We start from the raw sequence: 114093 nt of genomic DNA, 5'->3' as shown, positions 1-114093 counted from the left end.
TCCGCCAGCAGCCGTTGCGTGAAGCTTTCGTAAGCCCGGCTGCGCAGGTTGACCGTTTCCCGGTCACGTTTGGCCCCGTCGCTTTTGGCGGAGGTCGTCATCCGATTGCTGTCCCGTCAGGAGGCCACCATCAGGCGGCCCTATCCGCGAACACCCGGTCGAAGAGGTGGCCGAGCATCGCGGTGTCCGCCACCGACATAGGCAGCAAAGGCGCCCTCACCGTCAACCATGCGCTGTCGCCGGTAACGTGCGACACCAGCGCCTTCACCGCCGGGGTGACGGGATAGCGCAGCACGGCATCCACCAGCTCGACCAGAGCCGCATCGTCGCGGCCCTGATGGACCACCGTCCGCAGGCGGCCCGGTACCAGATTGGCCATGCCGGAAATGGCACCCTGGCCGCCGTCGCGCACCGCCTGGGCCAGCACCCGCTCGTCGCCGATCAACACGGCGAGGTCGTGGCGGTGGGCGGCGAGAAGCTGCTGGCTGTAGCCCCAGTCGCCGGCCGAATCCTTGACCCCGACGATCGCCTGCGGGAAGGCGGCCTTCAGCCGGCTGATCAGGTCGATCGACAGCGGAACCGCGGTGACGGACGGGATGTGGTACAGGATGATGTCACGCGCCCGGTCGCCGAGCTTGGTGATGAGGCTGGAGAACCAGGCGAACAGCCCGTCGTCCGACACCCCCTTGAAGTAGAAGGGCGGGGCGACCAGCAGCGCCCGCGCCCCGGCGTCGAGCAGCTGGTTGGCCTGATCGAGCGCGTCGTGCAGCGACGCGGCGATGACGCCGCCGACCACATGGCTGCGGAAATCGATGCCGGCACCCTTCAGCGCGCCGATCATCTGCTCGCGCGCCACTTGGCCGAGCAACGGACCCTCTCCCGTGGTGCCGAACAGGGTGACCGAGTCGCAGCCGTTGGCGAGGCACCAGGCGACATGCCGGGTCAGGCGGGCCAGATCCACGCTGCCGTCCTCATGGTACGGGGTGGTCAGCGCGCAGGACAGGCCGAAGCGGCCAGTGGATTGATTCACTTTGTATTTCTCCCAGGAACGGCTGAACGGACGGCCGAAAGGCTGCCGCGTTACCACTAACATGTTACTAGGATGTTTTTCGTTTGCAAGGGGGCTGCGCCGGATTTATACGTTGACCCAGCAATCAAATCGGTGGCGGTGCGGATCCGTGTCGCTCACAGTGTCCGCCGCAACAGGCAAATCCGGGCAAGTCTGGGCGCCCAAGGCCCAGGCGATAACGGGCCAGATGATAACGGGGAGGAGTGCATGTCGATGTCGAACGGAATGTCTTTGTCGCGCCGCCGACTTCTGGCGTCGGGCGCCGCAGCCGGCGCGCTGGGCCTGAGCGGTATCGGCTTGCCCGCCTTCGCCCAGAGCAGTGGGGTCGGTTCCAGCGGGATCAACTGGCGCAAATATGCCGGCACCAAGATCGAGGTGAACCTGATCAAGAGCCCCCGTGGCGAGACGCTGACCAAGTACCAGAAGGAATTCGAGGAGCTGACCGGCATCACCGTGGTGTCGGAACAGACACCGGAGCAGCAGCAGCGCCAGAAGGCGGTGATCGAGCTGACCTCCGGCCGGCCGAGCTTCGACGTGGTGCACATCAGCTACCATGTCCAGAAGCGCCAGTTCGAGAAGGGCAAGTGGCTGGCCGACCTGACGCCCTTCATCAAGGACCCGGCGCTGACCGACGCCGGCTTCCTCGACGATTTCTCCGAAGCCGGGGTGACCTTCGCCCGCAGCCCGGAGGGCGGGATCGGCGCCTTGCCCTTCTCGGTCGATTACTGGATCGTCTATTGGAACAAGGACCTGTTCGCGAAGAAGAACCTGTCCTTCCCCAAGACCTTCGACGAGATGGTGGCCGCCGCCGCCGCGCTGACCGATCCGTCGAGCCAGACCTACGGCTTCGTCGCCCGCGGCATGAAGAACGCCAACACCCCGGTGTGGACCAGCCTGCTGCTGGGCTATGACCAGTACAGCGTCGACGCCAACCGCAACCTGCTGACCGATACCCCCGAGGCCATCGAGGCGGCCAAGCTCTACCAGACGCTGATGACCAAATCGGCGCCGCCGGGCGTCACCGGCTTCAACTGGGCGGAATGCCAGTCGGCCTTCCTCCAGGGCCGTGTCGGCATGTGGTTCGACGGCGTCGGCTTCGCCCCGCCGCTGGAGGACCCGGAGAAGTCGCGCGTCGTCGGCAAGGTCGGCTACGGCCTGATGCCCAAGGGGCCGAAGGCGCACGCCGCCGCGACCACCGGCGACGGCATCGGCGTCACTGCCGCGTCGAAGAACAAGGAGGCCGCCTATCTCTATTGCCAGTGGGCGACCGGCAAGCTGATGGGCGCCCGCCTGTTGCAGGCCGGGGCCGGCGTGCCGTTCCGCAACTCCGTCCTGTCGGACGCGGAGGTGCGCAAGGGCGTGAAGATGCCGGCGGCCTGGGTCGATGCCGTGGTCGAATCGGCGAAGATCAGCCGTCTCGCCCTGCCGGTCATCATTCCGGTCACCGAGTTCCGCGACGTGCTGGGCGGGGCGCTGACCAACATGATCTCCGGCAGCGATCCGGCGGCCGAGCTGAAGCGGGCAACGGCGGACTTCAAGCCGATCCTCGAGCGCAGCGAGAAAACGTGATAGCGCAGCGAGAAGACGTGAGAACGCAGCGAGAAGACGTGAGCATCCTGACCTCTTCCGGCCGCGTGGCCGGCGCCGCTTCCGTCGGCAGGACGAAGCGGCTTCGGCCCTCCTACTGGCCTTTTGTGGTGCCGGCGCTGATCGTCGTCGTCGGGGTCATCGTCTTTCCCTGGGTCTTCACCCTGTGGATGAGCGCCATGGAATGGCGCATCGGCGAGGAGCAGCGCTTCGTCGGCTTGCAGAACTACGTCCGTCTGGCAACGGATGTGCGGTTCCTGGAGGCGATGGCGCATACGTTGGTCTATACCGCGCTGTCTGTCGTGGCCCCACTGGTGCTCGGCACCGCGGCGGCGCTGGCCTTCAACACCAAGCTGCCGGCCCGCGGCCTGCTGCGCGGCATCTTCGTCATGCCGATGATGGCGACTCCGGTGGCCATTGCGCTCGTGTGGACGATGATGTTCCATCCGCAGCTTGGCGTGCTGAACTACCTGCTGTCGCAGATCGGCATCGGGCCGCTGCAGTGGGTCTATCACCCCAGCACGGTGATCCTGTCGCTGGTGCTGGTGGAGACCTGGCAGTGGACGCCGCTGGTGATGCTGATCGTGCTGGGCGGGCTGGCGTCGCTGCCGACCGAGCCGTACGAGAGCGCGCAGATCGATGGCGCCACCGCCTGGCAGCGCTTCCGCTACCTGACCCTGCCGATGATCAAGCCGTTCCTGATGGTGGCGGTCATCATCCGCAGCATCGACGCGCTGAAGAGCTTCGACATCCTTTACACCATCACCCAGGGCGGGCCGGGCACGGCGTCGGAGACGATCAACCTGTATCTCTACAGCGTCGCCTTCACCTATTACGACGTCGGCTACGGCTCGGCCATCGCTGTGGTGTTCTTCGTGCTGATCATCCTGCTGTCGCTGGTTCTGCTGCACCTTCGCCAGCGCAGCGCCTGGAATTCGGGAGACGGGAAATGAGCCGGCCGTTGCGGAAATTGCTGGACAAGGCCGGCATGGCCGTCTGCGTCCTGCTGCTGGTGTCGCCGGCGCTGCTGTTCTTCCTGTGGATGCTGTCGCTGTCGCTGAAGTTCGAGATCGACAACGGCGCCTACCCGCCGATCCTGATTCCGGAACGCTTCGCCTGGAAGAACTACACGACGATCTTCGAGGGCAACAGCTTCCTGCTCTATTTCTGGAACAGCCTGATCGTCACCGGCGCCGCTACCCTGTTCGCGCTGCTGGTCGGCGTGCCGGCCGGCTACGGCATCGCCCGGATGCAAGCGCACAAGTCGGCGGTGGTCATCATGATCGCCCGCATGACGCCCGGCCTGTCCTTCCTGATCCCGCTGTTCCTGCTGTTCCAGTGGCTGGGGCTGCTCGGCACGCTGTGGCCGCAGATCATCATCCATCTGGTCGTCACCGTGCCCATCGTGATCTGGATCATGATCGGCTATTTCGAGACGACGCCGATGGAACTGGAGGAGGCGGCGATGGTCGACGGCGCCACGCGCTGGCAGATCTTCGCCAAGGTGGCACTGCCGATCGCCAAGCCCGGCATCGTCGTCGCGTTCATCCTGTCGGTGATCTTCTCCTGGAACAACTTCGTCTTCGGCATCGTGCTGGCCAGCCGCGAGACGCGGACCCTGCCGGTCGCCGTCTACAACATGCTGTCCTTCGAGCAGGTGAGCTGGGGGCCGCTGGCCGCCGCCGCCCTGGTGGTGACGCTGCCGGTGCTGATCCTGACCGTGGCCGCCCAGCGCCAGATCGTGGCCGGCCTGACCGCCGGCGCCGTCAAGGGCGGCTGATCCTTTTCAAGAAAGAGACGACCCCATGGCCTCCGTCAGCATTCGGAACGTCCGCAAATCCTACGGTCCGGTCGAGATCATCAAGGGCGTGTCGATCGACATCCGGGACGGCGAGTTCGTCATCCTGGTCGGCCCGTCCGGCTGCGGCAAATCCACCCTGCTGCGCATGATCGCCGGGCTGGAGGAGATCAGCGGCGGCACCATCGCCATCGACGACCGGGTCGTCAACGACATGCCGCCGAAGGACCGGGACATCGCGATGGTGTTCCAGAACTATGCGCTCTACCCGCACATGACCATCGCCGACAACATGAGCTTCGCGCTGCGGCTGAAGAACACTGCCAAGAGCGAGATCGCCGCCAAGGTGGAGCGGGCGGCCGGCATCCTCGGCCTCGGGCCGCTGCTCGACCGCTTCCCGCGCCAGCTCTCCGGCGGCCAGCGCCAGCGCGTCGCCATGGGCCGCGCCATCGTCCGCGACCCCAAGGTCTTCCTGTTCGACGAGCCGCTGTCCAACCTCGACGCCAAGCTGCGGGTGCAGATGCGCACCGAGATCAAGGAGATGCACCAGCGGCTGAAGACCACCACCGTCTACGTCACCCACGACCAGATCGAAGCCATGACCATGGCCGACAAGATCGTCGTGATGCATGACGGCATCATCGAGCAGGTCGGCGCGCCGCTCGACCTCTACGACAACCCGGCCAACATGTTCGTCGCCGGCTTCATCGGCTCGCCGGCGATGAACTTCATCCCCGGCAGCATCGGCGGCGACGGCTTCACCACCGAGGACGGATCCCGCCTGCCGCTGGGCGGGCGCGTGCCGGCGGCGTCCGATGGGCGCCCCGCCGTCTACGGCGTGCGGCCCGAGCATTTCCGCCTCGCCGACGAGGGGCTGGCCGCCGAGGTGGTGGTGGTGGAGCCGACCGGGTCGGAAACCCAGATGGTGCTGCGCCCGCTCGGCAGCAAAGCGGGCCAAGCGGGTGCAGGCCGCGAGGATCGCAAGCGCGAACTGACCTGGGTGCTGCGCGAGCGCACCGGCGCCCGGCCGGGCGAGGTGGTGCGGATCGCCCCCGATCCGGCGCGGGCCCATCTGTTCAACCCCGACACCGGGCTGCGCCTGTGACGACGTCGCCAACCAGATTGCCGACCAGAGCCTTGGGCCGCACCGGCATCGCCGTCTCGGAGATCGGCTTCGGTGCCGCGCCGCTGGGCGATCTGTACGGCCATCTTGACGAGGCCACCGCCGTCGGTGCAGCGGTCGCAGCACTATCGGCGGGCGTCACGCTGCTCGACACCTCGCCGCTCTACGGCCATGGGCTGGCGGAGGCGCGCTGCGGTGCCGCCCTCCGTCAGGTCGGGCGCGACGGCGTCGTGCTATGCACCAAGGTCGGGCGCTGGATGGACCCGACACAGGGGCGGGGCGACGGGTCGGGCTATGCCGGCGGCCTCCCGCACCGGGCGGTGATCGACTATTCCTATGACGGAACGATGCGGTCGGTGGAGCAGTCGCTGCTGCGGCTGGGCACCGACCGCATCGACGTGCTGCTGATCCATGACGTCGATGTCTGGACCCATGGCGCCGACCGCATCGAGGCCCGCTTCGCCGAGGCGATGGAAGGCGCCTACCGGGCGCTCGACCGGTTGCGCGCCGACGGCACGGTCAAGGCCATCGGCGTCGGCGTCAACGAGGCGGAGATGTGCGTCCGTTTTGCCCAGGCCGGCGATTTCGACGCGATGCTGCTGGCCGGGCGCTATTCCCTGCTGGAGCAGCCGGCGCTGGACGCGTTCCTGCCGCTGGCCCAGGCCAAGGGCATCGGCGTCATGCTGGGTGGCGTGTTCAATTCCGGCATTCTCGCCAGTGGTGCGGTGCCCGGCGCCAAGTACAATTACGGTCCGGCCCCGGTCCATATTCTGGAGCGGGTGGGGCGGATCGAGGCGGTCTGCCGCGCCCACGGCGTTCCGCTCGCCACCGCGGCCTTGCGGTTCGCGCTTGGCCATCCCGCTGTATCGTCGGTGGTACTGGGGGCTGTGACGGCCGACGAGGTGCGCCGCAACTTGGACGCCATGGCGGCGGCGGTGCCGGCCGCGCTGTGGTCCGACCTGAAGGGGGAGGGGTTGCTGGCGGCGGGCGTGCCGGTGCCGGGTTGAGCGAACCCGGCCAATAAATTCAGCCAACAAATAAGGATAAGCGCCATGCTGAAAGGACTCGACCCGCTTCTGTCTCCCGACCTGCTGTGGGTACTGGCCGCGATGGGCCATGGCGACGATCTGGCGCTGGTCGACGCCAACCACCCGGCGGAGGCCATCGCCCGCGCCACCATTTCCGGCCGGCTGATCGTGCTGCCGGGAGTGACGATGGCGCGGGCCGCCCGCGGTATCCTCAGCGTCTTTCCGCTCGACGGCTATGTGCCCGACCCGGTGCGCCGGATGGAGGTGGTGGGCGACCCCGCGGCACTGCCCACCGTCCAGGGCGAGGTGCAGGCCGAGATCGACCGTGCCGAGGGCAGACCGTTGCCGCTTCAGGGCATCGAGCGCTTCGCCTTCTACGATGCGGCCCGCCGCGCCTTTGCCGTGGTGCAGGTCGGCGATCCGCGGCCCTATGGCTGTTTCCTGTTGCGCAAGGGCGTTATTGCCGCCGAACTGTCGTAACCAGACCCGTTCTCAGACTCCGGAACCCGACATGATCCAGTTTCCCGTGGATGTGACCCGTACCCTCCCCAACGACGGCTATGCCGGCACCCTGGCCGGGCGCGTCTGGCGGCCCGGCATCGGTCCGTCGGTGGTGGCCGTGCGCGCCGACGGCGTGTACGACGTCACCGCGTCCTTCCCGACCATGAGCGAGCTGGCCGCCCGGCCGGATCCGGCGGCGGACCTCGCGGCGGCGGTGGGGGAGCGCATCGGCGCGCTGGCCGACGTCCTCGCCAACACGCCGCCGGACAGCCGCGACACCAACGCCCCCTGGCTGCTGGCGCCGATCGACCTTCAGGTGTTGAAGGCGGCCGGCGTCACCTTCGCCGTGTCGATGCTGGAGCGGGTGATCGAGGAACGCGCCCGCGGCAATCCCGATGCCGCCGAGGCGATCCGCGCCGAGGTTCAGCGGCTGGTCGGCGACGATCTGGCGGCGCTGAAGCCCGGTTCCGAGGCGGCGATGAGCCTGAAGGACGTGCTGATCGCCCAGGGCGCCTGGAGCCAGTATCTGGAGGTTGGCATCGGCCCGGATGCGGAGGTCTTCACCAAGGCCCCCGTCCTGTCGTCGGTCGGCACGCTGATGGATGCCGGGCTGCATCCGAAATCGACCTGGAACAACCCGGAGCCGGAGGTGGTCCTGATTGTCGCCCCTGACGGCCGCATCACCGGGGCGACGCTGGGCAACGACGTGAATCTGCGCGATTTCGAGGGTCGTTCGGCCCTGCTGCTGTCGAAGGCGAAGGATAACAACGCGTCCTGCGCCATCGGTCCCTTCATCCGCTTCTTCGACAAGACCTTCACGCTGGACGACGTGCGGACCACCGACGTCGCCTTGACGGTCGAGGGTCCGGAGGGCTTCCAGCTGGCGGGTCTGTCTTCCATCTCGCGGATCAGCCGCGATCCGGAGGACCTCGTCGCTCAGACCGTCGGCCCGGTCCATCAATATCCCGACGGCTTCGCCCTGTTCCTCGGCACCATGTTCGCGCCCACCCAGGACCGCGACAATCCCGGCGGCGGCTTCACCCACAAGGAGGGCGACATCGTCACCATCGCCGCACCCAAGCTCGGCGCGCTCGTCAACCGCATGCGGCCGAGTGACGCCTGCGAGCCCTGGACCACCGGCATCGTCGAGCTGATGCGGTCGCTGGTCCGGCGGGGGGCGTTGAAAGGCTGAGCAGCGCCCCCCAGTCGTGCGCCGTCACATGACGGCGCCGATCTGCCAGGGCACGAACTCGTTGTCGCCGATGCCGTTCTCCTCGCTGCGGCTGCGGTGGCCCGACGCGGTGTCCAGCATCAGGCGGAACAGGGCGGCGCCGGCCTCCGCCACGCTGGTGCCGCCGTCCAGCACCGCGCCGCCGTTGAAGTCCATGTCGTCGCCCATGCGGGCGTAGAGCGCGCTGTTGGTGGCGATCTTCAGCGACGGCGTCGGCTTGCAGCCATAGGTTGAGCCGCGGCCGGTGGTGAAGGCGATCAGGTTGGCGCCGCCGGCCACCTGTCCGGTGGCCGACACCGGGTCGTAGCCGGGCGTGTCCATGAAGACGAGGCCGTGGTCGGTCACCGGTTCCGCGTAATCGACCACGGCGTTCAGGCGGGTGCCGCCGCCCTTGGCGACCGCGCCCAGCGATTTCTCCAGGATGGTGGTGATGCCGCCGGCCTTGTTGCCGGGCGACGGGTTGTTGTTCATGTCGCCCTTGTGCATCCGGGTGTAATCCTCCCACCAGCGGATGCGGTCCATCAGCTTCTCGGCGACGGCGGGGGAGGCGGCACGGGCGGTCAGCAGATGCTCGGCACCATAGATCTCCGGCGTCTCCGACAGGATGGCGGTGCCGCCATGGGCGACCAGCAGATCGACCGCAGCGCCCAGCACCGGGTTGGCGGTGATGCCGGAATAGCCGTCCGACCCACCGCATTGCAGCCCGACCGTCAGGTGACTGGCCGGCACCGGCTCGCGCCGGATGTCGTTGGCGATGGGCAGCATGGCGCGGACCAGGGCGACGCCGCGGTCTATGGTCTCCCGGGTGCCGCCTTCCTCCTGGATGGTCAATGTGGCGATCAGCCCCTCCGGGCGCGGCGCCAGCGTCTGGGCCAAGGGCGCGATCTGGTTCATCTCGCAGCCCAGCCCGATCAGCAGCAGACCGGCGAAGTTGGCGTGGTCGGCATAGCCGCGCAGGGTGCGGCGCAGGATCGCCATGCCCTCGCCGGTGCCGTTCATGCCGCAGCCGCTGCCGTGGACGATGGCGACCACCCCGTCGACATTCGGGTAATCGGCCAGCGCATTGCCATTGAAGGCGTCGGCGATGCGCTTGCAGACGGTGGCGGAGCAGTTCACGCTGGCGATGACGCCGATATAGTTGCGGGTGGCGACCTGCCCCGACGGCCGGCGGATGCCGAGGAAGGTCGCCTGCTCGCCGCCGCGGTCGGCCTCGACGATGCGGGTGGAGCCGTGATCGAGACGGGCCTCCCCCATGCCGAGATTGTGGACGTGGACATGCTGGCCGGGTTCGATCGGCTGGGTGGCGGTGCCGATTACCTGCCCGTACTTGACCACCGGCTCACCCGGCGCCACGGCGCGAATGGCGATCTTGTGGCCGCTGGGAATGGTGGCGGCGGTGGTGCCAGTGAAGCCGCCGACGGAGACGGGACTCCCCGCCGGGATCTCACGGGTGGCGACCGCGACGCTGTCCGACGGGTTCAGCAGGAGAAGTTCGGGAACGGAAGACGGCATCGCTTTTGTCCTTGAAGGAAAAACCGTTGATGGCTGACTTCGTCAGTCCAGCCGGTAGAAGGCGGCGGCGTTGCCGCCGAAGACGGCGTCGTGCGCCTCTGCGGGAATGAGCTGGCGGCACATCTCCAGCCAGCCGGGATAGTCGCCAGCCAGCCGCAGGACCGGCCAGTCGCTGCCCCAGATCAGCCGGTCAGTGCCGAACAGTGTGATCAGCCGCTCCGCATAGGGGCGGATGTCACCGATCCCGGTGCGCTCGCCTGCCTCGGTCAGCAGGCCGGACAGCTTGCACCGTATGTTGGGCAGGGCGGCGAGGGTGGCCATGTCCTCCGCCCAGCCGGGGGTGCCGCCGTGGGCGATCTCCGGCTTGGCGGCGTGATCGACGACGACGGACAGTGCCGGATGCCGTCGGGCGAAACGGATCAGCGACGGCAGGTGTCGCGGCAGGACCAGCGCGTCGAAACTCAGCCCCATCTCCACCATCGCCGATGCGGCCGGGTCGATGGCGGGATCGTCAAGCCAGTCGGCCGGTTCCGCCTGCACCATCGGCCGCAACCCCTTCAGCTTGGGGCGGGCGGCCAGTACCCGGATCCGCTGCGGCGCGTCCGGTGCCTTCAGGTCGGTCCAGCCGACCACACCACGAATGAAGCCATGCCGGGCGGCAAGGTCGAGCATGAAGTCGGTGTCGGCCTCGCTACAGAGGGTCTGGACCAGCACGGTGCCGTCGATCCCGCTCTCCAGCAGCAGCGGCAGCAGATCGGGCGGCAGGAAATCGCGGTAGATGGGGCCAAGCTCCGGCGGCGGCCATTCGCCCTGGCGGGCGGCCATCAGCCAGAAATGCTGGTGGGCGTCGATACGCATCGCTTATCTCTCCACCGGAACAGGCGCCGCTTCATTCAACAGGCCGCGTGACTTCAATGCCTGCCAGAAGGCGACGGGGATCGGTGCCCTGGCCCAGGCGAGATTAGTCGCCAGCTGGCCTGCATTGCGCACGCCGGTGACACAGGATGCCACCGCCGGATGAGCCAGCGGGAATTGCAAAGCGGCGGCGGGAAGCTCCACGTCGAACTCGCGGCAGGCGGCGGCGAGTGCCTCCACCCGCGCCACCGTCTCCGGCGGGGCGTCGGCATAGTTGAACTTGCCGTTGCCGGCGAGGATGCCGGAATTGAACACCCCGGCGGCGACGATCCGGTTGCCGGCGGCGAGGCAGCGCTCCAGGAAGGGCGACAGGCTGGTCTGTTCCAGCAGGGTGTAGCGGCCGGCCAGCATGGTGCAGTCGAGATCGACCTCGTCCATCGTGTCCAGCGCCACCTCCCACTCGTTGACACCGAGGCCGATGGCGGCCACCGCGCCGTCCCGCCGCAACTCCTCCAGCGCACGGAAGCCGCCGCCATGGGTCAGCGCCTCCCAGTGATGGGCGTGGGCATCGCCATGGGTGACCCGGCCGATGTCGTGGACATAGAGGATGTCGATGCGGGCAAGGCCGAGGCGCTGGAACGAATCCTCCACCGAACGCAGGATGCCGTCGCGGGAGTAATCATAGACCGGGTGGAAGGGCAGGGGATCGGCCCAGCCATGGGCATCGACGCCATGAACACGCGCACCGTCGGCGTTGGGGCGGATCAGCCGGCCGACCTTGGTGGATAGCACGAACCCGTCGCGCGGCCGGTCGCACAATGCTGCACCTAGCCGCCGCTCCGACCGGCCATAGCCGTAATAGGGGGCGGTGTCGAAATAGCGGATGCCGGCATCCCAGGCCGCCGCGACGAGCCGGTCGGCCTCGGCCGGGTCGGTGGGGCGGTAGAGCCCGCCCAGCTGCGCGCAGCCCAGCCCGATCACCGGGAGCGACAGGCCGGAGCGCGGTAAGGTGCGGCGGTCGGTCAGGCGGTCGGTCAAGGTCATGGGGGGATCGCCTCGGCTGCGGGAAATTCGATGTGGAAGAAAGTGGCGTGCGCGGCGAGGGACCGGGAGCCGCGCACGCCCAAGGCCAGGAGAAGAGACTGTGCGGCCGGTCGGTAGGAAACCGGCTCAGTACAGGACGTTCTGGGCTTCCGGCGTCGCCAGATTGGCCTTGGTGACCAGCACCACGCCGGTGTCGATGGCCTTTTCGACCTTCTCGCGCTTGACCAGCTTGACCGCGGTCTGCACCCCCAGATAGCCCATCTGGTAGGAGCCCTGGACGGCGATGGCCTCCAGCGTGCCGTCCTTGACGAAGCCCTGGAGATCCTGGTTGCCGTCGAAGCCGACCGCGGTGATGTGGCCGGCCTTGCCGCTCTGGGCGAGCGCGCGGCCCATGCCGATGGCGGTCGGCTCGTTGGCGCCGAAGATGCCCTTCAGGTCGGGGTTGGCGGCCAGCACGTCGGTGGTCTGGTTCAGCGCCGTCGCCATCTGCGACTGGGAATAGAAGGGACCGACGATCTCCAGCTTCGAATGGTCCTTGATGTATTTGGTGAAGCCGCCGACCCGGCCGATCTCCGACCCGGCGCCGGCGACATAGGACATGACGGCGATCTTGCCGCTGGTGCCGACCTTGTCGATCAGCGCCTTGGCGCACAGCTCGCCCGCCTTGACGTTGTCGGTGGACAGCATGGCCTGATAATACTGCTTGCCGGCGTCGGCGATCGCGGAGTCGATCAGCACCACCGGGATCTTGGCCTCCCACGCCTTCTTCAGGGCCGGAACCAGCGCATCGGGGTCGGAGGGGGCGAGCACGATGCCGGCGACCTTCCGGTTCACCGCATTCTCCACCATGTTGACCTGATCGGCGATGGCCGATTCCGACGCCGGACCCTGGAAGGTCATGGTATAGCCGTCCGCCTCCTTCTGGGCGGTGGCCGCACCCTTCTGCACATTCTGCCAGAAGGTGGAGTTCACGGTCTTCACCACCACCGCGATTTCCTTATCCGCGGCCAGAGCCGAACATGCTGCGAGAGCGATGGCGGACGCCAGACAGGCCGAAACGAAGCGCTTCATGGTTTCACTCCCGATGGATTGTTTTGGGCGATTGGTTTGTTTTGGGCAGAGGTTTGCTGGTCGAAAACGCCGGTCAGCGCCGGTTGCGGATCTGGTCGATCCAGACGGTCAGCAGAATGACCAGACCGATGATGATCTGCTGGGTGAAGGCCGATACGCCGTTCATGTTCAGCCCGTTGCGCAGGATGCCGATCACGAAGGCACCGATGGCGGTGCCGGAAATCGTGCCCACACCGCCGATCAGCGAGGTGCCGCCGATGACGGCGCTGGCGATGGCGTCCAGCTCGTACATCACGCCCTCGTTCGGCTGGGCGGTGACGAGGCGGGACATCAGCACGCAGCCGGTCAGCCCGGCCAGCGTGCCGGACAGCACATAGGTGAACAGGGTGACGCCGGCGACATTGACGCCGGACAGCCGGGCCGCTTCGGCGTTCGATCCCACAGCGTAGATGTGACGGCCCAGCGTGGTGCGGCTCAGCATGATCGCCACGGCGATGGCGATCACCACCATCAGCACCACCGGATAAGGGATGCCGGGGAAGACCACGTCGGGAAAGCCGTCCTCGCCGATGCGGACGATGCGGAACATGGCGCCGTTGCCGAGCTCGCCGAAGGACTCGCCCAGCCCCGATACGGCACGGGCGCCGGTGATCTGCAACGCGACGCCGCGCGCCACCATCATCATGCCCAGGGTGGCGATGAAGGGCGGCAGCTTCAGCCGCGTCACGCACAACCCGTTCAGCAGGCCGCAGAAGGCGCCGACCAGGATGCCCAGCCCCATGCCGAGCGGTACCGGCGCGCCCGCCTTGACCGCCAGCGCCGCAACCACCCCGGCCAGCGCCAGGACGGAGCCGACCGACAGGTCGATGCCGCCGGTGATGATAACGCAGGTCGCGGCGATGCCGAGATAGGCGATGGAAGTCACCTGCAAGGCGATGGTCATGCCGTTGCCGACGCTGAAAAAGGCGTCGCTGGTCATGGAGAAGACGGTGACCAGCACCAGAAGCCCGGCGAGTGCCGCGAATTTCTGGATCAGGTCCTTGCGCCGGTCGTTCATCATCCGGCCGTTCATCGCCTGCGGACCGTCGCTGGTCGGCTGGCGCGGGGAAGCGGCCGTGGGCGACGTGGCGTCAATGGCTTTGGTTGTAGGATTGCTCATGTCGTTTCGGCTCCCGGTGCCGCCGGGCGGCCGTGGCCCGAGGCGAAATGCATGATCTCTTCCTGGCTGGTCTCGCGCGTGTTCAGCACGGCGGTGATCCGGCCTTCATGGAAGACGGCGACACGGTCGGTCAGGCCGAGGATCTCCGGCAGTTCGGAGCTGATCAGCACCACGCCGATCCCTTCGGCGGCCAGCCGGTCGAGAAGCTGGTAGATGGCGAACTTGGCGCCCACGTCGATGCCGCGCGTCGGCTCATCGAAGAACAGGATGCGCGATTGGCGGAACAGCCACTTGGCGATGACGATCTTCTGCTGGTTGCCGCCCGACAGCAGGCGGGCCACCTGATGCGGTGACGGCGTACGGATCGAGAGCATCTGGATATAGCGCCAAGCCGCCTGTTCCTCCGCCTTGCGGTCGATGAAACCCAGGGTGTTGGACACGGCCCCCATGTTGGCCAGCGTCAGGTTCTGGGTGACTGACATCTTGACCGCCAAGCCGTGGCTCTTGCGGTCCTCCGACAGATAGGCGATGCCGTGGGCGATGGCGTCGCGCGGGGTCTTCACCGTGATCTCGCGCTCACCCAGCCGGATGGTTCCGGTGTCCAGCGGGTCGGCGCCGAAGATCGCCCGCGCCACCTCGGTGCGGCCGGCGCCCATCAGCCCGGCGAAGCCCAGGATCTCGCCGCGCCGCAGCTCGAACCCGACATCGTGGAAGACGCCGCGGCGGGTCAGCCCGCGCACATCCATCAGAACATCGGCGGTGGGGATTGAGGTTCGCTCCGGAAACTTGTCGTCGAGTGAACGGCCGACCATCAGCGCCACGATCTCGTCGACGCAGGTGTCGGCGAAATTGCGGGTGTCGACGTACCGGCCATCGCGCAGAACCGTCACGCGATCGACGATCAGCGCCATCTCGTCCAGCCGGTGCGAGATGTAGACGATCCCCACCCCCTGTTCCTTCAATTCCCGGATCACCTGGAACAGCAGGGCGGTTTCGGATTCGGTCAGGGACGAGGTCGGCTCGTCCATGATGACGATCTCGGCGTTCAGCGACAGCGCCTTGGCGATTTCCACCATCTGGCACTGGGCGACCGACAGCGATTTCACCGGCGCGTCGGGGCGGATGTCGACGCCCAGCCGGTCCAGGCAGGCCCGGGCCTGCCGGCGCAGCGCGGTGCGGTCCACGAACCAGCCGCGTTTCGGCTCCCGCGCCAGGAAGATGTTCTCGGCCACGCTCAGATGCGGAACGAGGTTCAGTTCCTGGTGGATGATGGCGATGCCCGCCCGTTCGGCGTCGAGCGAGGAGGCGAAGCGCCGGACCTCGCCCTTGTAGGTGATGCCGCCCTCGTCGGGCTGGTACTGGCCGCTGATGATCTTCATCAGCGTCGATTTGCCGGCCCCGTTCTCGCCGCACAGTGCATGGACCTCGCCGCGCCGCAGGTCGAAGCCGACGCCGTCCAGCGCCAGCACGCCGGGGAACCGCTTGGTGATGTTGTCCAGCCTCAGCAGCTCGATTCCCGCCGGCGCCTGGTTCAGCCCAGGGGGGAACCGCTCGGGGACCGTGTCGAGCGACGCTTGCTGCATGGCTCCTCCCCATCCGGTGCGATTGGCACCGCCGTTTCTTGTTGTCGTCGCGGACCGGCCGAACCGGCCGGGGGCCGGTCAGGTGTTCGTCCAGCCGCCGTCGATGGCGATGGCCTGTCCGGTCATGAAGGAAGACTCGTCGGATGCGAGGTAGACGGCGAGTTTCGCCACCTCCTCCGCCGTGCCCAGCCGGCCCATCGGCTGGCGGGCGATGAAGGCAGCCCGCGCGGTGTCGTAGTCGCCCAGCGCCCGCATGCGGTCATGCAGCGACGGGCTGTCCACCGTGCCGGGGCAGATGGCGTTCGCACGGATGCCGCGGGTGACGTAATCGGCGGCGACCGACTTGGTCAGCCCGATCACCGCGGCCTTGGTGGTGCCGTAGATGAAGCGGTTCGGCGCTCCGATGAGGGAGGAGGCGACCGACGACATGTTGACGATGGCCCCGCCGCCGGCCTCCAGCATCCCCGGCAGGAAGGCGCGGATCATGCGGTACATCGACCGGACGTTCAGCGTGACGGCGAAGTCGAAATCCTCCTCGGGGCAATCCAGCACCGTGCCGGCATGGACATAGCCGGCGCAGTTGAACAGAACCGACGGTGCCGGCATTTCTGCTGCGAAGGCGCGGATCGCCTCCGGGTCGCAGACATCGAGGCGGCGGGTGGTGATGCCGGGCGTGCCGTCCAACTCGGCCAGCAGTCTGTCGTTGATGTCGGTCGCCACCACGCTGGCGCCTTCCTGTGCGAAGGCCAGGGCAGCAGCGCGGCCCATGCCCTGCGCCGCGGCGGTGACGATGGCGGTCTTGCCCTGCAATCTGGCGGTCATGGCGGTGTGTTCTCTCCCCAGGCTTGATCCCTAAGGCTCGATCCCAAGGCGCGACGTCCGGCTTGACTGGATTATTGCCGGATGCGCCGTAGTTGATACAATCCGCATCGCGGATCGCATGTTTTATATACACATCGCTGTTCCGCCTGTAAATCGATCTGTCAGTCCAACGAAAAGATTTCCGATATACGCCGGGTGGCTTCGTCCAGGGCGGCCAGGATTTCCTCCGGCTCCTTCGGGACCTGCCGGGTGCGCAGATAGGGGCAGGTCAGGGCGGCGACCGCGCCACCCTCCCGCCGGTCGATCACCGGGCAGGAAAGATCGACCACCGCCTCGGTGATTCCGCTGGGGCGGGCGACATGGCCGGCGGCACGGATGGCGTCCAGGTTGCGGGTCAGCGCATCCAGGTCGATCCAGGGATCCTCCCGCCGCAGCTCCTCATACAGGGCATGGCGCCGCCGGGCGCTGATGAAGGCCATCAGGCAATGGCCGGAGCCGGTGAGGACGAGCGGCTGGCGGTAGCCGATGCGGACGGTGAAGCCGATGTGGCTGGTGCTCTCCACCCGCGCCACCACGGCGATCTGCGTGCCCGACATCACGGCGAGATGACAGGAATAGCCGGTCTTCTCGGCGAAGGCGTTCATGAGGGGCAGGGCGATCTCGACCAGGGAGCGGTTGACCGGCCGGTTCATGCCCAGCCGGAACAGCCGGTCGGTGACGCGGAAGCGGTCGTCACCCTCCAGCCGCTCGATATAGCCGCGCTGCGCCAGTACCGAGACCATACGGAAGATCTCGCCCTTGGTCCGCCCCACCCCGTCGCCGATCTGCTGCAACGACTGGGGATCGCGGCATTCGGACAGGAATTCCAGGATGTCCAACCCCTTTTCCAGCGCCGGGGCCGAGTATCGCCGCTCCCGGTCCGGAGTGTCGGGCATATCGGCGGACATGTCGGTTGGGTCGGTATCGGTTCCGTTCACTGTGGCGCCCCTCTTTCACCGATGCGGCTTCGTTTTACCTATGATTCTCTGACTTCACCGGAAAAACAATGGAGGACTGCTGCCGTGCGCCGGCCTTCCGCTGCCCGGGGATGGCTGCGTCGGGTCGGCAGGCGTGCGCAGGCCTCCCCAACGAAGAGGAAACCTGACGGAAACCAAAGAGGAAGGGGACGAAGCGGACCGGCCGGGGCGCGGCAACCGAACGGCCGCGCCCCTGGCGATGATCTGTCAGAACGTCTCGTAGGCCAGCGCGGAGTCGGTGGCGATGACCCGGCAGATTTCGCGCTGGCCGAACAGTTCGAACAGCAGCGGGGTGGTGAAGGTGTCGAGCAGGGTGGAACTGATCAGTCCGCCGAAGATCGCCACGGCCACCGGCTGCAGGATTTCGGTACCGGCCCGGTCGTTGACGAACAGCAGCGGGATCAACGCCAACCCCGCCGCCATCGCCGTCATCAGCACCGGCGTCAGCCGTTCCGCACATCCGCGCAGGATCAGCTCCCGCCCGATCGGCATGCCTTCATGCAGGTTGAGGTTGATGAAGTGGCTGACCTTCAGAAGGCTGTTGCGCACGGCGACACCCGTCACGGCAATGAAGCCGATCAATGCCGCCAGGCTCAGATCCTGCCCGGAAATCCACAGGGCGGCGACGCTGCCCGCCACCGCCAGCGGGATATTGCCCATGACGATCAGGCACAGTCGCCAGGACCGGAAGCGCTGGTGCAGAACCAGGAAGATCAGGGCGATGGAGATCGGCGTCAGGATCGCCATCATCATCCGGCCGCTCTCGCCCTCCCGGAAGCTGCCCTCCAGGCTAGTGCGGTAGCCGACGGGCAGGGGGGTGGACGCGATGAGTTCCCGCATCTCGGCAACGATCTTGGCGGTATCCGAGCCGTCGGTGTTCGCCATCACAGCGATGCGCCGCACGGCGTCTTCACGCAGGATCAGGCTGGGGCCGGGCGTGACCGAGATGGTGGCGAAGGACGACAGCGCGACGGATCCCGACGGCGTGTCGATCCGCAGCAGCCCCAGCTTTTCCGGGGCACGGTCGCCGTCGTTCAGGCGCATGACCACGTCATAGCGACGGAGGCCATCGATGATCTGCGACACCGTCCGCCCGCCGGTGAAGCTTTCCAGCGCCTGGGTGACGGCAGCCGGCGTGATGCCGAACATTTCGGCCCGCTCGTAATCGACGGTGACGCGCAGCTGCGGCGTGAACTGCTGCTGTTCGACCAGCAGATCGACCAGACCGGGAATGTTGGAGAATTTCTCGCGGAACCGTTCCGCCAGCGTGCGCAGGGTGGCCAGATTCTGGCCGTAGATCTTCAGGATGATGGCGCCGCGGACACCGCTGTCCTCCGACTGCATGCGTTCGGTCAGGAACTGCGTCACCGACAGGTCGGCGGAGAAGATCGACAGCCGGCGGCGGATGTCGGCCATCACCTCGTGCCGGCTGCGGCCCTGATCCAGCACGATCTTGATCGGCATCTCGTTGTCGTTGACCGGATCCCCGTCGGCGTCCTGCTCGTACCGGCCGGCGCGGCGCGATATCGCCTTCACCTCCGGAACCTGCATGATGATCTGCTCGGCCATATGGCCGATCCGGTAGGATTCCTCCAGCGAGGTTCCCGGATTCAGCAGAAGGGTGACATAGATGTTGCCTTCGTTGAATTCCGGCAGGAAGGAGCGCGGCAGCAGCGGGACCGAGGCGGCGGCCAGCACCACGGCGATGCCGACGCCGATCAGCACCTGGCGCGACCGGTCGAACACCCACATCAGGCCGCGGCGGTTCAGCTGCTTCAGCCAGCATAGGAACCGGCCCTCATGCGAATTCTCCAGCCCGCGCATGCGCGGGAACAGGTAGGAGGCCAACACGGGCGTGATCGTGACCGAAACCACCAGACTGGCGAAGATCGATACGATATAGGCCATCGCCAGCGGGCCGAACATCCGGCCGGGCTGGCCCGGCATGGCGAACAGCGGGATGAAGACCAGCAGGATGATGGCGGTCGCATAGACGATGCCCGACCGCACCTCCTGCGAGGCGCGGGCGATGACGGTCATGACCGGTTCCGGCTTTTCCTGTTTCCGGTTCTCGCCCAGCCGGCGCAGGATGTTCTCCACGTCGACCACCGAATCGTCGACCAGCTCGCCCAGTGCGATGGCGATGCCGCCCAGCGTCATGGTGTTCAATGTCGCGCCGATCATGTGGAAGACCAGGACACTGACCACCAGCGAAATCGGAATGGCGAGCAGCGAGATCGCCGTCGAACGGACATTCGCCAGGAACAGCATCAGCACGACCGCGACGATGATCACGCCGTCGCGCAGGATGTCGCCGACATTGGCAATCGCCTCGTTGATCATGTCGGCCTGGCTGTAGGAGATCTGGCCGAGCTTGATCCCCGATGGTGCCGTGGCCTGCATGTCGGCCAGCAGCTGCCGGATCGCCGCATCCACCTGCACCGTGTTGGCCGACGGATGCTTGACGATGGCGACATTGACGGAGGGAATGCCGTTGAAGGCGCCGTCGCCGCGCTTCAGCCTTGCCGAGAATTCCACGCTGCCGATCTGGCTCAGCAGCACCGGCGTGCCGTCGCGGTAGGCGACGACCAGCTTGCGCATGTCCTCCAGCCGGCTGGACTTGCCGATGTTGCGGATAGGGAATTCCTGGCCGCGCGTCTCGGCGAAGCCGCCGCTGCTGTTGGTGCCGAAGGCGGTCAGCGCCTGTTCCACCTGTTGCAGCGTGATGCCGAGGTCGTTCATCGCCACGGGGTCGGGCGTGAAGCGGAAGGTCTTCACCTGACCGCCGATCAGGAAAGCCTGGGCGACACCCTCCTGCGCCAGGATGCGCGGACGCAGCACCAGCTCGACATAGTCGCGCAGCGCCATCGGGTCCGCCCCGCCGGTGACGCCCATATGCATGATCAGCCCGGTCGCCGCCGACATCGGCGCCATCTGTGGCTGAAGCCCGGCCGGCAGACGGTCGCGTACCTGCGCCAGACGCTCCATCACCAGCTGGCGGTTCAGCTGCGGGTTGGTTCCCCAGGCGAAGACCGCCATCACCCGCGAGAAGGAGGCGCTGGAGGTGCTGCGGACGCGCGTCACTCCGGCGATGCCGCTGAGTGCCGATTCGATCGGCACGGTGACCAGCTGCTCCACCTCCTCGGCTGCGAGGCTGCCCGATTCGGTGACGACGTTGACCGTCGGCTGGCGCAACTCCGGCAGCAGGTCGATGGGCACGTCGCGCGCGACGAACAATCCCCAGGCGACGAGGATGGCCGACGCGACGAGGACGAAGACGCGCTGGCGCAGGCTGAAGGCGACGATCGCCTGAAACATCGATGGAGCCTCAGCGGGTGGTGTGCAGCGGGTGGGTGTGCGGAGCGGATGAGGTCAGGTGGCTTTGGCGAGCGGGATGGCGACGGCGGAGCGGCGGGCCCGCCGCTGCATCAGCAGAACCGTGACCGCCGACCCGATCAGGCCGGATACCAGCGCGATGGTCAGCAGACGGCCGAACCCGACGCCGCGGACGGGCGTGGGCGATGCCGATTCCAGCACCAGCTTCGTCTTGGCTTCGCATTTGCCGGCGGCGGTGCTGACCGCCACGGTCAGGTTGTCCTCCCGCACGCCGTGCCCCGGCTTGTAGGGCGCGGTGAACAGGCCGTCCGCCACCTTTTCCATTGCCAGCGGCGAGCGGCTGTGGGCACGGGTGACGGTGATCACCGCGTCTTCAGCCGGTGCGTTGTCGGCGACCCGGTCGACATAGGCTTGCAGGCTGTCGTCGGCCACCACCAGCACGACGCCAAGGTCGCACATCTCCATCGCGGAGCGCGGAGCCCGGTTGGGCGCGCCGTCGCCGCCGTCATCGGCAAGAACCGGCGTGGCAAGGAAACCCACGCCCATGAGCCCGAGCGTGGCAAGAATTGCTCGGAGGCGGCCCATTCTGCATCCGGTCTGGTGCATCGTTCGCATCCTCCCCTTATTGCAGTTGTGTCATGAGACCGGTGCCGCGGACGACGATCCGGGCTCCTTCGGTCACGCCGTTCAGGACAAGGACGGTCTGGGCGTCGATGTCCTGGGTCTGCACTGCGCGCGGAACGAACGTTTCAGGTTCGGTCTGCTCCCACACCTGCTGGATGCCGTCGCTTCCGACCGCGATGGCCGCGCGGCGCACCGGCATGCCGCGCTGCGCCGCCTGTTCACCCGGCATCAGGACGGCCACCGGCCGACCGACCCGCAGCCCCTTCGGCGGGGTGTCGATGCGGAACAGCATGGGGATCGATTGCTGGCGGACCGACGGGCCGCTGCCCATGTAGGTGACGGTCATGCTCTGCCCTTCCGGGGTGCGTGCGCTGGCGTGCGAACCTGGCGAGGCGTCGGCGGCGATCGTCGGATCGGGCACCGTCACCTCGACCCACAGCTGCCTTGGGTTCACGATGTCGAACACCATTTCGCCCGGCTGCGTGACGCGCCCGGTCACCGCGGTGGAGGATGCGATCACCCCGTCGATGGGAGCCCGCAGATATTCCTGGGTCTTCAGCTGCGGCAGCAGTGCCTCGCGTTCCTGGCGCAGGCCCTGGAGGCGGGTTTCCAGCTGGATCAACTTGCCTTCGCGGAAGGGCACGAAGCTGAACTGTTTGGTGATCTCCAGGCTTTCCGCGGTGATCCGGATCTCATTGGTCAGGCGGGCGATCTCGCGCCGGACGCTGCTGCGGTCGACGACACCGACCACCGGCACCACCATGCCCAGGATCTGGCCCTTGCGGACCTCGTCGCCGACGACCGGAATACCGGTTTCCGGTGCCTCGAACCGGCCGAGCAGCCCGGCTTCGACCCGGCCATGCGCCTTCGGGTCGGGCACGACCCGTCCGTTCAGCTTGCGGACGGCGCGCACCTCCGAGACGGCAGCACGTTCGGTGCGCACCTCGAACATGCGTTGCAGGCCCTTCGGAACGAAATAGGAGCCGTCGGCGTTCCGGGCGGAGCGGTCGTAGACCAGATTCGCCAGGAGGCCGGAGGGGATCGGCTGGAGCGGTACGTGCACAGGCTCTTCCGCCGGTTCCGGCGCTGGTGCAGCCGCGGTCTCCGCGGCGGGGCTGGTCGCGGCGGCCGTTTCCTTGCCCGGCATGGCGCCCGGCATGGCGGGCGCCGCGGATTGCACCGGCACCGGCGCCGGCTCCTGCGCAGCTATAATGGGGGCGGCCGAGACGGCAGGCTGCGCGACCGGGGCCGGCGCGTGCTCGTTTGCGGTATCGACGAACTCCGGCCGCGACAGGGGAGTCTTGTTGACTCCCATCATATAGGCGGTTTCGTAGAGAGCCTGTCCGACGCCGGTATAGGCCGACGACAGAATGTCGCCCGCCGACCACAGCAGTCCCGTGGAACTGCTGTAGAGGTAACCGGCTGCGGCGCCAGCCGTCTGGGTGATCGATTCGAGCCCACCGGCGGGTGCCGGCGGTTGTGCCGTCGAGCCAGGGGCGGCGACCGCAGCCGCGGTACCGGTCGACCCTGTCTGCGGTTCTTCAGCCGCGCCGGCATGCGCCGCAATGAACGGTGCCGCGGCGATCGCTATTGAAAGAACTACCGCTGCCTGCTTCGAACGGCTGGTGGACAGGCGGGCCGGACGATTGATGGCCATAGATGCGAACCCTCGGACACACTCCGAAAGAGAGTCTGTCAAAGGTTATAAAGAAATAGCAAGCGCGGCGATACGGATTCACCCGGCAATCGATATTGTCACGGAGCGTGGAAGGCAGGGGGGCGCATCGCCGTTGCCCCTGCCCGCGAAAAAGTATCCCCAACGCCAATCGTATCACCCACGTGTCACGGACGAGCAATCCGGACACTTCCCCGGCGGTACGTCGCGAACGTGACGCCGGCACCGGATGCGCCATCGACACACCATGCCGGCCGCCAAACTTAGGGAGTCGTGCAACCCATCCAGGGAGATCGTGAGATGCCCATCCGGAGGAGCGGGCAAGGGCGCGGGAAAGAGCGCCGGCAGGGGCGGCGAGGCGTGGCGTCCGCCGTGCTCGCCGCCATGGCCGTCGTAACGTCGGCGGCAATTTCGCCGGCTTTGGCGGCCGCAGCTGCCGGTTCCGGTGGCGGGGGCGTTTCCTGGCCGGCGCTGGCGGAGATCGCCACGCCATCGGGGCAGCGGGAGGTCGCCGAACGGCAGGCGGCGGGATGCGCGTTGCTGGGGCTCGGCGTGACCGGCCTGGCGATGGCGTCCGGGGCGCTGACGGCGGCGGGAACCGGCGGTGCGGTGGCGGCGCCGGTCGGGGCCGCGCTTGGGGAGGTGGTCGCCTATTTCGGGGCCGGCTGCACCATCGGCGCCTTCCTCGCCGCGCTGCCATTGTTCGGCTATGCGCCGGCGGACGCATCGGGTGAAGCGGGTACGGCGGTGAAAAGCGGTCCGCCGCCGCGATTCGACGGCGAACGCATCGTAACGGACGTGCAGCCTTCAGCGCTGCGCTGACGCGTGCGGTTGGCGCCCGGTCCCAGAGTGTGGCCGGGCAATCGGGGCGAATGGCGGTGCTCGCATTTTCGTGGTAGCGTCGTACCGGTTTCCCAATGTCCGGAGTAGATCCCATGCGCACGCTGTCGCCAATGGTGTTCGCCGCGTTCCTGGCAATCGCGCCGTTGAGCGCCGGTGCCCAGACGGTTCCGGCCCCGATCCCGGTTCCTCCGCCCGCCTCCTCGACGATCCTCGGCATGTCGCCCAATCAGGCGCTGGCCATCGGCGTCGGCATGATCGCCGGTGGCGTCGGCATGAGCGCGCTGGCGGAAGGGCCTCTCACGACGGTGGTCGGCAGCATCGCCGGCGCCCTGATCGGCAACTGGTGGTATGCGACACAGCCGATGCCTCCACGTGCGATGCCGATGCGCTATCAAACGTCGGTCGCCGAAGCCGACTGAGCAGACCCCTCTTAGCGACCCCCCATGAGCGGACCAGGGACTGCTTACGCATCATCGTCCTCTCTCCGGCGCCTTGTGCCGGCCGCTCATGGCGGTCCGGCTGAGGCGCTGTGTCCTGTTTTTCCCTTTTGTGGTCACGGGCGGCCGCGCCGTGGCGGGCAGCTCATCCAGGATTGCCAAATATAATCGGGTATTGCGGCATAAAAAGTAACGTAGTCCGGGATCGAAACGACTCCGTGATGCAGGCGATCATTCCGGTGCCACTGTTTGTACGGCGCTGAAAGTGCCCGGGACCTTCCGGTATGGGCGCGCAGAGGGCTTTCTTAAGCCACTCTTTTGAGGTACCTTTACCGTATATGGCGTTCAGATTATCGCTGTAGCCAATTCTATGAATTTCAGCAGAGCCCTTGCGGGTCTGGCGGCCCCGTCGCCGGAACCGTCCATTGAAACTGAAGGTGATCGCCAGCCGTCACCGCCATGTCAGGGAACCGGAGCATGACGACCAGCAATCTGGCCGGCGACCAGGATGTCGCGAATCCGCCGCAGCATTCATCGCAGGGGGCGGAAACGGCCACTCCATTCACGGCAACCTCGGCAGGCACGCAAGGTGCTGCGGCGGCATTCCAGGAGCCTCCGCCGCCGGTCCGCGGTTCGGGCAGAACGATGCCCATCCTGGCGGCGGTCGTCGGCATCGCGGCAATCGGCGGCGTGCTGCTTGCCTTGCAGTCGCATGGCACGGCTCTGAAGGACCTGTCTGCCCGCATCGATTCGCTGGAGCGCAGGCTGGACAGCGCCGCTGCCGCCACGGCTCCCTTGCCCGACCGGATCGCCGGGATCGAGAAGGCGGTTGCCGGGCTGGAGGGGCGCGTCGCCCAGGCTGCGAAGGCGTCGTCCGATCTGTCCGGCATTCCTCCGGTCATCCACGTGATGGCGGCGCGGCAGCTGCGCGCCGCCCTGTCGCGTTCCACCCCGTTCCAGGCCGAACTGGCCCTGGCGCGCTTGGCGGGCGTGGTGGATGGAGACGTGGCGAAGCTGCTGGACGTGGTGGCGCCGCGCGCCGTCGAAGGCGTGCCGACGCGGGACGATCTGGTCGCGCGCTTCGCCCTTCTTGTGCCCGCGGTGCTCGGGTCCGAGCTTGGGGGCGGGCCGAGCAATGTCGGAAACGCGATGTGGGGCTGGGTCACCGGCGTGACGACGGTGCTGCGGCCGCCGGCCGAAGAGGCGGCCGGCGATGAGAATCGCCCGTCCGCCCTGCTGGCGCGTGCCGGCATCATGCTGGAGGCCGGCGACCTCGCCGGCGCCGCCGAGCGCATCGCCCTGCTGGAGGGCGCGCAGGCGGAAGCCGCCGCCCCGTGGCTGGCCGACGCGCGGGCACGGGTGGCCGCCGATCAGGCGTCGCTGCTGCTGGCGGGCCGCATGGACGAATTGCTTGCGACGGCAAAGCGCTGAAGAAAACGGAAAATTCGGAGGGGGGCGAGAAGCATGGATTTCGGATTGTTATCGCTTCCGGTGCTTGCCTTGTCGGCGCTGCTCGGCTACGCGGTCGTCTTCGACACCAGCACGGTGATGTTCCACGACATCGGAGTTCCCAACTCCATCGAATCGCAGGGCTACACGCCCAAGGTCATGGCGGCCCGCCTTGCCAACGAGGTGCGCTCGATCGACCAGAAGGCGCGGACCGTGAAGGATATCCGTGACTTCTCGCTGCCCGACGACGATTCCGCGGTCAATGCGCTGAGCGACTATTTCAAATTCGCCGAACCGATCCGTGCGACGCAGGAAATGCTCGGGCTGGTCCGCTTCACCTTCAACGGCGACATGGTCGCCCGTGGCGATGACCTGCATCTGTCGGTGCGCGGTTACGGCTACAACGGCCACAAGCCTTTCAATCAAAGCATTTCCGGCAAGGATCCCAACCAGATCCTGCATGAGATGGCGATCGACATCGTCCGCTTCATCGACCCCTATGTCGTCGCCTCCTACATGTACGAGACGACGCACGACGCCAATTCCAAGGACTTCGCCAGTGCGATCCGCGAGGTGCGCTATTGCATGGTCCATCTGCCGAAGGGCGACCTGCATTGGGCGTACAACCTGCACGGCCTGATCCTGACCCAGCAGGGCAAGCAGCAGCAGGCGATCGAGCGCTTCAACGAAGCCCTGAAGCTGAAGCCCGACTTCCTGCTGCCGGTCTACAACACCGGCAACGCGCTGCTTGAGATGAAGCAGTACGATCAGGCCATCGCCAAGTTCAAGGAAGTGCTGAACCGCGATGCGAAGGGCAATACCCGCATGCCGCATGCCTACACGCAATGGGGTGTGGCGCTGATGCGCCAGGGCCGGTTGGACGAAGCGGCGCAGATGATGCAGAAGGCGATGGCGATCGATCCGATGTATGCCGACGCCTATTACCAGTTCGGCCAGCTCCTGCGGCAGCAGGGCAAGACCGAGGAAGGGCGGGAGATGATCCAGCGCGCCATCGACCGTGCCCCGCAACGCACGCTCTATAGCGCGGAACTGACTCAGGCCCTGACCAACTGATCCCGCATTTCGGCTTGATCGGCAAGGAAAGACCCCTGACGGAAGACCGTCGGGGGTCTTTCCTTGTCCGGTTCATTGAGTGGCGCCGAGGGTCGCGGTGATCAGGGCCCCGGCGACGGGGGAGACGATCCCCGACAGCTCCTGGTGGTACCGGTTCAGTGCCCCGTGCGCCTCTTCCTCCAGCGCTTCGCGCTCGGTCGATTCCCACAGCTTGAGCGCCACGAACTCGACAGCCAGACCGGCGCCGAGCACCGTCGCTCCGGCTGCCGCACTAACCAGGAACGGTGCGGTTTCCACCAGCGACACCGGGGCCACCGCCAGGACCGTCGGCTCGACGATGGTACCGATGCCGCGGCGTGCCGCCTGCCGACCCGCCATGACCAGCGCCTCGCGCTGCCCCAGCCACCCGACCTCGTCGTTGGGGTCCGAGATCGGCAGCGCCGGACGGACAGAGGAGAGGGTAGGAAGGCCGAGCGCGTCGGCTTCGGACATCATGGCGGCGACGGGCGCGGTAGCCGATGCATGGCCGCGCTCCCGAGCCAGACGGTCCAGCGCGATCCGGCGTTCGGCGACGAAGGCCTCCCGCTGGTTTGCAGCGTTCAGCGTCACATCGTCCATTGCCTGGGTAAGCCGCGTGCGCACCGTGACCGGCTTCAGGACCATCTCACGGAAACGCTCGGCCACCGCGATTTTCACAGCCGATTCGGGATCGGTGCCGGTGAAGACGCCGCCGACCGCGGTGAATGTCAGGCGATAGGTGGTGAAGAAGGAAAAGCGCCAACCGACGAAGGCCGGGATCTCCGCCCGCATGGCAGCAACCATCCCATCAATGCCGGTCCGCAGCCGCAACTCGGCATCCTCAATGGCAGTGCTGGCGGCGCGGGCACGGGCACGGCGCGTTTCGGCGAGAAATGCCTCCCAGTCGGACCGCGCCAGAACGATCGGCGCCGCCGGGTCTCCGGCCCGCCCGCTGCGCACGATCGCGACCCATTCGGTCTGCGCCCGATCAGGGCTGACCGAGTCCGGCTTGGCGGATTGGGCCAGGACCGGCAGACAGAAACCGCCTGCCGCGGCGGCCAGCGTCAGGAACCCGAAGCCGATGCTTCGCCTCATGGTCTTTACCACGGCCGTTACCATGGGGCGTCGCCAGGACGGCCCGGCGGTTGAGCGTCCGAACCTCATGCGCCCAGGTCAGGTCCGGTTCAGGAAACGGCCAAGGGTGGTGGCGACATACTCGGCGATGATGTCGTCGGCCTGGTTGGCAGCCAGCCGTGCCTGCGCCTGTCCAAGCCACGGACGAACCGCCGCCGCCGCGTCGCCTTCCAGTGCCGCGAGGATCTCGACGGCACCATGCAGATCGTTCTCCGCCAGCCGGGCCTGTGCCCGCGCTGCGATGCTCGACGGCCGTTCCGGACGTGCCGCCTCTTCCGCCGGTGCCGGCTCCTTCGACCAGCCCGTGAAGTTGGTCAGCCAATGGACCATGGACGGCCGGGTTTCCGTATAGGCCAGCATCTCGGCCAGCCCGGCGAATTCGCGGCGCAGTTGGAGTTCCAGCGGAATGCCGATGCTGGCATAGGACTCGACGCTTTCCAGCAGCGGAGCCAGCGTGTCGAAGGTGCCGCCGAAGGCCTTCACCGCCTTCAGCTCGGCGTCGAAGGGCACCGGCCGCCGCATCATCCCGCGCAGCTGCAGCAGGGCAATGACGCGAACCTGCGTCTCCATGCCCGCTTCGGTGGCCTTGAAGCCGGCCGTTTGCTTGTTGGTCTTCGCCACGGTGTCGGTCAACTCGGCGAGCCGGCGGTCCAGTTCGGACAGCGACTGCACCAGCCGGCCGGTTTCCACATCCTGCCGGGCCTGCCATTCGACACCCGCCGGGCGCAGATGCAGGAAGCGATAGACCGGCGGTGTCCAGTAGGGGGCGGTCACCGTCGCCGCCAGCGCCGCCAGCGCGACGAGCATGGCCGGTCGGCCGCTGCCGTCCGGACGCCGCGGCGGCAAATCGTCTTGGCCGTGATGGTGAGCAGAGGATGCCGGGATGGCGCCGGCGTTGGGATCACTGTCGCTCGTCATGACCACGGCTCTCAGTTGTATGGTGCGCCCCCACTGTACCGCATATATCCAACGCGCGCACCACACGAAAGCGCTCGGGAAAAAGTGTCGGGCTACAGCGTCAGGACCGAAATCACGGCGTGCACCAGCAGCGTCAGGGTGACGCCGATGATGATCGACCGGGCGATGGCGGCATTGATCTCCAGCACCGACTCCTTGCGCCCGCCGCCGATGACGATGGCGGCCGCACCGGCCAGCAGGGCACTGAGACCGACCTTCAGCAGGACCCATCCCATGCGGGGCGTCACATGGCCGCCCTCCAGGATCAGCTTCTGGAAGAAATGCTCACGCCACAGCTCGAAATTCTGCTGCGGGAACTGGAGATGCCAGGTCTGCATCGAGCTCCAGCCCGCCACCCCCAGCGACAGCACCAGCAGCATCAGCGCCCCCATCACCATGTTGATGAGGATGGCCGAATAGATGTAGGTGCGCGCGGTGATCCCGAGATTGTCCATCGCCTTGAACTGCGAGGACAGCACGCGGTTGCCGATGTCGGCGGCGATGATGGCGTTGTTGCGCGCCACGAACAGGATGCTGGAGATCAGCGGCACAGCCACCGTGCCCTGCACCAGACCCAGGCCGACCAGCGTTTCGTCATGCAGCAGCGACTTCAGGTAGCCGCCGAAGGAGTTGTAGTGAAAGCCGAACCACATCGACACGAAGCCCATGATGAGCGCCCCGGCCCCCATGTAGATCAGCATCAGCGGCGATACGCACAATTCCCAGAAATACTCCGCCATATAGCGGCCAAACCAGTAGAGCCGTGACCGGTGGCCGATGGAGGACGGCCACGGATTGCGCCGGTCCTTGCCATTCTGGGGGGCGGCCGTGTCGATTTGAGCCGTACCGGTGGAAGCCGCGCTGCCCGAATCGAGCTTCATCAGCTCGGCCTCGATCGCGTCGGCGTCCTTTGGCACCTCCACCAGCCGGCGGGAGCGGGTGTCGAGCAGAAGCACCCGGTCGGCGACCGGCAGCAGGTCCTTGACGTGATGGGCGACGATCAGCGCCGGTTTCCCCATGCCGACGCACAGGTCGCGGATCAGTTCGCCGAGCCGCCGCGCCATCCGGACGTCGAGGCCGGAGTTGGGCTCGTCGAACAGCAGAACCGGACGGTCGGCCAGCAGAGTCCGCGCGATCGCCAGACGCTGGCGCTGGCCGCCGCTGCACGACGCGACGGTCTTGTGGACGCCGATGTCGCCCAGCAGTGCCGTCGCATCGGCCAGCAGCGCGGGGGCGGGCGGCCGGCCGGCATGGTCGGCGGCGATCCGCAAATTCTCCAGCGCGCTCAGATCGTTGAACAGCGCATGGTCCTGGAAGACGATGCCGCCGACATGGCTGCGTTCGGACTCCAGGTCCAGCTTGCGGTCGCCGCAGGTCAGCCGGCCGGTGACCCCCCAGCCGCCGGGCCCGGTTTCCAGCAGGCCACCCAGCAGCTTGACGATGGTGGATTTTCCCGAACCGCTCGGCCCCACCAGCAGGACGATCTCCGCCGGCTTGATGGTGAAGGTGGCGTCGCGCACCAGGACCGCACCGGTCGGGCGGCGGATGCCGAGCCCGGCGATTTCGAGCGCGTTGTTCATGGTGGTCATTGCGGCACGCCGTACAAGAGAGGCCGGGGAGCGAAGCGGTCGAGGGCCAGGATCTGGTCGCGCTGGCGCGGGCTGGTCAGGATGACCAACTGGCCGGGGCGCCCGGTGATGAAGCCGCGGAAGATGTAGGCGGCGAGCGCGTTGAGGTCCGATTGCGGATGGACGCCGAACAGGATCTGCGGCGCCAGCCGGGCCAGTTCGTTCGCCGGCTGGGAAGCCGGGGTCAGGTAGGCGCCCAGCCGCTGGTCGGTCAGCAGCCGGTGCACCGCATCGCGCATCCGCGGATCGCGCACCGCGGCATCCATCGCATTGTTGGCGAAGGTCTGCATGAAGGCCTTCGCCTGCCAGCTGTCCAGGATGCGCTGGGTCGTCTTCTCGACCAGCCCCTGTTCGCGCACGTCGCGCTGGATGCCCTCCAGCGCCTGTTCGACCGGCGTGAGGTTCCACGGCTGGTCCTGGAACAGTTTGAGCACCGAGCCGACATTGGCCGACAGCATGTCCCACACCATCGGTTCGGCCCGCTTCATCACGATGCCCCGCAGATCGCGTCCGATCGCCTCGCGCAGGACCGGTTCGGCGCTGCGCACCAGCTCGTCATAAGCGGCCTTGGTGCCGGGATGGTGCCAGGCGGTGTCGATGGCCTGACGGCCGACGTCCTTCAGCACGGAGCGGTATTCGTCATTGAATTCGGGCGAGCGCAGCACCGCGTCGATGGCGTCGCGCAGGCCCACTCCCAGCTTTTCGATGCCGCGCCGCAGCGCGGCGCGCTCCTCGTCCGTTGCCAGGAGCCACATGACTCGGAGGTCGGCGTTGAACAGCAGACCCTCGCTTTCCTGGGTCAGTTCCGGATCGGACGGGTCGTAGAGCGTGACGTCGATGCGTCCGCCGGTCTGCATCCGGGCGACGCCGGCCCGCAGAGTCGAATGGTCGGGGCGCAGGACGAAGACAGGCATGCCCTCATCACCGGCGGCCGGATCGCCGTCCGGCAGACGGTAGGCAAGGGTGGATGGGGCGTTCCGTGTCGGCAGCGCGGTCCAGCCCGCGGAGAGGAACAGGATCGCAAGGCCGACGCTGGCAGCCATCGCCGCCGGTCGGCCGAACATGACAGTGAAGGCGCGCACGGATCCGGATAACCTCTTGCAGTGTGGACCTTCCGATGCGCGGACGGACGCAGCGATAACACGTGTCCGGCGTCAGATTGTAAAGCAGCTTTGTCACGGAGACGAACCGGCAAGAACGCTGGTCGGCGGGGGCGCGGTCCGGTACAGTGGCGGTCCATGCCTTTCCCTTGCCTTCGCAGGCTTTCCGATGCTGACGACCGCAGGTTTCATCGTCAGGATGCTGCTGACCTTGCTTACGGTTTTCGGCACCTACAACCCCTCCGGCTATTCCTATTACCACTGGATCGGCATGGAGGACACCGGGCACTGGACGCTGAAGCTGTTCGTCGGCACCGTCATGGTCTTCCTGATCTATACCCATGTGCTGGCGACCTACCGGTCGATGAAGCTGATCGGGATGCTGCTGGTCGCCGCCATCTATGGCGTGTCGGTGTGGATGCTGTGGGATTACGGCCTGCTCGACCTGGACAAGCCGACCACGCTGACGCTGACCCTGCTGACCGGCGTGGCGACGCTGCTGGGCACCGGCTTCAGCTGGTCCCTGGTGCGCTACCGGCTGTCCGGGCAGGTCGATTCGCAGAACGTCATCCCGCCATGACCCGAACGGCCTACCCCGCGCCGCCATGCTCCGATCTGTCATGCTCCCGTCTGCCATGTGCGCTGGCTGAGGATCCGGCATCGTGAAGTTTTATGGCTACATCGTCCGCACCCTCAGCTGCTTCCTGCTGCTGTTCGCCACCTGGAACCCGGCGGGATACTCGTATCTTGCCTGGATCGGCGAGGATGACGGCACGCGTCTGTCGGCGAAGATCGCGGTGGGCATGGTCCTGTTCGCCATCTATGTCGTCTATCTGCGGATCGCGTGGTTGGCATTGGGCGTGCTGGGGATCGGGATTTCGGCGGCCATCCTGCTGAGCGGCTACATGACCTTGCGCCATTTCGACGTGTTCGACGGGCAGGCGCCGTTCTGGACCGGCTATCTGATGCTGACGCTGGCGTCGGTGACCCTGGCCGCCGGCCTGTGCTGGGCGCATTTCAAGCGACGGGTCATCGGCACCTCGCAGGTCATCTATCCGCCGCCTTAAGCCATGCCGGTACCCGCCGCCTTAAGCCATGCCGGCTGCACGACCCTCTGCCGGCCTATTGCGGCAGGCGGAAGCGGGGCAGGCGGAAATGACGATGTCGGGGAAACAGGCCGAACAGGTTGTAGCGGTATTCCTGGATCGCCAGGATGCCGACCAGGAAAATCCAGAAATTCAGTCGGTTGCACAGCCACAGGGCCAGCATCGCGGCGTAAAGGGTCAGGATGGCGGTCATCACGGCGACGATCTGGTCGAAGACCACGGTCGCCATCGCCCGCCGCCAGCGCAGCCGGAAGAATCCGCCGATGGCGTGACCGACCAGCAGCGCCGCGGCGGCGGCGACGCCCAAGGTCAGGTTCAGCCGCTCGTCGTCCAGGATCAGCCGGTCGAGCAGCAGCCTGGGCGCCACAGCCATCCGGTCGAGCACCAGATCGCCGAAGGCGTCCATGTCGAAATCCCAGGGGCCGCCCCGGTTGAAGATGCTGTCGAAGCTCAGCGGCTGGCCCGGCAAGGGCGTCACCGCCACCAGGCAGACGCCCAGCAGGAAGCCGGCGATCGCCGCCTTGTCCTTCCGCAACGCGCCATAGGGCGGCCAATGGGCGACGCTATCCGCCAGCCAGCGGTAAAGCAGCAGCGGAACGACGATCAGCAGCACCCCGACGGCGTCGGACGCGGCAGACGAAAGGAGGTTCAGAACGTCCATCGGTCATCGCCCGAAGCCTTGGGAACAGCGCGCCGGCGAAGCCTGTTCTAGATCGGATCGCGTAAAATCGGAATCGATTTGGAGCGTGAATCCGATCGTCAAACATAAGGCTGGAGCTTCCTGCGTTTTGCATCAAACGCAGGAAGCTCTAGACCTCGATGCCCTTGTACCAGCGCTGGGTCGGCAGGATGCCGGCGCGGCGCGGCTTCCAGCCATTCTCGATCATGATGCGCTTGACCTGGCGCCGCGCCTCCTGCTCGCCGATGGAGCTGTTGGTGAAGTCGCGCAGGATCGAAGCGGTCTGGTCGAACTGCTTCTTGCTGATCTTGCCCTTCTTGCCGGCCTGCTTGTCGAGGATCTGGCGGACACGGCGTTCCGTCTCGCTCTCGAAGACATAGTCGTTGTCGTCCGCGACGGCCCGCATCATGCCGCGCGCTTCGTCCAGCGACAGACCGCAGCGGATGACGCCCTCCTCAAGGACGCGGCGCTCCGCCTCACGATCGATGAACTTGCTGGTCAGGCCGCTCAGCTTGACAAGGTCGGCAAATCTGCGGCGCGGATCTTCGGTATCGGCCATTGCGGATCCTGGAATTGAAAACGGCGAATTTGTGATGGCGGAGGCATGGTCCCTGCGCCCGCACGAGCGCACGGATGCGTTCTTGCGGGCAACATATCCCTATGAGAGTAATTCGAAAGGCGGAGGCGAAGGCAACAACTTTTCACGACACCCCTTGCTTGTCACGCCCGCACGTTGATCGGATACAGTTAACAAAACTTTTACGCCCGCATGCGGGCATGTTCGTCAGATGAGGTCGTTCGGCAACACGCACCTTCAACTCATTGCCGATCCAGGGTACAGTCTGTGGGAGAAATCGAATTCGCTTAAGGGAAACCGGATGGCCCGGGGAGTTGCCGAGCCTTGGACGGAGCCGCTTGCCCATCCGCTGGCCGCCGCCGCCCCTGTTGACATGCTCAACACCACGTTGGCCGCCGTCACGTCCTTGGACGCCTTGACGATCAGGGACGGCGGGGCGGAATGGACTCTTGCCGCCGATGATGTGCTGTTCGTTGCGGAGCCTTCGGCCTGCCTGACACCCATTCCACATGCCCCTGGGACAGTTCGGGGACTCGCCTGCATCGAAGGCCGGCCTTTCGCCGTTGTGGACTCCGCTGCGGATTTGGGGGCGCGGAAGCCAGGTGGTGCCCTGGTCGTGGTCGCGTCCGGCGACGGCGGTGTCGCGCTGCGCGTCGATGCGGTGATCCGCAAGGGCAAGGCCGAACCGGTGACGGGTGCCAGTCCGGACGTCCTGTCCCATCTGGCTCCCTGGGTGCCGCCGGCTGTGGGCCGTCGGACCGCTGCGGCGCCTCCGCCGATGGCGGCGACGATTTCCCTGCTGTTCGTCACATGCGGCTCCGTGACCGCCGCGCTCTCCGTCACCACCCCGGGTGCCGGATCGCGCGATGCCGGTTTGGGGGCGACCATCGAGCGTGTCGGACTGGTCGGTTCCCGCCAGCCTTTGCGGGCGACGGGCGTGGATGCGCTGGTGAGGGTGGACGATTTTCTGCTGCCCGCCCGCAGCCTTGCCGACGCTCTTCCGATCCCGCCGCTTGAGCGGACCGGTGGGGCGGGCGAGCGCTGGGCCGTGGTGCTGGGCTTCGACGGGCAGCAGGCGGCGCTGCTGGTCGACCGGGTCATCGGGGTGACGCCCTGCGATCCGCGGCAGGTCATCGCGATGGCTCTACCGGGAGGCACGTCGCAGCTGTGGCTCGACCGGCCCGGCATGCCGCCGGTGCCGGTGGTGGATGCCGCCGTCCTCTTCGGCTGGCCGGCTGCCGCCGCTTCGGCCGTTTCCTGCGCGCCGTCTGCCGTGGCGGACGATGTGCAGGCGGAGCCGGTGCTGACCGTACAGGCGGCGGATGTCGGGCTGGCCCTGCCGCTCGCCCTGATCGACCGGGTGCTGGAGCCCGACAGCGCTCCGACCGCGGACCGGACGCCGGGCGCTCTTCCGGTCTTCGATGCCGCCGTGGCGCTGGGGCGGCGGTCCCGTCCGCGATGCAGGACGCTGATCAGGCTGCGGCCGGAGGGTTCTCGGCCCTTCGTCCTGTCCGTCGACCGGACGTCGGTGATCGCGGAGCCCGAATTCCCCTGGCTTGAGGCGTATCCGCTGCCCCCGGCGGCCATGCTGGCCTTCGATGCTGTCGGTCTTGCCGCCGGGATGGAGGGGGAGCGTGGCCGCTGGCTCTACCGCCTGCGCAGTCGCCTGCCGTCGCCTGCGGTCCTGCCTCTGCCGGTGCGACGATGTCTTGCCGCCGCCCGCCTGGGGTGGGTGGCCGCAGAAGCGATGCCCGAAACCGGACCCGTCTGAGCCCATCATGCCACACCCTATCAGGATGCTTGCCGACCATGAGCATTAAAACCAAGCTTCGGCTGGCTTTCGCATTCCTCATCGGCATCTTCGTCGCCTTCGGATTCATCGTGCTTCAGGTGCTGTCGTCGGTCTCCGCCGACAGCAGCCTGATCGCGACCGACATCCTGACCGCCGTCCGGACGACCTACGCCATCGACGTCGCAACCAGCGACTACCGCGCCGCGGAACTGCTGCATGTGCTGAGCAAGGATGCGGCCGGCATGGACGCCGATGAAAAGACGATGGAGCGTCTGAAGGGCGAGATCGCCGCCCGTCGTGCCGAGTACGAGGCGCTGGTCGACACCCCCGAAGAGCGTCGTCGCTACGACAGCTTCGTCCGCAGCTATACCGCCTATATGGCCAGCAGTGAAAAGATGATCGCCCTGTCGCGGGAAGATCAGATCGCCGATGCGACGATAATGGTCAAACAATCGGCCCGCGTGTTCGAATCGCTGAGCAAGGACCTGGAGGAACTCGTCCAACTCGCGACCGCGCAGGCGGCGGTGGCCAACAGCAACAGCAACAGGCTGATCGGCAACAGCCGCAGCCTGATCCTGGCCGGGCTGGCGGTCGTCCTGGTCTTCGGCGGCATCTGCCTGTGGGCGGTGGACAATGGCATCGGCCGTCCCATCGTGGCCATGACCGGCACGCTGAACCGTCTGGCGGAAGGCGACTTCACGCCGACCGCCGCGCCGGTGGAGCGGGCGGACGACATCGGCCAGATGGCCCGTGCGGTGGAATCGACGGGCATGGCCGTGCGGGCGCTCGCCAGCGATCTCGGCGAACTGGTCGAGGCGGCGCATGGCGGCGTGCTGTCCACCCGGGTCGACGTGATCGGCCATGGCGGCGACTATGCCACCCTCGTCAAGGGCATGAACGAACTGATCGAGGGGCTGACCCGTCCGCTGTTCGAGGTGGTGGAGGTCATGCAGATGCTGGCCGCCGGCGACCTGCGCGGCCGGATGATGGGAGCCTATGAAGGCGACCTGCGCGCGCTGAAGGCCAACCTGAACCGCAGCCTGGACACGCTGGTGACCCTGCTGAGCGAGGTGGGGGCGATCAGTGCCGCGGTGGCCCAGGGCGACCTGACGCGCACGGTGACCGGAACCTACCAGGGCGAATATGCCCGGCTGAAATCCGACCTGAACCAGGCGGTGGAGCATCTGCGCGTCCTGGTCGCCGACATCGCCGGGGACACCGAACAGACGGCCGTCGCGGTCACCCAGACCACTGCCGCCGCCCGGCAGGTGGCCGACCTGTCGGCCAGCCAACTCGGCACCCTGACCAATGTCGCCGCCGGCATCGGCCAGACCGCGATGGCGGTCGACACCATCGCCCACAATGCCGCACGCGGAAGCGAGCTGGCCGCGCGGACCACCGCCTTCGCCGAGGATGGGCAGACGCGGCTCGTCCGGCTTGCCGAATCGGTGGAGCGGATCGCCGAGGCGCATGAGCGGATCGAGCAGATCACCGGCAAGATCGCCCGCATCTCCGACAAGACGCACATCCTGTCGCTGAACGCCGGCATCGAGGCGGCGCGGGCCGGGCAGGAGGGACGTGGTTTCGGCATCGTCGCCCAACAGATCGGCCGTCTGGCCGAAGAGGCCGCCGTCGCCGCCCAGGACATCGAGCAGATCATCGCCGAATCGACGCAGCTGGTCCGCTCCGGCGTCGCCGTCACCGGCGAAGCCCGCACCGCCATCGAGCGGATCGCCGAGGCGGCGCAGGACAGCAGCGGCGTGGTGCAGGCGATCTCCGCCGCGATCACCCAGCAGTCGGCGGCGGTCAAGGACCTGCACGAGCGCGTGTCGTCGCTGCGCGCCGGCAGCCAGGGCAATGCCGGTGCCGCCGAGGAGATTTGCGCCACCATGGAGGAACTGGCGCGTATGATCCACCGGACCCGCGACCAGATCAGCCGCTTTGTCCTCGTTTCCTCGGAGTCGCGCGCCCCATGCCCGCCCCTTTCCTCCGCAAGCTCAGCAAACTCCTGACGCCGCTCGCCGGCAGCCTCGCGCTGGCCGGTGCGCTGTATCTGGCCGGCAACACTTATCAGAAGGCCGGGGCCGAAGCGCTGGAGATGGTGTTCCGGGTTCTGGCCTATGCGCTGAACATCGGCCTGATCCTGTTCGCCGCCCAGTTTGTGCACCGGCTGATCCAGATCGTGCTGCTGGAGGGGCTGGTCGGTTCGGCGCTGGGCGAGCCGGTGCCGCGGCTTCTGGTGCAGCTGTCCGGGCTGGTGGTCTTCTCCATCGCCTTCGCCGCCATCGCCGGCTATGTCTTCAAGCAGGACCTGACCGTGCTGTGGGCGGCGTCGGGTGTGCTCGGCGTTGTGCTGGGCATGGCGGTGCGCGAACCGCTGCTGGACATTTGCAGCGGTCTGGCGCTGAACCTCGATCGGCCGATCCGCATCGGCGAGCATATCCGCCTGCATAAGGTCGGCGACATCACCATCGAGGGGCGCGTTCAGGAGATCAGCTGGCGCAGCACAAGGCTGAAGGACGATTGCGGCAACATCGTCGTGGTGCCGAACAGCCGGATCGCCGCCTCCACCATCACCAACCATTCCCGCCCCGGACCCTTCCTGGAATTCATGACCTGCATCGTCATGGATGCGACCGTGCCGGCGGAGCGCGTGCTACGCATCCTGGAAGCGGCGGCGCTGGAGGCATCGGCGGCCTTCACGGTGGCGGGCGCCGGCAAGCCGTACGCGCGTGTACGCTCCGTGACCCTCAACGGTGTGGAGTACGGGGTCTTCTTCGACACCCCGGTCGAACTGCGGTTCCGGGCCCGCAGCATGGTGCTGCAAAAGGTGCTGGAGCATCTGAATGCCGCCGGCCTGCGGCCCGCCTGGCCAAAGGGGGAGCGCGCACCGGGCGATCCGGTGGCGGTGGAATGGCGGACCGTGGAACTGCCCGTGATCATGCAGGCGATGGCGGCCACGCCGCTGTTGGGCGACATGCCGGCCGACGATCTGGAAGTACTGGCGGAAGAGGCCCGTCTGCGCCGGATGACCGCGGGAACGACGCTGGTCCAGGCCGGCGAGACGGCGATGGCCGCCTATGTCGTGCTGGAAGGGCTGCTGGCGGCCGAGCCGGCGCGTGGCCGGGGTGGCCAGCAGGAGACCGCCCGCAGCATCGGCCCGGGCGGGGTGATCGGGGCGACGGCCCTGCTCCAGGGCGCCATTCATGGCGAGACGGTGCGGTGCAGCACCGGCGTGCTGCTGGTCGAGGTGACCTTGGACGCGGTCCGCGCGATGGCCATGCACCGGCCCGAATCGGCGGAACTGCTTAGTCGGCGTGTGGCGGCGCAGGTGGTCTCGGACTTGCGCGCCCGCAAGGGCGGACGGGTGAGCTTCGCCGACGAGGCGGACCTCGCCGCCGATGTGCTCGCCCACATCCGCCGCGCCGCCGGTCTGCTCCACGTCGGTACGACCTAAGGCTTCAGCATTCCGTCTGGTGGCAGTTCTCTGGGCCAGCGGCCCGCGGAGCGTGCATAAAAGAGATTTTTCAATGATTTGCCCGCGGGTTACCAGTCCTCGGACCGAGCCCTTATATGCAATTTTGCTAAAACCTTCGGCTGTGATAGCAGATAGAAAAGAGGAATATTGTTATCTACCACTTTCTGCTATCATCCTTTCGGTGTGCTTCGTCGTTCGTCAGTCCATAAGAGGCTTCATGAAACCGAAAGGTCGGTGGGCTGCTGCCCTGCTGCATGCCTTGGCGCTCCTGACCAGCGCCGCCCTGATGCCGTCGGCGGCATCGGCTTTGGCCGTAGGCGATACGGTTTCCGGCCGGTTCGAACTGGGCGAAAAACAGATCCCGTTGCCTGCGGGCAAATGGACGGTCGCCGGCGTCGGAAACCAGAACTTCTCGATGCCGGAGGTCGGCGCTTTCGGCACCATCCGATCGGCGGTCCTGCTGATGACGCGCGAAAGCAGCGTCGTCGCGGTGCTGGAGGTCAACGCCAACGCGCTGCCCAGCACCGACGGCTGGGGACGCACCAAGGCCTGTGCCCCGGCGGAAAACCAGCTGATGCTGATCGACCGCTACCGCACGGGCTGGGAAACCTCCTGCCAATTCCTGCGCGCGACCCGCTTCGATGCCGGCACCGCCGGTCCGGAAGCGTGGGAGAAGGCTCGCGCCTTCGCCGTGAAGGAAAAGCTGACCATGCCGCAGGTCTGGCTGACCGCCGGTTTCCGGGTCAGCGACCGCCACGACCTGATCGACGCGCGCTATCACATCAACCCGACCCTGCTGCTGGGGCCGGCGGCCTCGCAGCTCACTCAGTTGAGCGACTGGACGGGTGAGGCGGCGAAGGCCGATCCGCTGCGCCAGGGGGCGGTGCGCGCGGTCGCCGCCTGGGGTTCGGGCTTCGATGCCTGGATCGAGCGCGGCCTGCGCAACCGCATGGCCGAGGATCCCGGTCCCCTCCCCGAACTGGTGGCGGCCACGCCATCCTATGCGGATCTGAAGCTGCGGGAACTCGACCGCCTCCATCAGGAGGGACGCATCGACGACGCCACCTACAAGGCACAGACCGAGCGGGCCAAGGCGGAGGTGCCGGAGTTCAAGCCGAACACCTCGCTGTTGTCGAATTCGGTCCGCAAGAACATCTCGTTCCGGTCGATCGGCACCATCGTCGATTACGGCATCGCCTATCTGGTGACGGCCAACAGCGCGGTATCCTGGGGCATCGCGCTGACGCTGAACGCGACCGACTCGGTCTGGTTCGTTCTGAACGATCAATATTGGGACGATTATTACGCCCGGCTGAACACCCATGATGCCGAGCGGTTGGTCGATTTCACCTATATCGGCGATTATGTGGCTGCGGAGGCGCGACTCTAATGGCTGGCCTTTCGATGCTGTCGGGGCTGAAGGCCCGCGCCCTGCTGTTGCTGCTGGGCATTACTGTGACCGGGTCCGTGGCCGGAGCGGCGCATGCCGACGGTGTGCTGAAGCCCGGCACCGCGGTCGAGCGCATTCTTGAGGTCGACGGCAAGCGGCTGCCCCTGCCGGAGGGGCGCTGGGTGGTCGGTGGCGACGGCGACAGCGGCTGGGACGACCCCCGCATGGGGGCCTACGGCTATCTGCGCTCCCTGGTCCTGTTCCGGATCGCCGACAACAAGCTGGACGCCGTGCTGGAGGTGAACACCAACGTGCTGCCGGCGACCGACGGCTGGGGCATGGCGGCCAACTGCGCCCGCACCGATCTGGTGCTGGCGGTTTCCCGCTATCGCGCCGGCTGGGACGGCTCCTGCTTCTTCGTCACCCACACGCTGGCCAACAAGGACGAGAATCCGGTCTGGGCCAAGGCCCGTGCCTTCGCCGCCACGCAAGGTTGGAAGATTCCTGGCGTGCTGGTCACCGCCGGCTTCCGCGCCGCCAACCGGTCGGACGTGATCGATGCCCGCTTCCACTTCGTACCGGAAACCCGAGGCCTGCCGGCCGAGATCGCCGGACGCTGGAAGGACTCCGGCTGGATGTCCAGCAAGCTGGACGAAAGCCGTGACCGGTCCGCCTTCGCGCAGGGCGTCAGCAACTGGTCTGTCGGTTATGCCGGCGTCGTCGATGCCGCCCTGAAGGGCCGCGTGGATGGCACCGCTCCGATCCCGATGCCGGACCCGACCCGCAAGAGCGCCACCGACGACAGCATCGCTCGTCACATGGCGGCGCTGGAGCTGATGCGCCAGTCCGGCCAGATCTCGCAGAAGGAGTTCGAGGCGCAGTCGGAAACCCTGCTGGAGAACGGCACGGGGTCGAGCAGCACCGCCCCCGACCTGTCGGTGATCACCGCGGTGAAGGCCTTCTCCTACCGGGTGATCGTGTCGGTCTCCCACATCTTCGTCGATTACTACTGGACCGGCAGCTATGTCGCGACGGGTGCGCTGGAGGTTCTGCAGATCACCATCAACAGCGCCAAGTTCTACATGCATGAGCTGGGCTGGGCCAAGATGATGGGGGTGCCGCGGACCGACGCTGCGCGGATCGTCGATTTCCGTTACCTCGGGTCCAATGTCTGAGGGCTTCGACACGAAGGCTTAAGGCTTTCACAGCAAAACTGTTCAAACGCAGGCCGCGTCCGTCCACCGGCGGACGCGGAACAGACGCAAGGAAAGGAAACCGGTCCATGAGGGCACGCACGCTCGCCACCGTCGCCATGTCGCTGACCCTTGCCACCGCCCCGGTTTTCTCCGGAACGGCCTTCGCCCAGACGCAGACCCAGCCGCCGATCAAGGGGCAGGTGCAGGCGCAGCCGGCCAGCGTCAGCGGCACCATCGCCGCCCTGCTGCCGGTGTCGCTGTGGACGATCACCGGTGCCGTCATCGGCGCCGTCGCTTGGCCCGGGCTGGCCGCCGGGACCCTTACCATCACCCCGATCACTTCGACCGCCGCACTGTGGAACACCGGTGCCGCGGTCGGTGCGGTGGCCGGCGGCGCCGGCTATCTGGCGACCCGCTAGGAGTTCCTGCCATGACGCCTGCCATGACGGTGGCCCGTTGCATCCGACGCCTGACCGTTGCGGCGGCCTTGGCGGCCACGGCGATTTCGGTCGAGGCCGCCGCCGCACCGCCGGCCCCGCCGCCGCCGCCGGAAACGCCCCTTGTCGCACAGATCCTGCCGGTGGCGGCCGGGGCTCTTGTGGGCACGGCGGTGGGCTTCTTCATCGTGCCGGTCCTGGTGCCGAGCGTGGCCGTGGTCGCCACCGCCGGTCCGCCGACCAGCCCCATGTTCGGCGCCATCGGCGCCGGGTTGGGCGCGCTGATCGGCGTGACGCAGGCGCCGAAGTAAACGCCAAAGTAACCAGTTTCCGCCCATTCTGGCGGTCTACCACGCCCGGGATAAGGGAGCTTCGAACATCATGGAACCCACGACCCTGACGGTGCTTGTCGTCACGGCTTCGATTCTGAGCAGCGTGGCGGTGGACGTGGGCGTGAACACGGTCCAGGACTGGTACGACACCTTTTACCAGGATGCCTTCTGGAGCAGCCGGAAGAACAGCCCGGAACTGGAAGCCCAGCTTGCCAAGGAAGAGGCGGAGATCAATCGCCTGATCCGCGAAAGCGATGCCATGAACGGCGCGGCACCCCGGCTATGAGTGTTCGCGTGGTATTCCGTCCGGCTCTTGTCCTTGCCGCCATGCTGGCTGCCCCGCTGGCGGTTGCCGTGCCCGTCACGACCACGGCCTGGGCTCAGGAGGCGGTGCGCCTCTCGCCGCTGGATGCCGAATTCCAGGTGACCGGCCGCACCAATGTGCGGGAACAGCCATCGACGAAATCGGCCCGCATCACTGTGATTGACGCCGGCACGCGGCTGCGCGTCAGCGGCAAGGTCGCCGACGCTCCCTGGTATGCGGTGACCACCGCCGGTGGGCGTGTGGGGTTCATTGCCGCGGAGCAGCTGCGCCCGGTTCCGTCCCCATCCTCACCCCCTGCGGCAGCCGCGTCGCCCGATGCGGCGGCACCACCCGCCTCTCCGCTGCCGGAGGTCCTGGCACGGCTCGACCGCATGCAGACCACGCTGAACGCCATCGACCAGCGCCTTGCGGCGGCGAAGGCCGAAGCCGTGGCGGACGCCCCGACCGCGGGCTTGCTCGACGGGTTGGCGAAGCTGCAGGAGGAGTTGGCCGCACAGATCCGTGAGCAGCGCGACGGCTTCGTCCAGCTCGGCTCCCGCCTCGACAGCATGGAGATGTCGGTGCAGCCGGCGGTGGACTGGGCCAAGCAGGTGCGCGACAAGGCGGCACCGGTGGCCGAGGAGGCGCAGGGCTGGCTGGCCTCGACCTGGGGAACAGTCTACAACTGGGTCACCAGTTGGCTGCCCTGGACCGCGCGTCCGGCAACAACTCCGCCCCCGGTGTAGGGGCGCGCGCAACACCGTCAGTCCGCCGGGACCGGTTGGGCAATCAGGCTGCGGCGGGTGAGGGCCAGCCAGACCGGATAGTCGAGCAAGGCCAGCGTCAGCGCCTGTTTCAGCCACATCTGGGTCGGCCGATAAAGCCAGCCGCCGTAAAAATGCAGCCCCAGCGGCCGATGCACGCCCGGCCGCATCACGGCGAACAGCAGGGCCGGCAGGTCTCCCAGCGTCTGCGGGTCAGCCGGTGGCCCGCAGGAGTTCCGCCGGCGCGGGGGTGTCGCCGAAGTCGGTCCATTGCAGGGACCCGACATAGCGGCCTGCCATGCGGCCCTGCTCGTTCAGTCGGAACAGGTGGAGCCAACCGTTGTCGAACAGCGCGCGCAGGTCGGGATGGCGGGCCAGAACGTTGTTGATGGCCTCCTGCGGCGCTTCGACCACGACGGAGAGCCGCAGCGGTTCGTGCATGTAGCGCTCGCCGTCATGGACCGACTGCCAAGGCAGGCCGACGCGCAGGAGCCCGCCGTTGCCCTCCACCACGCCGATGCCGCCGGTGACGTTGTGCAACAGCTTGTTGCCGGCGCCGAACATCGTCGGCGCCACGGTGGAGCCGTAATATTGCAGGCTGATCCAGCTCGCCACCACCACCGGTGCGGTCAGGATCAGTTCAAGGATGCGGAAGCCCTCGTCCTGCCGCCAATCGTAGCTGTGCAGGAAGCTGGTGCCGTGCAGGTTCCGGCCGGCGGTGCGGCCCCGCGGTGCGGCGATGAAGGCCCGGCAGCCGGCAAGCCCCCATTCCGGCCGGATTTCCGCCCAGTCGCGGCTGCGCCGGGCGATCTCGTCGGCACCATCCGCCCGCGGCAGGCGCAAAGCCCGCTCGCCGCGGGTGATGGCCCCGGCGACGGCGAGCCAGCCGCGCACCCGCTCCAGATCGGCGGCGTGGGCGGGGGAGGGCCGGTCGGCGTCGTAGAGCGTCACGGCGTCGGTGGTGGTGTCATGCAGTGCACCGATGAACAGCGTATCGGCCGGAATGGCGATGTCCTGACCGGCAAGCGTGCTCCGCACCTCCGGATCGTTGAGCAGGCCAGCGAGCAGCCGGGCGTTGACGTCCCCCGAATAGCCGCCGCAGGCGCCGCATTGCAGGGCGCTGGCATGCGGGTTGTTGACGGTGGTGGCGCCATGGCCGGCGAGCAGGACGATCCGGGCGAAGCCGTCGGTCAGCGACATCGCCCGCAGGATGGTCGCTGCCATCGCAGCCCGCTCGGCCAGCGGCAGGGTGGGATCGAGCCGCGGTGCGGGGTCGTGCGATGCCTTGTTGCCGGCCAACGCGAAGGCATCGCGCAGCAGCTTGCCGGCATAGATCGGCCCCATCGCCTCGACGAAGGCGAAGGACGACACGGCGGCAAGCTTGAACCGGCCCCAGGCCCGTTTCGCCCGCGCGGTCAGGCGGGCCTTGGCGTCGCCGGAGCTGTGGTCGTCCCCACAGTCATGCTCATGCCCATGCTCATGATGGTGGCCGCAATCACTGGTGCGCGAGGCGGCGGCCGGGTTCAGCAGCACCGGGCAGCGCGCCTCGTCCACGTCCGACGCGAAGCGCCGGTGTGACAGGGCAAGGCCGAAGAAGCCGGCGAAGCCGATGGTCTCGATGCCGGGGCCAGCCGATTCCAGCGCGCGCCGGAACACCTCCGACCGCACGTCGATGCAGAAGGCTGCCTGGAGGATGGGCCGCTCCGGCGACGGCATGGCCGGCGGCACCTGCGCGAACTTGTCGGCCAGCACCCGCTGGGCAGCGCGGTCGGCGGCGTCCTGGAGGATGGCGTCGACGATCTGGTCGGCGTTGGCCTCTACCGGCTCGGCATGGGCGGCGCAGACTGCCCGCCAGCGCTCGGCGATCCGTTGTTCATAGCGGTTGTAGAGCGCCTGCTCCCAGACCAGCCGGATCGCCAGGAAGTCGGTCAGCGTCGTGTCGAAGCCGCCGGCCAGTTCCGCCTGCCACAGCCGATGGCGGGCGAATTGCGCCCAGCCACCGAGGCCGGCCAGCAGCTGGTGGAAATAGGTCTCGCAAGCGGCGGTCGGCATGCCGAGCCGGGCGACGGCGGCGGCCAGCACCTGCCCGGCGGTTTCCGGTCCCTCCGCGACCCGGGTGGCGAAGCCGGTCAGGCCGAGGATCTCCGGCGTCAGGTCGTGGGTGGCGACGGCCCGCCATGCGGCGTAGGCGGACTTGCCCTGCGGTGCCGCCCACAGCGCTTGGCCCACGTCGAAATAGCCGGCGGCCCAGCCGCCGAACCGCTCGGCGATCAGCCCCGGCCAGTCGATGCCGGAGGCTTCCGCCGCCAGATCGGCGACGGTCGGCAGTGCTTTGGCCGGCGGTTTGGTGGCGGCGGCGGCAACCTTCAGGGCGGTCAGCGAGGCAGGGCGCTTCGCATGGGGGGAGGCCGACAGCGCGCCGGCAAGGTCGTCGTCGCTGATGGCGCCGGACGCGATCCGTTCCTGATACCAGGACCGCGGCATGGTCACTGCGATGCCGGCGACCCGGCCGAGACGGGCGGCGGTCTGGGCGAGGCTTTCGCCGCTCTGTCCCAGGAACGGGTTGACGGCGACACTGGAGGCGAGCGGCCAGACCGGCGGGATCGCCCGCACCGCCGTGGCGACGACGGCGGCAAGGGTGGGGGTGCGGGCCGCGGCGGCGTCGATGGGCTGGGTGGTCGATTGGGCTGTCAGTTGAGCGGACATGGGAGGGGTGTCCTTCCGGGATCAGGAAAGCTTGCGAACCGACCAGCCGCCGAGCAGCCGGTCGAAAACCGCGTTGGCGTACAGGCCGTTGGACAGGTGGACCCGCAGACCGGCGGCAGCCGGGTGATAGGCCCACAGCGGGAACATCGACTGGGCGACGGCGACGAGGCCGAAGCTGACCACCACCAGCACCAGCAGCGCCCATTCCAGCGGGCCGGGAGCCGGCGTTTCCGGCAGCGGGCCGGCCAGCACCCGCCCGGCGATGGTCTGAAGCGCGAAGTAGGCGGTGGAGGCGGTGACGGCGTAGAGCGCGGTGCGCCGGGTCAGGAAGGCGGGGGCGGCACCGGCCAGCCCCTGCGCCAGCAGATAAGCGACGCCGAAGATCAGGATGGCGCCCAGCGCGATGGCCTGCGGCGGCTTGGTGGCGAAGCCGAACAGCGTGCCGGTCACGGCATAGATCGCAAGCGCGGCGAGGAAGGCGCGGCCGACCGCGGCGCCGTTGGGGATGGCGACCGGACCGGGCCGCCGGATCGCCGCCACGCTCTCCACCGCCCCACCGGCCGCCAGGAAGGCATGCGCCTTGTAGAGCGAGTGCGCCACGATGTGCAGCAGGGCGAGCGGGAACAGCGCCAGACCGCATTGCAGGACCATGAAGCCCATCTGCGCCACGGTCGACCAGGCGAGCGAGGTCTTGACCGCCGGCTGCGTCAGCATCACCAGACCGCCGAACAGGGCGGTGAAGCCGCCGACGATCACCAGCACCGACAGCACGCCGGGCGCCAGCAGCATCAGGTCGGCGAAGCGGATCAGCAGGAAGCCGCCGCCGTTGATGACCCCGGCATGCAGCAGGGCCGACACCGGCGTCGGCGTCTCCATCACCTCGGTCACCCAGCCATGGGTGGGAAACTGCGCCGACTTCAGCAGGGCGGCCAGCGCGATCAGCCCGGCGGCCCAGACCGCGACCGCCGTCCCTTCGCCGGCGCGGGCAATCTCCGCGATGGTGGCGATGTCGGTGGTGCCGTAACCGACGGCCAGCAGGACCGCGGCACCGATCAGGGCGGCGTCGCCGATCCGTGCGGTGATCGCCTTCTTGCGGGCCGCCCGCCGGGCGGTGGGCCGGTCCGGGTAGAACAGCAGCAGCCGGTGCAGGAGCAGGCTGGTGGCGATCCAGGCCAGAACGAAATGGGTGAGGTTGCCGGCCTGCACCAGCAGCAGGACCGAGGCGAGCGTGGCGCACAGCCAGCCGGTGAACGCGCCCTGCCGGTCCTCCCCGTCCAGATAGGTGGCGGTGTAGCGGACGACGATCCAGCCGACGAAGGACACCAGCACCAGCATCGTCGCACTCACGGCATCCAGCCGCACCGACAGGCCGATGCCGGTGGCGCCGAGCAGCGGGCTGGTGCCGGCATCGGTGACAGCGAGCAGGCCGGCCGACAGCAGGGTGACGGCGAAGGCGGTCAGCGCCGCGGACTCCGCCAGTCGCGGGACGGAGCCGGGACGTCGTCCGGGGGTGCGGAAGCCGGCAAAGGCGGCCAGCAGCAGGGCCACGGGGGCGAGGAGCGGCAGGAGATGAGTGGACAACGCGGTCTCTCCGGAACTGCGTGAGGGGGCTGTCCCTTCGATCTAGCAGCGCCGCGTTGCTCAAAAAAATTCATTGTTCTCGGAATATCGTTCGGTAAAATCGAACGATGCGGGATCTGAACTACCATCACCTCTTCTATTTCCGGGCGGTGGCCCATGACGGGAACCTGACGCGAACGGCGGCGCGGCTGAACCTGACCCAGTCGGCGCTGTCGGTGCAGATCCGCAAGCTGGAGGAGCGGCTGGGCCATGCCCTGTTCGAACGGGAGGGCCGGCAGCTCCGCCTGACCGAGGCCGGGCGGATCGCGCTCGACCATGCCGATTCGATCTTCGCGCTGGGCGAGGAGCTGGTGGGCACGCTGAAGGATGCCGGCCGGACGCGGCGGGCCTTGCGGGTGGGGGCGCAGGCGACGCTGTCGCGGAATTTCCAGATCGGTTTCCTGCGTCCGGTCCTGGGGCAGGAGGATGTCGACGTCATCCTGCGCTCGGGCAGCCCGGCGGAGCTGTTGCAGGCGCTGGAGGCGCTGAATCTGGACGTCGTGCTGATGAACCGGCCGCCGGCCGGCGACGCGGCATCGCCCTTCGTCGCCCACCGGCTGGCGGAACAGCCGGTCAACCTGGTGGGAACGCCGCACCGCGTCGCCAGCGGCGGCACCATCGCGGAGCTGCTGACCGGTCATCCGGTGATCCTGCCGACCGCCGACAGCAGCGTGCGCACCGCCTTCGACGCGCTGGCCGACCGCATCGGCATCCGCCCGCAGATCGCTGCGGAGGTGGACGACATGGCGATGATGCGCCTGCTGGCCCGCGAGGATGTCGGGCTTGCGGTGCTGCCGCCGATCGTGGTGAAGGACGAATTGGCGTCCGGCCTGCTGCACGCCGCCGACGTGCTGCCCGGCATCACCGAGACCTTCTATGCCGTCACCGTGCGGCGCCGTTTCCCCAATGCGCTGCTGCGCGCGCTGCTCAGCGCCGACGGTCCGGCGGTCGGGCCGGACTGACCACCTGTCTGCTTTCTTAGTTGCGCGGTGCGATCCTGCGGCAAAGCCAAGCCTGCATCCGAATGTTGAACGTCCGGATGCAGGCCTCCGTCTCGCCCCTGTCCCGGCGGAGGGTCACCCGCGGCCCGATGCGGCCCGCGCCAAGCCGGCATAATGGCGAACGTCGAAGGCGATGAACTCCACCTCGGCGTCGGTGACGTCGCGCAGATGCTTGGCCGGGCTGCCGGCCCAGAGCTGGCGGGCGGGGATGCGCTTGCGCGGGGTCAGCACGGCACCGGCGGCCAGCATGGCGCCGCTTTCCACCACCGCGCCGTCCAGCACGATTGCGCCGATGCCGATCAGGCAGCCGTCCGCCAGCGTGCAGCCATGCATCCGCACGCCATGGCCGATCACCACGTCGGCGCCGATGACGGTCGGGTGCTCGTTCAGCATGACGTGGATGATGGTGCCGTCCTGGATGTTGGTGCGCGGGCCGACGGTGATGCTGTGGTCGTCGCCGCGCAGCACGCAGCCGTACCAGACGCTGGCTTCCGCCCCGATGGTGACGTCGCCGACCACCACGGCACCGGGGGCGACATAGGCGTCGGTGGCGATGCGCGGCCATACTCCCTTGACGGGTTGGATGATGGCGCCGGGGTGGCGGGCGAGCAGGGCTTCCCCGGTTTCGAAGGCCCCGGTTTCGAAGGCGGCTCCGGTTGCGCTCTCGGTGGTCATTCTTCTTGTCCTTTTCAGGGCCTGCCAGCGTTTGGCGCCGGTCAGGAGGCGAGCCGTTCGGCCTCCGTCTCCGCAGCCGGATCGGCAATCACCCCGGCGGCGAGCAGGCGGTCGATGTCGGCCCGACTGTAGCCCAGTTCGGCCAGCAGCGTCGCGCTCTGCGCGCCCACCGGCGGCAAGGCCATGCGCGGACCCAGACGCCGGCCGTCCAGCGTCAGCGGCAGAAGCGGGACGCGGGTCTCTCCGCCGGTTTCGGTGGTGATGGTCGCAAGGCCGCCGCTCTCGATCAGGTGGGGATCGTCGAACAGTTCCTCCGGCCGGTTGATCGGGGCATAGGGCAGGCCGTTGCGCTCGAACAGCTCGGCAATCTCGGCCTTGCTGTAGGCGGCGAGGCGGCGGCGGATTTCCGGCAGCATCCAGTCGCGGGCAAGGCAGCGTTTGGTGTTGCCGTCCAGCCGCGGGTCGGCCAGCAGGTCGTCGAAGCCGAAGGCGGTGCAGAAGGTCCGCCACTGCACGTCGCTGACCGCGCCCAGGAAGATCTGCTCGCCGTCCTTCACCTCGAAGGTGTCGTAGATGCTGAAGGCGGCGATGCGTTCGGGGAAGGGGGGCGGCGCCTCGCCGGTCACGGCGAACTGCTGCATGTGCTGGGCCGACAGCAGGACGCAGGTTTCGTACAGGCCGGACTGGATGTCCTGGCCATGGCCGGTGGCCTCGCGGGTGCGGAGCGCCGCCAGGACGCCGATCACCCCGAACATGCCGCCCATGATGTCGTTGACCGAGCTGCCGGCGCGCAGCGGCCGGCCGGTGGGACCGGTCATGTAGGCGAGCCCGGCCATCATCTGCACCACTTCGTCCAGCGCCGTGCGCTTCTCGTAGGGTCCGGGCAGGAAGCCCTTCAGCGACAGGTTGATGATGCGCGGATTGCGCGCAGCGAGGCTGGCGTAGTCGAGACCGTATTTCGCCATCAGGCCGGGGCGGAAATTCTCCAGCACCACATCGGCGGTGTCGACCAGCCTGTGGATTGCGGCCAGCCCGTCGGGGCTGTTCAGGTCGACGGCCAGCGACTTCTTGTTGCGGTTGAAGGTGCGGAAGAAGCCGGCGGCGGCGCCCGGCAGGGCACGGGTCTTGTCGCCGGTCACCGGTTCCACCTTGATCACGTCGGCGCCCAGGTCGCCCAGGATCATGCCGCAGGTCGGCCCCATCACCATGTGGGAGAATTCGACGACGCGGATGCCGGAAAGCGGGAGGACTGTATTGCTGTCAGGCATGGACGGGGCTCCGGTGGAAATGCTTCGGCAGACCGGCGGTGGCGATCTTGCCGTGCAGCGTCTGGCCGGGAAGCAGGGTGGCGAGCAGGCGTTGCGCTTCGATCAGGGCGTCCAGGTCGATGCCGGTGTCGAAGCCCATCGCTTCCAGCATGAAGGCCAGATCCTCGGTCGCGACGTTGCCGCTGGCGCCGGGGGCATGTGGGCAGCCGCCCAGCCCGCCGAGCGAGGCGTCGAATTCGCGAATGCCGATGTCGAGCACGGCAAGGCAGTTGGCGAGGCCGAGGCCGCGGGTGTCGTGGAAATGGGCGCTTTGCAGGCGGTCGCCGGCGATGTCCTTCACCCGCTTGTACAGGCGGCGGACCTGGACCGGGTCGGCATAGCCGACGGTATCGGCCAGCGCCACGCGGTCGGCCCCGGCCTCCAGGCAGGATTCGCACAGGCGGACCACCTCGTCCTCCGGCACCTCGCCCTGGATGGTGCAGCCGAAGGCGGTCGAGATGCCGGCGTCGATGCGGGTCTTGTAACCGCCTTCATCACGGGCGCGGCAGACGCGGGCCAGTTCCTCCACCGACTCCGCGCGGGTCTTGCGGATGTTGGCGCGGCTGTGCGCCTCGCTGGCCGACAGCGGCAGGACGATGACGTCGGAACCGGCGGCAAGGGCTGCCGTAGCGCCCTTCAGGTTGGGGGCCAGCGTGTGGACGATGACGTCGGGCAGCGCGCGGGCGCCGGCCACCACCTCGGCGGCGTCGGCCATCTGGGGCAGCAGCTTGGGCGGCACGAAGGAGACCGCTTCGAACCGGCGGACGCCGGCGCGGTGTTCGGCTTCCAGCCAGCGCAGCTTGTCGGCGGTGGGAACCACGCGGTCGAGGATCTGGAGCCCGTCGCGCAGGCCGACCTCGACGATGGTCACGGGGGCTTTCGTCATGGCAAGAAGTCTCCGTTCGGGTGCGCGGGAGAGGGCGCGCACCCGGGGAAGCGGGAAAGAAATGGGAGGGGGTTCAGAGGGTCGTCAGATCCCGAAGCCGGCGGCTTGCGGCAGCCAGAGCGACAGCTGCGGGAACAGCCAGATGATGAACAGGCCGGCCATCATCAGCAGCACATAGGGCAGGGCACCGCGGGTCACCTCCGCCAGGGAGGAGGTGGTTATGCCCTTGATGACGAACAGGTTCATGCCGACCGGCGGGGTGATCAGCGCCAGCTCCAGGTTGATCATCAGCATCACGCCGTACCAGATCGGGTTGATCCCCAGCGCGGTCATCACCGGCAGGATGATCGGCGTGGTGATCAGGATGATGGCGATGGTTTCCAGGAACATGCCCAGGATGAAGATCGCGAACATCACCGCCAGGATGAAGCCGCTCTGCGACAGGCCCAGCGTCGCCACCGTCTCCATGATCTGGGCCGGCAGGCGGATGATGGTGATGGCGTGACCGAACATGCCGGCGGCGGCGATGATCATGAACAGCATGACACTGGTCCGCATCGTCTGGACGCCGCAGTCCAGCAGATCGGCGACGGAGACGTTGCGGTAGACCAGCAGCGCCACCGCCAGCGCATAGACCGCGCCGACCGCCGCCGCCTCTCCGGCGGTGAAGACGCCGAGATAGATGCCACCCAGGATCAGCGGCGGCATCATCACCGCCCAGATCGACTTGCGGAAGGCGGCGATGACAGTGCCGAAGCCGGGCCAGGGCTGCGACTGCACGCTGTCCATCCGCTTGGCCTGGAGCCAGCTGTAGCCGGCGAAGATGACCGCCATCAGCAGGCCCGGGACGATGCCGGCCAGGAACAGCGCGCCGATCGAGGCGTCGGTGACGATGGCGTAGAGGATCATCGGCCCGGACGGCGGGATCAGGATGCCCAGCGTGCCGCCGGCGGCGATCAGCCCGTAGGTGTCGCGCTGGCGGTAGCCGTAGCGCTTCATCTGCGGGATGGAAATCGACCCGATGGTCAGCGCGGTCGCTACCGAGGATCCGGAGATGGTCGAGAAGATGGTGCAGGACAGGATGGTGGCGAAGCTGAGCCCGCCCTTGATGTGCCCGACCAGCGTGTTCGACATCTCATAGAGGTCGTCGACCACCTTGGCCTTGATCATGACGTGCGCCATGAAGGCGAACATCGGAATGGTGGCGAGCAGCGGGTTGTTCAGGCTGGCGAACACCGCGTCGGCCATGCTGTCGACGCTGCCCTCGAACAGGGCCAGCACGCCGAGCGAGGTGAGGGAGAGGGCGGCGAAGATCGGCATGCCGCTGAACAGCAGGAGCAGCAGCAGGCCCAGGATCAGGAACGTCATCAGTGGCCTCCCCTCTGTTCGTCCGACTCATGTCCGGCCAGAGCATTGATCAGCTTGGCGAAGGCGACGATCCCCAGCAGGGCGGCACCGATGGGGAGCGTGGCCTGCGGGATCCACAGCGGCAGCTCCAGCTGGCCCGAGGAGAAGGCGTCGAAGTCATGGGAGAAGACGGCGCTGTGCCAGCCGGTGCGGACCAGCAGCACGGCGAAGACCAGCACCGCCAGGTTCGACCAGGCGTCGAGCCAGCGCCGGCCGCGCGGACCGATGAAACCCAGGATCAGGTCGATGCGGATATGGTGGCCGGTGCGCAGCGCCTCGGCGGCACCGGCCATCACCATGGCGACGACCAGATAGCCGCAGGCCTCGTCGACACCCTCCAGCGGGTGGCCGACGACATAGCGGGCGACGACCCCGGCCGTGGTCAGGGCCAGGACGATGGCGATCAGCAGGATGCTCAGCGCGCCGCCGATGCGCGACAGGACCGATGCCGCGCCGGTCAGCAGGCGCAGGGCGCCACGGGAGGTGGATTTGCCGCTTACCGGTGTTACGGCGTCCGGAGTGGACATGCTGCTCATGGCTTGTCCTCCCGTTACTGAAGCTTCTGGACGAGTTCCAGCAGCTTGCGGCCGTCCGCGCCGGTCTCGTCGGCGAAGCCCTCGGCGAAGGCGGGAGCCATGGCGGCCTTGAAGGCGGCATTCTCCTCGGCGGTCGCGATGTGGACCTTGACGCCCTTCGATTCCAGCTCCGCCGGGGCGTTGGCGGCGGCCTCCTGAGACGCTTCCAGCGCCCAGGCGGCGGCCTCCTCGCCGGCCTTCTTCAGGGCGGCCTTGTCCTTGTCGGTCAGCTTGTCGTACCAGCGGGGATTGACGTAGCCGTGCAGATAGGCGGCCAGCACCGGCACCACAGTCATGTGGTCCTGCACCTCGTAATATTTGCGCGACCAGGCGGCGGCGACGTCGGTGAGGGCGGAGTCGATGACGCCGGTCGCCAGTGCCTGATAGACCTCGCTGCCGGGGATCGCCACCGGGGTGGCGCCCATCGCCTTCAGCCCGCGGTCGAAGGCCGGACCGATGCCGCGCATCTTCTGGCCCTGGAAGTCCGCCGGCTTCAGCAGCGGCTTGCCCTTGGAGGTGAAGACGGTCGTGTTGGTCTGGAACATCCAGACCACGTTCCTCACGCCCTTCTTCAGCAGGCGGTCCTCAAGGAAGGCCGCCGCTTCGGAGGTCGGCCATTTCCGCCAGGCCTCGATCGACGACATGGTGTAGGGGCCGACGGTGACGTTCATCAGCGGCAGCGTCTTGCCCCATTGGAAGTTCAGGGAGAAGGCGCATTCGATGTCGCCCTTGGCGACGGCCAGGATGTTGTCGTTGGCCTTGATCAGGCTGTCGGCGCCGAAGACCTGGACGTCGAGATTCCCGTCCGACAGTGTCTTCACCTCGGCCGCCCAGCGGTCGATGACCTTGGCGATGTGATGGGACGGCGGCAGCTGGTGGCTGCAACGCATCCGTGTCGCGGCCTCCGCATCCATCGGCAGCAGCGTCGTCAGCGCCGTGGCCGATGCGGCGGCGAACAGCGACAGCATGGTCTTCGTGTGGCTCGACGTCTTGGCGGGCGTCATGTCCTGCACCTCCCGGTGGTGGTTCGTTGCGGCGCTCCGGCGGGTTTGAAAGTCGTGGCCGGAAGCGGAGCCCGTTCAACTGCGGGCCTTCGGATTGTTTGCCTGCGAAACAGAACAGCACGGGGAGGCAGTGTCGTAAAATACAAAGAAACGAAGCGGGCTATCTGGTTTCGAGATGGGTCCCGCGCAGCCGGCCGGGCCAGCGGCCGCTCGCCTGCGCCTCGCGCACCACGTCGATCATCAGCCGCCGCGCCTCGACCACGGCGCGGGACGCGGTCTTCATCCGCGAAGACACCAGATACAGGGTACGCCCCATCGACGGGTTCACCACCGGCCGTGCCACCAGTTCGCCACGGGCGATCTCGTCACCGGCCAGGGCCGCCGACTGGACCGTCACGCCCAGCCCGGCGCTGACCGCCCGCTTCAGCGGCACCGCGGATTCGATTTCCAGATAGACCTTGGCGGCGATGGCGTTGCGCACCTCGGCATCGCTGGCCAGCGCCTGGAGAACCGCTGTGCGGCCGGGCATGATCAGCGGCAGGCGCAGCACGTCGGACAGATCGATGGGGCCGCCGTCGCCGATCATGGCACGGGTGCCGAGGCAGACCAGATCCTCGTCCAGCAGCGGCACGCCTTCCAGCCGGTCGTCGTTGGGGGGGACAAGGGTCAAAGCGAGGTCGGCCTGACCGGACAGCATCCACTGATGCATGATCTCGCTGTGCGCCTCGATCACGCGCAGCTTGACCTCGGTCAGGGTGGAGGCGACGCGGCGGATGAAGGGCAGGCCGATGGCCTCCATCGCGGTATAGTTGAAGCCGACCATCACCGGTCCGACCACCGCCCGCGACAGCGACACCACGTCCAGTTCCGCCTGTTCCAGCGCATGCAGCACGCCCCGGGCATGGGCGAACAGCCGGTCGCCGGCCTCGGTCCGGCTGACTCCGCGCGGCTGACGGACGAGGAGTTGGACGCCGAGATCCTCCTCCAGCGTCGCCACATGCTGGCTGAGTGCCGACTGGGCCACGTTCAGAAACTCGCTGGCTTTTGAAAAGCTGCCGAGTTCGCAGACGGCGACGAAATAGCGGAGGCGGCGGAAATCCAGCTTGGTCGGCATGAGGATTTGTCCCACAGGCCCGCTTGGCGGACAAAGCGGAAAGTTGAGATCCGTTTTTCCTGCCGGGCCTGAGCGGCGAACGGTCTTGCAAATGATAATCAGTATCATTATGCAGGATGGGAGTTCGCACCGCGCGCGGCCCCGCCGGCGCATTGGCTGGGGAGCCATCACGATGAAGACTGCCGGGCAGACCGGAAGCCCTGGGGGAGGAAAGGCGGAGCCGTCGCGCCTGCACATGGCCGCAAGGGTGGCTGCCGCCGTGTTCGGCGCCTATGGCTTCGCCTGGGGCCTTGCCGCTTTCGGAGCGGAACTGGGGGCGCTGGCCGGGATGGCCCCGGCGGAGGCGGTCACTGCTTCCAGCCTGCTGGCCCTGGTGGTGCTGCCGGTGGCGGCGTTGTGGGCTTTCGCGGTGCCGCGGGTCACGGTCGGCTGGGCGGTGCTGGGCGGTGGCGGGGTGCTGCTGATCGCGGTATCGCAATTTGCCGGGATGGCGGGGCCATGACGGCTAAGATGACGGCGAAGAAGCGCAAGCTGATCAGCCCGGCCCTGCGCGCCGCAATGCTGTGGCCGCACACCTGGGCCGGGGTGACGCTCGGCGGGCTGCTGATGCTGATCTTCTTCATGGGATCGCTGGCCGTCTTCGCCTCGGAGATCGACCGCTGGATGATGCCCGCCACCCGGGTCGGCGCGGTGGAGGTCGGTCCGGTCTCGCTCGACCCAATCTCGCTCGACCATGCGGTGGTGCCGGTGGTGGAGAAGCTTGCCGCCGGCCGGGCGGTGCGCGACTGGTTCGTCCAGCTGCCGGACGAACGGCGGCCGGTGATGGCGCTGCGGGTGCGGACGGAGAGCGGCAATGCCGGAGGGGTGGCGACCGCCGACGGCACGCTGCTGCCCCCGGTGGGAACGCTCGGCGCCGGGTCCTTCTTCTATCCGCTGCATTACAGCCTGCTTCTGAAGGCCGGCTTCGTCGGCTACTGGATCGTCTGCTTCGCGTCGGTGGCGATGCTGGCCGGGCTGATCTCCGGCGTCATCATCCATGCCCGGATCTTCAAGGACTTCTTCACCTTCCGCAGCTGGGGACAGCTCCGCCGCTCGCTGCTCGACCTGCACAACCTGACCGGCGTGCTGGTTCTGCCCTTCCATCTGATGATCACGGTCACCGGCATCGTGATCGTCCTGCCGATCGTCCTGCCGGCCGGTGTGCAGGCGCTCTATGGCGGCGATCTGCTGCGCTTCTACGACGATGCGCTCGGCAATTACAGCCGGCCGCGCAGCGGCATCGCCGCTCCGCTGGCACCGCTCGATCCGATGGTGGCGGAGGCCCGGCGGCTGTGGGGCGGCGGCGAGGCGGCCGTGGTGTTCGTTTACAATGCCGGCGATGCCGCCTCGGTCGTCCGCGTCAACCGCGATACCGGCGACCATATCAGCCTGGACGTCCAGCCGGTCTTCTTCGACGGCGTCACCGGCGCCCTTCTGAAATATCAGGCGCCAGGGCCGATCGTGGCGACGCACCGGGTCCTGTCCGGCCTGCATTTCGCTGCCTTCGACCATTGGCCGCTGCGCTGGCTGTATTTCCTGTTCGGACTGGCCGGTTGCGTGCTGATCGGCACCGGCATGCTGTACTGGATGGAAAAGCGGCGGGTCGCCCATGGCGTGACGCCCGGTCTCGGCTGGCGCAGCGTCGCCGCGCTGGCCTGCGGCAGCACCACCGGACTGCTGATCGCCACGCTGGCGATGATGGCCGCCAACCGGTTGCTGCCGGCCGGAATTCCGTCCCGGGAACTGGTGGAGGTCGGCGTCTTCTTCCTGACCTGGATATGCTGCGCCATCCATGCCGCGATCCGCACCCGGACCGATCAGACCCCAAATCCACCCTGGAGCGGGCAATGCGCCGCCGTGGCTCTTCTGGCGGCCGCCTGTGTGGTGCTGAACTGGATCACGACGGGCGAGCATCCCGGCCGCGCCGTTGCCGCTGGCGACTGGGCGGTGCTGGGCGTCGATCTGGTACTGGCGCTGACCGCCGCTGCCGCCTGGCGGGTGTCGCGGCGGCTGGTCCGGCGGCCGGATCCCGAACTTTCAACCCTGGTGAAGGTCACCGACCATGCCTGATGCTCCCCTGCTGGATGCCCCCATGCTTGATGCGCTGTCGCTGCCCGGATTGTTCGGGCTCTGCTACCTCGCCTTTGCAGCACTTGCCCTGTCGGTGGAGCGGCATTGGCGCGATCTGATCGATTCCAGGCGGGGGCCGCCGCGCCGGACGGTGTTCCGGCTGCGGCTGGCGGCGCTGCTATGTCTGGCTGCGGCGCTGTCGGTCGCGGTGCGCCATGACGGGACCGGCTTCGGCATCCTGCTTTGGGCGCTGGCCTTGAGCGCAGGGGCGCTGGCGGTTGCCGCGACCGTCACCTGGAGAACGCGGTCCGCCCGCGGCTGACCGGCGGATGCGCGCGCTTCACATGCGCATCATGCGGAAGATGGCGATGAACATCACGACCACCCCCACCTCGGCGGCGGTGGCGAGCCAGGCCGGATGGAACACGATCCCGAACGGCATGATCAGCAGCAGGATCAGCGACGGGAACACGATGTAGGGGGATTCGAACCGGCGGGATTCGGTTTCCGCCGGGGTGCCGTCCTCTTCGAGCAGGGACGGCTGAGCCAGTTGCATGGACATCGGATCGGAACCCTTGAGACTTGGTTGGGGAGCGGGGGCGGAGGTCCGCCGGCACCGGTGCCGAAAGGGGTCTCACCACCCGCGAGGCCGATCCTAGACAGGCCTATCCATCGCAAAAAGCGAAATAAACCGATGGTGTTCATCGGCATTGCCGAACTCAGTCACGCCCCTCCGCCGCGCTCAGGTTCGCCGGAGCACCCAGAATGGTCTTCAGCCCGGTGAGCGCCGGATCGATGATGGTGGCATCGGCGTCGGTCGGGTAGGCGGCGTAGATGGGAAGGCTGAGCGGCCGGGCTTCCGGCAGGATCTCTCCCTTTCCGGCATCGATCAGCGGCTGGACGAGCTGCCGGGGGAAATGCCCGGTGCCCCCGCATTGCTTGACATAATCAAGCCCGAGCGTGCCGACGCCGATCGAGACGGGAGCCGACTGCACATCGGGACGGTGCAGGCGCACGTTGCGGCGGAAATCGTCGCCCCAGTCGATGTGGACATACGGCTCCTCCAGGCACCCCTCGGCCACCGGCATGCGGAAGAGGACCAGTTCCTCCTCCAGCAGCAGGCGGATGGACAGGCCGGGCAGGGCGCGCGGCGAATAGAGGACGGCGACGTCCAGCGTCCCGTCCTGAAGGCCTTGCAGCAGCCCGTTCGGCAGCCCGACGTCGCAACGCAGGGCGATGTCGTTGGCGTTGCGCCGCATCCAGGGGATCCAGCGGTGCAGCAGGCGGTTCCACAATCCCGCCTCGCTGCCGATGCGCAGCAGCGCCTTGTGTCCGGTGGGCAGGGTAGCCTCCTGCCGGGCCTGTTCCCACAGGCGGAGGATCGCCACGGCATGGCGCTGGAACCGCAGGCCGGCAGTGGTCAGCGTGGCGCCGGTCTTGTTGCGCACGAACAGGCGGCAGCCAAGCTGCTGCTCCAGCTGCTGGATGCGCGTGCTGACCGTCGACTGGGTCACATGGAGCCGGTCGGCCGCAGCCATGAAGCTGCCCGCCGCCGTGACCTCCAGAAATGTCCGGGCCATTTCCGTATCCATGACACCTCGCTCGACTGTCTGCCTGTACGGCCGGCCGCAAGACCTACGCCATCGGCAGCTTGATCGCGACCGGCCGGTGTGAGACGATTCGTCGCATCCGCTGGGTGCAGCCGCGATCCACGGTTCTCCTAATGCGGCAGGATGATATCGGAATAACCGATGACAACCATCGGGTAAATTCGCTTCCTGGCCTTTCTGGCCGCCAGTAGCCTCCGCCTGGCCCGCCGGAAGGAAACCGGGCGACTTCTCCGGCCGACTTTTCGGGTTGGCCGGAGACAACGTTGAGAAATGGGAGTTCCGCTGTGTCCGTCATGCGCAAAATTCTGTTGGCGTCCGTCATTCTGATTTCCGGTGGAACCGTCGCCGCCCAGGCCGCGGACGGCGATGCCGCAGCGGGCAAGTCGGTGTTCAACACCTGCAAGGCCTGCCACACCATCGAGGCCGGTGGCCCCAACCGCGTCGGCCCCAACCTGCACGGCGTCGTCGGCCGCAAGGCTGGCAGCGTCGACGGCTTCAGCTATTCCGCGGCGGTGAAGGATGCCGGCTATGTCTGGGACGAGCAGAAGCTGGACACCTATCTGAAGGATCCCAAGGCGGCGCTGCCCGGCAACAAGATGGCCTTCGCCGGTGTCAAGGACGACGCCAAGCGTGCCGACCTGATCGCCTACCTGAAGAGCGAGTCCAAGTAACGGCGGACGGTTGTTGAAATAGTCTTGTCTGTCGCCGCAGCCCCGCCGGTGCGGGGCTGCGGCATCTCAAGAGGCTCCTCATGACCTGCGGACGTCCATGACCCGGAAGCTGTTCTGGGACGATCCCTACCGGACCAGCCTGGATACCCGCATAGCCGCGGCGGACGGCGACGAGGTGACGCTGGAGGCCACCATCTTCTATGCCCTTTCCGGCGGGCAGGAGAGCGATGCAGGCACCATCGGCCGCTTCGACGTGCTGGAGGCGCGCAAGGACGGCCGCGAGATCCGCTACCGGCTTGCACCCGGCCATGGCCTTGCCGCCGGCGACGCCGTTTCGGTGGCGATCGACTGGGGGCGCCGCTACCGGCTGATGCGGCTGCACTTCGCGGCAGAGATCGTGCTGGAACTGGTCATGCACCGGCTGCCCGGCATCCACAAGGTCGGCGCCCATATCGCCGCCGACAAGGCCCGCATCGACTTCGCCTGGGGCGAGCCGCTGACCCCGCTGCTCTCCGAATTCGCCGAGCAGGCGATGCGCGTCATCGCCGCCGACACCCCCATCGTCAGCGGCTTCAGCGACGAGGCTGCGGAGCGCCGCTTCTGGGAGATCCCCGGCTTCGCCCGGGTGCCCTGCGGCGGTACGCATCTGCGTCGGACGGGAGAGATCGGCGCCTTGACGCTGAAGCGCCGCAACACCGGCAAGGGCAAGGAACGGATCGAGATCGCGCTGGCCGATTAAGCCCCGGCGCCATGATCCGTCCGCTGGATGATGCCGGTCAGGTGCGTCGCGAAGGCATGGACCGCCTCCGGCAGATGGCGGCCGAGCATGGTCTGGATCTGGTAATAGCGCTGATCGAGCGTGGGTGAGTCGATCGGGATCGACACCACCGGAAAGCCGACCCCGCTGGAATGGACGGTGAAGGGGCTGGCGATGGTGATGCCGCCACCCTCCGCTGCGAAGGCCCATAGGCCAGCGATGTAATTGGAGGTCAGCACCGGCTCGATGACCACGCCGGCCTGTCCGCAGGCGATGTCGAACAGCTGGCGCACCGTTGTGTCCTTCTCCGGCAGGGCCATCGGTTCGCGGGCCAGTTCGACCAGCGACAGGACGGACCGGTCTGCCAGCGGGTGGTCTTTCCCCATCACCGCCAGAACCGGCGCACGCCCTTCCCCCAGTGCCTTCACCCCCGGCTCGGGAGCGAAGGAGAAGGTCGCGCCGATATCGACCTCTCCCTCCCGCACCATGCGGGTCACGGCGGCCGGCGCATCGGCGTGCAGTTCGACCCGGATGCCGGGATGGCGGTCACGGAAGCTGCGAATGGCTGCTGGGATCAGGCTCATGGCGAACCCTTCGGTCGCGGCGACCCGGACCCGCCCGGTGGCCAGCCCGCGCAACCGCTTCAACTCGGTCACGATGGCCTCTTCTTCCAGGAACACCCGCTGGGCGTGGCGGGCGAGCAGGTCGCCGGCATAGCTCGGCACCATGCCCCGCGGCCGGCGTTCGAACAGGTCGACACCGAGGTCCGCTTCGAGATGGGCGATCTGCCGGCTGATGGCGGATGAGGCGACATGCAGGCGCGTGGACGCGTCGGCAATCGAGCCGGTGCGGACAACCTCCAGAAAATAGCGCAGCGCGGTGGCGTTCATGGCGATTCCCCCGTCGGGCGCAATTGGCTAAGATCGCGGAAAATCAGAAACATAAACAATATCATTGCCAGCCCGGCAACGGGAACTTCCAACTATTATAATTGCGGCATGCCAGTCTGCACAATACCGTGTCATGGCTAACTTTCGTGCAAATGGACCTTCTTGGACGGAGTTCGGACATGGCGCCCTTTGCGTACGGTAAGTCGATGATGTTCGCCGCAGCCGCGGCGCTGGCTCTGCCCACGGTCTCCCTTTCCACCGCGGCTCTCGCCAACAAGGCGAACGACACGCTGGTCTATGCGTCGGACAGCGAGCCGGAGAACATCAGCCCCTATCACAACAATCTGCGCGAAGGCGTCATCGTCGCCCATCTCGTGTGGGAAACGCTGATCAACCGGAACCCCAAGACCGGAGAGTACGAGCCGCAACTCGCCACCGCCTGGAAATGGATCGATCCGGTCACGCTGGAACTTACGTTGCGCCAGGGCGTGACCTTCCACGACGGTTCGCCCTTCACCGCCGACGATGTGGTCTTCACCTTCAATTACGTGCTGACGCCGGAAGCGAAGGTGGTGACCAAGCAGAATGTCGAATGGATGGCCGGCGCCGACAAGATCGACGATCACACGGTCCGCGTCCGTTTGAAGGGGCCGTTCCCGGCGGCTCTGGAATATCTGTCCGGTCCGACGCCGATCTATCCCGCCGCCTATTTCAAGAAGGTCGGGCTGGACGGTTTCTCCAAGGCGCCCATCGGCACCGGTCCCTACCGCATCACGGCGGTGGAGAACGGCAAGGGCGTGAAGATGGAGAAGTTCAAGGGCTACTGGAAAGGCAGTCCGCTCGGCGATCCGTCCATCGGCAAGATCGAATTCCGCGTCATCCCGGACGGCGAAACCCGCATGGCCGAGCTGATGACCGGCGGGGTCGACTGGATCTGGCGCGTGCCGAAGGATCAGGCCGACCAGTTGAAGGCGGTGCCGAACGTCACCGTGCTGTCGGCCGAGACGATGCGCGTCGGCTTCCTGCAGTTCGACGCCGCCGGCCGCACCGCCGCCGACACGCCGATGAAGAACGATAAGGTGCGCCAAGCCGTCGCCTATGCCATCGACCGTCCGGCGATGGTCAAGAATCTGGTCGGCGGCGGCGCGCGGGTGATGCATTCCGCCTGCTTCATCGACCAGATCGGCTGCACCGACGACGGCGTGCCGCGTTACGAGTACAATCCGGACAAGGCGCGCAAGCTGCTGGCCGAGGCCGGCTATCCGAACGGGTTCGACACCGATCTCTATGCCTATCGCGAACGCGACTATGCCGAGGCGGTGGTCGGCTACCTGCGCGCGGTCGGCATCCGCGCCAACCTGCGCTTCCTGAAATACGCCGCGATGCGCGAGGCGGCCCGTGCCGGCAAGGTGCCGCTGGAATACCAGACCTGGGGCTCCTTCTCTGTGAACGATGCCTCCGCCTTCACAGGTGTGTGGTTCAAGGAGAACGAGGACGACATGAGCCGGGACCCCAAGGTCAAGGCTCTGCTGGAAAAGGCGGATACCACCACCGATACCGCGGCGCGGAAGGACCTTTATAAGCAGGCGCTGTCGATGATCGCTGAGAAGGGCTATCTGCTGCCGCTGTTCTCCTATCCCAGCAATTACGCCTTCAGCTCCGACCTGTCCTTCACCGCCCAGGCCGACGAGCTTCCGCGCTTCTACACCGCTCATTGGAAGTGATCCGCTGCGGGCCGGCGCAGTCGCTGACCGGCCCGCGACGCTTTCCCGCACTCTCCTCTTCGGGAGGCCGCCATGCTGGCATTCCTGCTTCGCCGGCTCGCCGTGGCGCTGTCGGTGGTGCTGACCGTATCGGTCATCGCCTTTCTGCTTCTGCACCTGTCCGGCGATCTCGCCACCGACCTCGCCGGCCCCGAGGCGTCGCCCGAGCAGGTGGCGCGGGTGCGCGTCGAATATGGCCTGGACCAGCCGCTCATGGTCCAGTACGGCCAATGGCTGGCCGGGGCCGCCAGGTTCGATTTCGGCCGGTCCTTCTATTTCCGGGAGTCGGTAGCGTCGCTGCTCGGCGACCGCATCCCAATTACCCTGAAGCTCGGTGCCATTGCACTCGGCCTCGCCCTGGCCGTCGCCATTCCGCTGGGGGCGCTGGCCGCGGTCAAGCGCGGCAGCTGGTTCGACCGCGCCGCCCTGGCCTTCTGCGCCCTGGGACAGGCGGTGCCGACCTTCTGGCTCGGCCTGACGCTGATCATCATCTTCGCGGTGAACCTGCGCTGGCTGCCGGTTTCGGGCAATGCGACCTGGAGCCATTATGTGCTGCCGTCGGTGGCGCTCGGCTGGTACGCCATCCCGGCGGTGATGCGGCTGACCCGCAACGGCATGCTGGACGTGATGGCGTCCGATTACATCCGCACCGCGCGGGCCAAGGGCCTGCGGCCGCACACCGTCATCTTCAAGCATGCGCTGCGCAACGCGGTGGTGCCGGTGGTGGCGCTGGCGGCGGTGCAGTTCGGCTTCATGCTCGGCGGATCCATCGTGGTCGAGGCGGTCTTCTCGCTCCAGGGGCTGGGCCAGCTCGCCTGGGAGGCCATCGCGCGCAAGGATTTCCCGGTGGTCCAGGCCATCGTGATGCTGCTCGCCACGATCTACATCCTGCTGACCTTCCTCGCCGACCTCCTCAACGCCTGGCTGGACCCAAGGATCCGTGTCGCATGAGCACCACGAGCGCCTCTGCTTCCGCCCCGGCCGCCGGCTTCGACCCGGTTCCGGTCCGCCGGTCGCCGCTGGCCCGTTTCACCAAACGGGCGACGCGCCATCCCGGCTTCATGGCCGGTGCGGTCCTCCTCGCCGTCATCCTCGTTCTGTCGATCGGCGCGCCGCTGTTCACCGCCCATGATCCCTATGCGCAGGACATCTCCCGCCGGCTGATCCCGCCGGTCTGGCACGACAAGGGAAGCTGGGAGCACTGGCTCGGCACCGACAAGCTGGGGCGTGATTACTTCGCCCGACTGCTCTATGGCGGGCGCATCTCGCTGATGATCGGGGCGGCGACGGTGCTGCTGTCGGGCATCATCGGCACGGCGCTGGGCGTTGCCGCCGGCTTCTTCGGCGGGCGGGTCGACATGGTCATCGGCTACATCATCAACGTCCGGCTGGCGCTGCCGGTGGTGCTGGTGGCGCTGGCGGTGGCGGCGCTGGTCGGCACCTCGCTGAACACGGTCATCGTCGTGCTGGGGCTGCTGCTGTGGGACCGCTTCGCCGTGGTGGCGCGGTCGACGACCCAGCAGATCGCCCATGCCGATTTCGTCGGGGCGGCCCGCGCCATCGGCTGTTCGACGCGGCTGATCGTCTTCTCGGAGGTTCTTCCGAACATCCTCAACCCGCTGATCGTCGTCGCCACGCTGGAAATGGCTCACGCCATCCTGCTGGAGGCGGCGCTGTCCTTCCTCGGGCTTGGCGTGCAGCCGCCGCTGCCGTCCTGGGGCCTGATGATCTCGGAAGGCAAGCAGTACATGTTCTTCAGCCCCTGGGTCATCACCATCCCCGGCGTGGCCCTGGTGGCGCTGGTCCTGGGCATCAACCTCCTGGGCGACGGCCTGCGCGACGTCACCGCCCCCGACAACCGGAGCTGACGGCCATGCCCCTGCTCGACGTCGATCACCTTACCATCGAGATCCCCACCGAAGCCGGGCTGCTGCACGCCGTCAACGGGGTGTCCTTCACCCTGGAGCGCGGCGAGACGCTGGCCATCGTCGGCGAGAGCGGATCGGGCAAGTCGCTGACCTCGCTGGCCCTGATGGATTTGCTGCCGTCCAGGGCGGTGCGCAAGGCGCGCTCCATGCGCTTCGATGGCATCGACCTGATGGCCGCCGGCCGCCGCGAGATGGAGGATCTGCGCGGCGACCGCATGGCGATGATCTTCCAGGAGCCGATGACCTCGCTGAACCCGGCCTATACGGTCGGCGACCAGCTGACCGAGGCGCTGCGCCGCCATCGTCCGGTCAGCCGTGCCGAGGCGCGCGACCGGGCGGTCCATCTGCTGGAGCGGGTCGGCATCACCGCCGCCGCCTCGCGGCTCGGCCAGTATCCGCACCAGCTGTCGGGCGGCCTGCGCCAGCGGGTGATGATCGCCATGGGGCTGATGTGCGAGCCCGACCTGATCATCGCCGACGAGCCGACCACAGCACTGGACGTGACGATCCAGGCGCAGATCCTGATGCTGCTGCGCGACATCCAGCGCGAGTTCGGCATGGGGCTGATCCTGGTGACCCACGATCTCGGCGTCGTCGCCCGCGTCGCCACCAAGGTGGCGGTGATGTATGCCGGCCGGCTGATCGAGACCGGCCCGGTCGAGGCGGTGTTCGGTGCTCCCAGCCACCCCTACACCCAGGGACTTCTGCGTGCCATCCCGGTCCCCGGCCGGACCAGGCCGGGCGAGCCGCTGGGCACCATCCCGGGACAGGTGCCGAACCTGATCGGTCCGCTGGCCGGCTGCGCCTTCCGCAACCGCTGTGACCGCGCCACCGAGGCCTGCGCCGCCGCCATTCCGGAACGGGACCTCGGTCCCGGCCACCGCATGGCCTGCGTGCTCGACCCCGTCGCCGTTCCCGCTTAATCGCCTTCATTGACCGGAGACCGAGATGACCGTTCCGGTGCTCGAACTCGACAACGTCACCAAGATCTATCCGGTGCCGCAGGGGATGTTCAAACCCCGGGCGATGCTGACCGCCGTCGGCGGTGTGTCGCTGACCGTCGCCCGCGGCGAGGTGCATGCGCTGGTCGGCGAAAGCGGATCGGGCAAATCGACGCTGGCGAAGATGCTGCTGGGGCTGACCAAGCCGACCGCCGGCGAAATCCGCATCGACGGCGTGCCGATCGCCCAAACTGACCGGCGGGAGGTGGCGCGGCGCATCCAGCCGGTGTTCCAGGACCCCTATTCCTCGCTGAACCCGCGCAAGTCGGTCGCCGACCTGATCGCCCTGCCGCTGGTCGCGCACGGCATCGGCACCTCGGCCAGCCGGCAGAAGAAGGTGGCGGAGATGCTGGACGCCGTCGGGCTGCCGCGCCGGATGATCGACGCCTATCCCGGCCAGATGTCGGGCGGCCAGCGCCAGCGCGTCGCCATCGCCCGCGCGCTGGTGATGCAGCCGGACGTGCTGATCTGCGACGAGCCGACCTCGGCGCTCGACGTCTCGGTGCAGGCGCAGATCCTGAACCTGCTGATGGATTTGAAGCGCGAATTCAAGCTGACCTACTTCTTCATCAGCCACAATCTGGCGGTGGTCGAGCATCTGGCCGACCGGGTGGCGGTGATGTATCTCGGCCGCATCGTCGAGGAACGCGGGCGCGAGGCGCTTTTCACCCAAGCCAGCCATCCCTATTCCCGCGCGCTGCTCGACTGCGTGCTGACACCCGACCCGTCGCTGGGCATGCCCGATACGGTGATCGCCGGCTCCTTCCCCAACCCGATCGCGCCGCCGCCCGGCTGCGCCTTCCACCCGCGCTGTCCGCGCGCCACCGACCGTTGCCATGCCGAGGCACCCGGTTCCCTGCCGGTCGCCGACGGTGTCGCCGCCTGCCATTACGCTTCGTAACGACCCAATCCCCACACCCGAGTTCCGTCATGACCCATCAGCCATCGCGTGACGGCGCCATCGCGCGCGCCGCCCATCATTTCGCGTCCGGCGCCTTCCTGGCCGACCTGACGCGGCGTGTCGCCATCAAGTCGGAAAGCCAGTCGCCCGACCGCGCGGCGGAGCTGCACGCCTATCTGGGCGGGGAGATGATCCCGTCGCTGGCCGCACTCGGCTTCACCAGCACCATTGTGGAGAACCCGGTCGCCGGCCGCGGGCCGTTCCTGATCGCGGTACGGCATGAGGCGGACCATCTGCCGACGGTGCTGATCTACGGCCATGGCGACGTGGTGCCGGGCCATGAGGGACGTTGGCGCGACGGCATCGACCCGTGGACGGTGACGATCCAGGGCGACCGCTGGTACGGGCGCGGCACCGCCGACAACAAGGGCCAGCATTCCGTCAACATCGCGGCGTTGGCCCAGGTGATGGCGGAACGCGGCGGGACCCTTGGCTTCAATGCCAAGTTCGTGATCGAGATGGGCGAGGAGGCGGGATCGCCCGGCCTGCGGGCGCTGGCCGAGAGCCATGGCGATGCGCTGGCCGCCGACGTGCTGATCGCATCCGATGGGCCGCGGGTGATCGCAGAACGGCCGACGGTGTTCCTCGGCTCGCGCGGGGCGCTGAATTTCGAACTGACGGTCGATCTGCGCAAGGGCGCCCACCATTCCGGCAACTGGGGCGGGCTGCTCGCCAATCCCGGCACCATCCTCGCCAACGCCATCGCCTCGCTGGTCGACGGTCGGGGGCGGATCAGGCTCGATGCGCTGAAGCCGGCCGGCATCCCGCCGGCGGTCAAGGCCGCCCTCGCCGACCTGACGGTAGGCGGCGGTCCGAATGATCCGGAGATCGACCGCGACTGGGGCGAGCCCGGCCTGACGCCGGAAGAACGGGTGTTCGGCTGGAATACGCTGGAGGTGCTGGCCTTCGAGACCGGCAATCCGCGTGCGCCGGTCAACGCGGTGCCGGCCAGCGCCAAGGCGACGCTGCAACTCCGCTTCGTCGTCGGTACCGATCCGGTGAAGGTGCTCGACGCCGTGCGCGCCCATCTCGCCGCCGACGGCTTCGAACGGGTGCAGGTGACCGCCAGCCGGATGGAGGCGTTCTCCGCCACCCGGCTCGATCCCACCGACCCGTGGGTCGGCTGGGCGCTGGACTCGCTGGCGCGCACCACGGCCAAGAAGCCGGCGCTGCTGCCCAATCTGGGCGGCTCGATCCCCAACGATGTCTTCGCCGAGGTTCTGGGGCTGCCGACCATCTGGGTGCCCCATTCCTACCCTGCCTGTTCCCAGCATGCGCCCGACGAACATCTGCTGGCCCCCGTCGTCGAGGAGGCCCTGCGGGTGATGGCCGGGCTGTTCTGGGACCTGGGTGAGACCGGTCCCGCTATCAGCAAGGCCCGCAAGGAGGCTCCCCGCGCATGACCCCGCTTGCCCAACGCGCCAGCGACTGGCTGGCGGGCCGCCGCGCCGAGATGGAGGAGATGCTCCAGCGCATCGTCGATATCGACTCCGGCAGCCGCGACGGCGCCGGCATCGATGCGGTCGGCGACATCATGGCGGCGATGCTGGAGGCCGACGGCATCGCCGTCCACCGCTTCCCCAACGAGACCTACGGCGCCGTGCTGAAGGCCGATATTCCCGGACGGAGCGGCGGGGCACCGGTGCTGCTGATGGGGCATCGCGACACCGTCTATCCCAAGGGCACGGTGGCGGTCCGGCCCTTCAGCCGTGACGGCGACACCGCCCGCGGGCCGGGGGTGGCCGACATGAAGGGCGGGCTGGTCGTCGATGTCTTCGTGCTGCGGGCGCTGAAGGCGGCGGGCGGCACGGCCTTTCCGCTGATCGGTCTGTTCACCGCTGACGAGGAGATTGGCTCGCCTTCCGGACGCAGGATCATCGAGGAGGTGGCGCGGGGTGCCCGCGCCGCCTTCAATGCCGAGCCGGGGCGGGTGTCGGGCAATGTGGTCACCGCGCGCAAGGGCGGGTTGACGCTCGATATCACGGTGACCGGACGGGCCGCCCATTCCGGCGTCAACCACGCCGACGGGGCGAGCGCCATCGGTGCGCTGGCGGCGAAGATCACCGCGCTGCATGCGCTGACCGACTATGCCAGCGGCATCACCACCAATGTCGGCGTCATCCGCGGCGGCCGGACGCACAACACCGTCGCCGACCATGCGGAGGCGGCGCTGGACATCCGTTTCCGTTCCGTTGACCAGCTCGACGGCATTCTGGCGCGGGTGGAGGCGATCCTGGCGGCCGGGGATGTGCCGGGTACCAGCGCGTCCTACCAGCGTGGGCACCTGTTCATGCCGCTGGAGGAGCAGCACTCGGCCGATCTGTTCACCCGTTATCAGGCGGCGGCGGAGGAGGTCGGCTTCGAGGTGGGCGGGGAGTTCACCGGTGGCTGCGCCGATTCCGGCTTCACCGGCGCGCTGGGCGTGCCGTCCCTGTGCGGGCTGGGGCCGGTCGGCGGAGCGGCCCATACCGAGCGCGAATGGTGCCGGCTCGATACGCTGGTGCCGCGCGCCCAGGCGCTGGCGGTCACGATTGCGGGGTTGGACGAATAAGGTGCTTCGTCGCTGAAGAGCGATCCCCCCGATCGCCTGGATCGGGGGGATCGTTGCATCCTCAGCCGTTGCGGTAGGTGTAGCTGTAGCCGTTCAGCGCCGGGGCGCCGCCGAGATGGGCGTAGAGGACCTTCGAACCTTCGGGGAAATAGCCCTTCTTCACGAGGTCGATCATGCCCTGCATCGACTTGCCCTCATAGACCGGGTCGGTGATCATCGCCTCGGTGCGGGCGGCGAGGCGGATCGCCTCGTTGGTTTCGGCGCTGGGCACACCGTAGGCCGGGTAGGCGTAATCTTCCAGGATGACGATCTCGTCGTCGCGGACCTTGCGGCCGAGTTCGACCAGTTCGGCGGTGTTGTCGACGATCTGGCGGACCTGGGCGCGGGTCTGTTCCGGCGTGCCGGAGGCGTCGATGCCGATCACGCGGTCGGCGCGGTCGTCGGCGGCGAAGCCGACGATCATGCCGCCCTGGGTCGAGCCGGTCACCACGCAGACGACGATGTAGTCGAACTTGAAGCCGAGTTCGGCCTCCTGCTTGCGGACCTCTTCGGCGAAGCCGACATAGCCGAGACCACCGTATTTGTGGACGGAGCCGCCGGCCGGAATGCCATAGGGCTTGCCGCCGACATCCTTCACCGACTGGATGGCGTCTTCCCAGCTCTTGCGGATGCCGATGTCGAAGCCGTCGGAAACGATGCGGCTGTCGGCGCCCATCAGGCGGGTCAGCAGGATATTGCCGACGCGGTCATAGACGGCGTCCTCGTGCGGGACCCAGCTTTCCTGGACGACCACGCACTTCATGCCCAGCTTCGCCGCGGTCGCCGCCACCATGCGGGTGTGGTTCGACTGCACGCCGCCGATCGACACCAGCGTGTCGGCACCGGCCGCGATGGCGTCGGGGACGATGTATTCCAGCTTGCGCAGCTTGTTGCCGCCCATGGCGAGGCCGGAGTTGCAGTCGTCGCGCTTGGCGTAGATCTCGACCTTGCCGCCGAGCGCTTCGGTCAGGCGCGGCAGGTGTTCGATGGGAGTCGGGCCGAAGGTGAGCGGGTAACGTTCGAAGCGATCGAGACGCAGCATGGCGGGGCTCCACTGTCTAGGTGAAGGGACGCTATCACCACCGAAATGAAAGGTGCTCTCGAACTTCGCTATCGAATTGCGCTTCATCGCCTCTAGAATGCCGTTCAGTGGGTGATTTTTCCAAAAACCGGGGGCAGAATGAGAGAAAACGTCACCACCGAAGAGCTGAGTCCGACTGACCGGAAGATTCTCCAATTTCTTCAAAGGGATGGCCGGATGACGAACGCGGATCTGGCGGCTGCGGTGCATCTCAGTCCCGCCACCTGCCACCGGCATACGCAGCGCCTGTTCGCCGAGGGTTACATCCGCTCCGTCCGGGCCGAGATCGAGCCGGCCAAGGTCGACCGCGGCACGCTGGTGATGGTCGGGGTGGAACTGGACCGCTCGACGCCGGAGAGCTTCGCCGAGTTCGAGCGGGCGATCCGCAAGCTGCCCTTTGTCCTCGACTGCCATCTCGTCGCCGGGGACTTCGATTTCTTCCTGAAGATCCGGGTCAGCGACATCGCGGACTTCAACCGCCTGCACGGGCAGGAGCTGATCGCGCTGCCCGGCGTGCGGCAGACGCGCACCTTCTTCGTCATGAAGGAGGTGATCGACAACGCGATGCTGGATTTCTGACCGCGTCAGGATGGACGTGCCAGCAGGCCCTCCGCCAGGACCCGGAATGCCTCGACCGCTTTGGCGAGGACATCCTGCGGATCGTCGCAGGCCGCCACCCAAAGCGCGGCGTTCAGCGCCGCCCCGTTCAAAAGCCGGGCGGCCGCCTCGGGATCGAGGGGCCTGACGATCCCCTGGGCGATCAGCCGCTCCACCGTCCGCCGGGTCTCCTGGAGGCAGCCATTCTGGCTCGGCCATTGCGAGGGATCGCCCAGGAAGGCCGGCCCGTCCAGCAGCACGATGCGTTGGACTTCGGGTTCCAGAGCCATCTCGATATAGGCGACGCCCTCCGCCAGAAGCCCGTCCCAGTCATTTCCGGCCTTGGCGCCGATATCGCGCGCGCGCGCCGCCATCTCGGCGTCCAACTGGTCGACGACCGCCTGGAGGAGGCCGCGCTTGTCGCCGAAATTGTGATAGAGCGCGCCGCGCGTCAATCCGGCCTCGGCCGTCAGGTCATCCATCGAGGCGGCGGCAAATCCCTTTTCGGCGAAGGCCTTGCGCGCGGACGCGATCAGCTTGGCGCGGGTTTCCTCCATCATTTCAGACCGCTTCTTGCCAGCCATGTCCGTCTCCGCCGATTGGACATACACTCCGTATGTGAGTTGACATACGGAGTGTATGTGTGTTGTCATTCACATACGCAGCGTATATCAAATTGCGTCTGCGCTGTGAAGCCAGACGCCGGTCACCCCGGCACTTAAAGAAGGAACAGGACCATGGCTCGACGCCAAGCGATCACTCCGGCCAATCGGCACGCGCTTTACGAGCAGCACCGCTATTCGGCGGCGATACGCTCCGGTGACCTTCTGTTCGTATCGGGGCAGGTCGGCAGCCGTGTGGACGGCTCGCCGGAGCCCGACTTCGAGCGGCAGGTGCAGCAGGCTTTCGACAACCTCGCCAATGTGCTGAAGGCCGCCGGCTGCAGCTTCGACGATGTCGTCGACGTCACCACCTTCCACACCGATCCGGCGAACCAGATCGGGACCGTCATGGCGGTGCGTGAAAAGGTGATCGGCGATCCGCCCTATCCGAACTGGACCGCGGTCGGGGTGACTTGGCTGGCGGGGTTCGATTTCGAAATCAAGGTCATCGCACGTATCCCCGACGGGGCATGAGCCCGCCGCGGTTTTCGACCGCTGCTTTCTGAACGCAACTGTGGCCCGGGCCACAGCGGACGGCGTATGGGGTGCGGCAGGATGGGGCCTTGCCGCTTCCGGCCCTGTCCGCGGAGGAAAACCCCGATGCGTCGCCTCGCCGCCGTCATCCTTTGCCTTTCCGTTATCGCAGCGGTCACCGCCATCGTCCGGCCGGCGGCCGCGTTCGAGGTGCAGTCCGGCGGCGTCCCGCTGTCGGCGGCGGCCGTGTCCATGCTGGCGCACCGGGCCGGCAGCGCGACGCCCGCCGCGGCCGGTCCCGGCGGTGCCTTTCCGCCCTGGATGGGCAGCGGCCGGACCAGCACCCCCGTCCTGGGGAGCGGCCCGATGGGCGGCGGATTGACGCCGCCGGGGCGGCCGGCCGGTGTGGCGGCGGACCGGGCGGCGATGAACGAGCAACTGTTCGGGATCAAGCGCTGAAAAGGGCGCCGGCCGGTCCTGCCTGCGCCGGTCTCCCCCGCAATGATGGGGAAGGCGATGCCGATCATCCGCCCAATGGGAAGGAGACGGAGCGGAGCGGGGCTTTTTTCCAACGGGATGGGATTACCCAAGAATTCGGGGGAACCCTGCTTCCCGGTGGAAGACTAAGATCGACATCATCCGACAAAGAGCGATGAAGAAAACAGGGGGAAACCATGTTGCGGACTGCCGTGATCGCAGTCGGCGCCCTGCTGCTTCTGCCGCTGTTTCTGGCTGGGCAGGGATTGGCCGACCGGGCGAAAGCGCCCGACGACGCGCGTGCCTACATTCTGTGGCCTTCCAACGGGACGGTCATCAATGGCGGAAAATTCTGGGTCCGCATGGGACTTCAGAACATGGGGATTGCACCGGCCGGCGTCAGCCATGCCGATACCGGACACCATCACCTGCTGATCGACACCGAACTGACCAACCCGGACGAACCGATCCCCAACGACAAGCAGCATCTGCATTTCGGCGCCGGCCAGACCGAAGCCCGTCTGGAGCTTCCGCCCGGAACCCACACGCTGCAGATGGTGCTGGGCGATGCCGACCATATTCCGCACAACCCGCCGGTGATGTCGGAGAAGGTGACCATCACCGTCCGCTGACCGGAGCCGCTCGGTTCATGTCCGCCACAGGGAGGGCACCATGACGTCAGGAACATCCGTGCTTGCCAGCCGCCCCAGCCCGCGCGCTGCCTTGGGTGCCGCGTCCGGCGCGGTGCTGTGGGGTCTGCTGTCGGTCGTGCCGTTGCTCACCGCAGCGACGCCGGTCTCTGCGGCGGAGGCATCGGCCGACCGGAAGGCCGGTCAGCAGAAGGGGGCCGACACCGCGCAGCGCACGCCCGGCCGCAAGGATGCGTGGCTCTACATCGGCTGGCCCAACAACGGCCAGGTGGTGGGAACCCGGTTCAAGGTGTGGTTCGGGCTGCGCAATTTCGGCGTGGCGCCGGCCGGCGTCCACAAGGACGGCACCGGCCACCATCATCTGCTGATCGACACCGACCTGAAGAATTTCGACGAGCCGATCCCCAGCGACAAGCAGCACCTGCATTTCGGCAAGGGCCAGACCGAAACGGTGCTGGAACTGCCGCCCGGCCGCCACACGCTGCAACTGGTTCTGGCCGATGCCGACCATGTGCCGCACGACCCGCCGATCATGTCGAAGAAGATCACCATCACGGTCCGCGCCGACCGCAGCCCGCAATTGTCGGCGCGGTGACCGGCCTCAGGCCGCCCTGACAATGCGGTCACGGAGCCGGACGCGCCAACCCACAGGAGACAGCGCCGATGAGCATGGTCCGGTTCCTTGGTTCCGTCACGGTTTGCGCCGGCCTGACGCTGGCGCTGGGCGGCTGCTTCACCTCCGGCGAGATGGCGCGCGTGGTGCAGCAGCCGAAGACCCCGGCCGTCCGCACCATCAGCAGCTTCAGCGAGGCGCTGCGCTGCATGGACACGCTGCTGTGGACCCACGGCAAGCGCGACATCTACATCACCGCCAACGGCCTGCCCGACGCCACCGGCCGGGTGGCCGGCGGCACGAAGGAGATGCTGATCACCGCCGTCTCCCGCATGTCGGAGACCTCCAGCGCCTTCCGCTTCGTCGATTTCGAGCCGGCGCTGGACGACGTCAACGCGCTGTACTGGATGATCGGCGTCCAGCCCAACTTCCGCGCGCCGTCCTATTACATCCGCGGCGCCATCACCCAGCTGGACGACAATGTCGTCAGCGAGGCGGCGGGGGCGGGGCTGTCGCTGCCCAAGCTGGATCTCAGCGTGTCGGCCGATCAGGTGGTGTCGATGGTCTCGGTCGACCTCAATGTCGGGGAGCTGGTGACCCGCCAGATCATCCCCGGCATGTCGGCGTCCAACACGCTGGCGGTGGTGTCGTCGGGGCGCGGTGCCGATGCCGGCGGGGTGATCGGCAAGGCCGGCCTGTCCTTCAACATCTCGCTGAACCGCTCGGAGGGGCTGCACCAGGGCGTGCGCACGCTGGTCGAACTCAGCACCATCGAGGTGCTGGGCAAGCTGACCCGCGTGCCCTACTGGCAATGCCTGGGCATCGACCAGACCAACCCCGCCTTCATGGCGGAGGCACGCGGCTGGTTCGACGGCATGGCTCCGTCGGAACGCGTCACCTTCAGCCAGCGCGCGCTGTCGGCGCAGGGCTATTACGACGGACCGGTCAACGGGCAGCTCGACCAGCGCACTGCCGAAGCGGTCGGTCGCTTCCAGGCGGACAACGACCTGATCGCCACCGGCCGCATCGATTTCGACCTCTATCAACGCCTGCTCGCCAAGCCGCCCGGCCAAGGCAGCCAGGGCGGCGGGGCACCGCCGGCCCGCTTGCAGAGCGTCAGCAATGCCGGGGGCGAGGGGTTGCCGCGCGCCCAGCCGTCGCCGTCCCGGCTCGACCTGCTGCTGTCGTCGGACCGTGGACCGGCGCCGCGCTACCGCGCCGGCGAGGCGCTGGTGGTGCGGATGCAGCCGACGGCGGACGGCTTCGTCTATTGCTATTACCGCGATGCCGCCGGCACGGTGTCCCGCATCTTCCCCAACCGCTTCCAGCCCGACGCCTTCGTCGAGGCCAACCGGCAGGTGGAAATCCCGCCCGGGGTGCAGAAACCCTTCAACCTGCGCATGGACCGCCCGAATGCCGAGGAGACGGTCGCCTGCGTCCTCTCCCACGACGAGATCGGCGTGCGGATACCGGAGGCGTTCAAGAGCGAGGATCTGCAGCCCATTCCCGGCGCCGCCCTGGACGACGTCATCAACGCCTTCGCGACGGCCAAGGGCAGCGATGCCCGCGCCAAGCGGCTGACCGTGAAGGTGTTGCCCGGCACGCTGGCGCAGGGGGAGTGACGCCGGAAAAACTGGAGCCGACTGTTGGCCGGCTCACAGCGGGGAACCGGGGGATGGCGATAGAACCGGGGGCAACGCCGTTCCTTCTCCTGCCCATGGAGCCTCAGATGACCAAATCCGTCCTGTCCCATGCCCTGGTCGCCACCCTGCCGATGCTGGCCGCCGCCTGGGCCGGTTCCGTGTCCGCCCAGACGGTGGAAGGGTCCGGATCGTCGAAGGTGATGATGTTCGACCGGCCGCCCAGCGTGGAGGAACTGCGCGAGGTGGTGGCACCGGAACCGAAGATCCGCACCCGCAGCATCGAGATCATCGGCGGTGCGGCCGGTGCCGCCGCCAAGCGGCCCCGCCCCGTCGACGAGATCAACTACGGCTCGGCACCCATCCCGCCGGCGGCGCAGCCGGCTCCCCAGCCCGAGGTGCAGCCGGCGGCACAGCCAGCTCCGCAGCCGGCGCCCAGCCGCCCCGTCCACAAGCAGCGCCGGCAGGAGGTGCGGACGGAAGCCCCTGCCGCCGAGATGGCCGCCGCCCAGCCGACCGCCGCTGCTCCCGTTCCCGCACCGGAAGCGGCGCCGCAGGCCTTCGGCTTCCGCATCAACTTCGCCCTCAATTCCGCCGAGATCCCGGCCGAGTCCGCCTCCTACATCGACGCCGTCGGCGCGCTGATGAAGGAGGACCCGACCCTGGGGCTGACGGTGGAGGGCCACACCGACGCCACCGGCAGCCTTCCCTACAACATGCTGCTGTCGCAGCGCCGCGCCGTGTCGGTGGGCGAGTATCTGGTCCGTGTCCACCAGATCGACCCCAAGCGCATCACCGTCGACGGCAAGGGTCCGACCGCGCCGCTCGCCGCCAATCCCTATGACGGCCGCAACCGGCGCGTCGAATTCAAGCCGACCCATTGACCGGCGGCCGGAACGGAGGGGATGCCATGAAACACGCCCTGATCCTCGCCGCCTGCCTGGGCCTGGCTGCCGTCGCCATTGCCACCGCACCGGCCGATGCCACGGTGGTCCGCAAGAAGAGTTCCGACAGCTCCGGCGCCACCAGCGGCGGTGCCGCGGGCGGGGTGGACGTCGTCCCGGCCGGCAAGCGGGTCCGTGTCCAATGCTGGCAGGACGGTCACAAGATCATCGACGAAGAGGACCTTGCCGTCGTCTCGCTCAGCATCGCCAGCCAGATGAACGGGCTGCGCTTCCGCCGCAACGGTGGAACGGACAGCACGGTGTCGGTGGTGACGCAGTCCCGCACCGCCTGCCTGCTCGCCCCCGATGAGGGGAAAAGCCGAGACCGGGACTGATCCTTTCAAAGCCAGGAGGTGACGATCATGCCCAAGAGACGCTTCTCATGTCTGTTGCCCTCATATCTGCTGGGTGCCGCCGCCGTTCTTGCTCTGGGCTGCGGTCAGGCCGCCGCGGCGGAGGCGGTGGTCGTGGCATCGAGCGCGCCCGGCTATGTCCAGGGCCAGCTCGTCGCCGACGGGCAGGCGGTCCGGCTTCCCGACGGGGCGAACGCGACGCTGCTGTTCGCCAATGGCCGTCTTCTGCGGCTGCGCGGTCCCTATGACGGCGTGCCCGGCGAGATGGCGGACGGCGCCGTTTCGGCCCGTGCCGGCCCCGCCGACGACCGCTTCATGCAGAGCGACCTTGGTGCCGCGCGTGCGCTGGGAAATCCGCTGGATGCGGCGCTGGAGAAGACGCTGGCGGTCGACCCGTCGGTTTCCGGCACCCAGTGCGTCAAGGCCGGAGGCACGCCGCTGCTGCGCCGTCCGGCGGAGCCGGGATTGGACCGTCTGATGTTGCAAGCCGGCGCTGAGCGTGTGCCGGTGAGTTGGACCGACGCCGGCCCAATACCCTGGCCGCGGGGATTGCCTCTGGTGGATGGGGCGGACATCGGCGCCTTGCGGCCGGATGGAACGCCGGTCGGCACGCTGCATCTCCGCATGATGGAGGCAACGGGCGGGGCGGCGCTGGCGGTTGGCATGGCGTCGGCCGGCTGTGCCGGGCAGATCGGCGCGGCGATGGCGTCCCTGCGCGATGCGGCGGTGCCGCTCGACCTCTTTCTGTCCGCCGATCCGGCTACTGACTCCGGGGCCGGACCCGCCTACCGGCCGGGCGAGGACATCCGGCTGCTGGTCCAGACCGACCGCGACGCCAATCTTTATTGCTATCTGCGCAACGCGCGCGCCCAATTGATTCCTATCTTCCCGCCGGGTGCCACGATGAGCGCCCGCGTGATGGGCAATGTGCCGATCAGCCTGTCCGGCGACCGCATGCCGTTGCGCGCCGCCGACGGTCCGGCCGATCTGGAGGTGCGCTGCATCGCCACCAGCCGCAATCTCGACAACGAGATGCCCGGCCGTGCCGCCGCCTTCCGTCCGCTGCCGGAAGAGGCCGCGGTGCAGTTGGACCGCGCGGTGTCCCGCCTGCGCGAAACGGAAGTGGCGTCGGCCCAGTTGATCCTGAAGGTTCGGTGAGGGGCGGATGGACGGCCCGCCGGCGAACCCAAGGGAAGGGCCGGAGGCTCCTGCTGCCGTGAAGCCGGCGGTGCGCGACCCGCCGCCGGACCGTCGCGGATGGTCGCGCAGGTGGCTGGCAGCCGCCATCATGCTGGGCAGCGCCATGCTGGCGCTCGCTGCCGTGCGGCTGGTGCCGCCGCTGCGCACCGCCGACGAGAGCCTGGGCGACCGGCTGATCGCCGCAGCAACCCCGGCGCAGCCGCAGCATCCCGCCATCGCACTGGTGCTGTTCGGGGAGGACAGTTTCGCCGGGCTGGCCTGCCGGTCGCCGGTGGATCGCGGCATGCTGGCTGACATCATCGGCGTGCTGGCGGCGGCCGGGGTCCGCGCCGTCGGCGTCGACGTGCTGTTCGACCAGCCGAGCCTGCCGGACTTGGACGAGCGGTTGCGCCGCGCCATGCTGAACGCGGGGGTCCCGGTGGTGGCGATCACCGCGCTGGATCAGACCCCCCTGACCGACCGGCAGCGCCGTTTCCTCGACGGGTTCACCGAGGGGATGCCGCGTGGCCATGCCAATCTGGCGAAGGACCGGCTGGATGCCGCCGTGCGCTGGCACGTCCCCTTCGGCGACGACGGCACCCCCAGCCTGCCGGTCCGGCTCGCCCGGCTCGGCGGCGTGTCGGCCGTGCCGGCGGAGCCCTTCCGCATCGACTGGCATGGCCGGCCGGATGGCTCGACCACCCCGTTTCCGATCTATCCTGCCGAGACCGTCGCCGTTCTGCCGAAAAGCTGGCTCGCGGGGCGGATGGTGCTGGTAGGCACGGCGCTGGCCGGCATCGACCAGCACCGCACCCCGCTGTCGTCGGCCGGTGCCTCGACGCCGGGCGTCGAGATCGAGGCGCATGTGCTGGCCCAGTTGCTGGACGGGCGGAGCAGTCCGCGTCTGCCCTTCGCCGGGGAGGCGGCGCTGGCGCTGCTGATGGCGGCGGCTGGGGTGGCGGTGGCGCTGGCCGGGCTGCCGTTGTGGCTGCTGGCGGCGGCGGGGGGGCTTGTGCCGATGGCGGGCTGGACCGGGGCTTTGGCGCTGTTCGCGGCGGGCGGGCCGCTGGTACCGCTGGTGGCGCCGTCGCTGGCCTGGGGGGCTGGCATCGCCGCGATGACCGTGCAGATGTCGCTGCGCGAACGGGCCGACCGGCGCGTCATGATGCAGCTGTTCGCCAACCACGTCTCCCAGCCGGTGGCCGACGAGATCTGGCGGGAGCGCGCGACCTTCATGGCCGGCAACCGCCCGCGCCCGCAACAGCTGACCGCCACCGTGCTGTTCTCCGACATCGAAGGCTTCACCACCATCTGCGAAGCGCTGGAGCCGGAGCCGCTGATCCGCTGGCTGGAGGGGTATCTGGACGTCATGGTGCACATCGTCACCGCCCATGACGGGGTGGTGCTGCGCTTCGTCGGCGACGCGATCCTGGCGGTCTTCGGCGCGCCGGTCGCCCGCAACACGCAGGAGGAGATCGACGCCGACGCCGGCCGTGCCGTCCGTTGCGCCTTGCAGATGGGGCGGGAACTGGTGGAGCTGAACAGCCGGTGGCAAGCGGAAGGGCTGCCGCCGGTCGGCATCCGCGTCGGCGTGCATACCGGTCCGCTGGTGGCGGGCAGCCTGGGCGGGCTGCGGCACAGCGAATACTCCCTGCTGGGCGACACCGCCAACACCGCCGCCCGGCTGGAGGCCTACGGCAAGATGATCGATGCGCGCTCCTCCCGCCATTGCCGGATCATCGTCGGCGATCCGACCTGGCAGGCGGTGCAGTCGGCGCTGCACGGCCGCTGCACGGCGCTGCCGGTGGGGGAGGTGGCGCTGAAGGGCAAGGTCAGGGCGGTGCGGATCTGGCTGCTGATCGATGATGAAGATGCCGATATCCGCGGGTGATAATCGTCAGCAATCATGCTCGATACAGGAAGTAATCATTTCGGCTTGGCATCCCCTCTTTTGCCGGTTTTGGGCTGAAGGGGCGGCTTGGCATCGAATTGGGCCATGGTATGCTTCTTCCATCGATGGCGGGCTGCCGGCAATTTCCGAAATCATTTCGAACAGCCATCCGCTATGCGCCGTAAGCTTCGCCGGCGACCTTCCTGGTCGACTGTCAACCGACGGAATGCGGCGCCTCTTTGTACGGGTACGGAGGCGGGGATGGTGGGACCGGTCGGACCCTGCCGGACGATGTTTGCGGCGCTGCTGCTCCTGGTGCTGGTTGTCGTGGCGCCATGGGCACATGCGGCCGGACCTGCCGGCGGCAGCCAACCGGGGAGTCAACCGGGCGGCCAGCCGTCCGGTGCCGCGGAAAGCCGTCTGGCGCTGGTGATCGGGGTCAGCAACTACCGCAACGCGCCGGAACTGGTGAATCCGCGCAACGACGCGAAAGCGATCGGCGAGGCGTTGCGGGCGCTGAACTTCACGGTGGACGAGCAGTACGACCTTGACGCCCGCGGCTTCGCCACCGCCCTGCGCCAGTTCGGTCTGAAGGCCTCGCAGGCCGACGTGGCGGTGATCTTCTACGCCGGCCACGGCATCCAGGTGAATGGCGTCAATTATCTGCTGCCGGCCGATGCCCAGCTGGAGCGGGAACGCGATCTGGTCTATGAGGCGATCCCGCTGAACCTGCCGATGGGCGAACTGGCAGGGGCGCGCAAGCTCGGCATCCTCATCCTCGACGCCTGCCGCAACAACCCCTTCGTCGACCGCCTGACTCGCAGCGGGTCGAACCGCAACCAGGCGCATCCCGGCTTCGGCAGCGTCGACGACACGCCGAGCGACACGCTGGTGGCGATGGCGACCCGCGCCGACCAGCTGGCGGAGGATGGGACCGGCGACCACAGCCCCTTCAGCGCGGCGCTGCTCCAGCATCTCCAGACGCCGGGGCTGGAACTGAGCCTGTTCTTCCGCAACGTGCGCGATACGGTGAAGCAGGCCACCAACGGCCGGCAGGAGCCGTTCGTCTACGGCTCGCTCGGCGCAACCCCCTTCTACTTCAATCCACGTCCGCCCAACCGGCCGCCGGTGCTGGGAGAGTTGCGGGCGCTGACCGTTCTCGACCGTGCCGGCGCGGAGCCGCTGGCGGCCGGCAAGCCGACCGATCCCGACGACGACCAGATGTACGCCCGCGTCACCGGGCTGCCGCGCGGCGGCACCGTCCGCGTCGGGGAGCGCAGCGTGCTGATCGGCGACTACCTGACCGTGGATCAACTGGCGGCCACCAGCTTCAAGCCCGACGGCAGCTTCCGCGGCGATGCCGGCGCCTTCGAATTCCTGGTGGCCGACGGACGCGGCGGCATGACCACCGGCGCCATCCCCGTGACCATCAAGCCAAGCAACCAGCCGCCGGCCGTGGTTCCGGAGCGCAAGCTGCGCGTCGCCGGCAATCCGATGGGGATCGACGCCCCCTCCGACCCGGACGGCGACCCGCTGACCATCACCATCACCGGGGTGCCGGAGCGCGGCAGCGTCCACAATGGTGCGGCGGTGGTGAAACCGGGCGACCGGCTGACCGTCCAGACCCTGACCGCCTTGACCTTCGACCCGGAAGCCGCAGCCCCCGGACCGGCCGGCAGCCTGCACTACAGCGTCGATGACGGGCGCGGCGGCGCCGCCACGGCGAGCGTCAGCGTGGACATCGCGGCCCCCGGCACCGCACCGGTGGCGGAGCTTGAGGACAGTTTGTGGAAGAAGATCCAGGGCAGCAGGGAGCCCGGCGATTATCAGGCCTTCCTGCAACTGTTCGGCAGCGGCAGCTACGCCCCGATGGCCCGCCGCCAGTTGGAGGCGCTGAAAGTCGTGAGCAAGCCGGCGGAACCACCGCCGAAAGCGGAGGCGAAGCCGGAAGCGGCGATGGGGCCTGGATTGGAGCCGGCCGAACCCGGACGCTACACCGTCGCGGCGGATGGCACCCTGCGGGCGACGCCCGCCAATAACGGGGCGCGGGTTGGCCGGGTGGCGCGCGGGTCGGCGGTTCAGGTGCTGGGCCGCGTGCCGGAAGGCGGGTGGTACCGCATTGCGCTGGAGGACGGCACACAGGGCTTCGTCGCCGCCGCGCTGCTGAAGCACGAAGCGCCCCCGGCCCCGGCCCCGCCGCCAACCCCGCCGACAACCCCGCCGACCCCTGCACCGTCACAGGCCGCGACTCCGCCGCCGGCCGAGCCGCAGGTGGCGGCGACGGCACCACCGGTGCCGGGCAACGGAGGCGCACGCAACCATGGTACCGGCAACAGCTTCCAGGACTGCCCGACCTGTCCGGTGCTGGTGCGGGTGCCGGCCGGCAGCTTCATGATGGGGAACGACAAGGGCGATGCCTCGGAGCGGCCGGTCCACCGCGTCACCATCGCCAAGCCCTTCGCGCTCGGCATGTATGAGGTGACGGTCGGCGAATGGCGCGCCTGCATCCAGGAGGGTGGCTGCACCGACATGCCGCGCATGGCCAATCCAACAGACGGAACGCCCGTCCACAATCTGCATTGGCAGGATGCCCAGGCCTATGTGTCCTGGCTCAGCCGCAAGACCGGACAGCGCTATCGCCTGCCGAGCGAGGCGGAATGGGAATTCGCCGCGCGGGCCGGCACCACGACTCCCTACTGGTGGGGGGCGGAGGAGGGAAACCACGCCGATTGCGACGATTGCGGCGGCCCGCACGAACACCTGACCCCGGCCGCGGCGGGCAGCTACAAGGCCAATCCCCTCGGTCTGCACGACATGAACGGTGGCGTGGCGGAATGGGTGGCCGACTGCTGGAACAAGAACTACCAGGGCGCTCCCGCCGACGGCAGCGCCTGGACCCAGGGCAACTGCCGCAAGCGGGTGCTGCGCGGCGGATCCTGGCGCGACAAGCTGGAGGCCATCAGCGGAACGATGCGCAACAGCTACGACATCGACGTGCGCTATCTCACCAACGGCTTCCGGGTGGCGCGCGAGGTGAACTGACGGCGGTCGGAACTGATGGCGGTCAGCGCTGGACGGTGACGGTCGTCTGGGTCGCGCGGTTGCCCTTGCCGACGGCGGTGTTGGTCGTGGTGTTCACGTTGTTGAACTGCACGCCGCCATGCGCCAGCGCCGCGGGCAGATGCGGCAGCGGCCCGGCCGTGCTCATCAGCATGTCCAGCGTCGAAGGGCCGGCGGGCTTGGCAGTAGGGGCGGGCACTGGGGCCGGTTCGGGCGCCGGTGCCGGGGCGGCGGCCTCGACCGGACCGGTGGTGCTCCCCGTGGTTCCGTCGCCGAGCTGCTGCTGGCTGATGTTGCCGTCGCCGAAGGCGAAGTTCAGCGCGCTGTTGAAGTTGTTCACGATGAAGGGGGCGTCGATGATGGTGAAGCTGGGGTCGACCGGCTGCACCGGCGGCTGGCGGCTGGCGGCCAGCGGCTGCCCCTTGTTGAAGCCGGCGAGATAGCCGGCGTCGCCGCGGATGCGGGTGATCGCCTGCTGGTTCACGGTGGAGCGGCGTACCGAGGGGTTGGTGACCATCGCGCCGGGAGGCGCGCCGCGGGGCGTCGGATTGACCGACACCGGCAGGCGCGGCGTCTGGGAGAAGGCCTGTGCCATCGCCGCACCGGGGATCGGGCCGGGCGGAAAGGCGATGCCGCCGGTGACCTGGGCGGCGGCGGTCCCGGCGGTCAGCAGCAGGGCGGCGACGGTGGGCAGCAGGACGGTTCGGGGCGACATCATCGTTGGCTCCCTCAAGGCTGGCGGCCGGGTGTGGGAGCATGATGGAGATTTGCGGGGACGGGCGCTGTGGCGCGGCTCACATGGCAGGCTCACAAGGCGGATGGGTTTGGCGCCTCAGCCGCAGGAGTCCGCGATGTCGTCCAGCGCGTTGGTGTCGCGGATGACGATGTAGCCGGCGTCCATCTCGATCACGCCGGCACGCTGCCACTCGTTCAGCAGCTTGTTGACGCTCTCGCGCGAGACGCCGACGAGGCAGCCCAGCTGCTGCTGCGACAGCTTGATGTCCAGCCGCAGCCCCTCCGGCCCCGGCTTGCCGAAGGCGTCGGCCAGTCTTTTCAGGGCACGGGCGAAGCGGGAGGACGCCTCCAGGAACAGCGTGTCCTCCAGATGCTCGCTGGTCTGGCGCAGGCGCTTGCACAGCACGCTGATGACGCGGAAGGCCAGATCCGGCCTCGCCGTCAGCACCGGCATCAGCTGCGACCGGTCCAGCACCAGCAGGTCGGTTTCCTCCAGCGCCACCGCGTCTGCGGTGCGCGGCTCGCCGTCCAGCAGGGCGATCTCGCCGAACAGGCCGCCCTTGTTGATGATGCTCAGCACCAGTTCCTTGCCGTCCATCGAATGGCAGCAGATCTTCACCCGGCCGCGGATGACCGCCATCATGCTGTCGCCGGGATCGCCCTTCTGGAAGATCATGGCGCCGCGCGGGTGGTGGGACAGCCGGGCTGCGGTCGCCAGACGGTGCCGTTCCTCCCGCTCCAGATGCTTGAGCAGGAAATGCCCGGCGAGGACGAGATCCTTGTCGAAGTTGATCCGTATCGCGGTCATGGGCTGCCCCCCTGGCAGAGCTTTGGCTGAGCGTCGGCCGACGACGCGGGCGGTGCTGTCCAGGGCATGGTACGCCGGCAACCGGACCGACCCCTGGCGTCAATAGCGGTACGCCGTCGGCGGCGCTTCTGCTCCGTTCGTGTGCCGGCCGGACATAAGGAAGGGCGGCCGGCAGTGGCCGGTCGCCCTTCGATCGCGTGATGGAGACGGTGGATCCTTCCTAACGGAAGATTTCCTTCGGCGGCAGCGGCTGCGGGTTCAGCGCGCGGTCCTGGCCATAGACGGGACCGGTCATGAGGCCCGGCAGGGTCGGCTTGCCGCAGGTCAGGCAGGGTGGCGGCTTGGGGATGCCGGGGGCCGGCTGGAGGATCAGCGGGCCGGGCGTGGTGGTCCGCGTGTAGGACAAGGTCGGCGACGCGGCGAAGGCCGGTGCCGCGGCGATGGTGACGAGCGACAGCGTCAGGGTTAGCAGGCGGGACATGGCGGTGTCTCCGATTTGGGGTTCGGTTGAGGGATCAATCGATGTCCGGGTCGTCATCGTCCTCCAGGGTCAGGGAGTGGGCCTGATGGCCGAAGGGGAAGCCCCGGCGGTCGAGGAGGCTGTGCAGATCCGGGGCTACGGGGCGGGAAAGCTGATGGATCTCCGTGTCGGGAACGACCTCCGTCTGCGGGTCGGACGGGGTGGCCGTACAGCGGGTCCGGCCGTTGTGCGTCACGCAGCTCAGCGTTCCCGAGCCCCGCATGCAGACGGTCTTGCCGTTGACGGTCTGGCAGGCGAGGGAGCCGGCCTGTGCCGGGGCGGCCACCGCCGCACACAACAGCAGGGGGGCGACGACGGCGAGGAGTGTCGGGAACTTCGGCATCGGTGGCCTCCCGGGTTGGAGGGGAAAAGAACGCTCAGCGGCGCAGGCCGTTCAGCGACTGGGCGGCGCTGTTGCCGAGGCCGGCGGTGACGTTGGTGCCGACCCCGACATTGGTGCTGACCAGGGGGCCGCGCCCGCTGAAGTTCAGCCCGACCTGGACACCGCTGCCCTGGATGCCCAGCAGCTTCTGCCCGGCACTGTTGCCGATCCCGGCGGCGACGTTGGTGGCGGTGCCGACATTGGTGCTGACCAGGGGGCTGACGCCGCGGATGGGCGCGCCGCCCCCGCCCTGAAGGAAGACACCCTGCTGCTGTGCCGAGTTGCCGATGCCGGCGCCGACATTGGTGGCGTTGCCGACATTGGTGCTGACCAGCCCGGGCACCGCCATCATCGCCGGCATGCCGGGTCCGGTGCCGGGCTTGGTTTGCGCCAGGGCGGGGGTGGCAAGCAGGGCGGCGGCGAGAGTACCCAAAACATAGATGCGGATCATGGCGGGAGTTCCTTCGATTGGGGGGTGAGGCTTCGGGCTTCCGCGCCCTGGCTGTGTTCTTGAGAGAAGCTTAGTGAAGCACCCGGAGGACCTCTGTGAGGTGCGCCACAACAGCGGGCGGATTTCCCGCAGGCTTGCGGAGAGAGGCGCCGGGCAAAAAAATGCTCCGGCCGATGAGGGCCGGAGCGAGGTCAGGGAGGAAGCCGGGAGGAGGGTGACTGGTCAGCGCTGCTTCACCAGGGCGCTCTGTCCGGCAAAGTTGCCGATGCCGGCCGACAGGTTCTGCATGGAGCTGCGGTTGGAGGGGCCGAGCAGACCGCCAGACCGCTGCAGCACGGTGCCGCTCTGCAGGGCGGTGTTGCCGATGCCCGCCGCCGTGTTGCCGACATTGGCGACCGAACCGCCGCTCAGCAGGCCGCCGCTCCGCTGGATCACCGTCGCCATCTGGCCGGCGTTGTTGCCGATGCCGGCCGCGGTGTTGCCGATGGTCGCCGCCGAGCCGCCGCTGAAAACGCCGCCGCTCCTCTGCTTCACGAAGGCGCTCTGGTCGGCCGTGTTGCCGATGCCGGCCGCGAGGTTGGAGACGGTGGCGCTGTTCGGCCCGGCGAAGGGACCCTTGGACTTCTGCATGACCAGCGCGCTCTGGTTGGCGGTGTTGCCGATGCCGGCCGCGGTGTTGGAGATGTCGGAGACGTTCTGGGCCATCGCCGGGACGGCGAACAGAGCGAGCGAAGCGAAGCCGGTCAGCAGGGAGGTGCGGATCATGGTCTGTCTCCAGTTTCGGGGCCGCGGGGTGCGGCGTGTTGCCGATGGACAGACCCTACCCAAGCGCCCGAATCCCGGATGTGAGCCGCACCACAAACATCCGCCTTTTGTCGATCGGCGTCGCCTTTCCCGGATTCCCCGTCATAAACGCGAAAGGCGCGCCGCTGTCGCCAGCCTGCGCGCCGTTCGGATGTATTCGGAGCCGCGGCTGGGCCGCGGTCCGGCGGTTCCCTGGATTCACTCGGCCGCCGTCATCACCCGCGTCGCGGCTTGCGCCGGCGAGCCGGACCGGAAGACCAGCACGGTGAACAGCCCGAGCGAACCGAACAGCAGCAGCGCGCTGACCGCGGCCACCGGCTCGAACGCGGTATGGCCGAGATGCAGGGCCGCGACCGCGACCGTCAGGAAGGTCGTGCCGACGCTCCATACGACGATCTGCGTCATGGCAAGGCGGCTGGTTTCCAGCGCCGGGTGCAGCCGATAATAGACGCCGAACAGGAACAGCGACACCCAGCCCAGAAGGTTGAGATGCGCATGGGCCGGCATCAGGCTGTGGTCCTGCGATGCAGCCATTCCGATGCCCATGCCGAGACCGGCGAGTGCGAACAGGCAAGCCGCCTTGAAACTTGTGGATGAGGATTTCATTGCCCTGACCTCCGATTGCCCGCCCTGTAAAAGTTAGTGATCGAACGATGTCAGGGCACTGGACAGGTGTCCATCAAAAATCTTCTTATAACCATTCAGATATCGCTGATGGTTATTTTAAAAAATCTCGGATATCGATCATGATATTGTGATCTTCCAAGTTATGGTGTGCCATAACAACTTGCTTCACGGGCGCCCGATCAGACCGGGCCGCCGGCAACTGCGGTTGGTCCCAATTGCGGAGCCTGCGTATCGGCGAGCATGGTTCCTCTGAACGCTGTGCGATACGGGGCGCCATGAAGCGGATATGGATCGCTACGACCCTCGGACTGATCATCCTGTTGAACGGCGTGCTTGGCGGCCTGCTCTCGGCCGAACGCGGGGCCAGCGTCCAGTCCATGATGGATGTGGCTTCGCTTGCCACGACTCACAGCGCCGAGCACATGGAAGAATTGATGGAGATCGCCGATCGCACGATCTCGGTGGTGTCGGAGTTCATGCGGATTTCCGACCGGATCATCGACCTCGACGAGGCCGACATCCATCGCCTGCTGGTCCGTCAGCACAGCATCACCCCGATTTTGCGGGGCCTTTTCGTCGTCTCGCCGGACGGACGCCTGACCTACGATTCACGAACGCCGCATCCCGTCGGCGTGAACCTGTCCGACCGCGACTATGTCCAGCATCATGTGAATGGCGGTGCGGACATTCTGTTCATCGGCAGGCCGGTCGTCAGCCGGACAAACGGCGCATGGATCGTGCCGGTCAGCCGCCGCATCGAGGACCGCTTCGGACGCCTCGTCGGGATCGTCACCGCGGCACTCGATCCCGACATCTTCTCCGCGATGCTGGAAGCCTCGCCGCTGCCGGAGGGGATGCAGACGGCGATCGTTTCGCCGTCCGGCTTCGTGTTCGGATGCCTGCCCAGCATGGACTGCCTCGGCCGGTCCGCCGGCGACTGGCCGCTGTTCCTCCACCATGTTCAGAATCCCGGGACGACCACCAGCACCATGCGGGGTTCCATTCTGCCGGGCGTGGTCGGTCCCGGCGCCTATCAGGTCAGTCCCCGTTACGGCATCATTGCAGCGGCGAACATCGAAACACGGGAGGCGATCGCCGGCTGGCTTGGCCGCCTGCCCGTCTATTTCGCGCTGGATCTGGTGCTGAGCGGCGGCGGGGCGGCGCTGTCCGCCGTTCTTTACCGGCAGGTCACCCGGCGGCGTCGGGCGATGCAGGATCTGGCCGAGGCGAACGCCCGGCTGGAGCAGCGCGTGGCGGAGCGCACCGCCGCTTTGCAGCGCAGCGAGGAACGGCTGACCGCCTTCGTCACCACCGCGCGCGACGCCATGCTGGTGGTCGACGGTTCCGGCACCATCCAGTTCTTCAATCCGGCCGCGACCATCCTGTTCGGCTATGCCGCAGAAGACGTGGTCGGCCGGACCATCGACTTGCTGCTGCCGGGCCAATTGAGCGACCGGCGGGATCTGGGCCGTGTCGCCAGTCACGGATTGGAGGCGCAGGACGCCGTCCGCGAACTGCTGGCGCGCCACCGCAGCGGCGTGGAGTTCCCGGTCGAACTCACGCTCGGCATGTCCCACAGCGAGGGTGAGCCGATCTTCGTCGGTGTCCTTCGCGACGTCCGCGAGCGCAAGCTGCAGCAGGAGAGACTGTGGCAATTGGCCAACCTGGACCCGCTGACCGGGCTGTTGAACCGGCGCGCCTTCATGGAGCGTGGTGCCGCTTTGCTGGAGGAGAGTTGGCGGCTGGGCAGGCCGGTCGGCGTCCTGATGATCGACGCCGACCATTTCAAGTCGATCAATGACGGTTTCGGCCATCAGGCCGGCGACGATGTGCTGCGCCTGCTGGCCGGCATCCTCGGGTCGGCGGTGCGCGGCGGCGATCTGCTCGGGCGGCTGGGCGGCGAGGAGTTCGCCATCATCCTGCCGGGCGCCAACGGTCCCGATGCGGACCGCATTGCCGATCGTCTGCTGGCGGATGTCCGTCAGGCCGAGGTGCCCGTGCCGGGCCGGGTGCTGGCCGTCACCGTCAGCATCGGCATCAGCGTGGCACGGCGGCGCAGCACGCTGGACGACCTGCTGGCGGCGGCCGACCGGGCGCTCTATGCGGCCAAGACCGCGGGCCGCGACCGCCGTGCCATGGCGGCCTGAGGGGGGATGCCTAAAAGGGGGCAGCCTGAAGGTGCAGTCCGAAGCAGGGGATGAGGGCATCCGGGCTTGAGCACAGGCGTTGCGGAACGCGGGTGGGGGACGCGGGGTTACCCTCCGGCGACCTCAACGAGCGGGCACCCGATGACCTTTCAGCAGTTCATGTCCTTCGCGCTGGTGGGCATCGTGGTGGCGATGCTGGTCTGGAACAGATGGCGGTTCGACGTGGTTGCGGTGCTGGCCCTGCTGGCTGGCGTTTTCCTCGGGCTGATCCCGGCGAAGGAGGCCTTTTCCGGCTTCGCCGACGACATCGTCATCATCATCGCCTCCGCCCTGATCGTCAGCGCCGGGATCGCCCGGTCGGGGGTGATCGACGCGCTGGTGCGTCCGGTGGCGGCGAAGCTCAGCACGCCGACGCGGCAGATCGCCTTCCTCTGCGGGTCGGTCGCCTTCATGTCGGCACTGATGAAGAACATCGGTGCGCTCGCCATCTTCCTGCCGATCACCATGCAGCTGGCGCGGCGGCACCGGACGGGGGCGCACCGGGTGCTGATGCCGATGGCCTTCGCCTCGCTGATGGGCGGGCTGATGACGCTGGTCGGCACCTCCCCCAACATCATCGTATCCCGCGTGCGGACGGAGATCGTCGGCCAGCCCTTCGCCATGTTCGACTATCTGCCGGTCGGGCTGGGCATCACGATCGTCGGGCTGCTGTTCCTGATGGTCGGCTGGCGCCTGCTGCCGCAGGACCGCAGCGGCGCCCGGTCGGCGGAGGAGACCTTCGCGGTCGAGAATTACGCCAGCGAGATGAGGCTGCCGGCCGGTTCCTCCTTCGTCGGGCGCACCGTCGGCGAGGTGGAGGCGCTGGCGGAGGGTGAGGCGCAGGTGATCGGCCTGATCCGCGAGCGCTTCCGCCGCTATGTGCCCGACAGGCATTGGACCCTGATGGCCGACGACGTGCTGGTGCTGGAGGGCGATGCCCCGGCGCTGCAACGCCTCGTCCAGGGCGCCTCGCTGGAGCCGCTGGGCATCCTGGAGGAGGGGGAGGGCGAACTGCTGGCGGTGGAGGCGGTGGTGACACCGGATTCGCCGCTGGCCGGCAATTCGGACCGGCATCTCGACCTCAGGCGGCGTTTCGGCGTCAGCCTGCTGGCGATCAGCCGGACGGGCGAGCGGATCGGACGACGCCTGCATCATGTGATGTTCCGCGAGGGCGACCTGCTGCTGTTGCAGGTCCCGGCCGAGCGCTATCCCGACGCGCTGGCCGATGTCGGCCTGATCCCGCTGGCGGAACGGCGCCTGCAGATCGGCCGGCGGCGGCCGGTCTGGGTGCCGGTGGGGATCTTGATCATCACGATGCTGGTCCTTGCCTTCCATCTGGCGCCGCTGGCGGTCACCTTTTTGGCGGCGGCGACGGCGATGATCGTCACCGGTGTGCTGAGCGTCGAGGATGCCTATCACGCGGTGGAATGGCCGATCATCGTCCTGCTGGCCGCCCTGATCCCGGTCAGCGGCACGCTGGAGAGCACCGGGGCGACGCAGGTGATCTCCACCCTGCTGGCCGACGCCGCGCGCGGCCTGCCGGCGGTGGCCTGCGTCACGCTGATCATGGCGGCGGCGATGGCGGTGACGCCCTTCCTGAACAATGCGGCGACCGTCCTGGTGATGGCGCCCATCGGGGCCGGTGTGGCGCAGCAGCTCGGGCTGAGCCCCGACCCGTTCCTGATGGCGGTGGCGGTCGGTGCCGGCAGCGATTTCCTGACGCCCATCGGCCACCAGTGCAACACGCTGGTGATGGGGCCCGGCGGCTACCGGTTCGGCGACTATCCCCGGCTGGGCGTGCCGCTGTCGCTGATCATCCTGGCGCTGGGCACCGGGCTGATCGTGACGGTCTGGCCGCTGAACGGGTGAGCGAGGCCAAGGAACAACGGGAAGGGGGCTCCGTTCTCCAAGCCCCAACAGTAAGGATCACGACCGTGCTGGTTTCCCAGATCATGGCGAAAGCGCTGGAGTTCATCTCGCCGGAGGCCACCGTGCAGGAAGCCGCGACGCTGATGGGGGAACTGGATGTCGGTGCCCTGCCGGTCGGATCGGCCGACGATCTGGTCGGCATCGTCACCGACCGCGACATCCTGTTCCGCGTGGTGGCGGAGGGTGGCGACAACACGCGGGTGCGGGTGCGCGATGTGATGTCCAGTTCGCTGTTCATCTGCCGCGACACCGACACGCTGGCCACCGCCATGGACATCATGGGCGCCTATCACGTGCGGCGCCTGCCGGTGCTGGACGAGGGCGGACAGGTGGTCGGCTGGGTGACGCTGAGCGACATTTCGCGCCGGCTGCTGCTGGACACCGACACGATCCGTGAGGCGCTGAGCGAACTCAGCGCCGGCGGGCAGGATGTGTGAGGGGCGGGGAGCCTACAGCCTCAACCCCATCTGCCGGTTCAGCCGGACCACCAGATCGGCGGGAAGGCCCAGGCGCTGGGCCAGGTAGCGCAGATAGGAGCGGTTGATCGGCGCGTTCTTGTCCACCGTCGCCAGGGACACGGCGTAGAAGCGCGCGGCCAACCGTGGGCTGTCGATGCGGCGGACCAACTCCTCCAGGCATTGCGGTTCCTCCACCATCCGCTCAAGCTCGGTGCGGGCCTCCTCGTCCAAGCTGCTGGTGCGGAGCCTGCTGCGGATCCGGCCGCGGTCCGTTGCATCCAGTTCGCCGTCGGCGTGGGCGGCAGCGGCCATGGCCAGGACCAGCAGATGGGTCTCCTCCGGGCCGGCGGTCCGGAAATCGGTGGGCGCGCGGTCGAGCAGCTGGTGGCGGTTGCGCAGATGGGCGTCGAGGATTTGCCGGGCCAGCATGGCGTGCAGCGCCGGCTCGTGGCCCAGGCGGGGCTTCGGCGGTGCGGGATCAGCCGCGGGGGCGACCTCCGGGAGGGGAGCCTTCGGCGCGCCGCCGAACAGGCGTTTCAGAAAGCCGGTCTGGAGGTCTTGAGTCATCCTGCGGCTACTCCCCGGCCGGCTGCGGCCGGCGCTGCATGGCGGTGTCGATCTGGGTCAGCAGGCGGGAGAAATCGACGGGCTTGGGGTGATAGTCGTCGCAGCCCGCCTGCAAGGTCTTCTCGCGGTCGCCGGACATGGCGTGGGCGGTCAGCGCGATGATCGGGATGCCGGCGGTCTCCTCCCCCTCCTTCAGTTCGCGGGCGGCGGTCCAGCCGTCGATGACCGGCAGGTTCATGTCGAGCAGGATGACGTCCGGCCGCTCGTTGCGCGCCATGTCCACCCCCTGCCGGCCGTCGAAGGCGAGAACGACGTCGAACCCGCGCCGCTTCAGCCGGCGCGACAGGAAGTCCCAGATTTCCTCGTGATCCTCGACCAGCAATAGCTTAGCCATCGGTACCTCCTGTTCCGTCCGTCACGCCGGCCGCCGTGCCCCGCTCGGACGGGGTGGGGCGCAGGCGTGCGATCGCTTCCTTCAACTCCTCGATCACCCCGTCCGCTCCATCCTCCGCCATCGGGATGATGTCCTGTACCCGGCCGCGCAGTTCCTCGGTCTCGTCGCGTCCGATCTCCTGCGCGGCCACGACGATCACCGGGATGCGGCTCCAGTCCGGATTGCGGGACAGAGCCTTCAGGAAGGCGAAGCCGTCCAGCCCGGCCATGACGGGGTCGAGCAGGATCACGGTCGGGATGGCGGCGGCGAGACGGCGGAACGCCTCCTCCTCCGTTTCGGCCTCGCCGATCTGCCAGCCGTCGCGGCCCAGTTCGGCAGCCAGCAGGGTGCGGGTCTCGTCCGCCTCCATCAGCACCAGCGCCGTGCCGGGTGCTTGCCCGCTGAGGCCGCTCAGCACCCGGTGCAGGCGCTGCCAGTCCACCGGCTTGGTGAAGTAATCGGCGGCCCCCAGCGACAGGGCCAACCCTTTCTCCCGGCGCGACGAGATGATGATGACGGGAATGTCGGCGAGGTCCGGCTCGGCCTTCAGCACCGACAGCACCGACCAGCCGTCGGTCCGCGGCATCATCACGTCGAGCAGGATGGCGCGCGGGCGGATTTGCCGGGCGATCGACAGGCCCGTCTGCCCGTCGGCGGCCAGTGCCACGCCGAAGCCCTCGCGATGCAGGAAGCGGGCGAGCAGTTCGCGCATCGCCTGCTCGTCGTCGATGATCAGGATCGTCTCGCGCGCAGCCTGGGATGGCGTGACCTCCTCCACCCGCAGCGGGTCGGCATCGGCGGCTCCCGGCAGCCGGCCATGCCGCAGATCGGCGGGAAGGCGGAGCGTGAAGCTGGTGCCCTTGCCAGACGCGGTATCGACAGCGATCTCGCCGCCCAGCATGTCGGCGAAGGCCTTGGTGATCGCCAGCCCGAGCCCGGTCCCGCCGAAGCGGCGGGTGGTGGAGCTGTCGGCCTGCATGAAGCGCTCGAACAGCCGGCGGACCTGGTCCGGCGTCATGCCGATGCCGGTGTCGATGACGCGGAAGACGACCATGTCGGTGGGCGTGGCGTCATCCGCGTTCTGCGGGTGGGGGGTGGCGCGTTCGACCGACAAAGTGATGGTGCCGTTCTCGGTGAATTTCGCAGCGTTGCTCAGCAGGTTGAACAGGCACTGGCGCACCTTCACCACGTCGGTGTGCATGGCGCCGAGCCCGTCCGCCACCTCCACCGCCAGCCGGTTGCCTTTCTTCGATACCAGCGCTTCGACCGTTGCCGCCACCTCGCGCGTCAGGTCGGCGATGTCGGCGTCCTCGCCATGCACCTCCATCTTGCCGGCCTCGATCTTGGAGATGTCGAGGACGCCGTTGATCAGGTTCAGCAGATGGCGGGCGTTCGCCTCGATCTTCTCCAGGTCGGGCAGCATGCTGTCGACGCCGAGGTCGGCCAGCTCCTCCTCCAGCATCTCCGTGTAGCCGATGACGGCGCTCAAGGGCGTGCGCAGCTCGTGGCTCATGTTGGCGATGAACAGGCTCTTGGCCCGGTTGGCCTCCTCGGCGGCGAGGCGGGCGGCCTCCAGCTCCTCCTCCACCCGCTTGCGCACGCTGATGTCCTGCATGGCGCCGATCATGCGCAGGGGCTGGCCGATCGGGCTGCGCAGGACGAAGCCGCGGTCGAGGATGCTGGCATAGCTGCCGTCGGCGCGGCGGAAACGGTATTCGTCGTTCCAGCGCGTGCCGCCGCCGTCGATCACCGCATGGATGCCGGTCACCACATGGTCCTGGTCGTCGGGGTGGATGTGGTCCATCCACCAGGAGGCGGAAGTCTCGGTCGCGTCGGCGCCATAGCCGAAGAGGGTGCGCACCGCCTCGTTCCAGTGGATGCGGTCGGCCGACAGGTTCCAGTCCCAGATGGCGTCGTTGGTGGCCTGCGCCGCCAGCCGGTAGCGCTCCTCCGTCTCGCGCAGCGCCTCCTCGGCGCGGCGGCGGGTGGTGATGTCGGTGTGGACGCCGACCCATTCCTGAACCGTACCGGCGGCATCCAGCAGGGGCACGGCGCGGACCAGCATGTCGCGATAGACGCCGTCATAACGGCGCAGCCGGTGTTCGGCCTTGTAGATTGTCCGCCCGGTCCGCGCCGCCCGCCAGGCTTCGGCGGTGTGGGGGCGGTCGTCGGGATGGATGGCCTCGACCCAACCGGTGCCCGTCAGCTCCTCGAAGGTCTGGCCGGTGAAGCTGCTCCAGCTCGGCTGCGGAGAGTCGAAGCGGCCGGCGCCGGAGGTGTTCCAGACGATGGCGGCGGTCGCCTCCACCAGCGAGCGGAAGCGCTCCTCGCTGAGGCGCAGCTTCTCCTCGGCCCGCTTGGCGTCGGTGGTGTCCCAGGTGACGCCGATCAGGGTCAGGCTGCGTTCCGGCGTGCTGTCGGTCACGACGCCGCGCGCCACCGCCCAGCGGGTCTCGCCCGACGGCGGCAGGATGCGGAATTCGGCGTCGTACTCGCCGCGTTCCCGCCGGGCGGTGTCGATGATCTCGCCGATCCGCGGCTGGTCGTCGGGATGGACGCGGCCGGTCACGTCGTCGCCGCAGATCGGCTGATCCGCGGAGAAGTCGAAGATCTCGCGCAGCCGGGCGTCGGCCTCGATGCGGTCCTCCTCCAGGTTCCACGACCATGCGCCGATCCGGGCGGCGCGCAGTGCCAGTTGCAGGCGGCGTTCCGCCTCCATGATCCGTGATTCGGCCTTGCGCTGTTCGGTGACGTCGGTGTTGGTGCCGAGCCAGCGCAGGATGCGCCCATCCTGGCCGCGCACCGGCACGGCGCGGGAGAGGAACCAGCGGTATTCGCCGTCCTTGTCGCGCAGGGGGAAAGTGTCCTCCCACGGCTCCCCTGAGCGGATGGCGCGGAAGAAGCCGTCGGAGGCGCGGTCGACATGGTCGGGGTGGTGGACGCTCCGCCAGTTCCAGCCCTCCGTCTCGCCCGGCATGGCGCCGGTATATTCATACCAGCGGCGGTTGTACCAATAGACCGCACCGCCGGCGTCGGCCATCCAGGTCAGCTGCGGGATCAGGTCGGCAAGGCTGCGGAACTGGGCCTCGTTCTCGCGCAGCAGGGCTTCGGTGCGGCGGCGCTCAGCGGCGTCATGGGCGCGATCGATGGCGCCCCCCAGCAGGTTGGCGACCCCCTGGAGGAAAGCGGCGTCGGCGGTGTCGAAGCGGCCCTCCCGGCGGCTGTCGACCTCCAGAACGCCGAAGGCTTCGCCCTCGCCGCGGATGATGACGTTGATGGCGCGTTTCACCCCATGTTCGGCCAGTAGAGCAGGGCAGCGGAAGCGGGACTCCCTGCCGAGGTCGTTGGTAATGACCGGCTCGCCGGTCTTCAGCGCATAGCCGGCGGGGGAGGCGAGGTCAGAGCCGACCGACCGCTGTCCGACCACACCGGGGCTCCAGCCGACACCGGCGCGGATCAGCAGGCGCTCGGCGCCGTCCGGCTCCTTCACCCATTCCAGGGCCTTGCACAGCTCGGCCTCCAGCCCTTCCGCGCACAGGGCGGTCGCCTGCTGGAGCAGGGTACCGATGTCGGTGCTTTTCAGGGCGGCCATGCCGAAGCGGGCCAGCAGGTCGTGCTGCCTCTCCCTGCGGATGAGACTGGCGGCAAGCTGGCTGCTGGACGGGGTGCCGGTCTGGGACGCTTGGGCGGGAGGCATGAACCATGTGCGGGCGGGGAGGGACAGCAAGGGAAACAGCCGGCGGCGGCATTCGTTCACGGCGGCTTGGTGGGTACCGCTCACGACCCGTCTCATCACGGGCGGGGATCGTATGTCCCCGGCGTCGGCGTTGTGTGGCTGACCCGACGGTGATCCCCGGACCGGCGCGATGATAGGAAGTCATCGCCTTCCATGCGCCATGTCTTGTCCTGGAAGTCGATTTCAGTTTGTGGTGAACGTCCGATAGTCCAATGGCAAAATATTATCTCCACGCATTCCATACGAATGGATGCAGTTATATTGCAGGCATATTCTGATGGCGCATTGACCTTGAAGTTAAAATGAGATAATAGACTCAATGTCTGCTGTCTATCTTTGACTTAGTCTGTCGATCTGCATATCGCGGTCCAGCTGTTCCTTCTCCGCTTTCATTGCCTGTGAGCACCCTGGAGGCTCAATGGCGATCCGGGAGGGCTGAGGAAGCTATGTACCTGACGTCAGCTCCTTCAAAGCCAATGGGTTCGGACGCTGCCGGATAAGCAGCCGTCAGGATGTGCTTGCACTGCCGAACTGCACCGGCGCGAGAAGGCCAAGAGCCATCGTTGTCCTGAACTTGCGGTCATTTCACAGCCATTTCGCTGCTGCACTGTCCCCGAGGAGACCGTTCGCACCATGACCTTCAGTATCAAGACGCACCGTCTGCATCAGGACGGCATCCCGGTCACGCTTGCCGCCACTCCGAACATGGGAGGAAACGTTCGCCCCCTCTACCTTATCCTGCATTTCACCGCCGGCACCTCCGCGAACGGCGCCATCAGTTGGCTGGCCAACCCGGATGCAAAGGCATCGGCCCACCTCGTCGTCGACCGTGATGGAAGCGTCACGCAGATGGTGCCGTTCAACCGTATTGCCTGGCATGCCGGGAAGAGCAAGTGGAACGACCTGGAGGGCATGAATGCCTATTCCATCGGCATCGAGATCGTGAATGCCGGTAAGTTGGAGAAGAGCGAAACCGGAGTCTGGACCAACTGGGCAGGCCGGAAGATCGAAGCCGACGACGTGGTTGTCGCCACGCACAAGAACGAGTCGTCGCCGGCCGGCTGGCATCGCTATACCGCGGAGCAGATCGAGACGGTCGTCGCCATCGGAACAGTCCTGAACGCGCAGTATGGCTTCCTCGACGTCCTCGGACACGACGACGTGGCCCCTCATCGGAAGGTGGATCCCGGCCCGGCGTTCCCCATGGTCAGCGTGCAGTCGAAGATCCTGGGCAGAGTCTGACCGCAAGCTCCTTACCCGATGTGTGACGAACCGGAAGCCGGCGGAAAGATGGCGGGCCGTGTTGCGCGTCCATGGCGCCGCTGAACAGGGCGCCCCGGCGTATGACAGTCCTGATGGAGACCTATGATGGCGCAGCAACGCTCGGAGCACGTATACGAGTTGGGCCTGACCATGGCCGGGGCGATTTCCGCCGGAGCCTATTCCGCCGGTGTCTTGGATTTCCTCGTTCAGGCCCTCGACGAATGGGAGAAGGCGCTTGCCGCGGAAGCCGATGACGCCCTGCCCAACCATTCGGTGGTCATCAAGGTCATATCGGGTGCTTCGGCCGGTTCCCTGACCGGCGCCCTGGGTGCCGCCGCGCTTGCCGGCGGTCTGAAGCCCGAGCCATTCGATGCGCCCCGGGTCTCCAAACAGAAGTACCGGTGCGTTCTGCCGACGCTCTACCGGACCTGGGTCGTCGACCCGTGCATGGTGTCCCGCGCAGGCGGTCCCGACCTGCTGAGCGTGAACGACCTTCAGGATCTCGGGAAGGACAGCCGCGTCCCATCGATTCTCGACTGCACCCTGCTCGACAGGATCAAGGAGCATGCCCTGACGATGGTCGCGCCGCAGGCGCCGCCGGTTCCATACATCGCGGAGAAACTGCACATCTACATGACGGTGTCCAACCTCCGGGGCGTGCCTTATTCGGTGAAATTCACCGGCGGCGCGCACGGCATGATGAGCCATGGCGACCGTGTCCACTACATCGTCGAAGGCCTCGGTAAGACGTCGTATCCCAGTGATTTCGCGGACAGCGACAGCGGCCTGACGCTCAACGTCGCGAGCCTGTTCACATCAAACACGCCGCCGCAGGAGTGGCTCGATTACGGGGAAGTGGCACTGGCGTCCGGTGCCTTTCCCCTGGGACTCTCCCCCCGCTACGTCTCGGCAGCCCTCGACGCCTATGCATCGGGTACCCGCAAATGGCCGTACGACGTGCCTCCGACCGTCGCGGTTGAGCCGAACTGGCCGAAGCCCTGGGGGGCGGAGCCGGGCAAAATCTTCAAATTCCTCAATGTCGACGGCGGGCTGATCAACAACGAGCCGTTCGAATATGCCCGCTGCACCTTGCGCAAGAGTCCGAGTCAGGCCAATCCGCGGGAAGGACGGGAAGCCGACCGTTCGGTAATCCTGATCGATCCGTTCCCGGAGCCGCCGGACTTCCTTGCGGACGACAAGCCCTCTCCCGGATTGGCCGGGATCATCGGCGCTCTTTTCCCCGCTCTGAAGAACCAAGCCCGCTTCAAGCCGGGCGAGCTTCTGCTGGCGGCCGCCGACACGGTCTACAGCCGCTACCTCGTCGCCCCGCACCGGACGGTGAAGGCCGGGGACGGAGAGTGGGAGGAACGCTACGCGATCGCCTGCGGCCTGCTCGGCGGCTTCGGTGGATTTCTCGACGAGAAGTTCCGGGCGCATGATTTCCAGCTCGGCCGCCGCAATTGCCAACGCTTCCTGCGCGAGGTCTTCACGCTTCCGGCCGACAACGGGATCATCCAGGCTTGGCCGGACAAGGCGAAGGCCAATCCCGATTTCCAGACGACATCGGCAAGCGATCCGAAGGAATTCACGATCATCCCCCTGTTCGGCTCCGCCAGGGAGGAGGTCGAGCTTCCGCCTTGGCCGCAGATCGGCAACCAGGATTTCGATGCGCTGCAAACGCGCATCCGCGCCCGTCTGGAAGCCATTGCCCCGAAACTGATCGAGGAGCAGTCGAAGGGCGTGCTGATGCGGCGCGTCCTCAAGTTCGCCCTGTGGCTTGGCAAGGAAAAGATCCTTGATTATGCGAAGTTCGCCATCCTGTCCGACCTGATCCGCCGTGACCAGATCGAGGGCTGGGACCTGTCGGCCGTCTGGAGTCCGGCAGCCGTCAACCGGCCAAGCGACAAGGACATGCGCATGGTGCTGGCCGAACTGGCCAGCCCGGCCTTCGATTACCGGACCGTGCCGGGCCTCGTCCTGGCGACGGGCCTGTCCGCCACCGTCATCGAGACCGTGCTGAGCTTCTGTCTGAAATCGCAAGATCGGCCCTGGGAGGTGTGGTCCGCGGACCGGAAGGATGGGCAGGGCAACACTCTCTATGCGCTGGCCTCACGCAAGCCCTCGCTGTTCTGGAGGCTTCCCGGCATCCGGAACATCGGCGACTGGGTTTCGGAACCCGCCATTGGCTGACCCCCACCGGAGAGGCGAACGATGCTTGGAGCGATACTCGAAACCGCTATCGGATTGATGCTGGTCTTCCTTCTGACCTCGCTGGCCTGCAGCGTGCTTCAGGAGATTCTCGCCAACGTCACGAGTTGGCGTGGACGCAATCTGCGCGCCGGGATCCAGGGGCTCCTCAACGACCCTCACATGACCGGGCTTGCCCGCATGTTCTACCAGCACCCGCTCATCGTCGGGCTGTCGGGAGGGCGCCTGCCGTCCTACCTGTCGGGGTCGACTTTTGCCAAGGTGGTGGCCGATCTCGCCGCACAACAAGGCGTGGGGCGCGGCGGTGCCTCGGCCGGTCCGCTCGACGTGGTGATGCGCATAGCCGGCAACGATCCGGACAAGTTCCGCGCGGAGCTGGAAGCCTGGTACAACGAGGCGATGGACCGTGTGGGCGGCTGGTACAAGCGCAACGTCCAACTCGTCCTGTTCATGTTCGGCTTCGTTCTCGCCGCGGGCCTCAATATCAACACGCTGGCGATCGCACATACCTTCTGGACTCAGCCGCTGGTCCGGGAATTGGCCGTGACCCGTGCCGAAGAGATCATTGCGGAGGCGAAAAAGGCGCAGGCCGGCGACGCAGGATCGAACACCGGCATGGCGAATCCGGAGCCGCCGGGAGTGATACCGTCGCTCCAGAAACAGCTGAACGACCTTCAGGTGCCGGTCGGCTGGGGCAGCGGTCTGCCGCAATCGACGATGAAATGGCTTGAGGCGCTGGCCGGCTGGCTGATCACCGCCTGCGCCACGGCTCTGGGATCCCAGTTCTGGTTCAACCTGCTCGGCAGGGCGTTGCAGTTGCGTGCCGCCGGTCCGAAGCCCGGCGAGCCCGCTTCCGAAGCTGCGCCGGACGGAGTGGCGACACCAGGGGCCGAACCGGCGATGCAGCCCGCTCGCGCACAGGCGTGAGGGGAGCTGGTCCCGATGGGTCAATCCGCCGTTCCTCCTTTACGGTATGGTCAGTGGCGGGGACGGGGTGAGGGCAGCGATGCCCCCCCTCCGCCTTGCGCCAGATGCCATCCGCCGTGCGATGGCGGCATTGCCGTCCGGGCAGAGCCTGAACAACGAAACCGGTGCCGGCCATGCCGCCGGCTTCGCCCGGCCCGACAGGGAACCGCTGGCGATGCGTGAGACCGCCCGAGGGCCTTGGATCGCGCAATTGACACGGCAGGCCTGCCAAGTGGTCATACCAGTTGACGATATGTCGCGCCCTGTCGTTGCGGTGCAGCATGCTAAGGGAAAGGATGGGAGACGCGCCGGGATCGGCCCGTCCACGCCTCCCCCGAGGAGTGCCTTTTCCGATGCATCGCGATGTTTCGTCCCACCGCTGGTCCGTTGCCCCGGCCCAGCGTGCTCTCGACCACGAACCGCTCGACGCGAATGTTCGTGCCGCTTTCTCCCGGGTGGCCATCCGCCTGCGCGGCGAGGCCGACGCGCTCGCACGGCGCATGGCCGACATCGGTACCGTCGAACTGGTGGAACGGGAGGGTGGATTGCAGGTGCTCTACCGGTCCCGTCATGGCGAAGATGGAGGCGAAGGGCTCCATCGGCTGATCGGCGACTTCGACCTGCACCTGACGCATGACGGCCGGGTGGCGATCCACATGCGGATCCGCGGCGATGTGCCGCCGGCCGAGAGTCTGGACTTCGACCGCGCGACGGCGGAGCATTTCCGGAACCGGTTGCATGCGTTCGAGACCGGCTGTCGCCGCCTTCCCATCGCACGCGCCGCCTGAAGAGGTTCGGCCAAGCCCGGAGAACGGGCTTTCCTGCGGACTGTCGCCGCCGGGGCGGGCCAAGGCTTTCACCCGCCTGCGGCGCGGAGGAGAGAACATGTTCATGGACAAGGAACTGGTCGTCGCGGCGCTGCGTCATGCGGCGGAGCTGCATGACGGCACCTATCGGCCGGACCGGGCGCGCACGCCCTTCGTCTCGCACCTGTCGGAAACGGCGGAACTGGTGGCGCAGGCCGGCGGCACGCCTGCCGAGATCGCCGCGGCCTGGCTGCATGACGCGGTGGAGGACGGGCTGACCACCGTCGCCGATCTGGCCGCGCGGTTCGGTCAGGAGGTCGCCGATCTGGTCGCTGCGGTCAGCGACGCGCCGGAGGATGTCGGCAAGGCGATTGCCGAGCGCAAGGCGATCCAGGCCGCCCGCCTCGCCGCGGCACCGGCAGGAGCCAAGCGCATCAAGCTGGCCGAGCAGATCTCGATCCTGCAGGCGCTGGCGGTCGAACGCCCGCTGTCCTGGAGCGTCGAGCGGGCCGACGCCTATGTGGAAGGCTCCCGCCTCGTGGCCGAGGCCTGTGCCGCCGCCAGCCCGCTGCTGGCCGAACGCTACGCCGCCGCACTGGCCGGGGCGACGCATTGACGGTGTCGCGGTCAGAAGGCTGACGAGCGCCAGAGCCAGACCAGACCGGCGACCGCACCCGCCGCCAGCAGGACCAGCACCAGGATGATGGCGAGCGCGGTGCGGCGGTCCTTCGCCTCGCGCTGTTCGGCCTCCCGCCGCTTCTTCAGCAGATGTTGCTGTTCCGGACTGAGGAAGCGGCCGGCGGCGGCATCGGCCGTGGGCACGTAGCGCACCCGGCCGCGGCCCTTGGGCGCCTTGCCTACCGCCGCGGTTCCCCTGACCGACGTCGTCAGTCCGCCCTGGGCCAACCCGCCCTGGGCCAATCCACCTTTTGACGGCCGGCCCGTGTTGACCGGCTCCGTCGCCGCCCCGCGAACCGCCGTCGCCTGCCGGCCCTTGCGCTTGCGCGGCAGTTTCCGCCGTCTGGTCGCCATTCCCCTCTCCCCGCCTTCGAAGCCGTCACCGCGGCGGGGAGCATAGCCGCCCGGCCGGTCCGGCGCAGCCAATCACAAGATGATCTCCGGAAAGTCACATAAGCCCATGCGGATCGGGGCATGCCAATCCGAAATCCGCTGGGCCAAAAATCGCTGGGCCAAAAATCGCTGGGCCAAAAATCGCCGGGCCGAGTTCGAGCAAACCGCAACATCGGTCTGCGGCGAACCGGCGCACACCCCAATGGTTTGTGGCGCTGATGTGGATACTAGTATACTACTTCATGAACCCACCGGCGTTCCGAGGTGGGTATGACTGCAATCGATTGGGAGGGTCACCATGCTCAAGAAGACTGCTTTCAAATCCGGCCACATCCGCTCGCGCCGCGTTCTGCTTGCGACCGCCGCCGCCGGACTGGCGATGTCCGCCGCCATCGCACCGCTGAGCGGCGCTCTCGCCGCCGATGACGACCAGCAGCTGGTGGCGAAGGCGGTGAACGCGCTTCGCGACGCCATGCTGGCGGGCGACGGCGCCACGCTGCGGGCGATGACGATGGACCAGCTGACCTACGGCCATTCCAACAGCCGGCTGGAGGACAAGGCGGCCTTCGTCGCCAGCCTGGACGGCAAGAGCGCCTTCAAGGCGCTGGATCTCAGCGACCATGCGATCCAGGTGATCGGTGACATCGCGGTCGCCCGCCACACCTTCGATTCGGTGAACAACCTGGCCGACGGCAAGACCAACACCGCCCATATCAAGGTCCTGCAGGTCTGGAAGAAGGTCGACGGAACCTGGAAGCTGCTGGCCCGCCAAGCCTCTCCGCTTCCGGCCGCCTGATTTGGCTTCCGGCCGCCTCCCACCTGCAAAGGCGGGAGGCGGCAGGGCGTCGGTCACCATGCCGACAGCTAGCGCATGCAATTCCCGACGATCTGGTAGCAGAGCGTGGGATCGCGCCTGTCGTTGTAGCGGACGGCGGCGACCTGTCCGCCATGCAGCTCGAAGGTCGCTTCGCAGCTGTAGGTGCGGGACCATGTCGTCACGTCGGGCTGCCACAGCATCGGTCCGCGCGGGCCGAGCCAGGGGCTGGGCTCCCAATCGACGTCGCGATCGACCAGAGTCTGCCGGCGGGTATAGACCAGATACTCCGCATTGCCGGAAACGGCGGAGCGTTCCGGCACGCCGGCGCAGGACAGCAGATTGCCTTTGCTCATCCCGACCATCGCCTCGGGCGCACGCAGTGCCAGTTCGGCCTGCGGGTTCGCACAGGAGGCGGACAGCATGGCGACTGCGGCGAGAAGTCCCCCGCGCCAGACCCACGTCATCCGCTGACGGCCGATGGTCATGTCTGATCCTCCGCGGCGATGCACACCCGAACGGGACGGTCTTTCAGATAAAGCGTCCCGCCGGATGCACAACAGCGCTCAGCCCAGAATGGTGTCGTACAGCAGCTTCAGGTTCAGCACGACGATCAGCCCGGCGACGATCCAGGACAGCCCGGCGACCCAGCCGGGAACGGCGAAGCGCCCCATCTTGCCGCGGTCGGTGACGAAGCGGACCAGCGGGATGACCGCGAAGGGAAGCTGCATCGACAGCACGACCTGGCTGAACACCAGCAGCTGTGCCGTGCCGCTTTCGCCATAGAGCGCCGTCACCACCACCACCGGGATGATGGCGAGCCCGCGGGTCATCAGCCGGCGCGCCCAGTGCGGCAGGCGAAGCCGCAGGAACCCCTCCATCACGATCTGCCCGGCCAGCGTCGCCGTGACGGTGGAGTTGAGGCCCGAGGCCAGCAGCGCCACCGCGAAGAGGGTGGAGGCGATGCCGAGGCCGAGCAGCGGCGACAGCAGTTCGAACGCCTCGCCGATCTCCGCCACCTCGGTATGGCCGCTGCCGTGGAAGACGCTGGCCGCCAGGATCAGGATGGCGGCGTTGACGAACAGGGCCAGCATCAGGGCGATGGTGCTGTCGATGGTGGCCCAGGTGATGGCGTCGCGCCGACCCTCGTCGGTGCGCGGATAGGCGCGGGTCTGCACGATGGAGGAGTGGAGGTACAGGTTGTGCGGCATCACCGTGGCGCCCAGGATGCCGATGGCGACATAGAGCATGCCGGGGTTGGTCACCACCTGCGTCGTCGGCACGAAGCCGTGCAGCACGGCGGCGACCGGCGGAGCCGCGGCGATGATCTGCACCAGGAAGCAGCCGGCGATGACCGTCAGCAGGGCCACCACGAAGGCCTCCAGATAGCGGAAGCCGCGCTGCATCAGCAGCAGCACCAGGAAGGCGTCGAGCGCCGTAATCAGCGCGCCGCCGATCAACGGGATGCCGAACAGCAGGTTCAGCGCGATGGCGGTGCCGATCACCTCGGCAAGGTCGCAGGCGATGATCGCCGCCTCGCACGCCACCCACAGCATCAGGTTGACCGGACGGGGGTAATGGTCGCGGCAGGCCTGGGCCAGATCGCGTCCGGTGACGATGCCCAGCCGCGCCGCCAGCGATTGCAGCAGGATCGCCATCAGGTTCGACAGCATGATGACCGACAGCAGCGTGTAGCCGAACTGCGACCCGCCGGCGAGGTCGGTCGCCCAGTTGCCGGGGTCCATGTAGCCGACCGACACCATGTAGCCCGGCCCGGCGAAGGCCAGCAGCCGGCGCAGCCACAGGCCGCCCTGGGGCACCGGGACGGAGGCATGGACTTCCGGCAGGCTCGGCCGGATTTCCGCGCCCGGGCTGGAGTATCTCCAGGCGCTGTGGGGCGGCACGGCGGCTTCGGCTTGCGACATCGGCGTGACTCCCGACCGAACTTGCGAACTGGTATCAATCAAGTATGTACCGGGACAACGAGTATGCAAGATGCTATACTTTCCGGACCCGAACTTTTTTTCCGGGAGTGTGGGGCGTGACTGACAGAGGGGGCGGGGCCAGAGGAGCCGGGGCAGACCTGCCCGATGCCGAACTCCATGCCGAGGGCTTCCGCAAGACGCGGGAGGCCCAGCGCTCCGCCCTGGCCGAGGATTACGTGGAACTGATCGCCGACCTGATCGAAAACGGGCAGGAGGCGCGGCAGGTCGACATCGCCGCAAGGCTGGGGGTGGCGCAGCCGACCGTCGCCCGCATGCTGGACCGGCTGGCCGCCGACGGACTGGTCTATCGCAAACCCTACCGGGCGGTGTTCCTGACCGAATCCGGCCGGCGGATTGCCGAGGAAAGCCGGGAACGCCACCAGACGGTGGTGGCCTTCCTCCGTTCCCTCGGCGTCAGCGCCGACACGGCGCGCATCGACGCCGAGGGCATCGAACACCATGTCAGCGCCGAGACGCTGGACGCCTTCCGCCGCGCGCTGGCCAAGGCGGGCTGAGCCGCGGTCAATCGGCCAGACCGTTGTCGATGGCGATGCGGATCAGGGCGCGGGTGCTGTCGGCGCCCAGCTTGTCCTTGATCTGGGTGCAGGTGTTGGCCACCGTCTTCTGGCTGATCCCCAGCCGTTCCGCGACGGCCGCCGCGGTCAGCCCGCGTCCGACCAGGGCCAGGATCTCCCGTTCGCGCTGGGTCAGGGCGGCCAGCGGGTCGGATGGCGGCGACAGGGTCATCAACGCCAGGTCGCGGGCAAGCCCGCTGTCCAGATGGATGCGCCCGGCCAGCACCGTTCCAATCGCGGAAGCGAGACTGTCCGGTGCGTCGTTCTTGGTGACGTAGCCTCTGGCACCCGCCTTCAGCGCGCGGGCGGCGATGGCCGGATCCTCATGCATGCTGAAAATCAGGACAGGCACCGCCGGGCTTTCCTCCCGGATGGTGCGCAGCACCGCCATGCCGCCGCCGTCGCCCGGGATGTTGAGGTCGAGGACGACGACATCCGGCCGTTCCGCCCGCCACCGGTCAAGCGCGCTGCCGACATCCTCCGCCTCCACCACGCGGCCGAGCGCCGCTTCGGCCAGCAGGCGCTGGCAGCCGGCCCGGACGATGGGATGGTCGTCGACCAAAAGGATGGTGCGGGTCACGTCATGCGCTCCAATGCTGGCGGAGAGGATGGAGAGAGGGCCGGTCGCGGCAGGCGGGCCGACAGCCGGGTGCCGCCGCCTGCCGCCGCTCCGATCGACAGGATGCCGCCCAGGGTGCGGACCCGTTCCGCCATGCCGGAAATGCCGAAGCCGCCCTTTCCCGCTTCGTCACCCTCCGGCAGGCCGGGTCCGTCGTCGGTGACGATGATCTCCACCGTCTCCGGATCGATCCGCAGGCTGACGGCGATGGCCGACGGTTTGGCATGGCGAAAGGCGTTGACCAGCGATTCCTGCACCAGCCGGTAGACGGTCAGCCGCAGCACCTCGTCGCAGCCATCCAGATCCGCGGCTGCCGATGCCGGTTCGATGGCGAGGGTCAGGGCGATGTCGGGCTGGCGCCGCATCCAGTCGCCGGCCAGTTCGGCCAGAACCTCGCTCAGCGGCAACTGGTCCAGCAGGGCAGGGCGCAGGCGGGCAAGGATGCGGCGGCTCAACCGATGGACCTCCCCTGCGGTGTCCAGGATCTTGCCGGCACGCTCGGCTGCTTCCTTGGTGGCCTCGCCTTCGGCTCCACCGTCGCGCAGGCGCAGGATGCGGCCGGCATCGACCTTGATCGCGAAGAGGGCGGCGCCCAGCTCGTCATGGATTTCGCGGGCGATCTCCCGCCTTTCGGCATCCTGCGCTGCAACGATCCGCTGGCCGGCCTGCCGATTTTCGCACTCTGCCGCCGCCAGCCCGTTTGCCAGCGCAGCGATGCCTCTGCCGAGCCGGTCGAGTTCGGGAATGCCGCGGCCATCGAACGAAAAGGCGTAATCGCCGGCGCGCAGCCGTTCCACCCCGGCTTCCAGCCGCGACAGCGGCGCCAGGGCGCGCCCGACCGCCAGATGGGCCGCCCCCATCAGCAGCAGTCCGACCGCCAGCATCGCGGCGGCGAGATCGCTCATATCCTCCCAGACCTCGGCGATCTCGTCCCAGGGTTCGGCGATGATGCGCAGACCCACAGGCAGACCACCCGCACCCAGCCGCCGTTCCTGCACGTCTCCGCCGATCAGCGCAGCGAACCAGTCCGGTGCGCGTCGCTCCGCCGGCTCGGGCTTCGGCAAACCGTCGGCCCCGATGAAGCGCAGGTGGCGCAATCCCAGCCCGTTCAGCATAGCGATGCCGCCGGGAATGTCACCGCGCTCCGCCACCGCGAGACCGAGCGCGCCGCCCAGTTCCAGGGCGGAGGCCATCTCCGCGCGGACGGCGTCACGGGCGTTGGCGACCATCACCGCCCCGCCGGCGGTTGCCATCAGCAGCAGGAAAAGCCCGATCAGGGCCAGGATGCGCATCCGCAGCGACACCGTCGCTCTCCCCGCAATAAGACCATGGACGGAATGTTAGCTGATCCACCGGATCGGTCGCCATCCGCCCTTCGGACAATCGAACGGTGGGGCAGGTGCAGAATCTGGTCCGTTACCGCCGGTGAACGGGAAAAAGTCCCGCCTGGATCGGGATGTTGTCATGGCATTACGTCAAGAATTTCTTCCCCGGATTGTCGAATGGAACGACAATCCCGCCCGGTAGATTATTGAAACCGGCAAGACATGGTGCTGTGCGCCGGGCGGGATGCACAGACCGGCTTTGAAAAAGCGCCTGCCATTCAGAAAGCAACGGCCTTCTGTCGCGACATCGTCACGCTCGGCTCATCCCGGTTCCGTGGGCGGCATTGCCTCCCGCCGCCCACGGGAATGGGGGGTCGACGTGACGATATCGCCGGCACGGCTCTGCGAGCCGTGTTCGCAACCGCCGCTCCGCGGCCAATCATCGGGGGAAACGCATGACACTTTCGTCCTACAGCACGATGGCAGCCATTCCCGGCGACAAGCCGCACCATCGGTTCCGCAGGCCCCTTCTGGCCGGGATCGCCACGCTTTTCCTGGCTGTGGCCGCCGCCGGTCCGGCCCTCGCCTCCGACGTCACCTGGGATGCCATCGCCAACGATGCGAAGAATCCCGGCGACGTGCTGATGTACGGGATGGGGGTGGAGGGCAAGCGTTTCAGCCCGCTGAAGCAGATCAATACGGAAAGCGTGTCGCGTCTGGTCCCCGCCTGGTCCTTCTCCTTCGGCGACGAGAAGCAGCGCGGGCAGGAGACCCAGGCGCTGGTCCATGACGGGGTGATCTATGTCACCGGATCCTATTCCCGGATGTTCGCGCTGGACGCCAAGACCGGCAAGCGGCTGTGGAGCTATGCCCACCGGCTGCCCGACGACATCCGGCCCTGCTGCGACGTGGTCAACCGGGGCGCCGCGATCTATGGCGACAAGCTGTTCTTCGGCACGCTCGACGCTTCCATCGTCGCGCTGAACAAGGACACCGGCAAGGTCGTCTGGAAGAAGAAGTTCGCCGATCACAAGGTCGGCTACACCATGACCGGCGCCCCCACCGTGGTGAAGGACCAGAAGACCGGCAAGGTCCTGCTGATCCACGGCTCGTCGGGCGACGAGTTCGGCGTGGTCGGCCGGCTGTTCGCCCGCGATCCCGACACCGGCGACGAGATCTGGATGCGTCCGCTGGTCGAAGGCCACATGGGCCGGCTGAACGGCAAGGACAGCACGCCGACCGGCAGCGACAAGGCCCCGTCCTGGCCACGCGACAAGGACGGCAATCTGGTGGAGGCCTGGAACCATGGCGGCGGCGCGCCGTGGCAGAGCGCCACCTTCGACGTGGAGACCAACACCATCGTCATCGGCACCGGCAACCCGGCGCCGTGGAACGGCTGGGCGCGCTGGCCGGGAGACAGCCTCTACACCTCCGGCCAGGCTTATGTCGACCCGACCACCGGCGAGCTGAAGGGCTTCTACCAGCACACGCCGAACGACACCTGGGACTTCTCCGGCAACAACGAGCTGGTGCTGTTCGACTACACCGACGCGTCGGGCAAGACGGTGAAGGCGACGGCCCATGCCGACCGCAACGGCTTCTTCTACGTCACCGACCGCATCAAGCTGGCGACGGCCGGCGGCGAGGCCAACAAGCCGAACAGCGTGCTGGCGGCTTATCCTTTCGTCGACGGCATCACCTGGGCCAAAGGCATCGACCTGAAGACCGGCCGCCCGATCGAGAATGAGGGCCAGCGCCCGCCGCTGCCGGCCGAAGGCGAGAAGCGCGGCAAGCCGGTGGAGGTGTCGCCGCCGTTCCTGGGCGGCAAGAACTGGAACCCGATGTCCTACAGCGAGGACACCAAGCTGTTCTACATCGCCGCCAACCATTGGAAGGAGGATTACTGGACCGAGCATGTCGGCTACAACCCCGGCTCGGCCTATCTCGGCATGGGGTTCCGCATCCACAAGATGTTCGACGACCATGTCGGCAGCCTGCGGGCGCTGGACCCGAAGACCGGCAAGATCGTCTGGGAACACAAGGAGGAACTGCCGCTGTGGGCCGGCACGCTGGCGACCGCCGGCAATCTGGTCTTCACCGGCACCGGCGACGGCTTCGTCAAGGCCTTCGATGCCAAGTCCGGCCAGGAATTGTGGCGCTTCCAGACCGGGTCGGGGATCGTCTCCTCTCCCATCACCTGGGAACAGGACGGGGTGCAGTATGTCGGCATCACCACCGGCTATGGCGGTGCCGTGCCGCTGTGGGGCGGCGATCTGGCCGACCTGACCACCCGCGTGACCCAGGGCGGTTCCTTCTGGGTGTTCAAGCTGGCCGACGTGAAGGTGTCCAGCAGCAAGTGACCGGTTCCGGGAAGCCGGAGCATGGAGTGCCGGGGCGGTACAAGCCCCGGCGCCTTTCAACGGAGGCATCGCCATGACGTCACGTACCAGTTATCTGCCGCTCCCGAAGCTTTTGACCCTGAGTGCCTTGGCCTTCTGCCTCGCGGCACCTGTCCCTGCCACCCTGGCGGCGGAGATGGAGACGGCAGCCATCCCGGCGGGCACCCCGGCGGCCGTTGACGACCAGGCCGGACAGCCGGTCGGCGGCGGCGAGGAGGAGCGGGCGAGCGTCGTCGATGGCTGTACGCTCGGTCCCCGCATCGTCTGCCCCAATCTCGACCTGAGACACCGCAATTTGCGGGGCTTGTCGTTGGCCGGCGCCGATCTGCATGGGGCGAACCTGATGCGGGCCGACCTGCGCAAGGCGGACCTGCGTGGCGCGGATCTGACCGGCGCCATTCTGGACGGGGCCGACCTGCGCACCGCCTTCCTTCAGGGCGCCCGCCTGTCCGGCGCGCGGCTGCGCGGCGCCAATCTGGAATTCGCCCGTGCCACCGGGGCCGACTTCACCGGCAGCGACCTGACCGCCGCCAATCTGGAGGCGATCCGTGCCGACAAGATCAATCTCGCCGGTGCCAGCCTGGAGGGCGCCAATCTCCAGGAGGCGAAGATGGCCCTGTCCAACCTGTCCGGTGCGAACATGGACGGGGCCAAGCTGCGCTTTGCCATCTTCCAGGACTCGCTGATGACCGGTTGCCGTTCCTGCCCGACCGGCTGGTGACGGCACCGGGGGACCGTCAGCAGTGCCGGCCGCGTTTTGGCCCCGCCGCCTCACAGCCGCAGCAGCCCCCGCAGCCGCCGCCCGGCTGTGAGGGCACCGGCCGTCCGGCCAGCCGGCGCAGGCGGTTGCGCAAACCGGCCGGCAGCAGGATGGTCCAGGCGACCCAGGCGAAGGCGACAACGACGATCAGGCCGACGATGAAGCTTTCCGTCATGGCTCATCCTCCCAGCAGGGCGCTGGACACCCGGAAGGTGACGAAGGCGGCGCCATAGGCGAGTGCGGTCATGTAGGCGATCATCACCAGCATCCAGAACCAGCTGTTGGTCTCCCGCTTCACCACCGACAGGGTGGAGACGCATTGCGGGGCGAACACGAACCAGGCCAGCAGCGACAGCGCCGTCGGCAGGCTCCAGTCCGCCGCCAGAACCCCGGCCAGCGAACCGGACAACGCGTCCCCCGTCTCGCTCAGCGCATAGACGGTGCCGAGTGCGGCCACCGCCACCTCGCGTGCCGCCATGCCCGGCACCAGGGCGATCGCGATCTGCCAGGTGAAGCCGATGGGGGCGAGCAGCGGGGCCAGCGCATGGCCGAGCATTCCGGCGAAGCTGTGGTCGATGGCCGGTCCGCTCGCTCCGTCGGGTGCCGCCGGGAAGCTGCCGAGGAACCACAGCAGGATCATGATGGCGAAGATCACCGTGCCGGCCCGGGCCAGAAAGATGCGCGCCCGCTCCAGCAGCCCCAGCAGCATGTCGCGCGGGCTGGGCAGCCGGTAGGACGGCAGCTCCATCAGCAGCGGCTCGCGGGCACCCTTGAAGATCGTGCGCTTCAGCACGAAGGCGGCCGCCAGCGCCGACAGGATGCCGGCGGCGTAGAGGGTGAACATCACCAGCCCCTGCAAGCCGATCATGCCGCCGGCCACGGTCCGGTCGGGGACGAAGGCGGCGATGATCAGCGTATAGACCGGCAGCCGGGCCGAGCAGGTCATCAGTGGCGCGATCATGATCGTGGCCAGCCGGTCGGCCCGGTTCTCGATGGTGCGGGCCGCCATGATGCCGGGGACGGCGCAGGCGAAGCTCGACAGCAGCGGGATGAAGGCCCGGCCATGCAGCCCGACCCCGCCCATCAGCCGGTCGAGCAGGAAGGCTGCCCGCGCCATGTAGCCGGTCGATTCCAGCATCAGGATGAAGAAGAACAGCACCAGGATCTGCGGCAGGAAGATCACCACGCTGCCGACCCCGGCGATGATGCCGTCGGTCAGCAGGCTTTTCAGCAGGCCGTCGGGCAGGGCGGCTCCGGCGGCGGCCTGCACCCAGCCCAGCCCCTTGTCGATCATGTCCATCGGCACGGCGGCCCAGGCGAAGACCGCCTGGAACATCAGGAACAGCACCAGGAACAGGAAGGGCAGGCCAATGGCCGGATGCAGCAGCGCGGCATCGATGCGCCGGGTTGCGAGCGACGGCTTCCCGGCATCGCGCAGGGCCGCGGCCAGAATGCTCTCCACCTCCCGGTGGTAGGCGCGCAGGTCGTGGGCCGACGGTTCGCTCCAGCCGCAGGGGGAGCCATTAGGGGAGCCGCCAGGGGAGGGGGCAAGGTCGGCGGCCATCGCCCCCATGCTGCGGTCGATCTGGTTGAGCAGCCCGACCACGCCGGTGCGCCTGACCGCCACCGTCGGCACCACCGGGACGCCGAGCGCCGCCGACAGCGCCGCCGCGTCGACGCGGCAGCCGCGCGCCTCCGCCACGTCCATCATATTGAGCGCGAGGATGATCGGCCGGCCGAG

109 protein-coding genes (2 of these 109 cut by a window edge) are annotated in these 114093 nt (G+C 67.8%); 58 read left to right on the top strand and 51 right to left on the bottom strand.

What is annotated here, in order from left to right; genetic code table 11:
- Positions 1 to 101, bottom strand: the start of a protein-coding gene (locus J2848_RS18145; protein ID WP_149232098.1) for a GntR family transcriptional regulator. The gene continues 604 nt to the left of window position 1, outside the view; 101 of the gene's 705 nt are visible here — the first part of the coding sequence; its start codon is at positions 99 to 101; its stop codon lies off the left edge, out of view.
- A gap of 29 nt (positions 102 to 130) precedes the next feature.
- Positions 131 to 1030, bottom strand: coding sequence for a dihydrodipicolinate synthase family protein (locus J2848_RS18140; protein ID WP_149232099.1), 900 nt, complete (start codon positions 1028 to 1030; stop codon positions 131 to 133).
- A gap of 246 nt (positions 1031 to 1276) precedes the next feature.
- Between J2848_RS18140 and J2848_RS18135 the strand changes: the two genes are divergently transcribed.
- From J2848_RS18135 to J2848_RS18105, 7 genes are read left to right on the top strand one after another with little or no spacing between them, the layout of a single operon-like run.
- Positions 1277 to 2638: an ABC transporter substrate-binding protein gene (locus J2848_RS18135; RefSeq protein WP_246193931.1), complete on the top strand. Its 1362-nt coding sequence runs from the start codon at positions 1277 to 1279 to the stop codon at positions 2636 to 2638.
- A 38-nt stretch (positions 2639 to 2676) separates the two neighbouring features.
- On the top strand, positions 2677 to 3609 hold the full coding sequence (locus J2848_RS18130; RefSeq protein WP_149232101.1) for a carbohydrate ABC transporter permease: 933 nt from the start codon (positions 2677 to 2679) through the stop codon (positions 3607 to 3609).
- Positions 3606 to 4436 carry a carbohydrate ABC transporter permease gene (locus J2848_RS18125; protein WP_149232102.1) on the top strand — a complete coding sequence of 277 codons (831 nt, stop codon included), beginning with the start codon at positions 3606 to 3608 and terminating at the stop codon, positions 4434 to 4436. Before J2848_RS18130 ends, J2848_RS18125 begins: the two co-directional genes overlap by 4 nt.
- Positions 4437 to 4461: 25 nt before the next feature.
- Entirely contained in the window at positions 4462 to 5559 is a 1098-nt protein-coding gene (locus tag J2848_RS18120) for an ABC transporter ATP-binding protein (protein WP_149232103.1), read from the top strand.
- 17 nt (positions 5560 to 5576) lie between these two features.
- Positions 5577 to 6584, top strand: coding sequence for an aldo/keto reductase (locus J2848_RS18115; protein WP_149232104.1), 1008 nt, complete (start codon positions 5577 to 5579; stop codon positions 6582 to 6584).
- Positions 6585 to 6629: 45 nt separating this feature from the next.
- Complete coding sequence (locus J2848_RS18110; protein ID WP_149232105.1) at positions 6630 to 7085, top strand: RbsD/FucU family protein; 456 nt, start codon at positions 6630 to 6632, stop codon at positions 7083 to 7085.
- A 31-nt stretch (positions 7086 to 7116) separates the two neighbouring features.
- Positions 7117 to 8298 (top strand): fumarylacetoacetate hydrolase family protein, encoded by a 1182-nt coding sequence (locus tag J2848_RS18105; RefSeq protein ID WP_149232106.1) that lies wholly within the window; start codon positions 7117 to 7119, stop codon positions 8296 to 8298.
- Positions 8299 to 8322: 24 nt separating this feature from the next.
- On the opposite strand, the gene J2848_RS18100 is transcribed toward J2848_RS18105, so the two are convergent.
- The 11 genes from J2848_RS18100 to J2848_RS18050 all read right to left on the bottom strand — a co-directional run bounded on the left by J2848_RS18100 (position 8323) and on the right by J2848_RS18050 (position 23016).
- On the bottom strand, positions 8323 to 9849 hold the full coding sequence (locus tag J2848_RS18100) for a UxaA family hydrolase (protein ID WP_149232107.1): 1527 nt from the start codon (positions 9847 to 9849) through the stop codon (positions 8323 to 8325).
- 42 nt (positions 9850 to 9891) lie between these two features.
- The gene (locus tag J2848_RS18095; protein WP_149232108.1) at positions 9892 to 10707 is read right to left on the bottom strand and encodes an amidohydrolase family protein; all 816 of its coding nucleotides are present in this window, start codon (positions 10705 to 10707) and stop codon (positions 9892 to 9894) included.
- Positions 10708 to 10710: 3 nt separating this feature from the next.
- Positions 10711 to 11748, bottom strand: a complete 1038-nt coding sequence (locus tag J2848_RS18090) for an aldo/keto reductase (RefSeq protein ID WP_149232109.1) — start codon at positions 11746 to 11748, stop codon at positions 10711 to 10713.
- A 126-nt stretch (positions 11749 to 11874) separates the two neighbouring features.
- On the bottom strand, positions 11875 to 12819 hold the full coding sequence (locus J2848_RS18085) for an ABC transporter substrate-binding protein (RefSeq protein ID WP_149232110.1): 945 nt from the start codon (positions 12817 to 12819) through the stop codon (positions 11875 to 11877).
- Between the two features lie 73 nt (positions 12820 to 12892).
- On the bottom strand, positions 12893 to 13978 hold the full coding sequence (locus J2848_RS18080) for an ABC transporter permease (protein ID WP_246193932.1): 1086 nt from the start codon (positions 13976 to 13978) through the stop codon (positions 12893 to 12895).
- Positions 13975 to 15561, bottom strand: a complete 1587-nt coding sequence (locus tag J2848_RS18075) for a sugar ABC transporter ATP-binding protein (RefSeq protein ID WP_211103167.1) — start codon at positions 15559 to 15561, stop codon at positions 13975 to 13977. The genes J2848_RS18080 and J2848_RS18075 overlap by 4 nt, the downstream gene beginning before the upstream one ends.
- A gap of 78 nt (positions 15562 to 15639) precedes the next feature.
- Positions 15640 to 16383: an SDR family oxidoreductase gene (locus J2848_RS18070; protein WP_149232111.1), complete on the bottom strand. Its 744-nt coding sequence runs from the start codon at positions 16381 to 16383 to the stop codon at positions 15640 to 15642.
- Between the two features lie 161 nt (positions 16384 to 16544).
- Positions 16545 to 17360 carry an IclR family transcriptional regulator gene (locus tag J2848_RS18065; RefSeq protein WP_211103168.1) on the bottom strand — a complete coding sequence of 272 codons (816 nt, stop codon included), beginning with the start codon at positions 17358 to 17360 and terminating at the stop codon, positions 16545 to 16547.
- A 246-nt stretch (positions 17361 to 17606) separates the two neighbouring features.
- Positions 17607 to 20717, bottom strand: coding sequence for an efflux RND transporter permease subunit (locus J2848_RS18060; RefSeq protein WP_149232112.1), 3111 nt, complete (start codon positions 20715 to 20717; stop codon positions 17607 to 17609).
- Between the two features lie 54 nt (positions 20718 to 20771).
- Complete coding sequence (locus J2848_RS18055) at positions 20772 to 21275, bottom strand: hypothetical protein (RefSeq protein ID WP_149232113.1); 504 nt, start codon at positions 21273 to 21275, stop codon at positions 20772 to 20774.
- A gap of 82 nt (positions 21276 to 21357) precedes the next feature.
- Positions 21358 to 23016 carry an efflux RND transporter periplasmic adaptor subunit gene (locus J2848_RS18050; RefSeq protein WP_149232114.1) on the bottom strand — a complete coding sequence of 553 codons (1659 nt, stop codon included), beginning with the start codon at positions 23014 to 23016 and terminating at the stop codon, positions 21358 to 21360.
- A gap of 378 nt (positions 23017 to 23394) precedes the next feature.
- Here J2848_RS18050 and J2848_RS18045 point away from each other — a divergent pair, with 378 nt between their 5' ends.
- The 4 genes from J2848_RS18045 to J2848_RS18030 all read left to right on the top strand — a co-directional run bounded on the left by J2848_RS18045 (position 23395) and on the right by J2848_RS18030 (position 26837).
- Positions 23395 to 23856 (top strand): hypothetical protein, encoded by a 462-nt coding sequence (locus J2848_RS18045; RefSeq protein WP_149232115.1) that lies wholly within the window; start codon positions 23395 to 23397, stop codon positions 23854 to 23856.
- Positions 23857 to 23969: 113 nt separating this feature from the next.
- A complete protein-coding gene (locus tag J2848_RS18040; protein ID WP_211103169.1) occupies positions 23970 to 24296 on the top strand; it encodes a hypothetical protein in 327 nt (108 codons plus the stop codon).
- A 495-nt stretch (positions 24297 to 24791) separates the two neighbouring features.
- On the top strand, positions 24792 to 25745 hold the full coding sequence (locus J2848_RS18035; RefSeq protein ID WP_170307071.1) for a mitofilin family membrane protein: 954 nt from the start codon (positions 24792 to 24794) through the stop codon (positions 25743 to 25745).
- 33 nt (positions 25746 to 25778) lie between these two features.
- Positions 25779 to 26837 carry a tetratricopeptide repeat protein gene (locus tag J2848_RS18030; protein ID WP_149232117.1) on the top strand — a complete coding sequence of 353 codons (1059 nt, stop codon included), beginning with the start codon at positions 25779 to 25781 and terminating at the stop codon, positions 26835 to 26837.
- 72 nt (positions 26838 to 26909) lie between these two features.
- On the opposite strand, the gene J2848_RS18025 is transcribed toward J2848_RS18030, so the two are convergent.
- The 4 genes from J2848_RS18025 to J2848_RS18010 all read right to left on the bottom strand — a co-directional run bounded on the left by J2848_RS18025 (position 26910) and on the right by J2848_RS18010 (position 31656).
- A complete protein-coding gene (locus J2848_RS18025; protein WP_149232118.1) occupies positions 26910 to 27950 on the bottom strand; it encodes a hypothetical protein in 1041 nt (346 codons plus the stop codon).
- A 78-nt stretch (positions 27951 to 28028) separates the two neighbouring features.
- Positions 28029 to 28907, bottom strand: a complete 879-nt coding sequence (locus tag J2848_RS18020; protein WP_149232119.1) for an MICOS complex subunit MIC60 — start codon at positions 28905 to 28907, stop codon at positions 28029 to 28031.
- Between the two features lie 92 nt (positions 28908 to 28999).
- A complete protein-coding gene (locus J2848_RS18015) occupies positions 29000 to 30535 on the bottom strand; it encodes an ATP-binding cassette domain-containing protein (protein ID WP_149232120.1) in 1536 nt (511 codons plus the stop codon).
- The gene (locus J2848_RS18010) at positions 30532 to 31656 is read right to left on the bottom strand and encodes a hypothetical protein (protein ID WP_246193933.1); all 1125 of its coding nucleotides are present in this window, start codon (positions 31654 to 31656) and stop codon (positions 30532 to 30534) included. The genes J2848_RS18015 and J2848_RS18010 overlap by 4 nt, the downstream gene beginning before the upstream one ends.
- A gap of 187 nt (positions 31657 to 31843) precedes the next feature.
- Between J2848_RS18010 and J2848_RS18005 the strand changes: the two genes are divergently transcribed.
- Together J2848_RS18005 and J2848_RS18000 are read left to right on the top strand one after the other, a co-directional pair.
- A complete protein-coding gene (locus J2848_RS18005) occupies positions 31844 to 32254 on the top strand; it encodes a DUF6524 family protein (protein ID WP_149232121.1) in 411 nt (136 codons plus the stop codon).
- Positions 32255 to 32336: 82 nt separating this feature from the next.
- Complete coding sequence (locus J2848_RS18000; RefSeq protein WP_149232122.1) at positions 32337 to 32741, top strand: DUF6524 family protein; 405 nt, start codon at positions 32337 to 32339, stop codon at positions 32739 to 32741.
- Positions 32742 to 32796: 55 nt separating this feature from the next.
- Here the strand turns inward: J2848_RS18000 and J2848_RS17995 are convergent, their stop codons facing one another.
- Positions 32797 to 33441: a hypothetical protein gene (locus tag J2848_RS17995; protein ID WP_149232123.1), complete on the bottom strand. Its 645-nt coding sequence runs from the start codon at positions 33439 to 33441 to the stop codon at positions 32797 to 32799.
- A 148-nt stretch (positions 33442 to 33589) separates the two neighbouring features.
- Positions 33590 to 34018, bottom strand: a complete 429-nt coding sequence (locus J2848_RS17990; protein ID WP_149232124.1) for a hypothetical protein — start codon at positions 34016 to 34018, stop codon at positions 33590 to 33592.
- A 634-nt stretch (positions 34019 to 34652) separates the two neighbouring features.
- Here J2848_RS17990 and J2848_RS17985 point away from each other — a divergent pair.
- The 9 genes from J2848_RS17985 to J2848_RS17945 all read left to right on the top strand — a co-directional run bounded on the left by J2848_RS17985 (position 34653) and on the right by J2848_RS17945 (position 43711).
- Positions 34653 to 35807 carry a hypothetical protein gene (locus tag J2848_RS17985; RefSeq protein ID WP_149232125.1) on the top strand — a complete coding sequence of 385 codons (1155 nt, stop codon included), beginning with the start codon at positions 34653 to 34655 and terminating at the stop codon, positions 35805 to 35807.
- A 38-nt stretch (positions 35808 to 35845) separates the two neighbouring features.
- Positions 35846 to 37840, top strand: a complete 1995-nt coding sequence (locus tag J2848_RS17980; protein ID WP_170307072.1) for a HAMP domain-containing methyl-accepting chemotaxis protein — start codon at positions 35846 to 35848, stop codon at positions 37838 to 37840.
- Positions 37801 to 39285, top strand: a complete 1485-nt coding sequence (locus J2848_RS17975; RefSeq protein WP_149232127.1) for a mechanosensitive ion channel family protein — start codon at positions 37801 to 37803, stop codon at positions 39283 to 39285. Before J2848_RS17980 ends, J2848_RS17975 begins: the two co-directional genes overlap by 40 nt.
- Before the next feature lie 238 nt (positions 39286 to 39523).
- Positions 39524 to 40696, top strand: a complete 1173-nt coding sequence (locus J2848_RS17970) for a DUF2061 domain-containing protein (RefSeq protein ID WP_170307073.1) — start codon at positions 39524 to 39526, stop codon at positions 40694 to 40696.
- Positions 40696 to 41871 (top strand): DUF2061 domain-containing protein, encoded by a 1176-nt coding sequence (locus tag J2848_RS17965; protein ID WP_149232129.1) that lies wholly within the window; start codon positions 40696 to 40698, stop codon positions 41869 to 41871. The genes J2848_RS17970 and J2848_RS17965 overlap by 1 nt, the downstream gene beginning before the upstream one ends.
- Before the next feature lie 107 nt (positions 41872 to 41978).
- On the top strand, positions 41979 to 42311 hold the full coding sequence (locus J2848_RS17960) for a hypothetical protein (RefSeq protein WP_149232130.1): 333 nt from the start codon (positions 41979 to 41981) through the stop codon (positions 42309 to 42311).
- Between the two features lie 11 nt (positions 42312 to 42322).
- On the top strand, positions 42323 to 42640 hold the full coding sequence (locus J2848_RS17955; RefSeq protein ID WP_149232131.1) for a hypothetical protein: 318 nt from the start codon (positions 42323 to 42325) through the stop codon (positions 42638 to 42640).
- 70 nt (positions 42641 to 42710) lie between these two features.
- Positions 42711 to 42947 carry a hypothetical protein gene (locus tag J2848_RS17950; RefSeq protein WP_149232132.1) on the top strand — a complete coding sequence of 79 codons (237 nt, stop codon included), beginning with the start codon at positions 42711 to 42713 and terminating at the stop codon, positions 42945 to 42947.
- 8 nt (positions 42948 to 42955) lie between these two features.
- Entirely contained in the window at positions 42956 to 43711 is a 756-nt protein-coding gene (locus tag J2848_RS17945; protein ID WP_170307074.1) for an SH3 domain-containing protein, read from the top strand.
- A gap of 17 nt (positions 43712 to 43728) precedes the next feature.
- Here J2848_RS17945 and J2848_RS17940 read toward each other — a convergent pair whose 3' ends face one another.
- From J2848_RS17940 to J2848_RS17930, 3 genes are read right to left on the bottom strand one after another with little or no spacing between them, the layout of a single operon-like run.
- On the bottom strand, positions 43729 to 43887 hold the full coding sequence (locus J2848_RS17940; RefSeq protein WP_170307068.1) for a hypothetical protein: 159 nt from the start codon (positions 43885 to 43887) through the stop codon (positions 43729 to 43731).
- Positions 43888 to 43942: 55 nt separating this feature from the next.
- The gene (locus tag J2848_RS17935; RefSeq protein WP_149232134.1) at positions 43943 to 46435 is read right to left on the bottom strand and encodes a YbcC family protein; all 2493 of its coding nucleotides are present in this window, start codon (positions 46433 to 46435) and stop codon (positions 43943 to 43945) included.
- A 21-nt stretch (positions 46436 to 46456) separates the two neighbouring features.
- Positions 46457 to 48016, bottom strand: a complete 1560-nt coding sequence (locus J2848_RS17930; RefSeq protein ID WP_149232135.1) for a proton-conducting transporter transmembrane domain-containing protein — start codon at positions 48014 to 48016, stop codon at positions 46457 to 46459.
- Positions 48017 to 48123: 107 nt separating this feature from the next.
- Between J2848_RS17930 and J2848_RS17925 the strand changes: the two genes are divergently transcribed.
- Complete coding sequence (locus J2848_RS17925; protein WP_149232136.1) at positions 48124 to 49017, top strand: LysR family transcriptional regulator; 894 nt, start codon at positions 48124 to 48126, stop codon at positions 49015 to 49017.
- A gap of 114 nt (positions 49018 to 49131) precedes the next feature.
- Here J2848_RS17925 and J2848_RS17920 read toward each other — a convergent pair whose 3' ends face one another.
- From J2848_RS17920 to J2848_RS17890, 7 genes are all read right to left on the bottom strand, one after another.
- Positions 49132 to 49731: a gamma carbonic anhydrase family protein gene (locus J2848_RS17920; protein WP_149232137.1), complete on the bottom strand. Its 600-nt coding sequence runs from the start codon at positions 49729 to 49731 to the stop codon at positions 49132 to 49134.
- 41 nt (positions 49732 to 49772) lie between these two features.
- A complete protein-coding gene (locus tag J2848_RS17915; protein WP_149232138.1) occupies positions 49773 to 50999 on the bottom strand; it encodes a CaiB/BaiF CoA transferase family protein in 1227 nt (408 codons plus the stop codon).
- Positions 50992 to 51924: a hydroxymethylglutaryl-CoA lyase gene (locus J2848_RS17910; protein ID WP_149232139.1), complete on the bottom strand. Its 933-nt coding sequence runs from the start codon at positions 51922 to 51924 to the stop codon at positions 50992 to 50994. The genes J2848_RS17915 and J2848_RS17910 overlap by 8 nt, the downstream gene beginning before the upstream one ends.
- A gap of 84 nt (positions 51925 to 52008) precedes the next feature.
- Positions 52009 to 53292, bottom strand: coding sequence for a TRAP transporter large permease (locus J2848_RS17905; protein ID WP_149232140.1), 1284 nt, complete (start codon positions 53290 to 53292; stop codon positions 52009 to 52011).
- Positions 53292 to 53867 carry a TRAP transporter small permease gene (locus J2848_RS17900; RefSeq protein ID WP_149232141.1) on the bottom strand — a complete coding sequence of 192 codons (576 nt, stop codon included), beginning with the start codon at positions 53865 to 53867 and terminating at the stop codon, positions 53292 to 53294. The genes J2848_RS17905 and J2848_RS17900 overlap by 1 nt, the downstream gene beginning before the upstream one ends.
- Before the next feature lie 14 nt (positions 53868 to 53881).
- On the bottom strand, positions 53882 to 54910 hold the full coding sequence (gene dctP / locus J2848_RS17895; protein ID WP_149232142.1) for a TRAP transporter substrate-binding protein DctP: 1029 nt from the start codon (positions 54908 to 54910) through the stop codon (positions 53882 to 53884).
- Positions 54911 to 55070: 160 nt separating this feature from the next.
- Positions 55071 to 56024 (bottom strand): LysR family transcriptional regulator, encoded by a 954-nt coding sequence (locus J2848_RS17890; RefSeq protein ID WP_149232143.1) that lies wholly within the window; start codon positions 56022 to 56024, stop codon positions 55071 to 55073.
- A 172-nt stretch (positions 56025 to 56196) separates the two neighbouring features.
- On the opposite strand from J2848_RS17890, the gene J2848_RS17885 reads away from it, so the two are divergent.
- Genes J2848_RS17885 through J2848_RS17875 form a run of 3 tightly spaced genes read left to right on the top strand, consistent with a single transcriptional unit; the run spans position 56197 to position 58455 of the window.
- Positions 56197 to 56526 carry an iron uptake protein gene (locus tag J2848_RS17885; RefSeq protein WP_149232144.1) on the top strand — a complete coding sequence of 110 codons (330 nt, stop codon included), beginning with the start codon at positions 56197 to 56199 and terminating at the stop codon, positions 56524 to 56526.
- Positions 56523 to 58133, top strand: coding sequence for a PepSY-associated TM helix domain-containing protein (locus J2848_RS17880; RefSeq protein ID WP_149232145.1), 1611 nt, complete (start codon positions 56523 to 56525; stop codon positions 58131 to 58133). Before J2848_RS17885 ends, J2848_RS17880 begins: the two co-directional genes overlap by 4 nt.
- The gene (locus tag J2848_RS17875) at positions 58126 to 58455 is read left to right on the top strand and encodes a DUF3325 family protein (RefSeq protein ID WP_149232146.1); all 330 of its coding nucleotides are present in this window, start codon (positions 58126 to 58128) and stop codon (positions 58453 to 58455) included. Before J2848_RS17880 ends, J2848_RS17875 begins: the two co-directional genes overlap by 8 nt.
- Before the next feature lie 18 nt (positions 58456 to 58473).
- Here J2848_RS17875 and J2848_RS17870 read toward each other — a convergent pair whose 3' ends face one another.
- Positions 58474 to 58695, bottom strand: a complete 222-nt coding sequence (locus J2848_RS17870; protein ID WP_149232147.1) for a hypothetical protein — start codon at positions 58693 to 58695, stop codon at positions 58474 to 58476.
- A 157-nt stretch (positions 58696 to 58852) separates the two neighbouring features.
- On the bottom strand, positions 58853 to 59713 hold the full coding sequence (locus J2848_RS17865) for a LysR family transcriptional regulator (RefSeq protein ID WP_170307075.1): 861 nt from the start codon (positions 59711 to 59713) through the stop codon (positions 58853 to 58855).
- A 338-nt stretch (positions 59714 to 60051) separates the two neighbouring features.
- Between J2848_RS17865 and J2848_RS17855 the strand changes: the two genes are divergently transcribed.
- Complete coding sequence (locus tag J2848_RS17855) at positions 60052 to 60414, top strand: c-type cytochrome (RefSeq protein ID WP_318604584.1); 363 nt, start codon at positions 60052 to 60054, stop codon at positions 60412 to 60414.
- A 97-nt stretch (positions 60415 to 60511) separates the two neighbouring features.
- Complete coding sequence (locus J2848_RS17850; protein WP_149232150.1) at positions 60512 to 61153, top strand: alanyl-tRNA editing protein; 642 nt, start codon at positions 60512 to 60514, stop codon at positions 61151 to 61153.
- Here the strand turns inward: J2848_RS17850 and J2848_RS17845 are convergent.
- Complete coding sequence (locus J2848_RS17845) at positions 61150 to 62061, bottom strand: LysR family transcriptional regulator (protein ID WP_149232151.1); 912 nt, start codon at positions 62059 to 62061, stop codon at positions 61150 to 61152. The genes J2848_RS17850 and J2848_RS17845 overlap by 4 nt on opposite strands.
- A 179-nt stretch (positions 62062 to 62240) precedes the next feature.
- On the opposite strand from J2848_RS17845, the gene J2848_RS17840 reads away from it, so the two are divergent.
- The 7 genes from J2848_RS17840 (at position 62241) to J2848_RS17810 (ending at position 70265) form a co-directional block, all read left to right on the top strand.
- Positions 62241 to 63785, top strand: coding sequence for an ABC transporter substrate-binding protein (locus J2848_RS17840; RefSeq protein ID WP_246193934.1), 1545 nt, complete (start codon positions 62241 to 62243; stop codon positions 63783 to 63785).
- Between the two features lie 72 nt (positions 63786 to 63857).
- The gene (locus tag J2848_RS17835) at positions 63858 to 64775 is read left to right on the top strand and encodes an ABC transporter permease (protein WP_149232152.1); all 918 of its coding nucleotides are present in this window, start codon (positions 63858 to 63860) and stop codon (positions 64773 to 64775) included.
- A complete protein-coding gene (locus J2848_RS17830) occupies positions 64772 to 65692 on the top strand; it encodes an ABC transporter permease (RefSeq protein ID WP_149232153.1) in 921 nt (306 codons plus the stop codon). The genes J2848_RS17835 and J2848_RS17830 overlap by 4 nt, the downstream gene beginning before the upstream one ends.
- A gap of 5 nt (positions 65693 to 65697) precedes the next feature.
- Entirely contained in the window at positions 65698 to 66675 is a 978-nt protein-coding gene (locus J2848_RS17825; protein ID WP_149232154.1) for an ABC transporter ATP-binding protein, read from the top strand.
- A gap of 25 nt (positions 66676 to 66700) precedes the next feature.
- On the top strand, positions 66701 to 67654 hold the full coding sequence (locus J2848_RS17820) for an ABC transporter ATP-binding protein (protein ID WP_149232155.1): 954 nt from the start codon (positions 66701 to 66703) through the stop codon (positions 67652 to 67654).
- A 29-nt stretch (positions 67655 to 67683) separates the two neighbouring features.
- On the top strand, positions 67684 to 69117 hold the full coding sequence (locus J2848_RS17815) for a M20 family metallopeptidase (protein ID WP_149232156.1): 1434 nt from the start codon (positions 67684 to 67686) through the stop codon (positions 69115 to 69117).
- A complete protein-coding gene (locus J2848_RS17810; RefSeq protein WP_149232157.1) occupies positions 69114 to 70265 on the top strand; it encodes a M20 family metallopeptidase in 1152 nt (383 codons plus the stop codon). Before J2848_RS17815 ends, J2848_RS17810 begins: the two co-directional genes overlap by 4 nt.
- A 61-nt stretch (positions 70266 to 70326) precedes the next feature.
- Here J2848_RS17810 and J2848_RS17805 read toward each other — a convergent pair whose 3' ends face one another.
- Entirely contained in the window at positions 70327 to 71346 is a 1020-nt protein-coding gene (locus J2848_RS17805; protein WP_149232158.1) for a 1-aminocyclopropane-1-carboxylate deaminase, read from the bottom strand.
- 138 nt (positions 71347 to 71484) lie between these two features.
- Between J2848_RS17805 and J2848_RS17800 the strand changes: the two genes are divergently transcribed.
- On the top strand, positions 71485 to 71964 hold the full coding sequence (locus J2848_RS17800) for an Lrp/AsnC family transcriptional regulator (protein ID WP_149232159.1): 480 nt from the start codon (positions 71485 to 71487) through the stop codon (positions 71962 to 71964).
- Positions 71965 to 71969: 5 nt separating this feature from the next.
- Here the strand turns inward: J2848_RS17800 and J2848_RS17795 are convergent, their stop codons facing one another.
- Entirely contained in the window at positions 71970 to 72566 is a 597-nt protein-coding gene (locus J2848_RS17795; RefSeq protein WP_149232160.1) for a TetR/AcrR family transcriptional regulator, read from the bottom strand.
- 153 nt (positions 72567 to 72719) lie between these two features.
- Here J2848_RS17795 and J2848_RS17790 point away from each other — a divergent pair, with 153 nt between their 5' ends.
- The 10 genes from J2848_RS17790 (at position 72720) to J2848_RS35945 (ending at position 83907) form a co-directional block, all read left to right on the top strand.
- Positions 72720 to 73118 (top strand): RidA family protein, encoded by a 399-nt coding sequence (locus J2848_RS17790; protein WP_149232161.1) that lies wholly within the window; start codon positions 72720 to 72722, stop codon positions 73116 to 73118.
- A gap of 126 nt (positions 73119 to 73244) precedes the next feature.
- Positions 73245 to 73577: a hypothetical protein gene (locus J2848_RS17785; RefSeq protein WP_149232162.1), complete on the top strand. Its 333-nt coding sequence runs from the start codon at positions 73245 to 73247 to the stop codon at positions 73575 to 73577.
- Between the two features lie 215 nt (positions 73578 to 73792).
- Positions 73793 to 74227: a DUF4399 domain-containing protein gene (locus J2848_RS17780; protein WP_149232163.1), complete on the top strand. Its 435-nt coding sequence runs from the start codon at positions 73793 to 73795 to the stop codon at positions 74225 to 74227.
- A 40-nt stretch (positions 74228 to 74267) separates the two neighbouring features.
- On the top strand, positions 74268 to 74840 hold the full coding sequence (locus J2848_RS17775) for a DUF4399 domain-containing protein (protein WP_149232164.1): 573 nt from the start codon (positions 74268 to 74270) through the stop codon (positions 74838 to 74840).
- Positions 74841 to 74908: 68 nt separating this feature from the next.
- Entirely contained in the window at positions 74909 to 76480 is a 1572-nt protein-coding gene (locus J2848_RS17770) for a DUF4384 domain-containing protein (RefSeq protein ID WP_149232165.1), read from the top strand.
- Between the two features lie 107 nt (positions 76481 to 76587).
- On the top strand, positions 76588 to 77382 hold the full coding sequence (locus J2848_RS17765; protein ID WP_170307076.1) for an OmpA family protein: 795 nt from the start codon (positions 76588 to 76590) through the stop codon (positions 77380 to 77382).
- Positions 77383 to 77408: 26 nt separating this feature from the next.
- The gene (locus tag J2848_RS17760) at positions 77409 to 77777 is read left to right on the top strand and encodes a hypothetical protein (protein WP_149232167.1); all 369 of its coding nucleotides are present in this window, start codon (positions 77409 to 77411) and stop codon (positions 77775 to 77777) included.
- A 27-nt stretch (positions 77778 to 77804) separates the two neighbouring features.
- Positions 77805 to 78953, top strand: coding sequence for a DUF4384 domain-containing protein (locus tag J2848_RS17755; protein WP_149232168.1), 1149 nt, complete (start codon positions 77805 to 77807; stop codon positions 78951 to 78953).
- 58 nt (positions 78954 to 79011) lie between these two features.
- Complete coding sequence (locus J2848_RS17750) at positions 79012 to 80865, top strand: adenylate/guanylate cyclase domain-containing protein (protein ID WP_170307077.1); 1854 nt, start codon at positions 79012 to 79014, stop codon at positions 80863 to 80865.
- 261 nt (positions 80866 to 81126) lie between these two features.
- A complete protein-coding gene (locus J2848_RS35945; RefSeq protein WP_170307078.1) occupies positions 81127 to 83907 on the top strand; it encodes an SUMF1/EgtB/PvdO family nonheme iron enzyme in 2781 nt (926 codons plus the stop codon).
- Between the two features lie 22 nt (positions 83908 to 83929).
- On the opposite strand, the gene J2848_RS17735 is transcribed toward J2848_RS35945, so the two are convergent.
- The 7 genes from J2848_RS17735 to J2848_RS17705 form a co-directional block, all read right to left on the bottom strand.
- Complete coding sequence (locus J2848_RS17735; RefSeq protein ID WP_149232171.1) at positions 83930 to 84643, bottom strand: hypothetical protein; 714 nt, start codon at positions 84641 to 84643, stop codon at positions 83930 to 83932.
- Between the two features lie 114 nt (positions 84644 to 84757).
- Positions 84758 to 85468 carry a Crp/Fnr family transcriptional regulator gene (locus J2848_RS17730; RefSeq protein WP_149232172.1) on the bottom strand — a complete coding sequence of 237 codons (711 nt, stop codon included), beginning with the start codon at positions 85466 to 85468 and terminating at the stop codon, positions 84758 to 84760.
- Between the two features lie 220 nt (positions 85469 to 85688).
- On the bottom strand, positions 85689 to 85949 hold the full coding sequence (locus J2848_RS17725) for a hypothetical protein (RefSeq protein WP_149232173.1): 261 nt from the start codon (positions 85947 to 85949) through the stop codon (positions 85689 to 85691).
- A 34-nt stretch (positions 85950 to 85983) separates the two neighbouring features.
- Entirely contained in the window at positions 85984 to 86331 is a 348-nt protein-coding gene (locus J2848_RS17720; protein WP_149232174.1) for a hypothetical protein, read from the bottom strand.
- A 34-nt stretch (positions 86332 to 86365) separates the two neighbouring features.
- Positions 86366 to 86821 (bottom strand): hypothetical protein, encoded by a 456-nt coding sequence (locus tag J2848_RS17715; protein WP_149232175.1) that lies wholly within the window; start codon positions 86819 to 86821, stop codon positions 86366 to 86368.
- A gap of 222 nt (positions 86822 to 87043) precedes the next feature.
- Positions 87044 to 87586, bottom strand: a complete 543-nt coding sequence (locus J2848_RS17710) for a hypothetical protein (protein WP_149232176.1) — start codon at positions 87584 to 87586, stop codon at positions 87044 to 87046.
- A 237-nt stretch (positions 87587 to 87823) separates the two neighbouring features.
- On the bottom strand, positions 87824 to 88231 hold the full coding sequence (locus tag J2848_RS17705; protein WP_149232177.1) for a hypothetical protein: 408 nt from the start codon (positions 88229 to 88231) through the stop codon (positions 87824 to 87826).
- A gap of 296 nt (positions 88232 to 88527) precedes the next feature.
- Between J2848_RS17705 and J2848_RS17700 the strand changes: the two genes are divergently transcribed.
- The 3 genes from J2848_RS17700 (at position 88528) to J2848_RS17690 (ending at position 92804) form a co-directional block, all read left to right on the top strand.
- A complete protein-coding gene (locus J2848_RS17700; RefSeq protein ID WP_149232178.1) occupies positions 88528 to 90399 on the top strand; it encodes a sensor domain-containing diguanylate cyclase in 1872 nt (623 codons plus the stop codon).
- A 141-nt stretch (positions 90400 to 90540) separates the two neighbouring features.
- The gene (locus tag J2848_RS17695; protein WP_149232179.1) at positions 90541 to 92307 is read left to right on the top strand and encodes an SLC13 family permease; all 1767 of its coding nucleotides are present in this window, start codon (positions 90541 to 90543) and stop codon (positions 92305 to 92307) included.
- Positions 92308 to 92372: 65 nt separating this feature from the next.
- On the top strand, positions 92373 to 92804 hold the full coding sequence (locus J2848_RS17690) for a CBS domain-containing protein (protein WP_246193935.1): 432 nt from the start codon (positions 92373 to 92375) through the stop codon (positions 92802 to 92804).
- Positions 92805 to 92816: 12 nt separating this feature from the next.
- On the opposite strand, the gene J2848_RS17685 is transcribed toward J2848_RS17690, so the two are convergent.
- Genes J2848_RS17685 through J2848_RS17675 form a run of 3 tightly spaced genes read right to left on the bottom strand, consistent with a single transcriptional unit; the run spans position 92817 to position 97606 of the window.
- Entirely contained in the window at positions 92817 to 93392 is a 576-nt protein-coding gene (locus tag J2848_RS17685) for a DUF533 domain-containing protein (RefSeq protein WP_149232180.1), read from the bottom strand.
- A 7-nt stretch (positions 93393 to 93399) separates the two neighbouring features.
- Positions 93400 to 93786: a response regulator gene (locus tag J2848_RS17680; RefSeq protein WP_149232181.1), complete on the bottom strand. Its 387-nt coding sequence runs from the start codon at positions 93784 to 93786 to the stop codon at positions 93400 to 93402.
- The gene (locus tag J2848_RS17675) at positions 93779 to 97606 is read right to left on the bottom strand and encodes a PAS domain-containing protein (RefSeq protein ID WP_246193936.1); all 3828 of its coding nucleotides are present in this window, start codon (positions 97604 to 97606) and stop codon (positions 93779 to 93781) included. The genes J2848_RS17680 and J2848_RS17675 overlap by 8 nt, the downstream gene beginning before the upstream one ends.
- Positions 97607 to 98194: 588 nt before the next feature.
- Between J2848_RS17675 and J2848_RS17670 the strand changes: the two genes are divergently transcribed.
- The 5 genes from J2848_RS17670 (at position 98195) to J2848_RS17650 (ending at position 103420) form a co-directional block, all read left to right on the top strand.
- A complete protein-coding gene (locus J2848_RS17670; protein ID WP_149232182.1) occupies positions 98195 to 98803 on the top strand; it encodes an N-acetylmuramoyl-L-alanine amidase in 609 nt (202 codons plus the stop codon).
- A 126-nt stretch (positions 98804 to 98929) separates the two neighbouring features.
- A complete protein-coding gene (locus tag J2848_RS17665) occupies positions 98930 to 101014 on the top strand; it encodes a hypothetical protein (protein ID WP_149232183.1) in 2085 nt (694 codons plus the stop codon).
- A 57-nt stretch (positions 101015 to 101071) separates the two neighbouring features.
- On the top strand, positions 101072 to 101959 hold the full coding sequence (locus J2848_RS17660; RefSeq protein ID WP_149232184.1) for a hypothetical protein: 888 nt from the start codon (positions 101072 to 101074) through the stop codon (positions 101957 to 101959).
- 392 nt (positions 101960 to 102351) lie between these two features.
- Complete coding sequence (locus tag J2848_RS17655) at positions 102352 to 102786, top strand: hypothetical protein (RefSeq protein ID WP_246193937.1); 435 nt, start codon at positions 102352 to 102354, stop codon at positions 102784 to 102786.
- A gap of 97 nt (positions 102787 to 102883) precedes the next feature.
- Positions 102884 to 103420 (top strand): HD domain-containing protein, encoded by a 537-nt coding sequence (locus J2848_RS17650; RefSeq protein ID WP_149232186.1) that lies wholly within the window; start codon positions 102884 to 102886, stop codon positions 103418 to 103420.
- Positions 103421 to 103431: 11 nt separating this feature from the next.
- Here J2848_RS17650 and J2848_RS17645 read toward each other — a convergent pair whose 3' ends face one another.
- Positions 103432 to 103836 (bottom strand): hypothetical protein, encoded by a 405-nt coding sequence (locus J2848_RS17645; protein WP_149232187.1) that lies wholly within the window; start codon positions 103834 to 103836, stop codon positions 103432 to 103434.
- Positions 103837 to 104173: 337 nt separating this feature from the next.
- Here J2848_RS17645 and J2848_RS17640 point away from each other — a divergent pair, with 337 nt between their 5' ends.
- Positions 104174 to 104671 carry a nuclear transport factor 2 family protein gene (locus J2848_RS17640; protein ID WP_246193938.1) on the top strand — a complete coding sequence of 166 codons (498 nt, stop codon included), beginning with the start codon at positions 104174 to 104176 and terminating at the stop codon, positions 104669 to 104671.
- Positions 104672 to 104739: 68 nt separating this feature from the next.
- Here the strand turns inward: J2848_RS17640 and J2848_RS17635 are convergent, their stop codons facing one another.
- Together J2848_RS17635 and J2848_RS17630 are read right to left on the bottom strand one after the other, a co-directional pair.
- A complete protein-coding gene (locus tag J2848_RS17635; protein WP_149232188.1) occupies positions 104740 to 105177 on the bottom strand; it encodes a hypothetical protein in 438 nt (145 codons plus the stop codon).
- A 78-nt stretch (positions 105178 to 105255) separates the two neighbouring features.
- Complete coding sequence (locus J2848_RS17630) at positions 105256 to 106614, bottom strand: Nramp family divalent metal transporter (protein WP_149232189.1); 1359 nt, start codon at positions 106612 to 106614, stop codon at positions 105256 to 105258.
- Positions 106615 to 106730: 116 nt separating this feature from the next.
- On the opposite strand from J2848_RS17630, the gene mntR reads away from it, so the two are divergent.
- The gene (gene mntR / locus J2848_RS17625; RefSeq protein WP_246193939.1) at positions 106731 to 107189 is read left to right on the top strand and encodes a manganese-binding transcriptional regulator MntR; all 459 of its coding nucleotides are present in this window, start codon (positions 106731 to 106733) and stop codon (positions 107187 to 107189) included.
- A gap of 7 nt (positions 107190 to 107196) precedes the next feature.
- Here the strand turns inward: mntR and J2848_RS17620 are convergent, their stop codons facing one another.
- A complete protein-coding gene (locus tag J2848_RS17620; protein ID WP_149232190.1) occupies positions 107197 to 107829 on the bottom strand; it encodes a response regulator in 633 nt (210 codons plus the stop codon).
- Entirely contained in the window at positions 107826 to 109172 is a 1347-nt protein-coding gene (locus tag J2848_RS17615; RefSeq protein WP_246193940.1) for an ATP-binding protein, read from the bottom strand. Before J2848_RS17615 ends, J2848_RS17620 begins: the two co-directional genes overlap by 4 nt.
- Positions 109173 to 109648: 476 nt before the next feature.
- On the opposite strand from J2848_RS17615, the gene J2848_RS17610 reads away from it, so the two are divergent.
- On the top strand, positions 109649 to 111553 hold the full coding sequence (locus J2848_RS17610; protein WP_211103170.1) for a methanol/ethanol family PQQ-dependent dehydrogenase: 1905 nt from the start codon (positions 109649 to 109651) through the stop codon (positions 111551 to 111553).
- Positions 111554 to 111626: 73 nt separating this feature from the next.
- Positions 111627 to 112313, top strand: a complete 687-nt coding sequence (locus J2848_RS17605; protein ID WP_149232191.1) for a pentapeptide repeat-containing protein — start codon at positions 111627 to 111629, stop codon at positions 112311 to 112313.
- A 16-nt stretch (positions 112314 to 112329) separates the two neighbouring features.
- Here J2848_RS17605 and J2848_RS17600 read toward each other — a convergent pair whose 3' ends face one another.
- Complete coding sequence (locus tag J2848_RS17600; protein WP_149232192.1) at positions 112330 to 112527, bottom strand: hypothetical protein; 198 nt, start codon at positions 112525 to 112527, stop codon at positions 112330 to 112332.
- A 3-nt stretch (positions 112528 to 112530) separates the two neighbouring features.
- Positions 112531 to 114093, bottom strand: partial view of a ferrous iron transporter B gene (feoB, locus tag J2848_RS17595; protein ID WP_149232193.1) — the 3' portion only. 372 nt of this gene lie beyond the right edge of the window; only the last 1563 of its 1935 coding nucleotides appear in the window; the start codon falls outside the window, past its right edge; its stop codon occupies positions 112531 to 112533.

It is taken from the genome of Azospirillum lipoferum (assembly GCF_024170005.1).
In the GTDB taxonomy this organism is placed as follows: domain Bacteria; phylum Pseudomonadota; class Alphaproteobacteria; order Azospirillales; family Azospirillaceae; genus Azospirillum; species Azospirillum lipoferum.
The sequence above is the reverse complement of the archived record's forward strand: the minus strand, read 5'-3'. Positions and strand labels throughout refer to the sequence as shown.

Coding starts and splice junctions, on each gene's coding strand:
- J2848_RS17970 (WP_170307073.1), top strand. CDS start 39,524: ATGAAACCGAAAGGTCGGTGGGCTGCTGCCCTGCTGCATGCCTTGGCG.
- J2848_RS18050 (WP_149232114.1), bottom strand. CDS start 23,016: ATGGCCATCAATCGTCCGGCCCGCCTGTCCACCAGCCGTTCGAAGCAG.
- J2848_RS17720 (WP_149232174.1), bottom strand. CDS start 86,331: ATGCCGAAGTTCCCGACACTCCTCGCCGTCGTCGCCCCCCTGCTGTTG.
- J2848_RS18020 (WP_149232119.1), bottom strand. CDS start 28,907: ATGACGAGCGACAGTGATCCCAACGCCGGCGCCATCCCGGCATCCTCT.
- J2848_RS17830 (WP_149232153.1), top strand. CDS start 64,772: ATGAGCACCACGAGCGCCTCTGCTTCCGCCCCGGCCGCCGGCTTCGAC.
- J2848_RS18085 (WP_149232110.1), bottom strand. CDS start 12,819: ATGAAGCGCTTCGTTTCGGCCTGTCTGGCGTCCGCCATCGCTCTCGCA.
- J2848_RS17920 (WP_149232137.1), bottom strand. CDS start 49,731: ATGACCACCGAGAGCGCAACCGGAGCCGCCTTCGAAACCGGGGCCTTC.
- J2848_RS18075 (WP_211103167.1), bottom strand. CDS start 15,561: ATGCAGCAAGCGTCGCTCGACACGGTCCCCGAGCGGTTCCCCCCTGGG.
- J2848_RS17640 (WP_246193938.1), top strand. CDS start 104,174: ATGCTCAAGAAGACTGCTTTCAAATCCGGCCACATCCGCTCGCGCCGC.
- J2848_RS17680 (WP_149232181.1), bottom strand. CDS start 93,786: ATGGCTAAGCTATTGCTGGTCGAGGATCACGAGGAAATCTGGGACTTC.
- J2848_RS17805 (WP_149232158.1), bottom strand. CDS start 71,346: ATGCTGCGTCTCGATCGCTTCGAACGTTACCCGCTCACCTTCGGCCCG.
- J2848_RS17980 (WP_170307072.1), top strand. CDS start 35,846: ATGAGCATTAAAACCAAGCTTCGGCTGGCTTTCGCATTCCTCATCGGC.
- J2848_RS17885 (WP_149232144.1), top strand. CDS start 56,197: ATGAAGACTGCCGGGCAGACCGGAAGCCCTGGGGGAGGAAAGGCGGAG.
- J2848_RS17715 (WP_149232175.1), bottom strand. CDS start 86,821: ATGATCCGCATCTATGTTTTGGGTACTCTCGCCGCCGCCCTGCTTGCC.
- J2848_RS17765 (WP_170307076.1), top strand. CDS start 76,588: ATGACCAAATCCGTCCTGTCCCATGCCCTGGTCGCCACCCTGCCGATG.
- J2848_RS17835 (WP_149232152.1), top strand. CDS start 63,858: ATGCTGGCATTCCTGCTTCGCCGGCTCGCCGTGGCGCTGTCGGTGGTG.
- J2848_RS17815 (WP_149232156.1), top strand. CDS start 67,684: ATGACCCATCAGCCATCGCGTGACGGCGCCATCGCGCGCGCCGCCCAT.
- J2848_RS17925 (WP_149232136.1), top strand. CDS start 48,124: ATGCGGGATCTGAACTACCATCACCTCTTCTATTTCCGGGCGGTGGCC.
- J2848_RS18035 (WP_170307071.1), top strand. CDS start 24,792: ATGACGACCAGCAATCTGGCCGGCGACCAGGATGTCGCGAATCCGCCG.
- J2848_RS17700 (WP_149232178.1), top strand. CDS start 88,528: ATGAAGCGGATATGGATCGCTACGACCCTCGGACTGATCATCCTGTTG.
- J2848_RS17905 (WP_149232140.1), bottom strand. CDS start 53,292: ATGACGTTCCTGATCCTGGGCCTGCTGCTGCTCCTGCTGTTCAGCGGC.
- J2848_RS17630 (WP_149232189.1), bottom strand. CDS start 106,614: ATGTCGCAAGCCGAAGCCGCCGTGCCGCCCCACAGCGCCTGGAGATAC.
- J2848_RS17655 (WP_246193937.1), top strand. CDS start 102,352: ATGCATCGCGATGTTTCGTCCCACCGCTGGTCCGTTGCCCCGGCCCAG.
- J2848_RS17790 (WP_149232161.1), top strand. CDS start 72,720: ATGGCTCGACGCCAAGCGATCACTCCGGCCAATCGGCACGCGCTTTAC.
- J2848_RS17870 (WP_149232147.1), bottom strand. CDS start 58,695: ATGTCCATGCAACTGGCTCAGCCGTCCCTGCTCGAAGAGGACGGCACC.
- J2848_RS17695 (WP_149232179.1), top strand. CDS start 90,541: ATGACCTTTCAGCAGTTCATGTCCTTCGCGCTGGTGGGCATCGTGGTG.
- J2848_RS18105 (WP_149232106.1), top strand. CDS start 7,117: ATGATCCAGTTTCCCGTGGATGTGACCCGTACCCTCCCCAACGACGGC.
- J2848_RS17950 (WP_149232132.1), top strand. CDS start 42,711: ATGGAACCCACGACCCTGACGGTGCTTGTCGTCACGGCTTCGATTCTG.
- J2848_RS18030 (WP_149232117.1), top strand. CDS start 25,779: ATGGATTTCGGATTGTTATCGCTTCCGGTGCTTGCCTTGTCGGCGCTG.
- J2848_RS17820 (WP_149232155.1), top strand. CDS start 66,701: ATGACCGTTCCGGTGCTCGAACTCGACAACGTCACCAAGATCTATCCG.
- J2848_RS17665 (WP_149232183.1), top strand. CDS start 98,930: ATGGCGCAGCAACGCTCGGAGCACGTATACGAGTTGGGCCTGACCATG.
- J2848_RS17935 (WP_149232134.1), bottom strand. CDS start 46,435: ATGTCCGCTCAACTGACAGCCCAATCGACCACCCAGCCCATCGACGCC.
- J2848_RS17880 (WP_149232145.1), top strand. CDS start 56,523: ATGACGGCTAAGATGACGGCGAAGAAGCGCAAGCTGATCAGCCCGGCC.
- J2848_RS17995 (WP_149232123.1), bottom strand. CDS start 33,441: ATGGACGTTCTGAACCTCCTTTCGTCTGCCGCGTCCGACGCCGTCGGG.
- J2848_RS17960 (WP_149232130.1), top strand. CDS start 41,979: ATGAGGGCACGCACGCTCGCCACCGTCGCCATGTCGCTGACCCTTGCC.
- J2848_RS18015 (WP_149232120.1), bottom strand. CDS start 30,535: ATGACCACCATGAACAACGCGCTCGAAATCGCCGGGCTCGGCATCCGC.
- J2848_RS17670 (WP_149232182.1), top strand. CDS start 98,195: ATGACCTTCAGTATCAAGACGCACCGTCTGCATCAGGACGGCATCCCG.
- J2848_RS17900 (WP_149232141.1), bottom strand. CDS start 53,867: ATGAGCAGCATGTCCACTCCGGACGCCGTAACACCGGTAAGCGGCAAA.
- J2848_RS17760 (WP_149232167.1), top strand. CDS start 77,409: ATGAAACACGCCCTGATCCTCGCCGCCTGCCTGGGCCTGGCTGCCGTC.
- J2848_RS18005 (WP_149232121.1), top strand. CDS start 31,844: ATGCTGACGACCGCAGGTTTCATCGTCAGGATGCTGCTGACCTTGCTT.
- J2848_RS17710 (WP_149232176.1), bottom strand. CDS start 87,586: ATGATCCGCACCTCCCTGCTGACCGGCTTCGCTTCGCTCGCTCTGTTC.
- J2848_RS17725 (WP_149232173.1), bottom strand. CDS start 85,949: ATGTCCCGCCTGCTAACCCTGACGCTGTCGCTCGTCACCATCGCCGCG.
- J2848_RS17825 (WP_149232154.1), top strand. CDS start 65,698: ATGCCCCTGCTCGACGTCGATCACCTTACCATCGAGATCCCCACCGAA.
- J2848_RS17910 (WP_149232139.1), bottom strand. CDS start 51,924: ATGACGAAAGCCCCCGTGACCATCGTCGAGGTCGGCCTGCGCGACGGG.
- J2848_RS17735 (WP_149232171.1), bottom strand. CDS start 84,643: ATGATGTCGCCCCGAACCGTCCTGCTGCCCACCGTCGCCGCCCTGCTG.
- J2848_RS18095 (WP_149232108.1), bottom strand. CDS start 10,707: ATGCGTATCGACGCCCACCAGCATTTCTGGCTGATGGCCGCCCGCCAG.
- J2848_RS17785 (WP_149232162.1), top strand. CDS start 73,245: ATGCGTCGCCTCGCCGCCGTCATCCTTTGCCTTTCCGTTATCGCAGCG.
- J2848_RS17865 (WP_170307075.1), bottom strand. CDS start 59,713: ATGGCCCGGACATTTCTGGAGGTCACGGCGGCGGGCAGCTTCATGGCT.
- J2848_RS18120 (WP_149232103.1), top strand. CDS start 4,462: ATGGCCTCCGTCAGCATTCGGAACGTCCGCAAATCCTACGGTCCGGTC.
- J2848_RS17955 (WP_149232131.1), top strand. CDS start 42,323: ATGACGCCTGCCATGACGGTGGCCCGTTGCATCCGACGCCTGACCGTT.
- J2848_RS18025 (WP_149232118.1), bottom strand. CDS start 27,950: ATGAGGCGAAGCATCGGCTTCGGGTTCCTGACGCTGGCCGCCGCGGCA.
- J2848_RS17660 (WP_149232184.1), top strand. CDS start 101,072: ATGCTGGTCTTCCTTCTGACCTCGCTGGCCTGCAGCGTGCTTCAGGAG.
- J2848_RS17845 (WP_149232151.1), bottom strand. CDS start 62,061: ATGAACGCCACCGCGCTGCGCTATTTTCTGGAGGTTGTCCGCACCGGC.
- J2848_RS17840 (WP_246193934.1), top strand. CDS start 62,241: ATGGCGCCCTTTGCGTACGGTAAGTCGATGATGTTCGCCGCAGCCGCG.
- J2848_RS17705 (WP_149232177.1), bottom strand. CDS start 88,231: ATGAAATCCTCATCCACAAGTTTCAAGGCGGCTTGCCTGTTCGCACTC.
- J2848_RS17780 (WP_149232163.1), top strand. CDS start 73,793: ATGTTGCGGACTGCCGTGATCGCAGTCGGCGCCCTGCTGCTTCTGCCG.
- J2848_RS18110 (WP_149232105.1), top strand. CDS start 6,630: ATGCTGAAAGGACTCGACCCGCTTCTGTCTCCCGACCTGCTGTGGGTA.
- J2848_RS17645 (WP_149232187.1), bottom strand. CDS start 103,836: ATGGCGACCAGACGGCGGAAACTGCCGCGCAAGCGCAAGGGCCGGCAG.
- J2848_RS18070 (WP_149232111.1), bottom strand. CDS start 16,383: ATGACCGCCAGATTGCAGGGCAAGACCGCCATCGTCACCGCCGCGGCG.
- J2848_RS17755 (WP_149232168.1), top strand. CDS start 77,805: ATGCCCAAGAGACGCTTCTCATGTCTGTTGCCCTCATATCTGCTGGGT.
- J2848_RS17605 (WP_149232191.1), top strand. CDS start 111,627: ATGACGTCACGTACCAGTTATCTGCCGCTCCCGAAGCTTTTGACCCTG.
- J2848_RS17795 (WP_149232160.1), bottom strand. CDS start 72,566: ATGGCTGGCAAGAAGCGGTCTGAAATGATGGAGGAAACCCGCGCCAAG.
- J2848_RS17810 (WP_149232157.1), top strand. CDS start 69,114: ATGACCCCGCTTGCCCAACGCGCCAGCGACTGGCTGGCGGGCCGCCGC.
- J2848_RS17610 (WP_211103170.1), top strand. CDS start 109,649: ATGACACTTTCGTCCTACAGCACGATGGCAGCCATTCCCGGCGACAAG.
- J2848_RS17990 (WP_149232124.1), bottom strand. CDS start 34,018: ATGGCCGATACCGAAGATCCGCGCCGCAGATTTGCCGACCTTGTCAAG.
- J2848_RS18135 (WP_246193931.1), top strand. CDS start 1,277: ATGTCGATGTCGAACGGAATGTCTTTGTCGCGCCGCCGACTTCTGGCG.
- dctP (WP_149232142.1), bottom strand. CDS start 54,910: ATGACGCCCGCCAAGACGTCGAGCCACACGAAGACCATGCTGTCGCTG.
- J2848_RS18080 (WP_246193932.1), bottom strand. CDS start 13,978: ATGAGCAATCCTACAACCAAAGCCATTGACGCCACGTCGCCCACGGCC.
- J2848_RS17600 (WP_149232192.1), bottom strand. CDS start 112,527: ATGACGGAAAGCTTCATCGTCGGCCTGATCGTCGTTGTCGCCTTCGCC.
- J2848_RS18100 (WP_149232107.1), bottom strand. CDS start 9,849: ATGCCGTCTTCCGTTCCCGAACTTCTCCTGCTGAACCCGTCGGACAGC.
- J2848_RS35945 (WP_170307078.1), top strand. CDS start 81,127: ATGGTGGGACCGGTCGGACCCTGCCGGACGATGTTTGCGGCGCTGCTG.
- J2848_RS18040 (WP_211103169.1), top strand. CDS start 23,970: ATGCGCACGCTGTCGCCAATGGTGTTCGCCGCGTTCCTGGCAATCGCG.
- J2848_RS18060 (WP_149232112.1), bottom strand. CDS start 20,717: ATGTTTCAGGCGATCGTCGCCTTCAGCCTGCGCCAGCGCGTCTTCGTC.
- J2848_RS18090 (WP_149232109.1), bottom strand. CDS start 11,748: ATGACCTTGACCGACCGCCTGACCGACCGCCGCACCTTACCGCGCTCC.
- J2848_RS17635 (WP_149232188.1), bottom strand. CDS start 105,177: ATGACCATCGGCCGTCAGCGGATGACGTGGGTCTGGCGCGGGGGACTT.
- J2848_RS17890 (WP_149232143.1), bottom strand. CDS start 56,024: ATGCCGACCAAGCTGGATTTCCGCCGCCTCCGCTATTTCGTCGCCGTC.
- J2848_RS17965 (WP_149232129.1), top strand. CDS start 40,696: ATGGCTGGCCTTTCGATGCTGTCGGGGCTGAAGGCCCGCGCCCTGCTG.
- J2848_RS17650 (WP_149232186.1), top strand. CDS start 102,884: ATGTTCATGGACAAGGAACTGGTCGTCGCGGCGCTGCGTCATGCGGCG.
- J2848_RS17685 (WP_149232180.1), bottom strand. CDS start 93,392: ATGACTCAAGACCTCCAGACCGGCTTTCTGAAACGCCTGTTCGGCGGC.
- J2848_RS17915 (WP_149232138.1), bottom strand. CDS start 50,999: ATGCCTGACAGCAATACAGTCCTCCCGCTTTCCGGCATCCGCGTCGTC.
- J2848_RS17875 (WP_149232146.1), top strand. CDS start 58,126: ATGCCTGATGCTCCCCTGCTGGATGCCCCCATGCTTGATGCGCTGTCG.
- J2848_RS17775 (WP_149232164.1), top strand. CDS start 74,268: ATGACGTCAGGAACATCCGTGCTTGCCAGCCGCCCCAGCCCGCGCGCT.
- J2848_RS18125 (WP_149232102.1), top strand. CDS start 3,606: ATGAGCCGGCCGTTGCGGAAATTGCTGGACAAGGCCGGCATGGCCGTC.
- J2848_RS17730 (WP_149232172.1), bottom strand. CDS start 85,468: ATGACCGCGATACGGATCAACTTCGACAAGGATCTCGTCCTCGCCGGG.
- J2848_RS17975 (WP_149232127.1), top strand. CDS start 37,801: ATGCCCGCCCCTTTCCTCCGCAAGCTCAGCAAACTCCTGACGCCGCTC.
- J2848_RS17800 (WP_149232159.1), top strand. CDS start 71,485: ATGAGAGAAAACGTCACCACCGAAGAGCTGAGTCCGACTGACCGGAAG.
- J2848_RS17850 (WP_149232150.1), top strand. CDS start 60,512: ATGACCCGGAAGCTGTTCTGGGACGATCCCTACCGGACCAGCCTGGAT.
- J2848_RS17770 (WP_149232165.1), top strand. CDS start 74,909: ATGAGCATGGTCCGGTTCCTTGGTTCCGTCACGGTTTGCGCCGGCCTG.